Origin of the sequence: Streptomyces sp. NPDC008137, assembly GCF_042957035.1 — a bacterium.
In the GTDB taxonomy this organism is placed as follows: Bacteria; Actinomycetota; Actinomycetes; order Streptomycetales; family Streptomycetaceae; genus Streptomyces.
In genome coordinates, this window is sequence record NZ_JBIBHN010000006.1 from 1 (window position 1) to 113,015 (window position 113,015).

General features: G+C 70.6%; 101 protein-coding genes, 3 tRNA genes and 2 pseudogenes (1 of these 106 running past the window's edge). 44 read left to right on the forward strand and 62 right to left on the reverse strand.

Translation table 11 applies throughout. From position 1 onward, the window contains the following. Positions 1-155: 155 nt before the first annotated feature. From ACFZBT_RS11650 to ACFZBT_RS11670, 5 genes are all read right to left on the reverse strand, one after another. Entirely contained in the window at positions 156-1,010 is an 855-nt protein-coding gene (locus tag ACFZBT_RS11650; protein ID WP_391101504.1) for an aldo/keto reductase, read from the reverse strand. Positions 1,011-1,050: 40 nt separating this feature from the next. Beyond that, complete coding sequence (locus ACFZBT_RS11655) at positions 1,051-2,661, reverse strand: FAD-binding protein (protein WP_391101507.1); 1,611 nt, start codon at positions 2,659-2,661, stop codon at positions 1,051-1,053. Between the two features lie 182 nt (positions 2,662-2,843). Next, positions 2,844-3,293, reverse strand: a complete 450-nt coding sequence (locus ACFZBT_RS11660) for a nitroreductase/quinone reductase family protein (protein WP_391101509.1) — start codon at positions 3,291-3,293, stop codon at positions 2,844-2,846. Positions 3,294-3,549: 256 nt separating this feature from the next. Beyond that, entirely contained in the window at positions 3,550-5,013 is a 1,464-nt protein-coding gene (locus ACFZBT_RS11665; protein WP_391101512.1) for an aldehyde dehydrogenase family protein, read from the reverse strand. A 116-nt stretch (positions 5,014-5,129) separates the two neighbouring features. Then, complete coding sequence (locus ACFZBT_RS11670) at positions 5,130-5,954, reverse strand: Scr1 family TA system antitoxin-like transcriptional regulator (protein ID WP_391102318.1); 825 nt, start codon at positions 5,952-5,954, stop codon at positions 5,130-5,132. Between the two features lie 343 nt (positions 5,955-6,297). On the opposite strand from ACFZBT_RS11670, the gene ACFZBT_RS11675 reads away from it, so the two are divergent. After that, entirely contained in the window at positions 6,298-6,801 is a 504-nt protein-coding gene (locus tag ACFZBT_RS11675) for an ATP-binding protein (protein ID WP_391101515.1), read from the forward strand. A gap of 93 nt (positions 6,802-6,894) precedes the next feature. Here the strand turns inward: ACFZBT_RS11675 and ACFZBT_RS11680 are convergent, their stop codons facing one another. The 5 genes from ACFZBT_RS11680 to rpmG all read right to left on the reverse strand — a co-directional run bounded on the left by ACFZBT_RS11680 (position 6,895) and on the right by rpmG (position 9,575). Next, positions 6,895-7,113, reverse strand: coding sequence for a DUF397 domain-containing protein (locus ACFZBT_RS11680; RefSeq protein WP_221299255.1), 219 nt, complete (start codon positions 7,111-7,113; stop codon positions 6,895-6,897). 593 nt (positions 7,114-7,706) lie between these two features. After that, positions 7,707-7,943: a 30S ribosomal protein S18 gene (gene rpsR / locus ACFZBT_RS11685; RefSeq protein ID WP_391101517.1), complete on the reverse strand. Its 237-nt coding sequence runs from the start codon at positions 7,941-7,943 to the stop codon at positions 7,707-7,709. 6 nt (positions 7,944-7,949) lie between these two features. Beyond that, positions 7,950-9,146: a GTP-binding protein gene (locus ACFZBT_RS11690; protein WP_391101520.1), complete on the reverse strand. Its 1,197-nt coding sequence runs from the start codon at positions 9,144-9,146 to the stop codon at positions 7,950-7,952. Positions 9,147-9,150: 4 nt separating this feature from the next. Further along, the gene (locus ACFZBT_RS11695; RefSeq protein ID WP_391101523.1) at positions 9,151-9,408 is read right to left on the reverse strand and encodes a type B 50S ribosomal protein L31; all 258 of its coding nucleotides are present in this window, start codon (positions 9,406-9,408) and stop codon (positions 9,151-9,153) included. A 2-nt stretch (positions 9,409-9,410) separates the two neighbouring features. Next, the gene (gene rpmG / locus ACFZBT_RS11700) at positions 9,411-9,575 is read right to left on the reverse strand and encodes a 50S ribosomal protein L33 (protein WP_184594658.1); all 165 of its coding nucleotides are present in this window, start codon (positions 9,573-9,575) and stop codon (positions 9,411-9,413) included. A gap of 64 nt (positions 9,576-9,639) precedes the next feature. On the opposite strand from rpmG, the gene rpmB reads away from it, so the two are divergent. From rpmB to ACFZBT_RS11720, 4 genes are all read left to right on the forward strand, one after another. Next, positions 9,640-9,876: a 50S ribosomal protein L28 gene (rpmB, locus tag ACFZBT_RS11705; RefSeq protein WP_391101526.1), complete on the forward strand. Its 237-nt coding sequence runs from the start codon at positions 9,640-9,642 to the stop codon at positions 9,874-9,876. Then, positions 9,876-10,181: a 30S ribosomal protein S14 gene (rpsN, locus tag ACFZBT_RS11710; RefSeq protein WP_391101529.1), complete on the forward strand. Its 306-nt coding sequence runs from the start codon at positions 9,876-9,878 to the stop codon at positions 10,179-10,181. Before rpmB ends, rpsN begins: the two co-directional genes overlap by 1 nt. A gap of 479 nt (positions 10,182-10,660) precedes the next feature. Next, positions 10,661-11,164, forward strand: coding sequence for a hypothetical protein (locus ACFZBT_RS11715; RefSeq protein ID WP_391101532.1), 504 nt, complete (start codon positions 10,661-10,663; stop codon positions 11,162-11,164). Between the two features lie 105 nt (positions 11,165-11,269). Beyond that, complete coding sequence (locus tag ACFZBT_RS11720) at positions 11,270-11,812, forward strand: DUF4232 domain-containing protein (protein WP_391101534.1); 543 nt, start codon at positions 11,270-11,272, stop codon at positions 11,810-11,812. A gap of 30 nt (positions 11,813-11,842) precedes the next feature. On the opposite strand, the gene ACFZBT_RS11725 is transcribed toward ACFZBT_RS11720, so the two are convergent. Next, entirely contained in the window at positions 11,843-12,964 is a 1,122-nt protein-coding gene (locus ACFZBT_RS11725; protein WP_391101536.1) for a DUF2786 domain-containing protein, read from the reverse strand. Positions 12,965-13,080: 116 nt separating this feature from the next. Between ACFZBT_RS11725 and ACFZBT_RS11730 the strand changes: the two are divergent. Then, positions 13,081-13,161: pseudogene (locus ACFZBT_RS11730) on the forward strand (ATP-dependent Clp protease ATP-binding subunit); the annotation flags it as partial. 3 nt (positions 13,162-13,164) lie between these two features. On the opposite strand, the gene ACFZBT_RS11735 reads toward ACFZBT_RS11730, so the two are convergent. Continuing rightward, positions 13,165-14,682, reverse strand: a complete 1,518-nt coding sequence (locus ACFZBT_RS11735) for an IS200/IS605 family accessory protein TnpB-related protein (protein WP_391101538.1) — start codon at positions 14,680-14,682, stop codon at positions 13,165-13,167. A gap of 257 nt (positions 14,683-14,939) precedes the next feature. Here ACFZBT_RS11735 and ACFZBT_RS11740 point away from each other — a divergent pair. Beyond that, positions 14,940-15,608: pseudogene (locus tag ACFZBT_RS11740) on the forward strand (Clp protease N-terminal domain-containing protein); the annotation flags it as partial. Positions 15,609-15,669: 61 nt separating this feature from the next. Then, the gene (locus tag ACFZBT_RS11745) at positions 15,670-17,361 is read left to right on the forward strand and encodes a bifunctional 3'-5' exonuclease/DNA polymerase (RefSeq protein ID WP_391101540.1); all 1,692 of its coding nucleotides are present in this window, start codon (positions 15,670-15,672) and stop codon (positions 17,359-17,361) included. A 371-nt stretch (positions 17,362-17,732) separates the two neighbouring features. On the opposite strand, the gene ACFZBT_RS11750 is transcribed toward ACFZBT_RS11745, so the two are convergent. After that, a complete protein-coding gene (locus ACFZBT_RS11750) occupies positions 17,733-20,966 on the reverse strand; it encodes a BTAD domain-containing putative transcriptional regulator (protein ID WP_391101543.1) in 3,234 nt (1,077 codons plus the stop codon). Positions 20,967-21,237: 271 nt separating this feature from the next. Then, positions 21,238-22,131, reverse strand: a complete 894-nt coding sequence (locus tag ACFZBT_RS11755; RefSeq protein ID WP_391101545.1) for a glycosyltransferase — start codon at positions 22,129-22,131, stop codon at positions 21,238-21,240. Between the two features lie 219 nt (positions 22,132-22,350). On the opposite strand from ACFZBT_RS11755, the gene ACFZBT_RS11760 reads away from it, so the two are divergent. The 3 genes from ACFZBT_RS11760 to ACFZBT_RS11770 all read left to right on the forward strand — a co-directional run bounded on the left by ACFZBT_RS11760 (position 22,351) and on the right by ACFZBT_RS11770 (position 24,018). Continuing rightward, a complete protein-coding gene (locus ACFZBT_RS11760; RefSeq protein WP_391101547.1) occupies positions 22,351-23,220 on the forward strand; it encodes a helix-turn-helix domain-containing protein in 870 nt (289 codons plus the stop codon). A 154-nt stretch (positions 23,221-23,374) separates the two neighbouring features. Further along, positions 23,375-23,626 carry a hypothetical protein gene (locus ACFZBT_RS11765; RefSeq protein ID WP_391101549.1) on the forward strand — a complete coding sequence of 84 codons (252 nt, stop codon included), beginning with the start codon at positions 23,375-23,377 and terminating at the stop codon, positions 23,624-23,626. After that, on the forward strand, positions 23,626-24,018 hold the full coding sequence (locus ACFZBT_RS11770; protein ID WP_391101552.1) for a type II toxin-antitoxin system VapC family toxin: 393 nt from the start codon (positions 23,626-23,628) through the stop codon (positions 24,016-24,018). The genes ACFZBT_RS11765 and ACFZBT_RS11770 overlap by 1 nt, the downstream gene beginning before the upstream one ends. A gap of 123 nt (positions 24,019-24,141) precedes the next feature. On the opposite strand, the gene ACFZBT_RS11775 is transcribed toward ACFZBT_RS11770, so the two are convergent. Then, positions 24,142-24,226: transfer RNA gene (locus ACFZBT_RS11775), tRNA-OTHER, on the reverse strand. Positions 24,227-24,736: 510 nt separating this feature from the next. Between ACFZBT_RS11775 and ACFZBT_RS11780 the strand changes: the two genes are divergently transcribed. From ACFZBT_RS11780 to ACFZBT_RS11795, 4 genes are all read left to right on the forward strand, one after another. After that, positions 24,737-24,886 carry a hypothetical protein gene (locus tag ACFZBT_RS11780; protein WP_391101554.1) on the forward strand — a complete coding sequence of 50 codons (150 nt, stop codon included), beginning with the start codon at positions 24,737-24,739 and terminating at the stop codon, positions 24,884-24,886. A gap of 280 nt (positions 24,887-25,166) precedes the next feature. Next, positions 25,167-26,480, forward strand: a complete 1,314-nt coding sequence (locus tag ACFZBT_RS11785; protein ID WP_391101556.1) for a hypothetical protein — start codon at positions 25,167-25,169, stop codon at positions 26,478-26,480. A 64-nt stretch (positions 26,481-26,544) separates the two neighbouring features. Further along, a complete protein-coding gene (locus ACFZBT_RS11790) occupies positions 26,545-27,834 on the forward strand; it encodes a NucA/NucB deoxyribonuclease domain-containing protein (RefSeq protein WP_391101558.1) in 1,290 nt (429 codons plus the stop codon). An 18-nt stretch (positions 27,835-27,852) separates the two neighbouring features. Beyond that, complete coding sequence (locus tag ACFZBT_RS11795) at positions 27,853-28,383, forward strand: hypothetical protein (RefSeq protein ID WP_391101560.1); 531 nt, start codon at positions 27,853-27,855, stop codon at positions 28,381-28,383. Positions 28,384-29,414: 1,031 nt separating this feature from the next. Here the strand turns inward: ACFZBT_RS11795 and ACFZBT_RS11800 are convergent. From ACFZBT_RS11800 to bldG, 11 genes are all read right to left on the reverse strand, one after another. Then, a tRNA-Thr gene (locus tag ACFZBT_RS11800) sits at positions 29,415-29,491 on the reverse strand. 109 nt (positions 29,492-29,600) lie between these two features. Next, positions 29,601-31,253 (reverse strand): alpha/beta fold hydrolase, encoded by a 1,653-nt coding sequence (locus tag ACFZBT_RS11805; RefSeq protein WP_391101562.1) that lies wholly within the window; start codon positions 31,251-31,253, stop codon positions 29,601-29,603. 115 nt (positions 31,254-31,368) lie between these two features. Beyond that, positions 31,369-32,574, reverse strand: a complete 1,206-nt coding sequence (locus ACFZBT_RS11810; RefSeq protein ID WP_391101564.1) for a DNA polymerase III subunit delta' — start codon at positions 32,572-32,574, stop codon at positions 31,369-31,371. 196 nt (positions 32,575-32,770) lie between these two features. After that, positions 32,771-36,079, reverse strand: a complete 3,309-nt coding sequence (tmk, locus tag ACFZBT_RS11815) for a dTMP kinase (protein ID WP_391101567.1) — start codon at positions 36,077-36,079, stop codon at positions 32,771-32,773. Positions 36,080-36,264: 185 nt separating this feature from the next. Next, a complete protein-coding gene (gene topA / locus ACFZBT_RS11820) occupies positions 36,265-39,117 on the reverse strand; it encodes a type I DNA topoisomerase (protein WP_391101569.1) in 2,853 nt (950 codons plus the stop codon). A 246-nt stretch (positions 39,118-39,363) separates the two neighbouring features. Beyond that, the gene (locus tag ACFZBT_RS11825) at positions 39,364-39,561 is read right to left on the reverse strand and encodes a hypothetical protein (RefSeq protein ID WP_391101571.1); all 198 of its coding nucleotides are present in this window, start codon (positions 39,559-39,561) and stop codon (positions 39,364-39,366) included. A gap of 275 nt (positions 39,562-39,836) precedes the next feature. Beyond that, complete coding sequence (locus tag ACFZBT_RS11830) at positions 39,837-41,366, reverse strand: methyltransferase (protein WP_391101574.1); 1,530 nt, start codon at positions 41,364-41,366, stop codon at positions 39,837-39,839. A gap of 196 nt (positions 41,367-41,562) precedes the next feature. Next, positions 41,563-42,144: a small secreted protein gene (locus ACFZBT_RS11835; protein ID WP_391101576.1), complete on the reverse strand. Its 582-nt coding sequence runs from the start codon at positions 42,142-42,144 to the stop codon at positions 41,563-41,565. A 193-nt stretch (positions 42,145-42,337) separates the two neighbouring features. Next, complete coding sequence (locus ACFZBT_RS11840; protein WP_391101579.1) at positions 42,338-44,743, reverse strand: sodium-translocating pyrophosphatase; 2,406 nt, start codon at positions 44,741-44,743, stop codon at positions 42,338-42,340. A gap of 274 nt (positions 44,744-45,017) precedes the next feature. After that, on the reverse strand, positions 45,018-45,449 hold the full coding sequence (locus tag ACFZBT_RS11845) for an ATP-binding protein (RefSeq protein WP_382491091.1): 432 nt from the start codon (positions 45,447-45,449) through the stop codon (positions 45,018-45,020). Positions 45,450-45,582: 133 nt separating this feature from the next. Next, positions 45,583-45,924: an anti-sigma factor antagonist BldG gene (gene bldG / locus ACFZBT_RS11850; RefSeq protein WP_003991900.1), complete on the reverse strand. Its 342-nt coding sequence runs from the start codon at positions 45,922-45,924 to the stop codon at positions 45,583-45,585. 78 nt (positions 45,925-46,002) lie between these two features. Between bldG and ACFZBT_RS11855 the strand changes: the two genes are divergently transcribed. Beyond that, positions 46,003-48,657: a DEAD/DEAH box helicase gene (locus ACFZBT_RS11855; RefSeq protein WP_391101582.1), complete on the forward strand. Its 2,655-nt coding sequence runs from the start codon at positions 46,003-46,005 to the stop codon at positions 48,655-48,657. Here the strand turns inward: ACFZBT_RS11855 and ACFZBT_RS11860 are convergent. The 7 genes from ACFZBT_RS11860 to ssd form a co-directional block, all read right to left on the reverse strand. Next, entirely contained in the window at positions 48,557-48,967 is a 411-nt protein-coding gene (locus tag ACFZBT_RS11860) for an Rv3654c family TadE-like protein (RefSeq protein WP_391101584.1), read from the reverse strand. The two genes, ACFZBT_RS11855 and ACFZBT_RS11860, sit on opposite strands and share 101 nt — an antisense overlap. 11 nt (positions 48,968-48,978) lie before the next feature. Then, the gene (locus tag ACFZBT_RS11865; RefSeq protein WP_391101587.1) at positions 48,979-49,338 is read right to left on the reverse strand and encodes a TadE family type IV pilus minor pilin; all 360 of its coding nucleotides are present in this window, start codon (positions 49,336-49,338) and stop codon (positions 48,979-48,981) included. Further along, the gene (locus ACFZBT_RS11870) at positions 49,325-49,534 is read right to left on the reverse strand and encodes a DUF4244 domain-containing protein (protein ID WP_391101589.1); all 210 of its coding nucleotides are present in this window, start codon (positions 49,532-49,534) and stop codon (positions 49,325-49,327) included. The genes ACFZBT_RS11865 and ACFZBT_RS11870 overlap by 14 nt, the downstream gene beginning before the upstream one ends. Positions 49,535-49,639: 105 nt before the next feature. Then, positions 49,640-50,437 (reverse strand): type II secretion system F family protein, encoded by a 798-nt coding sequence (locus ACFZBT_RS11875; protein ID WP_391101592.1) that lies wholly within the window; start codon positions 50,435-50,437, stop codon positions 49,640-49,642. Next, on the reverse strand, positions 50,434-51,306 hold the full coding sequence (locus ACFZBT_RS11880) for a type II secretion system F family protein (RefSeq protein ID WP_391101594.1): 873 nt from the start codon (positions 51,304-51,306) through the stop codon (positions 50,434-50,436). Before ACFZBT_RS11880 ends, ACFZBT_RS11875 begins: the two co-directional genes overlap by 4 nt. A 152-nt stretch (positions 51,307-51,458) precedes the next feature. Continuing rightward, the gene (locus ACFZBT_RS11885) at positions 51,459-52,685 is read right to left on the reverse strand and encodes a TadA family conjugal transfer-associated ATPase (protein WP_391101596.1); all 1,227 of its coding nucleotides are present in this window, start codon (positions 52,683-52,685) and stop codon (positions 51,459-51,461) included. Beyond that, positions 52,682-53,785, reverse strand: coding sequence for a septum site-determining protein Ssd (ssd, locus tag ACFZBT_RS11890; protein WP_391101599.1), 1,104 nt, complete (start codon positions 53,783-53,785; stop codon positions 52,682-52,684). Before ssd ends, ACFZBT_RS11885 begins: the two co-directional genes overlap by 4 nt. A gap of 579 nt (positions 53,786-54,364) precedes the next feature. Between ssd and ACFZBT_RS11895 the strand changes: the two genes are divergently transcribed. Beyond that, positions 54,365-55,198: an HAD-IB family hydrolase gene (locus tag ACFZBT_RS11895; RefSeq protein ID WP_391101602.1), complete on the forward strand. Its 834-nt coding sequence runs from the start codon at positions 54,365-54,367 to the stop codon at positions 55,196-55,198. Between the two features lie 343 nt (positions 55,199-55,541). On the opposite strand, the gene ACFZBT_RS11900 is transcribed toward ACFZBT_RS11895, so the two are convergent. After that, complete coding sequence (locus tag ACFZBT_RS11900) at positions 55,542-56,366, reverse strand: oxidoreductase (RefSeq protein ID WP_391101605.1); 825 nt, start codon at positions 56,364-56,366, stop codon at positions 55,542-55,544. A 60-nt stretch (positions 56,367-56,426) separates the two neighbouring features. Further along, the gene (locus ACFZBT_RS11905) at positions 56,427-57,692 is read right to left on the reverse strand and encodes a hypothetical protein (protein ID WP_391101608.1); all 1,266 of its coding nucleotides are present in this window, start codon (positions 57,690-57,692) and stop codon (positions 56,427-56,429) included. Positions 57,693-57,986: 294 nt separating this feature from the next. Between ACFZBT_RS11905 and ACFZBT_RS11910 the strand changes: the two genes are divergently transcribed. Further along, a complete protein-coding gene (locus tag ACFZBT_RS11910) occupies positions 57,987-60,356 on the forward strand; it encodes a SulP family inorganic anion transporter (protein ID WP_391101610.1) in 2,370 nt (789 codons plus the stop codon). A 107-nt stretch (positions 60,357-60,463) separates the two neighbouring features. On the opposite strand, the gene ACFZBT_RS11915 is transcribed toward ACFZBT_RS11910, so the two are convergent. Further along, positions 60,464-61,138, reverse strand: coding sequence for a hypothetical protein (locus ACFZBT_RS11915; protein WP_391101612.1), 675 nt, complete (start codon positions 61,136-61,138; stop codon positions 60,464-60,466). Next, positions 61,135-61,749 carry a sigma-70 family RNA polymerase sigma factor gene (locus ACFZBT_RS11920; protein WP_391101615.1) on the reverse strand — a complete coding sequence of 205 codons (615 nt, stop codon included), beginning with the start codon at positions 61,747-61,749 and terminating at the stop codon, positions 61,135-61,137. Before ACFZBT_RS11920 ends, ACFZBT_RS11915 begins: the two co-directional genes overlap by 4 nt. 233 nt (positions 61,750-61,982) lie before the next feature. On the opposite strand from ACFZBT_RS11920, the gene acs reads away from it, so the two are divergent. The 5 genes from acs (at position 61,983) to ACFZBT_RS11945 (ending at position 67,364) form a co-directional block, all read left to right on the forward strand. After that, on the forward strand, positions 61,983-63,938 hold the full coding sequence (gene acs / locus ACFZBT_RS11925) for an acetate--CoA ligase (RefSeq protein WP_391101617.1): 1,956 nt from the start codon (positions 61,983-61,985) through the stop codon (positions 63,936-63,938). Positions 63,939-64,138: 200 nt separating this feature from the next. Further along, a complete protein-coding gene (gene nhaA, locus ACFZBT_RS11930) occupies positions 64,139-65,575 on the forward strand; it encodes a Na+/H+ antiporter NhaA (protein ID WP_391101619.1) in 1,437 nt (478 codons plus the stop codon). A gap of 40 nt (positions 65,576-65,615) precedes the next feature. Continuing rightward, positions 65,616-66,104 (forward strand): phage holin family protein, encoded by a 489-nt coding sequence (locus tag ACFZBT_RS11935; protein ID WP_391101621.1) that lies wholly within the window; start codon positions 65,616-65,618, stop codon positions 66,102-66,104. Next, the gene (locus tag ACFZBT_RS11940; protein ID WP_391101623.1) at positions 66,101-67,054 is read left to right on the forward strand and encodes an alpha/beta fold hydrolase; all 954 of its coding nucleotides are present in this window, start codon (positions 66,101-66,103) and stop codon (positions 67,052-67,054) included. The genes ACFZBT_RS11935 and ACFZBT_RS11940 overlap by 4 nt, the downstream gene beginning before the upstream one ends. 127 nt (positions 67,055-67,181) lie before the next feature. Beyond that, positions 67,182-67,364, forward strand: coding sequence for a hypothetical protein (locus tag ACFZBT_RS11945; protein WP_391101625.1), 183 nt, complete (start codon positions 67,182-67,184; stop codon positions 67,362-67,364). A 237-nt stretch (positions 67,365-67,601) separates the two neighbouring features. Here ACFZBT_RS11945 and ACFZBT_RS11950 read toward each other — a convergent pair whose 3' ends face one another. From ACFZBT_RS11950 to nth, 3 genes are all read right to left on the reverse strand, one after another. Continuing rightward, entirely contained in the window at positions 67,602-68,801 is a 1,200-nt protein-coding gene (locus tag ACFZBT_RS11950) for a MarP family serine protease (protein ID WP_391101627.1), read from the reverse strand. A gap of 13 nt (positions 68,802-68,814) precedes the next feature. Then, positions 68,815-69,510, reverse strand: a complete 696-nt coding sequence (locus tag ACFZBT_RS11955) for an NUDIX domain-containing protein (protein ID WP_391101629.1) — start codon at positions 69,508-69,510, stop codon at positions 68,815-68,817. A 127-nt stretch (positions 69,511-69,637) separates the two neighbouring features. Then, a complete protein-coding gene (gene nth / locus ACFZBT_RS11960; RefSeq protein WP_391101632.1) occupies positions 69,638-70,615 on the reverse strand; it encodes an endonuclease III in 978 nt (325 codons plus the stop codon). Positions 70,616-70,965: 350 nt separating this feature from the next. On the opposite strand from nth, the gene ACFZBT_RS11965 reads away from it, so the two are divergent. Continuing rightward, positions 70,966-71,640 carry a Crp/Fnr family transcriptional regulator gene (locus ACFZBT_RS11965; protein WP_215119931.1) on the forward strand — a complete coding sequence of 225 codons (675 nt, stop codon included), beginning with the start codon at positions 70,966-70,968 and terminating at the stop codon, positions 71,638-71,640. A 98-nt stretch (positions 71,641-71,738) separates the two neighbouring features. Here ACFZBT_RS11965 and ACFZBT_RS11970 read toward each other — a convergent pair whose 3' ends face one another. The 4 genes from ACFZBT_RS11970 to ACFZBT_RS11985 form a co-directional block, all read right to left on the reverse strand. Continuing rightward, positions 71,739-72,569 (reverse strand): MBL fold metallo-hydrolase, encoded by an 831-nt coding sequence (locus ACFZBT_RS11970; RefSeq protein ID WP_391101635.1) that lies wholly within the window; start codon positions 72,567-72,569, stop codon positions 71,739-71,741. Then, entirely contained in the window at positions 72,566-73,453 is an 888-nt protein-coding gene (locus ACFZBT_RS11975; RefSeq protein ID WP_391101638.1) for an NUDIX hydrolase, read from the reverse strand. The genes ACFZBT_RS11970 and ACFZBT_RS11975 overlap by 4 nt, the downstream gene beginning before the upstream one ends. Positions 73,454-73,553: 100 nt before the next feature. Further along, a complete protein-coding gene (locus ACFZBT_RS11980; protein WP_391101641.1) occupies positions 73,554-74,015 on the reverse strand; it encodes an Atu1372/SO_1960 family protein in 462 nt (153 codons plus the stop codon). Beyond that, positions 74,015-74,173 carry a DUF4177 domain-containing protein gene (locus ACFZBT_RS11985; protein WP_097218487.1) on the reverse strand — a complete coding sequence of 53 codons (159 nt, stop codon included), beginning with the start codon at positions 74,171-74,173 and terminating at the stop codon, positions 74,015-74,017. The genes ACFZBT_RS11980 and ACFZBT_RS11985 overlap by 1 nt, the downstream gene beginning before the upstream one ends. 106 nt (positions 74,174-74,279) lie before the next feature. Here ACFZBT_RS11985 and ACFZBT_RS11990 point away from each other — a divergent pair, with 106 nt between their 5' ends. Together ACFZBT_RS11990 and ACFZBT_RS11995 are read left to right on the forward strand one after the other, a co-directional pair. Then, positions 74,280-75,257, forward strand: coding sequence for an ArsA-related P-loop ATPase (locus tag ACFZBT_RS11990; protein WP_215119934.1), 978 nt, complete (start codon positions 74,280-74,282; stop codon positions 75,255-75,257). Positions 75,258-75,348: 91 nt separating this feature from the next. Further along, a complete protein-coding gene (locus ACFZBT_RS11995; RefSeq protein ID WP_391101645.1) occupies positions 75,349-76,776 on the forward strand; it encodes an ArsA-related P-loop ATPase in 1,428 nt (475 codons plus the stop codon). 106 nt (positions 76,777-76,882) lie between these two features. On the opposite strand, the gene wblA is transcribed toward ACFZBT_RS11995, so the two are convergent. Next, entirely contained in the window at positions 76,883-77,221 is a 339-nt protein-coding gene (wblA, locus tag ACFZBT_RS12000) for a transcriptional regulator WblA (RefSeq protein WP_184594573.1), read from the reverse strand. Positions 77,222-77,629: 408 nt separating this feature from the next. On the opposite strand from wblA, the gene ACFZBT_RS12005 reads away from it, so the two are divergent. Continuing rightward, on the forward strand, positions 77,630-79,936 hold the full coding sequence (locus ACFZBT_RS12005; RefSeq protein WP_391101648.1) for a transglycosylase domain-containing protein: 2,307 nt from the start codon (positions 77,630-77,632) through the stop codon (positions 79,934-79,936). 86 nt (positions 79,937-80,022) lie between these two features. Here the strand turns inward: ACFZBT_RS12005 and ACFZBT_RS12010 are convergent, their stop codons facing one another. After that, on the reverse strand, positions 80,023-80,487 hold the full coding sequence (locus ACFZBT_RS12010; protein WP_391101650.1) for a GatB/YqeY domain-containing protein: 465 nt from the start codon (positions 80,485-80,487) through the stop codon (positions 80,023-80,025). 136 nt (positions 80,488-80,623) lie between these two features. Between ACFZBT_RS12010 and ACFZBT_RS12015 the strand changes: the two genes are divergently transcribed. The 4 genes from ACFZBT_RS12015 (at position 80,624) to ACFZBT_RS12030 (ending at position 83,240) form a co-directional block, all read left to right on the forward strand. Continuing rightward, a complete protein-coding gene (locus tag ACFZBT_RS12015) occupies positions 80,624-81,550 on the forward strand; it encodes a metallophosphoesterase (RefSeq protein ID WP_391101652.1) in 927 nt (308 codons plus the stop codon). A gap of 55 nt (positions 81,551-81,605) precedes the next feature. Next, entirely contained in the window at positions 81,606-82,376 is a 771-nt protein-coding gene (locus ACFZBT_RS12020) for a Pr6Pr family membrane protein (RefSeq protein ID WP_391101654.1), read from the forward strand. A 47-nt stretch (positions 82,377-82,423) separates the two neighbouring features. Next, positions 82,424-82,497: transfer RNA gene (locus ACFZBT_RS12025), tRNA-Pro, on the forward strand. Positions 82,498-82,730: 233 nt separating this feature from the next. Continuing rightward, positions 82,731-83,240, forward strand: a complete 510-nt coding sequence (locus ACFZBT_RS12030) for a hypothetical protein (protein ID WP_391101657.1) — start codon at positions 82,731-82,733, stop codon at positions 83,238-83,240. Between the two features lie 168 nt (positions 83,241-83,408). Here the strand turns inward: ACFZBT_RS12030 and fxlM are convergent, their stop codons facing one another. The 6 genes from fxlM to ACFZBT_RS12060 all read right to left on the reverse strand — a co-directional run bounded on the left by fxlM (position 83,409) and on the right by ACFZBT_RS12060 (position 89,993). Continuing rightward, positions 83,409-84,632 carry a methyltransferase, FxLD system gene (fxlM, locus tag ACFZBT_RS12035; protein ID WP_391101659.1) on the reverse strand — a complete coding sequence of 408 codons (1,224 nt, stop codon included), beginning with the start codon at positions 84,630-84,632 and terminating at the stop codon, positions 83,409-83,411. Positions 84,633-84,719: 87 nt separating this feature from the next. After that, complete coding sequence (locus ACFZBT_RS12040) at positions 84,720-85,895, reverse strand: lanthionine synthetase LanC family protein (protein WP_391101662.1); 1,176 nt, start codon at positions 85,893-85,895, stop codon at positions 84,720-84,722. Beyond that, the gene (locus ACFZBT_RS12045; RefSeq protein WP_391101664.1) at positions 85,895-88,969 is read right to left on the reverse strand and encodes a thiopeptide-type bacteriocin biosynthesis protein; all 3,075 of its coding nucleotides are present in this window, start codon (positions 88,967-88,969) and stop codon (positions 85,895-85,897) included. The genes ACFZBT_RS12040 and ACFZBT_RS12045 overlap by 1 nt, the downstream gene beginning before the upstream one ends. A gap of 61 nt (positions 88,970-89,030) precedes the next feature. Further along, positions 89,031-89,234 (reverse strand): FxLD family lanthipeptide, encoded by a 204-nt coding sequence (locus ACFZBT_RS12050; RefSeq protein ID WP_391101667.1) that lies wholly within the window; start codon positions 89,232-89,234, stop codon positions 89,031-89,033. Between the two features lie 187 nt (positions 89,235-89,421). Further along, complete coding sequence (locus tag ACFZBT_RS12055; RefSeq protein WP_391101669.1) at positions 89,422-89,598, reverse strand: hypothetical protein; 177 nt, start codon at positions 89,596-89,598, stop codon at positions 89,422-89,424. After that, positions 89,598-89,993, reverse strand: a complete 396-nt coding sequence (locus tag ACFZBT_RS12060) for a hypothetical protein (protein WP_391101671.1) — start codon at positions 89,991-89,993, stop codon at positions 89,598-89,600. The genes ACFZBT_RS12055 and ACFZBT_RS12060 overlap by 1 nt, the downstream gene beginning before the upstream one ends. A 226-nt stretch (positions 89,994-90,219) precedes the next feature. On the opposite strand from ACFZBT_RS12060, the gene ACFZBT_RS12065 reads away from it, so the two are divergent. Beyond that, positions 90,220-90,783 (forward strand): ATP-binding protein, encoded by a 564-nt coding sequence (locus tag ACFZBT_RS12065; protein ID WP_391101673.1) that lies wholly within the window; start codon positions 90,220-90,222, stop codon positions 90,781-90,783. Here ACFZBT_RS12065 and ACFZBT_RS12070 read toward each other — a convergent pair. Then, on the reverse strand, positions 90,664-91,368 hold the full coding sequence (locus ACFZBT_RS12070; RefSeq protein ID WP_391101675.1) for a 2'-5' RNA ligase family protein: 705 nt from the start codon (positions 91,366-91,368) through the stop codon (positions 90,664-90,666). The genes ACFZBT_RS12065 and ACFZBT_RS12070 overlap by 120 nt on opposite strands. A 64-nt stretch (positions 91,369-91,432) precedes the next feature. After that, positions 91,433-92,773, reverse strand: a complete 1,341-nt coding sequence (locus ACFZBT_RS12075; protein ID WP_391101677.1) for a hypothetical protein — start codon at positions 92,771-92,773, stop codon at positions 91,433-91,435. A gap of 222 nt (positions 92,774-92,995) precedes the next feature. On the opposite strand from ACFZBT_RS12075, the gene ACFZBT_RS12080 reads away from it, so the two are divergent. The 3 genes from ACFZBT_RS12080 (at position 92,996) to ACFZBT_RS12090 (ending at position 95,259) form a co-directional block, all read left to right on the forward strand. After that, a complete protein-coding gene (locus ACFZBT_RS12080; protein WP_391101679.1) occupies positions 92,996-93,877 on the forward strand; it encodes a Scr1 family TA system antitoxin-like transcriptional regulator in 882 nt (293 codons plus the stop codon). After that, a complete protein-coding gene (locus tag ACFZBT_RS12085) occupies positions 93,874-94,125 on the forward strand; it encodes a DUF397 domain-containing protein (protein ID WP_391101681.1) in 252 nt (83 codons plus the stop codon). The genes ACFZBT_RS12080 and ACFZBT_RS12085 overlap by 4 nt, the downstream gene beginning before the upstream one ends. A gap of 237 nt (positions 94,126-94,362) precedes the next feature. Continuing rightward, positions 94,363-95,259, forward strand: coding sequence for a hypothetical protein (locus ACFZBT_RS12090; protein ID WP_391101683.1), 897 nt, complete (start codon positions 94,363-94,365; stop codon positions 95,257-95,259). Positions 95,260-95,426: 167 nt separating this feature from the next. On the opposite strand, the gene ACFZBT_RS12095 is transcribed toward ACFZBT_RS12090, so the two are convergent. Together ACFZBT_RS12095 and ACFZBT_RS12100 are read right to left on the reverse strand one after the other, a co-directional pair. Then, the gene (locus ACFZBT_RS12095) at positions 95,427-97,361 is read right to left on the reverse strand and encodes an AAA family ATPase (protein ID WP_391101685.1); all 1,935 of its coding nucleotides are present in this window, start codon (positions 97,359-97,361) and stop codon (positions 95,427-95,429) included. Between the two features lie 656 nt (positions 97,362-98,017). After that, positions 98,018-100,087 carry a protein kinase gene (locus tag ACFZBT_RS12100; RefSeq protein ID WP_391101688.1) on the reverse strand — a complete coding sequence of 690 codons (2,070 nt, stop codon included), beginning with the start codon at positions 100,085-100,087 and terminating at the stop codon, positions 98,018-98,020. Positions 100,088-100,388: 301 nt separating this feature from the next. Between ACFZBT_RS12100 and ACFZBT_RS12105 the strand changes: the two genes are divergently transcribed. Next, positions 100,389-102,326, forward strand: a complete 1,938-nt coding sequence (locus tag ACFZBT_RS12105; RefSeq protein WP_391101690.1) for a hypothetical protein — start codon at positions 100,389-100,391, stop codon at positions 102,324-102,326. Positions 102,327-102,700: 374 nt separating this feature from the next. Here the strand turns inward: ACFZBT_RS12105 and ACFZBT_RS12110 are convergent, their stop codons facing one another. Next, positions 102,701-103,192, reverse strand: a complete 492-nt coding sequence (locus ACFZBT_RS12110) for a winged helix-turn-helix transcriptional regulator (RefSeq protein WP_391101692.1) — start codon at positions 103,190-103,192, stop codon at positions 102,701-102,703. A 93-nt stretch (positions 103,193-103,285) separates the two neighbouring features. On the opposite strand from ACFZBT_RS12110, the gene ACFZBT_RS12115 reads away from it, so the two are divergent. Further along, the gene (locus ACFZBT_RS12115; protein ID WP_391101694.1) at positions 103,286-103,759 is read left to right on the forward strand and encodes a rhodanese-like domain-containing protein; all 474 of its coding nucleotides are present in this window, start codon (positions 103,286-103,288) and stop codon (positions 103,757-103,759) included. A gap of 98 nt (positions 103,760-103,857) precedes the next feature. On the opposite strand, the gene ACFZBT_RS12120 is transcribed toward ACFZBT_RS12115, so the two are convergent. Beyond that, positions 103,858-104,304, reverse strand: a complete 447-nt coding sequence (locus tag ACFZBT_RS12120) for a hypothetical protein (RefSeq protein WP_391101696.1) — start codon at positions 104,302-104,304, stop codon at positions 103,858-103,860. A 135-nt stretch (positions 104,305-104,439) separates the two neighbouring features. Between ACFZBT_RS12120 and ACFZBT_RS12125 the strand changes: the two genes are divergently transcribed. Both ACFZBT_RS12125 and ACFZBT_RS12130 read left to right on the forward strand, forming a co-directional pair. Beyond that, the gene (locus ACFZBT_RS12125; RefSeq protein ID WP_391101697.1) at positions 104,440-105,126 is read left to right on the forward strand and encodes a hypothetical protein; all 687 of its coding nucleotides are present in this window, start codon (positions 104,440-104,442) and stop codon (positions 105,124-105,126) included. Positions 105,127-105,173: 47 nt separating this feature from the next. Further along, positions 105,174-106,067: a phosphorothioated DNA-binding restriction endonuclease gene (locus ACFZBT_RS12130; RefSeq protein WP_391101698.1), complete on the forward strand. Its 894-nt coding sequence runs from the start codon at positions 105,174-105,176 to the stop codon at positions 106,065-106,067. On the opposite strand, the gene ACFZBT_RS12135 is transcribed toward ACFZBT_RS12130, so the two are convergent. Next, on the reverse strand, positions 105,948-106,508 hold the full coding sequence (locus ACFZBT_RS12135; protein WP_391101699.1) for an ATP-binding protein: 561 nt from the start codon (positions 106,506-106,508) through the stop codon (positions 105,948-105,950). The genes ACFZBT_RS12130 and ACFZBT_RS12135 overlap by 120 nt on opposite strands. A 180-nt stretch (positions 106,509-106,688) precedes the next feature. Here ACFZBT_RS12135 and ACFZBT_RS12140 point away from each other — a divergent pair, with 180 nt between their 5' ends. From ACFZBT_RS12140 to ACFZBT_RS12155, 4 genes are all read left to right on the forward strand, one after another. Beyond that, entirely contained in the window at positions 106,689-107,606 is a 918-nt protein-coding gene (locus tag ACFZBT_RS12140) for a Scr1 family TA system antitoxin-like transcriptional regulator (RefSeq protein WP_391102320.1), read from the forward strand. Then, positions 107,566-107,700, forward strand: a complete 135-nt coding sequence (locus ACFZBT_RS12145; protein ID WP_391102322.1) for a DUF397 domain-containing protein — start codon at positions 107,566-107,568, stop codon at positions 107,698-107,700. Before ACFZBT_RS12140 ends, ACFZBT_RS12145 begins: the two co-directional genes overlap by 41 nt. A gap of 283 nt (positions 107,701-107,983) precedes the next feature. Beyond that, complete coding sequence (locus ACFZBT_RS12150) at positions 107,984-108,856, forward strand: hypothetical protein (protein WP_391102324.1); 873 nt, start codon at positions 107,984-107,986, stop codon at positions 108,854-108,856. Between the two features lie 229 nt (positions 108,857-109,085). Continuing rightward, positions 109,086-109,598: a hypothetical protein gene (locus ACFZBT_RS12155; protein ID WP_391101701.1), complete on the forward strand. Its 513-nt coding sequence runs from the start codon at positions 109,086-109,088 to the stop codon at positions 109,596-109,598. Positions 109,599-109,654: 56 nt separating this feature from the next. Here ACFZBT_RS12155 and ACFZBT_RS12160 read toward each other — a convergent pair whose 3' ends face one another. The 3 genes from ACFZBT_RS12160 to ACFZBT_RS12170 form a co-directional block, all read right to left on the reverse strand. Then, a complete protein-coding gene (locus tag ACFZBT_RS12160) occupies positions 109,655-109,996 on the reverse strand; it encodes a hypothetical protein (protein WP_391101703.1) in 342 nt (113 codons plus the stop codon). Positions 109,997-110,064: 68 nt separating this feature from the next. Next, positions 110,065-110,772 (reverse strand): TIGR03943 family putative permease subunit, encoded by a 708-nt coding sequence (locus tag ACFZBT_RS12165; RefSeq protein WP_391101705.1) that lies wholly within the window; start codon positions 110,770-110,772, stop codon positions 110,065-110,067. Beyond that, on the reverse strand, positions 110,769-111,845 hold the full coding sequence (locus tag ACFZBT_RS12170) for a permease (protein WP_391101707.1): 1,077 nt from the start codon (positions 111,843-111,845) through the stop codon (positions 110,769-110,771). Before ACFZBT_RS12170 ends, ACFZBT_RS12165 begins: the two co-directional genes overlap by 4 nt. Before the next feature lie 147 nt (positions 111,846-111,992). Between ACFZBT_RS12170 and ACFZBT_RS12175 the strand changes: the two genes are divergently transcribed. Then, positions 111,993-113,015 carry the 5' portion of an NAD-binding protein gene (locus ACFZBT_RS12175; protein ID WP_391101710.1) on the forward strand. 876 nt of this gene lie beyond the right edge of the window, so the window shows 1,023 of its 1,899 coding nt (coding positions 1-1,023); it begins with the start codon at positions 111,993-111,995; its stop codon lies off the right edge, out of view.

Below are 113,015 nucleotides of genomic sequence, written 5' to 3' on the forward strand. Positions count from 1 at the left end.
TATCGGGCGTTTCGGTGTGGGGGGGGGCGAACGAACTGCGGGGGTGCCCGCGGGGGGGGGGGCCCCCCCGCCCCCCGGGGGGGGGGGGGGGCGCCCCCCCCCGCCCCACTCCTCCCCGACCTGCCGATTCACCGGCCGGATCGTTCCCCGGGTTCTCACTCCCCGTCGAGCAGGGTCAGCTGCTCGTCGTCGAGGGCGAGTTCCGCCGCCGCCATGTTGGCCCGCAGATGGGACAGGGAGGCCGTGCCCGGGATGGGCAGCAGGACCGGTGAGCGGTGGAGCAGCCAGGCGAGCGCCACCTGGGTCGTCGTCGCCCCCGTCCGCGCGGCCACCCGGGCGAGGGCGCTGTCCGGGGCCGGCCGGGCCGTACCGGCGAGCGGCTTCCAGGCGATGAAGGCGATGCCCTCCCGCTCGCAGTGGTCCAGCTCCTTCTCGTAACGCCGGTCGTAGAGGTTGTACTTGTTCTGCACGCTCACGATGCCGGCCACACGGCGGGCCTGCTCGATCTGCTCCACCGTCACCTCGGAGAGCCCGATGTGGCGGATCTTCCCCTCGTCCTGGAGCTGCTTGAGCGCCCCGACCTGGTCCTCCAGCGGCACCTGGGGGTCGACCCGGTGCAGCTGGAAGAGCTCGATGCGCTCGAGCCGCAGCCGGCGCAGGCTCAACTCGGCCTGCTGGCGCAGGTAGTCGGGCCGGCCCAGCACCCGCCACTGGTGGGGGCCGGGCCGGACCTCGCCCGCCTTGGTGGAGACGACCAGGCCCGGTGCGTAGGGGTGGAGCGCCGACGCGAGCAGTTCCTCGTTGGCACCGAGCCCGTAGACGTCGGCGGTGTCGATGAACGTCGCGCCGAGTTCCACCGCGCACCGTGCCACCTCGGCGGCCTTGTCCGGCCGGGCGGGCGGGCCCCAGTGGTGGGGGCCCGTGAGCCGGAGCGCCCCGAAGCCGAGCCGGCCCACGGTGAGGTCGCCTCCCAGGGTGATCTGTGTACCGAGGGCTCGGCCGGGTCGCACGGTGACGGTTTCCTTTCAGCCGGGAATCAGAGGAGAGGGATCAGGGAAGCCGGACGGAGAGCGGGTGCTGGAAGACGCCGCGGGGGTCGTACTTCGCCTTGACCTTCTGCAGGCGGCGGTATCCGTCCTTGTAGTAGAGGGTGTGCCAGGGCACGTCCGAGGTGTTCCAGCGCGGGTCGGCCAGGTCGGTGTCGGGATAGTTGATGTAGCAGCCGTCGTGCTCGTCGTTCGGCACGGGGACGCCGCCGGTGTCGCGGAACACGTCCCGGTACAGCTCGCGGATCCAGTTCAGGTGCACGTCGTCGAGGCCCGGGTCCATCCAGGTGGCGGAGAACCACGCCTTGAGGATCGAGTCCCGCTGGGGCACGGCGGTGGCACCGGGCGCCACGGTGTTGACCTTCCCCCCGTACGAGTAGAGGTCGACGGCGCCCCAGCCCTCGAACGCGGGGTCGGTCAGGTGCTTGTGGACGGTCTTGATGCGCTCGGGCGTCCAGGTGCGCCTGAGGTAGGCGCTCTTCGACTTGTGCCGGTCGTAGCCGCCGGTGTCGAAGCGGGCCCCGAGGGTGGCCTGGAGCCAGAGGTCCTCGGCGTGCTCGATGGCCGGCTCGAGTCCGGTCCCCGCGTTGACGGCGTTGACGTACCGCTCGATCAGTTCCGCGGCGTCGGCGCGGCCGCCGTCGAAGCGGATGTCCAGGGAGATCGAGCCGATCGCGTGTGTGTTGAGGTGCAGGGTGCTGTAGAGGCTGCCGTACCGGGCGTCGGCGTGGTTCTGCTCGTACCACTTGCCGAAGTTGGTGACGAGCCGGGTGAACTTGGCCAGGTCGAGATCGGCCCACGACCAGGTCACGTAGGTGGAGCGGAGCCGGGTGGGCGGCTTGGGCAGCAGGCCCGAGGGGTCGTCGCCCGAGGCCCCGGGCGTACGGAACAGATAGCGGGTGACGATGCCGAAGTTGCCGCCGCCGCCCCCGGTGTGCGCCCACCACAGGTCGTGGTGGGGATCGTCCCGCTCACGGGTGGCGGTGAGGGTGCGGGCCTTGCCGTTCGCGTCCACCACCACGACCTCGACGCCGTACAGATGGTCGACGACGGTGCCGTCGCGGCGGGTCAGCGGCCCGTATCCGCCGCCGGCGACATGCCCGCCGGCCCCGACCTGGGGGCAGACCCCGGCGGGCAGGGTCACGCCGTGATCGTAGAACAGCGTGCGGTAGACCTCGCCCAGGGTGGCGGCGGGCTGCACGGCGAACGCCCGGTGTTCCTTGTCGAAGTAGACCGCGCGCATGGGCGAGGTGTCGATCAGCACACGGACGTCGCGGTGGTCGGCGAAGTTCTCGAAGCAGTGCCCGCCGCTGCGGACCGCGATCCGCTTCCCGGCCGCCACGGCGTCCGTGACGACCTGGTCGATCTGCTTCGGCGTGTGGACCACGTGCACGAGGTCCGGCGACCCGGTGAAGCGGGCGTTGAATCCCCTGGCGACCAGTTCGCCGTACCGGGGATCGGCGGCGGCGACCGTGGTGACCGGCGCCTCCGGCACACACACATTGGCCCTGGCCCGCGCGGCCTCGGCCGGTGCCGCGGCGGCCCCCGTGGTGGCGACCGCCGCGGCACCGGCCCCTGTGGTTCTCAGAAATCCCCGGCGACTGAATCCGCCCATGACACACACCCAACCCTTCGATGAGAAACGAGTGGGTGGAACGGCGCGATGACGCGTCCCCCCTCACGGCACGGCCCCCTGCCGTCCGCGCGCGGGACCCGGGATGAACCGGGTCCTCGACCGACGCGCACTCCCCCGAGCATCGCCGTAGCCGCCCCCTCACCGGAGGCGTCGGACTCCCCTCAGTCCTGTGCGGGCTCCTGTGGCTCCAGCACGATGACGGGGATCTTCCGGTCGGTCTTCTTCCGGTAGCTCTTGTACTGCGGAAAAATCACGGTCATCGCCTCCCACAGGCGATCCCGTTCCCCCTCTTCCGCCTCCCTGGCGACCGCCTCGAACGTGTCCGCGGCCACCTGCACTCGCACCCGCGGCTCCGCCAGCAGGTTGAGGTACCAGTGAGGATGACGGTCGGATCCGCCGTTGGACCCGACGACGACGTAGTTGCCCTGATCCTCCCCGTAGATCAGTCCGGTCCGCCGCAGCGCCCCGGAGCTGCGGCCCCGTGTGGTGAGCAGCAGCGTCGGCTTTCCGTACCAGATGTGCCCCTTCGAACCCTCGCTGGCCACGTATCGACGCACATGTGTGGCGACCCAGCCGGTCGGGCTGTCGAGGACCTCGTCCTGTTCGTGCATGCACTCACTCCGTCCGTCGGTGGGCACAACGTACCACCGGATACTCCAATTTGAGTATCGCCTTGGGTCTCCCCTCAAACCACTTGGTTCAAGGGGGAGTTGCGCTGTACGGCCGCTTTTGGCGGCCCCGACGGACGCGGTACGAGCATGCTGGGCCGGAGCCGCCTCACGCAACGAAATCCAGACATCGGCCACCTGCCTTCGACCGCTTCTCGAGTGAGTCTCGAGAAGCCGTCCCGTGACCTGCGGAGGTGTTCTAGAAGGGGAACCCGCTGCGCCCGTGCTGCACCGAGATCCACTTGGTCGTGGTGAAGGAGTCCAGCATCGTGTCGCCGTTGAGCCGGCCGATGCCCGAGTGCTTCTCGCCGCCGAAGGGGACGATCGGCTCGTCGTGGACGGTGCCGTCGTTCACGTGGAACATGCCCGTGTCGATCCGCTTGGCGAACGCGACGCCCCGCTCGATGTTCCCGGTGTGGACGGCGCCGCTCAGCCCGTACGGGGTGTCGTTGACGAGGCGTACGGCCTCCTCCTCGCCGTCGAACGGCACGAGGAACGCGACCGGCCCGAAGACCTCCTGCCGCAGCAGGGCCGAGTCCGCGGGGACGTCGGTCAGCACGGACGGCTCGACGAGGTTGTCGGTCCGCCCGCCGCGCACCAGGGCCGTGGCGCCCTCGGCGAGGGCCTGCTCGACCACGCCGGAGACGGCGTCCGCCTGCGAGGAGTTGATGACCGGGCCGATGACGGTCTCCGGGTCGCGCGGGTCGCCCGCCTTGAGTGTCTTCACCTTGGCGACGAACTTCTCGGTGAACTCGCCTGCGACCGACCGGTCGACCAGGACGCGGTTGGCGGCCATGCAGACCTGGCCCTGGTGGACGTACCGGCTGAAGACGGCCGCGTCCACCGCGTAGTCGATGTCGGCGTCGTCGAGGACCACCAGCGCGCTGTTGCCGCCCAGCTCGAGGACGGAACGCTTGAAGAGGCGGGCGCAGACCGTCGCCACGTGCCGGCCGACCGCGTCGGAGCCGGTGAAGGAGATGACCTTGGGGACCGGGTGCTCGATGAAGGCGTCACCGATCTCCGCGATGTCGGTGATGACGACGTTCAGCAGACCGGCGGGCAGGCCCGCGTCCTCGAAGATCTTCGCGACCAGGGCGCCGCCGACGATCGGCGTGTTCTGGTGCGGCTTCAGCACCACGGCGTTGCCGAGCGCGAGCGCCGGTGCGACGGACTTGATCGACAGCAGGAACGGGAAGTTGAAGGGGCTGATCACACCCACCACGCCGACCGGCACGCGGTAGACGCGGTTCTCCTTGCCGTCCACCGGAGAGGGGATGATCCGGCCCTCGGGCGCCAGCGCCAGATGGACCGCCTCGCGCAGGAACTCCTTGGCGAGGTGCAGCTCGAAGGCGGCCTTCAGCCGGGTGCCGCCGAGCTCGGCGATGATGGCCTCGGAGATCTTTGCCTCGCGCTCCTCGATCAGGCGCAGGGCCTTCTCGAAGACGGCACGGCGGGCGTACGGATTGGTCGCGGCCCACTGCTTCTGGGCACGGGCCGCAGCCTGGTACGCCTGATCGACCTCGTCGACCGTGGCTATGGTGATCGACGCCAGCTTCTCGTCGTCGTACGGGTTGAAGTCGATGATGTCCCAGGAGCCGGTACCCGGGCGCCACTCACCGTCGATGTACTGCTGTGCAAGGTCGGTGAAGTAGGACGACGACATGTGATCCCTCGATCCCTAAGCAGACCTCTGATCGCTTCTTCACGATCTGATCACACGTCATCGTACTTGCGTTTGAAGCGAGTTGGAGGAGTCCTTCGGGAGACTTGGAGGACCCTTCAGGAAAGCTGGAGGAGCCCCCGGAGGAGGTCCCGGCTCTCGGAGGGACCCGGGCTGTCGCTCTGCAGCTCCTTGAGCGCCTTCTCGTACTGGGCTACGTCCTCGGCCTTGTCGAGGTACAGCGCGCTGGTGAGCTGCTCCAGGTAGACGACGTCCGAGAGGTCTGACTCCGGGAAGCTGAGGATCGTGAACGCGCCACTTTCGCCGGAGTGGCCGCCGAGGCTGAACGGCATGACCTGGAGCCGCACATTGGGCCGCTCGGAGACCTCGATGAGGTGCTGGAGCTGGCCGCGCATCACCTCGCGGTCGCCGTACGGACGGCGCAGCGCGGCCTCGTCCAGGATGATGTGGAAGTCGGGAGCCCGCTCGTCGACGAGGTGCTTCTGCCGCTCCAGACGCAGCGCCACCCGCCGTTCGACGTCGGCCTCGCTCGCGCCCTGCATGCCCCGCCGGACCACCGCGTGCGCGTACGCCTCGGTCTGCAGCAGGCCGTGCACGAACTGCACCTCGTACGCCCGGATCAGCGAGGCGGCGCCCTCCAGGCCGACGTAGGTCGGGAACCAGCTGGGCAGCACGTCCGAGTAACTGTGCCACCAGCCCGCGACATTGGCCTCCTTGGCCAAGGACAGCAGAGAGGCGCGCTCCTGCTCGTCCGTGATGCCGTACAGCGTGAGCAGGTCCTCGACGTCCCTCGTCTTGAAGCTCACCCGGCCCAGCTCCATCCGGCTGATCTTCGACTCGGAGGCGCGGATCGAATATCCCGCCGCCTCGCGCGTGATGCCCCGCGCCTCACGCAGACGCCTGAGTTGTGATCCGAGCAGCATGCGCCGCACCACCGATCCCGGCTCTCCCGCGCTCACGTTCGCCAGCCTCCCCAACGTCTTCAGGGCCCGAAGTCTGCCACTAAAACACTCCGAGCAGTACTCGTCCGGTTACGGAAACGGAATCGCTTCGGAGAACGCACGCGCGCGAATGCAAGAAGGAGGCATGCGAACGGCCGGAGAAGGGCGCGAAGATGACGGAAAAATTGACCAACAAGCGGTACGGGACGGCTCATTCCGGTCACCTGCACGTGCATCTGCCCTTGCATCTGCTGAACGCATCCGAAACCATGGTCCCGCACCACCGCCGCATCGCACCGACCGCGAATTCCCGGGAGTGCCTCGCATGGGGACGAATGGATCAACCATGCTCGAGCCGTTACGGCAGGGCCTTCCGCCGCTTGATCCAGCGGCCGTGTCCGACGCCGCCTCCTGCGCTCTGCCCGCCCGCTACGAAGCGGTGCGCGACGCACGGCGGTTCACCCGCGGAACCCTCGACCAGTGGGACATGGGCGACCGCTTCGACGACGTCTGCCTGGTGGTCTCGGAGCTCGTCACCAACGCCCTGCGGCACGGCCTGCCGGCCAACACCGCGTGCGCCGCGGGCCGGGAGCCTCCGGTGCGGCTGCACCTGATGCGCTGGACCGAGCGTCTGGTGTGCGCGGTGCGCGATCCCAGCCACGACAGCCCCGTCGCCCGGGAGACCGACGACTTCTCGGCCGAGTCGGGCCGCGGGCTGTTCCTCGTCGACTCCTTCAGCGACAGCTGGGGCTGGCACCCGCTCGCGGGCGCGCTCAGCGGCAAGGTGGTCTGGGCCCTGTTCCGGCTGCCGCGAACCGGCGGCGAATAAGAAACCGCGGCGCTTCCTGGCGCCGCGGTTCTACGCGCGTTACAGCGGGTGGATACCCGATTACCCCCGGTTTATGGGGGGTTCGCCGGCGCGTCAGCCGCCCACCAGGTGGTCGAACTCGCCGTCCTTCACGCCGAGCAGCATCGCCTCGATCTCCGCACGGGTGTAGACCAGCGCGGGTCCGTCGGGGAAGCGCGAGTTGCGCACGGCCACCTCCCCGCCCGGGAGCCGGGCGAACTCCACGCACGATCCCTGCGAGTTGCTGTGCCGGCTCTTCTGCCAGGCCACACCGTTCAGCCCGGCGGCCGCCATCCCGTTGTACACGTCGTGGTCCACAGGTCGCTCCCCGGTGGTGCACTGGCTTATGTGGCCATTGATGCAGTGGTCAACTGACCCGGATCATAGCCCTGTTCATGTGCGGATGCATGAGCAGATGCACGTGCACGCGGGGTGGTCCTGCGGTTACAGCTTTGACGACCGCTTTGCCGAAGCTCCTGCCTGTTTGACGGCCCCGCCTGCTCGCTCGTTCCCGGTGGCGGACGGGGAAGTCGGCGGGTTCGGCGGAGGTCCGGTGGAGGCGGAGCATCCACTCGGCGGCGGGGACGGGGGGCCCGGCGGGGGCGGAGGCCGAGAAGAGGGAGCTGGCGGCGGGCGGCCCGGGGGCCGGGCGGCAGCGGGCCGGGCTCGATGCGGAAGACGACCGTGACCTGCGGGAGCAGGGAGAAATGGGCCATCCGCAGGAGGGGGACGTCGTCCTCCAGGCCGGTGTCCGGCTCGCACCATCGCCGGACAGCGGGTCGGCCACCCGGCCCTGCCGGTCCGCCCGGCGTGCACCTGATGAAGGTCCCGAACGCAGGCATGAGGTCCCCCACACGTCAAGCGTGGGGAACCTCACCCGGGCTCTCTCAGCGGGAGGCGTAGGGCAGCAGCGCCATCTCGCGCGCGTTCTTGATCGCCTTCGCCAGCTGCCGCTGCTGCTGCGACGACACCCGGGTGACCCGGCGGCTGCGGATCTTGCCCCGGTCGGAGATGAACCTCCGCAGCAGGTCGGTGTCCTTGTAGTCGATGTACGTGATCCCGGCCTGGTCCAGCGGATTGGGACGGTTCTTGGCGGGGAGCTCGCGGTCGGACTTGCGGGGCATCGGGGATCAGACCTCCAGGAGGGTGTCGAAGGCGTGCGGCAGCCGCTGCCAGGCGTCGCGCCCGGCGGCGTACTCGGCGTCGGTCAGCAGGCAGGACTCCAGCAGCCGCTCCAGGCCGTCCCGGTCGAGGCCGGGGGAGGTGAAGACGAGGTGCTGGCCGCGGTCGCCGTGCTCGGGGTGCCAGTCCAGCGCTGCGGCGGCGCGGCGCACCGGCGGGACCATCTCCCAGGCCGCGTCCGGCAGCGAGGCCAGCCAGGGGCCCGCGCTCTCCACGCACAGGGCCCCGCCCGCGGCGTCCCAGTGGAACAGCGTGTCGGTCTTGTCGGCGAGCCAGAACCGGCCCCGGCTGCGGGCCGCCGCGCAGGTCAGGTCCTCCAGGGCGGCGTAGAGCCGCTCGGGGTGGAAGGGGCGGCGCCGGTGCCAGACCAGGGTGGAGACGCCGTGCGCGTCCGCCTCGGCGGGCAGCAGGGCGCAGGCCGGATGCTGGGCGGCCGCGGCGGCCTCCACGTCGAAGCCGGCCAGGGCCGCCTCGGCCAGCGGCGTCAGCGGGCGCCGGCGCGGGGCGGGCACCGTCAGGCCGTCGAGGGTCTGCGGCTCGCCTTGGCCGATCGGGACCTGGCGGGCCGTCGGGTGCATCTGGGCGAGCAGCTCGCGGTCCTCGTCGTCGGCCTCCGGGGAGTCGGCGACCGCGAGGACGGGGGCGTACTCCAGCTGGCGCGCGAAGGTGTCGGCGACCGTGCGCTGGTCGGTCGCGGCGGCGGCGAGACCGCCGTCGGCCAGGTCGTCGCCGTTGCCGAGGTACGGCAGGACCAGGGCCGGGTCGACGGCGGTGAGCACGCCGGTGACGGTGAGCCCGCCGGCCGTGACGACCTCGGCCATGGCCTTGGGCTCGACGGAGTCCCACAGCTCGACGACGGCGAGCCGGGTGTCGCCGGCGTCCCGGAGCCTTTCGAGCTCGGGCACCAGATCCTCGCGCAGGGCACAACAGGCACAGTCGTTGACGAGCGGCGCCTCCCCCGCGTCGAGGAGGCCGGTGGCGTCACGGACGGTCCGTACGACCGTGCCGGCGGCGGCCGTGGCGAGGTCGTGGTGGAGGGCGACGCTGCCGGGCACGTCGGCGAGCAGGCGTGCCACGGCGGCCCGGCGGGCGTCGGCGTGCAGCCCGCCGACGATCACGACGGCGAGACCGGAGGGGGCAGTCACGGGGTCAGCCCTTCTTTCCGTACCGGCGCTCGAAGCGCTCCACGCGCCCCGCCGTGTCCAGGACGCGGGCGGTGCCGGTGTAGAAGGGGTGGCTGACGTCGGAGATCTCGACGTCGAAGACCGGGTAGGTGTTGCCGTCCTCCCACTCGATCGTCTTCTCGCCCGCCCTGGCCGAGAGGGTCGAGCGGGTGAGGAAGGCGTAGTTCGCGGCACGGTCGCGGAAGACGACGGGGCCGTACTCCGGATGGATTCCCTCGCGCATGCTCAGCGCTCCTCTCGGAAGTCGACGTGGCGGCCGGCGACCGGATCGAACTTGCGCAGGGTCATGCGGTCCGGGTCGTTGCGGCGGTTCTTGCGGGTCACGTAGGTGTAGCCGGTTCCGGCGGTGGACCGGAGCTTGATGACCGGCCGGAGTTCGTTGCGTGCCATGCCGCTACACTACTGAAAATGAATTCCATTTACATCTCCTGAGTCAGAGAGGTACGTCACCACCATGTCCGCGCACTGCATGCTGACCGGCTCCCAACCCGGCTTCGGCAACCGCATCTCGCACTCCCACCGGCGCACGTCACGCCGGTTCGACCCCAACATCCAGTCCAAGCGCTACTGGCTGCCGAGCGAGGGCCGTCACGTACGCCTCCGGCTGAGCGCCAGGGCGGTCAAGACCGTCGACACGATCGGCGTCGAGGCGGCCGTCGCCCGGATCCGCGCCCGGGGGGTGAAGGTCTGATGGCCAAGAAGAGCAAGATCGCGAAGAACGACAGGCGGCAGGAGGTCGTCGCGCGGTACGCCGCCCGGCGCGCCGAACTGAAGGAGATCATCCGCCGGCCGTCGTCGACGGAGGCCGAGCGCCTCACCGCCCAGGCGGAGTTGCGCAGGCAGCCGCGCGACGCGAGCGCCACGCGGGTCCGCAACCGCGACCAGGTGGACGGACGCCCGCGCGGCTACTTCCGGGCGTTCGGGCTGTCCCGGGTGAGTCTGCGGGGGCAGGCGCATGCGGGGTATCTGCCGGGGGTGCGGAAGTCTTCCTGGTAGGTGGGGGGCGGTTGTCCTGGTGGGGGGATGGCCGGGGGTGCTTCCGTGGGGCGGCTGTCCTGGTGAGGGGCGGGCGGCCCGGGGCTTCCGTGGGGGCGGCTGTCCTGGTGAAGGTCGGACAGCCCGGGGCTTCCGTGGGGCCGTCCCGGGGAGAGCACCTCAGCCCCGGGCACCCGGGGCCGACCCATGCCAACCGAGCCTCGCCTGTTCACTGGTGCCCCGACGCCCGGGGCGCCCCTCGTCGCCGGGAGGGCCCGGTGGGCCGGACGCCAGGGCGGTGCCCCTATGGGGTGGACGTCCAGGTAAGAGCCGGGACGCGCCGGGCGCTCTCGTAGGCCGGCCGGTGGGAGCTGGGTGAGGTCGCCCCCCGGGGCTCTTGACCGGCCCTGGTAGCTTGCTTCGGTCGTTCCGGCACAGGGGTCGGCCGGTTCCGTCCGGGTCCGCCGGCTACAGGTTGGGGGCTTGCAGTGACTTCGGTGATGTTCTGGCGTCGTTCGGACGCCGTGCGCGTCGCGGCGGCGGCCGCGGGACTGGCGCTCGCGCTGACCGCGTGCAGCAGTGACGGCGACTCAGGGGACGACTCGGCGTCCAGCCCGGCCCCGTCCGCCTCGGCGTCCGCCGACACCGGCGACGGATCAGGCGACTCGGGCTCGGGCTCCGGCTCCGCCTCCGACACACTGGCGGGCAGCTGGCTCGCGACGACCGGCGGCAAGGCCGTGGCCCTGGTGATCACCGGCAAGCAGGCCGCGCTCTTCGCCACCGGCGGAAGCGTGTGCAGCGGCACCGCGGGCGAGGAGTCCGGGATGCGGATGATCCGCCTGAAGTGCACGGACGGCAGCAAGGACCGCACGACCGGCATGGTCGACTCCCTCGACAAGAGCAGCCTGAAGGTCACCTGGGAGGGCGGCCTCGGCTCGGAGACGTACACCAGGGCCGAGGGCGGCAAGCTGCCGACCGGACTGCCCACGGCGGGCCTCGGCTAGGAGTACGACTCCGGGGCGCGGCCTGCCCGGGTGCGTGAGGGTCCGTCCGTCCGAGATGATCCATCCATCGGAACCGCTCACCGCCATCACGCACCAGAGGTCCCCATGCGCACCCTTCCTCCCCTCGCCCTGGCCACCGCCCTCGCCGGGACGTTCCTGCTGACCGCCTGCGACGACGACGGGGCCGGCGCCGACGACGTCAAGAACGCGGACCGTCCGGCCGCTTCGGCCTGCGCGCTCGGCGACATGGGCGTGAAGGTCGGGGCCGGCGCCGCCCCGGCCGCCGGGGACACCGGCACCGTCACCGTGACGCTCACGAACAAGGGCGCGCAGTGCACGCTGAAGGGCTTCCCCGGCGTGCACCTGATGGCCGACGACAGCACGACGTCCGTGTCCCCGGACGAGGGCGTGAAGGCCCAGCCGCTCACGCTCGGCAAGGGCGGCACCACGTCCTTCACCATCACCTACGTCCGGGGCGAGGCGGGCTCGCCCAAGAGTCTCCCGGTGCGGAAGGCGTCCTTCACCCTGCCCGGCGCCACCGAGGACGCGCACACCCTGACGTGGTCGTACGGCGAGGTCGCCCGGAGGGGCGGGGAGAGCGGCGCGGCAGAGGCCTCGGTGAGCGGCTTCGAGTCCTCGGGCGACTGAGGGAGCGCCGGCGCGGCGGCCGACGGCAGGTCAGCGCAGCGGCGGCCGGTGCCCGACCTGGGCCCGGTCGGCCGCCTGCGCGCCCTCCGTCCAGCCCGCCGCGTCGCGCACCCCGCGCAGCCGGGTCGTGGTGGTCTCCGGGAACATACGGTCCAGCCGTCCGGTGACCGCGACGTCGCGGGAGGCGAGAACCGGGAGCAGGTCGTCGCTCACCTGGGCCTGGGCCACCTCCCCCAACCGGGTGCCGATGCGGTGGGCGTAGGCCGCGAGGAAGGACTGCCGGAACGTCTTGGTGCGCTTGCGTCCCCCCGCGCGCTGGGCGGCCTCCGCCTTCGTCATCGCGGTCGTGGCCTGCACGAGGAGCGAGGTGTAGAGGAGTTCGACCGCCTCCAGATCCGTTTCGAAGCCGACGACGGTGGAGAAGCCGAGGGGTTCGTTCCACACCGCCCGGCAGTGGTTGGCGGAGGCGACGGCGTCCAGCAACACGGCCTTGGCCTGCTCGTACGGTGGTTCCACACCGATCCGGCAGGCGCCGGGGGTGTCGGTCGAGGGCGCCCGCGCCGCGAGCAGCGCCTCGTCGACGCTGTGCCGGGCCATCAGCTCCTGCGCCTTGGCGCTGAGCGCCTCCGCCTCCTCCGGGAACCCGGTGGCCTCCGCCTTGGCGAGCAGGGCGCGGATACGGGTGAGCATGCGGGACTCGGTCTTGGGCCCACTCGCCCCACCGGTCGCCTCCCCGGCCGCCTCGTCGAGGGACTCGAGGGCGGGCAGCCGCAGCAGCAGGCGGTACAGCTCCAGCACTGCCGTGGCGTGCGAGAAGCGGTCGGTGCGGGGCGGGGTGTCGGCGGGGAGTTCCGCGAGCTGTGCGCTCCAGCGGCGGCCGCGGGGCCGGTCGCCGGGTGCCTGTGCCCGGATCAGCGCGGCCACCAGGAGCACGTGGACGTCCTCCAGTTCGCTCCGGACGATCCGTACGACGTCGGCCGGCTGCCAGCCGCGCCGCCAGGACGCCGCCACGAACTCCTCCCCGCGCCGGGCGAGTTCGGCATCCGCCGCCGGGTCGGAGGCGAGCAGGGAGGCGCCGGTGTCGAGGGCCGTCTCGCCGGTCGCGTACAGGGCCGCTTCGAACGCGCGGTCGACGGTGGGGGACGTACTCACGGGCCGATGGTGCCACGCCGTCCCGGACCGCCCGGCACCGCACCCACGGCCATTACGTCTCGATCCCCGGAATTAGCCGACGAAGGCCCGGCAAGTGTCAACTCAAGGTTGACACCATGACGACGAACCCCAACATCACGTCATCCGTGCGCCTCGACGACCTGATCGCGGCGATCAAGAAGGTTCACCAGGAACCGTTCCTAAAGACTGAGCGGGAGTGAGTCTTGTTGCCAGGACTCGTGCTCAGCCGGGTACCCCGAACGGTTTTGGGCACCCTGGTCGCCCGCTTTCGCTCCACGGCCCGGCGGCGCGCATCTGGTGCGCGGTCCGGGTGGGTGGGGGCGGGTTTCCTCACGCCGTCGGGTCTCCGGTCGGGCCTGGACGGTCCGATGCCCCACACGATCACTCTGGTCGTGTGGGGGCGGTGCCGTCCGTCGCCTGATCGAATGCCCGAGGGCGCGTCGCCCGACCGCGATGCTCGCCGCATCGTGCCGGGACACTGTGCGGGCCGGGGTGGCCAGCGGTTTCTGCCAGTGCTGGGCACCCCACCGGCTGGTATAGGCGGGACCGACCGCGACGATCGCGATGTCCTGCTCGGCCGCCATCGACACCAGCCGTGCCTCGAGTTTCGCGGTGGGGAAGCGGGAGATCAGGCGGCGGAAGCATTTGTTGCGGCCGTGCTTCTCCCGACTGGTGCCTGCGGTGAAGTCGAGGTCCTCGATCGCGATCGCGGCCGCCCCGCAACGGCGGGTGTAGTGCAGCAGCCGGGTCAGCGCGTGCCGGATCTGCGCGTCCCGGTGATCGGCGCTGCCGCTCAGGTCGTAGTAGTAGCGCTGGGGTTCACCCACCGGATTACCGTGCACATCCAGTCGCCAGGCGGCCAGGTGGTCGTTGTTCATGTCCACCCCCACCACGCCCCGGGCCAGCGCAGCCTGGAGCGGCAGGACGGGGGCGGCGGCGCGCTGCCAGGACGCGGTCACATACCAGCGTCCGCGCAGCACATCGTGGTGGATGCGGTAGGCCACCGCCCGATTCGAGGTGATCCGGTCGCGCCACTCCTGCCCTCGGTGCTTGAACGCCACGGTCGCACCCAGCAGGTACCGGCCGTGCGCTGCGTTGGCCAGGTGGGCCAGCGCGGCCGGGAGCTTGATCGAAACCTGTCCGGTGTCGGTGATGCGGATGGTCTCGTTGCCCAACCGCTTGCCGGACTCCCCGTCGGCGGCCAGGAACATCCGCTCCGCCCGCCAGCGTTCCCGCCACGCCTGCTCGTCCAGCCCGGCCGCTTCCAGGTGGTGGCGGGTGCGGGCGAGGCGTTTGCCGCCGCGCACCACGTGCACCCGGCCCGCCGCCCAGTCCGCCTCCACCCCCGCGAGGCGGTTCTTCAACGCGTGCAGGCGGCGCGCCTTGGCATGCCACTCGCCGCGGGTGGCATAGCCGCGCACCAGTCCTGCCCGCTTGTCCGCCTTGGCGCGCAGGGGCCTGGCCAGCCGTGCCTCGATCGCGGCGATCTGCTCCCGCAGCCAGGTCCGGTGGGCGGCCTGTCCGCGCCGGGCCAGCGCCCACTGGTCATGGGTGGCCTTGGTGATACTGCCCGCCCAGCGCGCCGACGACCTGCCCGTCAGCTCCTGCTTGCGCACCGCCCACGATGCGGCATCATGCCCGAGCCCCCGCCGGGAACGCTCCGCGAGATCACCAGCCGCCAGCGAGCCCAGGAACATTCCGACTTCGGTCAGCACCGCCGCATCCCACCCGTTCACCCCCACCCAACCCGAAAGAACCTCGTTCACAAAACTCAACGAGCACCCTTCGCAAAGGTCACCCATTCGACCCAAGAACTCTTGTTCCTTCCTCGCGGCGGACTCAGAACACACCGCATGCGGAGCAGAACGGCCCGTATCGCCCAAGCGAAGCCACCCCCAGCACTCACTCACACCCACCAGAGATCACTACGACTCACTACTTCGACAACAGTTCACAACCCCTCGAACAGCTCCAGGACGCGGTGATCGCCGCCGATCACCTCGGTGAGGTGGCCGACCATCTGATCGGCCACTTCGTGGACCAGGCCCGGCGCTCGGGCGCCTCCTGGACGGACATCGGCAAGAGCATGGGGGTCACGCGGCAGGCCGCGCAGAAGCGCTTCGTGCCGAAGGAGTCGGCCGACCTCGACCCGAGCCAGGGCTTCAACCGCTACACGCCCCGCGCCCGCAACACGGTGATGGCCGCGCACAACGAGGCCAGGTCCGCGCGCAACGCCGAGGGCCTGCCCGAGCACCTCGCCCTCGGTCTGCTGGCCGAGCCGGAGGGGCTCGCAGCGAAGGCGATCACCGTCCAGGGCGTGACCCTCGACGCGCTGCGCGAGGCGGCGACGGCGGCGCTCCCGCCCGCCGTCGAGGAGGCCCCGGAACTCGTGCCGTACGGCCAGGCCGCCAAGAAGGTCCTGGAGCTCACCTTCCGCGAGGCCCTGCGCCTCGGCCACAACTACATCGGCACCGAGCACATCCTGCTGGCCCTGCTGGAGCACGAGAACGGCGAGGGCGTCCTCAGCGGCCTCGGCATCAGCAAGGAGCGGACCGAGCAGTACGTCGTGACGGTGCTGGAGAAGATCATGCTGGCGCAGCGGGAGACGCCGGACGGGGCCTGACGGGCGCCCGCCGACGCGGCGACCGGGGGGCGTTGTCAGACCCCCCTGTCAGACTCGCGGCATGACCGACCGGTGGGCGCTGGCTCCGGCCGAGGACGGTAGCGTGGACGTCGCCCCCCTCGGTCCGGACGGGCTGCCCGCCGGGCCGGTGCGGCGGGAGACGGATCCCGCCGAGGCCGTGCGGAGCCGTCCCGGCGTCACGCGGTGGGTGTGGCGGTCCACCGCCGAGGTCTACCCGCGCCTGCTCGCCACGGGGGTGCGAGTCGAGCGGTGTTACGACATCGAGGCCGCCGAGAACCTCCTCCTCGGCCACGAGGGGCGGTACGGGGAACCCCGCTCGGCCGCGGCCGCCCTGGCCCGGCTGCGCGGCGGCCTCGTACCGCCCGATCCGCCCCAGCGCTCCGCCGAACCGGGCTCGCAGTCCTCCCTGTTCGAGCCGCAGGGCGTCCCGCTCCCCCTGCCGGACCTCCTCGCGGTCTACGCCGAGCAGCAGCGGCGGCACGAGAGCGCCGAGCACCCCGACCGCATGCGGCTGCTCACGGCGGCCGAGTCGGCGGGCATGCTGGTGGCCGCCGAGATGAACCGCGCCGGTCTGCCGTGGAGCGCCGAGGGGCACCGGGCTGTCCTGCACGACCTGCTGGGCGACCGGTACGCGGGCGGCGGCGAGCCCCGCCGGCTGGCCGAACTGGCCGACGAGGTGTCCACGGCATTCGGCCGCCGGGTCCGCCCCGACCTGCCGGCCGACGTCATCAAGGCCTTCGCACAGGCCGGCGTCAAGGTCTCCTCGACCCGCCGCTGGGAGATCGAGACCGTCGACCACCCGGCCGTGAAACCCCTGATCGAGTACAAGAAGCTGTACCGCGTCTGGGTCGCCCACGGCTGGTCCTGGCTCCAGGACTGGGTGCGCGAGGGGCGGTTCAGACCCGAGTTCCTGGCGGGCGGGACGGTGACCGGGCGCTGGGTGACCAACGGCGGGGGCGGGCTCCAGATCCCCAAGGTGATCCGGCGGGCCGTGGTCGCCGACCCCGGCTGGCGGCTCGTCGTCGCCGACGCCGACCAGATGGAACCGCGCGTCCTCGCCGCGATCTCCCGCGACCCCGGGCTGATGGAGGTGGCCGGCCGGGAGACCGACCTGTACCAGGCCGTCTCCGACCGCGCCTTCTCCGGTGACCGCACCCAGGCCAAACTCGCCGTGCTCGGCGCGGTCTACGGCCAGACCTCCGGCGACGGCCTGAAGAACCTCGCCGCGCTCAGACGCCGCTTCCCCAGGGCGGTGGCGTACGTCGACGACGCGGCCCGCGCCGGCGAGGAGGGCCGGCTGGTGCGGACCTGGCTCGGCCGGACCTGCCCGCCCGCGGCGCGTGGAACGGACGACGCGACGGAGGAGGCCGGCATCCCCGTCGCCGACGACGACCAGCCCGGTTCCGCCACCCCCTGGGTGCCCGGCTACGCCTCCACCAACGCCCGCGCCCGCGGCCGCTTCGCCCGCAACTTCGTCGTCCAGGGCAGCGCCGCCGACTGGGCCCTGCTCCTGCTCGCCGCACTGCGCCGGACCTGCGCGGACCTCTCGGCCGAACTTGTCTTCTTCCAGCACGACGAGGTGATCGTGCACTGCCCCGAGGAGGAAGCGGCAGCGGTCGTCGCGGCGATCCAGGACGCCGCGTCCCTGGCCGGCCGACTGACCTTCGGCCAGACGCCAGTGCGGTTTCCGTTCACTACGGCGGTGGTGGAGTGCTATGCGGATGCCAAGTGAGGGGCGGGGGTTGCCCGGGGGGGCGGGCATCGGCCGCGCCCCGTCCGGGAAGGCCGGTCCCGGCCCGCCCGTTTCCGGCCCGCCCGTTTCCGGCCCGCTCGTTTCCGGCCCGCTCGTTTCCGGCGCGCCCGGCCGGGAACCGCCTGCCGGGGACCCGCGCACCGGGGCAGGCCGACGACCGGAAGACCGCAGACCCGCAGGTGCGCACCCACCGGGAGCCCGACCCGAGAACAGCACGCCAGGACCCGCCGGAAACCGACAGCCGAGGACCCGCGCACCGAGATAGGCCGCAGACCGGAAGGCCGCAGACCCGCACGTGCGCACCCACCGGAGCCCGGCCGCTGAACAGCGCCCCGGCACCGGCCGGTTGATCAGTCGGCCAGGGCCAGCAGTTCGCGGAGTTCCGTGACCACCGTCTGCTCGTCCGTCCCGTCCAGCGCCGCGAGCGCCGAGCGCCACTCCTCGTGCGCCGCCTCGGGCCGCCCCCGCTCCCGCAGCAGCAGCCCGCGCTGGTGGCGGGCGAGACCGCCGGTGTAGCGGTCGGCGCGGGCGTCGGCCCTGTCCAGCAGCTCGGCGCACTCGCGGGCGGCCCGCCCGGTGCGCCCCAGCAGCCGCAGGGCCCGGACCAGCCCGAGCCGGGTCTGGGACTCGCCGTGCCAGTCGCCCTGGCTGCCGAGGATGCGCAGACTCTCCTCGAAGTGCGGAAGGGCCGCGGCCGGTTCGCCGAGCCGCAGATGGGCGTAGCCGATGTTGCAGTGCGCGGAGTGCCGCACGAGGACGGCACCGATGTCGTCCCCGATGGCGAGCGACCGCCGGTGCTGCTCGATGGCGGCCCGCGCGTCGGTGTGCTCGTAGAGGTTGCCGAGATGGCTGTGGGTGACGGCCTCGCCGTACGGGTCGTCCAGCTGCCGCGCGTACTCCAGGCTCAGCAGCAGCGCCTCACTCGCCTCGGCGTGCCGGCCGAGCCCGTCGAGCAGCAGTCCGCGGTTGTTGAGGCAGCGGCGGATCCAGGACGGGTGGTCCAGCCGCCGCCAGAGGGCGAGCGCACGGTCGTTGAGGGCGAGGGCCTCGTTGTGCCGGCCGGTCAGGAAGTGCAGTCCGGCGAGGTCGACCAGCGCGCACCCCTCCGCCGCCCGGTCACCGAGCCGCCGCGCCACGGCGAGGCCGGCCCACCCGAGCACCTCCATCTCGGCGACGCGCCCCCTGCGATGCGCATAGGGAAAGATCAGCCGGACGACGGCGGAGACCAGCCCCGCCCGCCGCCGGCAAGGGTCGTCCGCGTGCCGCCCGACCAGGGTGACGAGGTTCGCCAGCTCCCTGTCTCCCCAGGCGAAGGCGTCCTCGCGGCTGTCGAAGGAGGGGACGGCGTCGGCATGGGCGAGCGCGAGCCCGTCCGGCGCCCCCGCGGTGAGCCGGCGGCGGTCGTCCTGATCGAGCCCTGGCTCGACGATCGCGACGAGAACGCGCTCGGCGACGGCCGCGTACCAGCACAGGGCCGTCTCGACGACGTCGTCCCCGGCCCCCTCACCAGCCGTCTCACCAGCCGTCTCACCGGCCCGTTCACGCGCGAAGACACGCACCAGGTCGTGCGGCTCGTACCGGCCGTACGCCGTCTCCTCCAGCAAAGCGACGTCCACGAGCCGGTCGAGGGCGGCCTCGGCACGCCGTTCGCCCGTGCCGGTGAGACGGGCCAGCAGCGGGACGCCGTACGTGGGCAGGTCGAGCGCGCCGATACGGCGCAGGGCGAGAGCCGCGTCCCGGTCTGCCTCGCGCTCGGAGGCGGCGAGCGCGTCGTGCGCGACGGCCAGGGACCGGCGGACGCTCAGGTCGTCGTACTCCAGGTGGTGCAACCGCTCATCCGCCGCAGCCAGTTGACCGGCGAGGACGTCCGGGCTGAGGGCCTGCCGGGCGGCAAGCCGAGCGGCGACGACCCGCAGGGCCAGCGGGAGCCTGCCGGTGAGGGCGACGAGGGGGTGACGGGCGTCGAGAGTGCCCGGGCCAGGGCCCCGCTGAGGGTGCCGGTCGGCCCGGCCCGAGGCCCTGCGCAGGAGTTCGGCGCTCTCCTCGTCCGTGAGCGGGGCGAGCGGAAAGCGGGTCACACCGTCCAGGGCGGTCAGCGGCGAACGTCCGGTCACGATCACCGCGCACCGCGCACCACCCGGCAGCAACGGCCGCACCTGCGCGGCGCTCGCGGCATCGTCCAGCACCAGGAGCGTCCGGGTCGGCGCGAGCAGGGACCGCAGCAACGCCGATGCCGCGTCCGGGGATTCGGGAATACGGCAGGGCTCGACGCCCAGATCACGCAGCAGGGCCGCGAGCGCCTGACCGGGGGTCAGAGGGGCCATGCCCGGGGTGGCACCGTGCAGATTGAGGTAGAGCTGCCCATCGGGGAAACGCTCCGCCACTTCGTGCGCGACGTGCAGCGCGAGCGCGCTCTTGCCGACGCCGGCCATGCCGCTGAGGACGGCGGTGGGGTGGTCCCCCGGCGTCGTGAGGACACGTCGCAGGGAGTCACGCACACCGGCGCGCCCCGTGAAATGCGCCGGTGGCGGCGGCAGTTGAGCAGGTGAGGGCGCCACGGCGACGGAACGCCGTGCGGGGCGCGCGGAGGACGGGAGGCCCCCGCCACCACCATCCTCCGGACCACCACCCGCCGGACCACCGGCCCCCTGACCACCATCCGCCGGACCGCCGGCCCCCGGATCACCACCCGCCGGACCGCCGGCCCCCTGACCACCACCCGCCGGACCGCCGGCCCCCGGATCACCGCTCCCCGGATCACCGCTCCCCACGGCCCCCCGCAGCACCTCCACATGCGCCTCGCGCACCCCCGGCCCCGGCTCGATACCGAGCCGTTCGACGAGGCGGGTGCGCAGCTCGTGATGGACGGCCAGGGCCTCGGCGGTGCGGCCGGTGCGGTGCAGGGCGAGCATGAGCTGCCGGTGGTACACCTCCCGCAGCGGATACTCGGCGGCCAACGCCGCCAGCTCCGGCACGAGCCCGTCGGCCCGAGGGCCGCCCAGGGCCAACTCGGCGTCGTAGCGCCACTCCAGGAGCAGTAGCCGTGCCTCGCGCAGCCGCCGCACGAAGGCGTACCCGCCCGCCTCGGACGGCAGCCCGGCGAGCGGTGCGCCCCGCCACAGCGCGAGCGCGGCCAGGCACTCGCGGACGACCCGCTCCCAGTCCCGGCCGGCATGCGCGGTACGCGCCGCGGCGACCCGGGCGTCGAACACGTGGACGTCCAGCTCGCCCTCCTCGACGCGCAGCACATAGCCGGACGGCACGGTCCGCAGCCGTTCGGGATCGTCGAGCAGGCGCCGTAGCCGGGCTACGTGATTGTGGAGCGAGGCCTGGGCGGAAGCGGGCGGAGCCCCGCCCCACAGCGCGTCCTTGAGCGACGCGGCGGAGACGACGCGCCCGGCGTCGAGCAACAGCGCGGCGAGCAGCGCCCGCACCTTGGGGCTCGCGATGCCCCGCGCCTCGCTCCTGCCGCCTCCACCGGCGTCGTAGAGCCCCGGCGGCCCGAGCAACCCGAACCGCAGCGCACACCGCTCCCCGGAGCCTGCCGCGCTCTCGTCACGGCCCGAGCAGGGAGATGCCGCCATCGCTCCCCCGCCTCCCCAAGTCACCGCCCTCGACGAATGTCCGCCCCCTGGCCAACTGTTGGCCATATGTTAGCGATCCGTTGGCGCAACCTGATGTGATCACTACGTCGGACCTGGTCCGGCGGCGTGCGCGTCTCGACGCGCCACTCGGGGGAGTGTCGCCGCCGCGGCCGGTTCCGGGTCCCGGTCGGCGGAGGTGAACGGCCGGGGCCCACTCAATCCCCGCCCCACCGCATTCCCGCCCCACCGCCCCACCACTCCGGCTTCAGCGTCAGATGACGGGCGGTCGCCCCAGCCGCGTGAGCCGCCACACCGTGCGCCAGCGCATGGGCCGCCGCTCGCCCGCCGGCTCCCGTACGCCTTCCAGGAATCCGCCGAACCAGGCACGCAGCCCGGCGGCGGAACGGTTCCGGGCCAGGGTGAGCAGCACCCACACGCCCAGATGGACGGGAACGAGCGCGACCGGCAGCCGGCGCCGGGCCAGCCAGACCCGGTTGCGGGCGTTCACGCGGTAGTAGATGGCGTGCCGGGCGGGCGAGGTCTTCGGGTGCTGGAGCAGCAGTTCGGGCGCGTAGAGGATGTGCCAGCCCGCGTCGGCCGCGCGCCAGGCCAGGTCGGTCTCCTCATGGGCGAAGAAGAACTCGGCGGGCCAGTCGCCGACCTCGTCGAGCATCGCCATCCGCAGCGCGTGCCCGCCACCGAGGAACCCGGTGACGTAGCCGCCCCGCATGGGGTCCGAGCCGCCGATCCGGGGCACGTGCCGCTGCTGCGTCTCGCCGAGTTCGTCGGCGATGCGGAACCCGACGATGCCGAGCCGTTCGTCGGCGGCGTACAGCTCCCGCACACGGCGCAGCACATCGGCGTCCACGAGCAGCCCGTCGTCGTCCAGGTCGATGACGACGTCGACGTCACCGAACTCCCGCAGCCGCGCCAGGGCCGCGTTCCGTCCACCGGGGCACCCGAGGTTCTCGTCGAGTTCGACCGGTGTGACCTCACCGGGCAGCGACAGCCGCCGGGCGAACTCGGGCAGCGGGCAGCCGTTGCCGACGATCACGATCCGCTCGGGCGGCACGTCCTGCTTGGCCACGGACCGGAGCAGCGCGTCGACCTCCTCGGGCCGATTGCCCATCGTCACCACGGCGACGGCGATCCTGGGCGCCCCCATGTCCTCACCTCATCACGGTCGGCAACTGACGGGTCGACGGGCGATGCTAGCCGTTCACGGTAAGGCCCCCTTAAATACGCCTGCCGGACGACGGTCCGCCTGACTCGTTCGGCCGAACCGGCACCCGACCCGATCGGGCACAGGATGTCGGGTCCGGCAGGGGGCGCCCTCCCTAGCGTGGTGGACACCGAAGAGGCGCGAAAAAGGAAGGAACCGGGCGTGCTGGAGCGACTCAACCAGGCCATGGACCACATCGAGCGCCACCTCGACGACTCGGTCGACGCCGTGGAACTGGCGCGGATCGCGGCCACCTCGGAGTACCACCTGCGCCGCATGTTCTCCGCACTGGCAGGCATGCCCCTGTCGGAGTACATCCGGCGCCGGCGGCTCACCGTCGCGGGCGCGGAGGTGCTGGCGGGCAGCGAGACGCTGCTGGAGATCGCGGTGCGCTACGGCTACGGCTCCGGCGAGGCGTTCGCACGGGCGTTCCGCACGATGCACGGCGTGGGCCCGGGCGAGGCCCGGCGCACCGGCGCCGCACTCGTCTCCCAGCCCCGGCTGACCTTCCGCCTCACCGTCGAAGGGAGCAGCAGCATGCACTACCGAGTGGTGAACCGCCCGGCCTTCACCGTCACCGGCTTCAAGACCCGGATCCCCCTGATCCACTCAGGCCCCAACGAGTCGATCATCAATTTCGTCCGCGGCCTCGACAAGCCGGCCCTGGAACACCTGAGGCAACTCTCCGACCAGGACCCCCAGGGCATCATCGCGGTCTGCGACGACCTGGACCCGAGCCGGGCCGAGGGGACGGAACTCGACTACTACCACGGGGTGATCACCTCATCCCCGGCCCCGGAAGGCACCACACAGCTCCCCGTCCCACCCGGCACCTGGGCGGTCTTCACCACCTCCGGCCCGGCCCCCGAGGCCATCCAGCACCTCTGGCGAGACGTCTTCACCGAGTGGTTCCCGTCCAACCCGTACCGCAGCCGCCCCGGCCCGGAGCTCCTCCGAACCGAACTCTCGCCGGACGGGACACGGGCGGACGCCGAGCTGTGGCTGCCGGTGGAGCGGGAAGCCGCCCGCTGACACGGCCGCACCGCACGAAGAAACCCCAGGTCAGACTTGACTGACCTGGGGTCCCGGTGGAGCCGCCTTCGGGATTCGCACCCGAGACCTACGACCGGGTCAGGCCTTCGCTTCGCATGGAGAGAATCACCCCACCTCCGGTAGGATCAGGACCATGAGTGGTAGCAAGAAGTACTCGATCAGCCTCCCCGAAGACCTCGCCGAGGCCGTCCGCACCCACGTAGGCCCTGGCGGCTTCTCCGCCTACGTGGCCGAGGCCCTCGAGCAACGTGTGGCCATGGACAAACTTCGTGAGATCGTCGCCGACTTCGAGACCGACAACGACCCCCTGTCCCGAGAAGAGATCGAAGCGGCCCGCGCCGCACTACGCCACGACCAGCGCGCCTCAGGCGGTGCCGCAGCCTGATGCCCGGCACGCTCCTCCTCGACAGCGAGGGCCTGTCCAAGCTGTTCCTCAAGGACCGCACCGTCCTGACCCTCGTCCAGGCAGCCTCGGAAGAGGGCATCCGAGTGGCCACGACCGCCATGACCACTCTCGAGGCGGACTACGAGCGCATCCACCCCGCCCGCATCCGGTGGGTACTCTCCCGGATCGACGTCCATGACGTCACCAAGAGCGTCACCGATCAGGCCGCGGTGCTGTTGCGGGGCCACCGCCTCAGCGGCCACAAGTACGCCATTGACGCCGTCCTCGCGGCCATCGCACGCTCCGCGCCGGGACCAGTCACCGTCCTCACCTCGGACCCGGAGGACATCAGCCTCCTCTGCGGCCCCGCGATCGAGATCATCAAAATCTGACGCATGCGCGGAGCGCGTGCACGCCCGCTCACGCATGACGCCGGGCACATTTCCGACCACGCACCGCAATCAGTCAACAGCACGCAAAAAGCCCAGGTCACAAGCTATGTGACCTGGGCATTGTGGAGCCGCCTTCGGGATTCGAACCCGAGACCTACGCATTACGAGACCGTGAGCGTTCGTGCTGCGTGGTGCCCGTTCGTGCTGCTGAGTGACGTTCTTCCTGATCAGAGCACGTCCGGCTGATTGGTCTGTGCTACCTCGTATTACGTCGCCCAAAGGCGTCCGGCCACCGGCTGGCCACCGAAACGTGCACCGCAGGTGACAAGAAGCCAGGGTACCGGGGTTGTCGGCCTCCTACAGCCCTTCCGGCGGGTGGTCGTCTACCCCCCGGCGAATGGCTCCGTAGGAAGCCTCTTCAGCGTAAACCGTGCCGCCCCTCTGGCGGGCTGTTCCGGCGACTGTTCGGTCGGCGGCTGGTCGGCTCGGCTGAAGATCACCAGGTGGCCACTGAGTCGATCGATGTCCACTCGACGGCTCGCCGGACCGGCGGCTTGGCGTGACTCTCGAAGGGAGTCGTTGCGGCGCCCGCCTCGGGCATCGGAGGGTCGACTCGGCGCCTGAGACATATGGGCGCCGGCCGGACCTACCGAACGTCCCGGGTTCGGGCTGCCTGAAGTACGGCACCGACGAAATGGTCCGCTTCAAGGCGGCCTACGTGTCGGGTGCGCACCGGCCCGCCGCCGGCCGAGCCGCGCTCGGCGTGCGCGCCGACCTCTACACCATCGCCGTCCCCGAGTTGCAGCAGGTGATCGCCGAGTCGGTCGTCGCCGGGCGCCGGCCATTGCCGACGCGATCGCCAGGATGACGGGACGACTGCTCCCCACCCGCGCTCAGCAGCAGGCACGAGCCGGAGCAGTAGAACCGCTTCGGGATCCGGGAAAAACACTGACGAAAGAGCACGTGGAGACCGGAAACCGTCCGGGGTCCTGTGCGTTTGCTGTGGCAGCATGACGCGTATCACGCATCATGATTAAGTCAACTCATCTCATTAACAGACAAGTTGGGAAAGGAGTGACTGTAGGTTCCCCTGTGACCATTCTTGATCGTTCCTAGGGGGAACCTTGTCGCGTTCGCGCGCGAGATTCTTGGCTTCGGTATGCGCCGGGGTCACCGCACTCACCGTTCTCGGCACCGCCCCGTCGGCCAGTGCCGCCGCACCCAAGGAAGCCTGCACCGGCCTCTACAACGCCCGCATCACCTTCTGGGCGATGACGTGCAGCCAACCGGGCGAGCCGATGATCGGCGGCTTCGCCACCTGGCGCAACATACCGATCACCTTCGATCAGGTCGACACCGGCTCAGCGACCGTGCAGGCGGCCAACTACCTGCGCGTCAGCCCGAACACGTCGAGCAGTCCGCTGGCCCCCAACATCGAGATCGGCCTGTACGCGGAGAAGACGGGGAAGACCACCCACACCTACGGGCCGCGCTGGTCGGAGCTGACCACCAGCGGCGGTCGCACGACAGCCATCAAGGCCGGGGTCAACCCTACCAAGCCGGACAAGCGCAACCACACCTACATGACCGTCCGCCAGGACAGCGGCAACCAGTGGGACGTGCTCTACGACTTCAACAAGGTCGGCTCCACCACCAAACAGCTCAAGGTGCTGGGCGGCAACACCAACCGCGTCGACGTCGGTCTCGAGGTGATGGGACCGAAGTACATCAACATCCCCTCGATCGCGAACCGCATGCAGTTCATGACCGGGAACAAGGCGTGGCAGCAGGTGGCGACAGCGAATGTGGCCAAGTCCGTCACGCTTCCCGTGTGCAGCACGACCCATAAACCGCCGAGCTGCTTCACCACCAAGCTGACCGACAACAGCAAGTTCACCCAGTGGACGGTGAGCAAGCCGCGCCGACAGGCCGCCGCCGCTTCCCCGGCTGCCGCGCCCGCTGCCCCAGCGCACCCCCGGGATGCTGCCACGGCCGATCTGCCCGCCACGTTCAACGGCGTGGACCAGCAGGCTCTGCAAGCCTGCCTGGAGAACGACCCCGACAACTGCCTGAGCACCGTGCCCGGCCTGTCGGAGTGCGTTGTCACCCTGCGGGTCTGCAACGCCGCCGCTCTGCCGTCGGGCGGGGCACTGGAGGACGCCGCAGCCGGCACGGACGTCTCGGCCGCCGACGTCCGGGCCCGGGCAGCAGCCGCCTTCGACGTCCCGGGCGACGCCGTCGCCGTCGAGCCGCCCACTTCACCCGCTTCACCCGCTGCGCTGGAAACTCGCGCAAACGCGGCCGATGGCAGCGGCGACGCCGCCTGGACGGTGACTTCCACCAGCTCCACCCCCGGTCTGCAGCGCGCCGACCGCCGCTTCGACGGGTTCACCGCCCGCTACTCCGCATACACCGGCGCCCTGTTGGAGGCGTGCTGGGGCGACCTCTGCGATGCCTCGTGACCACCGTCATCACGACATGCCGCAGATGCCCCGCCGCTTCCGCACGCCCGCAAGGAGTCCACTGGTGAACATACGCACCGCACTCATACGTTTCGCCCGCGCCACCGCCACCACCGCGGCGCTGACACTGCTCACCGCGGCCACCACCACCGCCACCCACGCAGCCCCGGCCACGAACGACCCGGCCCCCGCGGGCACAGCGTTCGTCGACGCCGCGTCCATCCCCGCCGACGAACTGCGCGGCCTCGACCAGCCCATCCCGTACGCCGAATACGCCCGATCCCACGGATCGAAGTCCGTGACGCGGCAGACGGCGGCCGACCCGGCTCCCGGCGACCAACAGGATCTGCGCCAGCAGTGCGCCAACCACGCGGCGGCGGCCAGGACCGCCACCGGCTGGCTCAAGTCCCGCTTCGAAAGCTGCCAGAAGCGCCCCTTCGACCTCGTCCTGCGGGACGTCAGGGGCACCACCACGCTCGGCCGCCTCAAGTTCGACCAATGGGTCCTCGGCTTCGCCTACGACGGCAGCCGGCGCGTCGACTATGTCGCCAGCATCGAGAACATATGGGTCCAGCCCATACCCACCGAGGACGCCACGAAGTGGCGGATCGGCCAGCACTTCCACCACAGCGTCAACGCATCCAACAGCGATGCTGACCCGCAGGTGACCGCGCCGCAGACCGTGAACCGTGACGAACTGCTCGGCGTGTGGGACACCCAGCCCCACTGGAACCTCACCTACACCTCCCCGGACAAGGGCGCCCTGTTCGACCAGGGCAACCAGCAGCGCGTCTTCTCGACCGTCGCCATGGACCTGAGCGCCAGCTCCCCCAACTCCGCCCCCTTCACCGGAGGAAGCAACGTCTACAACTCCAGCGTCCGCTACGACTACGCCGGAAAGGTCGCGGGCAAGTTCAAGGGCACGGTCTTCACCAAGGCCCGTGTGGAACTCGTGATGAGCCAGAAGGACCCGGCGGTCAACGAAAGCGCCCTGCACATCTACGACGCCCTGAACCGCCCCGAGCGCACCTTCCCCTCCTGGCCCGGCAAGAGCGTCCCGGGAGCGAAGGAACCGCTGCACCGGCTGGTCGACAAGGAGAAGCAGAAGAACAACCGCACCCGCTCGATCAAGGAATGCGGGAAGGTATGGGGGGACTACACGGGCACCGACCTTCAGTGCGACGAGTACCCCTTCGCCTCCACGAAGGAAGGTTCCACCAAGGGTGACAACCGGTTCTCCGTCCGGCTGATCGACGGCGACGACAATGAGACCGGCGGCCGCAGGCTCGACCAGATGTACACCCTCAACCGGATCCTGGACGGCGACGCCTTCTACATGAAGATCACCAACTAGCAGAAGGGCAGCGGCATCATGGCGCTCCTGGCCGAATACAGGTGCAAGGCCACGCCGGCCCGCCGCGTCGTGGAGGTGTACGACGCCGACGCCGACCTGAGCGACGACGAGGCCATGGCCGCTGCCCGCAGGCAGGTGGTGGCCGGCAACGGCTACCACCTGTACATCCGCAGTCTGCAACCCGACATCGACGTCGAGGTAGCCATCCGTGTCTGGGACACGCCGCCGGGCCCGCCCGCCGATGCGGAAGGCCATGTCCCCGTGAGTATCGAGTCCGAGACCGGCATCCTCGTCGTCAACCAACTCGAGTACGGCCCCGCGGGAGAAACGACCCTGCCCCGCCCCGGCGTCTACGAAGGTTACGCCTGGTGGGAAGGCCGCCAGGCGACCGCCGACTACTACGAGAGCAGCCTCGGCCACCCCACGGACGACACCTTCGAAGACCACCTCACCCAGGCGTGGAAGAACTGCCCCGTCACCGAACGCTACGTCCTCGACCTCGCCTACACCCGCGACCCCGAACCCATCGTCGATGACGAAGACCTGTAAGAGAGTGCCTGCCGACAGCGGCCCCGCCGGAGGCTCGCGGCACCGAAGCCTCCGGCTGATGGGTCGGCCGCTGCAGGCAGCCTGCACTCCCTGATGCCCTCGTGACGGGGCGCTTCGACGGTGCATGGGTCGCCCCCGTCACCCGAAGGTGGTGCCCCCGCAGCCATGTCACCGAGACGTGCACCGCCCCCGGTGAACAAACCGTCGTTCCGGGCACCAACACCCCGCCACCGAATCTGATCACGAACGTGGCCACCACCCATGCCCCGTCCCCGACCTGGCCATGACCGCCACCCTCCACCAGGCCCTTGACAGCGCGAGTTGCCGCCCAGCGAGCATTACCTCGATTCCGGCCACCCCTCGGCCGCGCTCCCAGCAGAGACGAAGACCACCTACGGCATCGCGCTGGTCACCCCGCTGCCGGCCGACACCTCCCCGCAGACCCCGGCCCTCGACGGCCACCAGGCCGACGCCTTCGCCGTCGACTTCGACAAGCCGCACGTCGCCTACCCACAGGGGCAGACCAACACCTCGTGGAAGCCCTGCACCCAGCGCGCACCGAGACGATCGTCGCCGCGTTCCCCATCACCGTCTGCCGCCCCGGTCCGGTCCACGCTGTGCACGACCTGTCGAGCGCCAACTGTCACAGGCGCAGGAGTCGCTCTACCAGCGGGTTGTCGATCGTGCCCCAGGTGGAGCACGTTGATCGTGGGGTTGTCCGGATGGCACAACCCTGCGGCCCCAAGCACGCCTGTGACCGCACGGCAGACCGGGACCCATGCGCACAATCGCTGCACGCTTGGCCACCACATGGCCACCACATGGCCACCACACCGAACCCGACAGACCCGAACTGACCGGCATCTCAGAACAAACAGCCAGGTCACAGCCCTGTGAACCGAATCGCCCACTGCCAGTCAATCCCCGACCTACGCATTGCGATGCGTAGACGCCAGGTGCCCGATTAGCCCGGATTCCAAGGTCACCCGAAAAATAAACCCCAGGTCATAGGCCTGACCTGGGGTTCACCATGGAGCCGCCTTCGGGATTCGAACCCGAGACCTACGCATTACGAGTGCGTTGCTCTGGCCATCTGAGCTAAGGCGGCGCGCTGTCCGCACTAATGGTGCGATCAGCAACGACGGTAAGTCTACACAGTTTCGAAGGGTGCTCCGTACCGGCCCCGGAGGCGGGCCCGCCGGGGCCGGGGGCAGTGGTTATGAGCAGCGCTTTCCGTCCTCGGGCGGGGTGCCGCGCAGGAGGTAGGCGTTGATCGTGCGGTCGATGCAGGCGCTGCCGCGGCCGTAGGCGGTGTGGCCGTCGCCCTCGTAGGTGAGGAGGCGGGCCGAGGAGAGCTGGCCGGCCAGGGCCTGGGCCCAGCGGTACGGGGTCGCCGGGTCGCGGGTGGTGCCGACGACCACGATGGGGGCGGCGCCCTTAGCCTCGATGCGGCGCGGCTCGCCCGTGGCGTGCACCGGCCAGTACGCGCAGTTCAGCGAGGCCCAGGCGAGGCCCTCTCCGAAGACGGGGGACGCCTTCTCGAAGTCCGGCAGCGCCCTGCGCACCTGGTCGGGGGTGTCGAAGGCGGGCGGCAGGTCCAGGCAGTTCACCGCCGCGTTGGCGAACATCAGGTTGCTGTAGGCACCGTCGGCGTCGCGCTCGTAGTAGCCGTCGGACAGGACGAGGAGCCCGGCGCCGTCGTCCTCCTTCATCGCGGAGGTCAGCGCCTCGCGCAGTTGCGGCCAGGCACCCTCGTCGTACATGGCCGCGATCACACCGGTCGTGGCGAGCGACTCGGTGAGGCGGCGGCCGTCGGGGTCGCCGGTGGCGATGGGCTGGTCGTCCAGTTCCTCGAAGAACGCCTTCAGGTTCCTGCCCACCCGCTCGGGCGAGGTGCCCGCTCCGCCCAGCGGGCAGTCCTTCTGCCGTACGCAGTCCCGCGCGAACGACCGGAAGGCCGTGTCGAAGCCCGCCGTCTGTTCCAGGTTCAGCCGCCGCGCGGGCAGCGACGGGTCCATCGCGCCGTCCAGCACCAGCCGGCCGGCCCGGTCCGGGAAGAGCCCGGCGTACGTCGCCCCGAGGAACGTGCCGTAGGAGGCGCCGACGTAGTTCAGCTTCTTGTCGCCCAGCGCCGCCCGCACGATGTCCATGTCCCGGGCCGCCTCCACGGTGGACACATGGCGCAGCAGCCTGGGCGCGTCCGCGCCGCAGCCCTCGGCGAACGTCCGGTACGCCGCGACCAGACCGTCGCCTTCCTTCCCGTCGTCGGGCGTGACGTCCGTCTGCGTGTACGTGTCCATGTCCGGCCCGTCCAGACACTCGACGGGCTCGCTGCGGGCCACGCCGCGCGGGTCGACCGCCACCATGTCGTAGCGGGCCCGGACCTCGGCCGGGTAGCCGATTCCGGCGTACGACTCCATGTAGCCGATCGCCGAACCGCCCGGCCCTCCGGGGTTCACGAGCAGCGAGCCCAGCCGGTCGCCCGTGGCCTTCTTGCGGGCGACAGCGAGCCGGACGTCACCGGCGGACGGCCGGGCGTAGTCGAGCGGCGCCTTGACGGTGGCGCACTCGAAACCGGGGACGCCGCAGCCGCGCCAGTCCGGCTTCTGCGCGTAGTACGGCGTGAGCGCCGCGGGGACGGACTTCGGCAGCGCGGCCAGCGCCGCCGGCTCCGCCGCCGCCGAGGCAGCGGACGTCGTCGGGCTCCCCGAGGAGCAGGCCGAGACCAGCAGCGCGGCCGTGGCGAGGAGGCCGACAGCGGTCCTGACTCCGCCCCGGGCCCTGCGGTGGGCGCCGCCGGAGCCCGCGTGGCGGGAAGCGGGGGTGGAGGCGGTGCGGGAGGCGGTGCGGGGAGTGCGCCTTGTGTGCATTCAGCGAGCGTAACTCTGCGCGACGAAATGAGTGCCGTGCGTGCGTGTCGTGCCTCGTACGAGTTACAACGTCAATCCCGGGTCCGGTCCCTCGCGTCCCCGGCCGCACCGGGTGTCAGCCCGCTCTGAGCGCCATCGTCATCGCCTCGACCGCGAGCAGCGGTGCCACATTGCGGTCGAGCGCGTCGCGGCAGCCGGCGATCGCCTCGATGCGGCGGAGCGTGGACTCCGGGGAGCTACTACGGGCCAAGCGCTCCAGGGCGTCCTCGGCGTCGGCGTTGGCGATGGCCACGCGGGAGCCGAGCTGGAGGGCGAGGACGTCGCGGTAGAACGCCGTGAGGTCGGTCAGGGCGAGGTCGAGGCTGTCGCGCTGAGTGCGCGTTCTGCGGCGCTTCTGCTTGTCCTCCAGGTCCTTCATCACACCGGCCGTACCGCGTGGCATCCGGCCGCCCTGGGAGGCGCCGAGAGCGGCCTTCAGCTCCTCGGTCTCCTTGGCGTCCATCTCCTCGGCGAGCTGCTTGGCGTCCTCGGCGGCCGCGTCGACCAGCTCCTGGGCGGCCTTGAGAGCTCCGCCGACCTCCTCCACGCGCAGCGGCATCCGCAGCACGGCGGCACGGCGTTCGCGGGCGGCCGGGTCGGTGGCCAGACGACGGGCCCGGTCGACATGGCCCTGGGTCGCGCGGGCCGCCGCGACGGCGGCGTCCGGCTCGATGCCCTCGCGTCGTACCAGCATGTCGGCGACGGCGGCGACCGACGGCGTGCTCAGGTTCAGGTGGCGGCAGCGGGAACGGATGGTCGGCAGGACGTCCTCGACGGAGGGGGCGCACAGCAGCCAGACCGTGCGAGGGGCGGGCTCCTCCACCGCCTTGAGGACGGCGTTGGCCGACTTCTCGTTCAGCCGCTCGGCGTCCTCGACGAGGATGATCTGCCAGCGGCCGTTCGCCGGCGAGGTGAACGACTTGCGGACGGTGTCGCGCATGTCGTCGGCGAGGATCTGGGTGCCGACCGCGGCCACGGTGGAGACGTCGGCGTGCGTGCCCACCAGTGCCGTGTGACATCCGTCGCAGAAGCCGCAGCCCGGGGAGCCGCCGAGGGCACGGTCGGGGCTGACGCACTGCAGGGCCGCCGCGAAGGCCCGCGCCGCCTGGTTCCGCCCGGCTCCGGGCGGGCCCGTGAACAGCCACGCGTGGGTCATCTTCGACGCCTCGGGCGGAGGGGTGTCGGCCGTGGCCGCGGTGACCAGGGCGTCGGCGTCCCTGGCGGCAGCGCCCAGCTGCTCGCTCACCCTCTCCTGCCCGACGAGGTCGTCCCACACGGTCATGGGTCACGCCGCCCTTCCGTCACGTCCGCGTCCGCGGACCTGGACCGTACTGCCGCGTCCGCGAACCGTTGTGCCGCGTCCGCGGATCGTTCTGCCGCTGCGAAATCCATTGTGGGGGCGGCCACTGACAATCCGGCCCCGGCCCTCTGCGGGCCGGGGCCGGGTGATCCTCCGGGACTGCCTGCCGGGCAGGGCCTCAGCGGCCCCGGCCCCTCCCACGGCGCCCGCGGCCCTCGTCCTGCTCGTCCTCGTGCGGTCCGAGCAGCTCGTCCGCCAGTGAGGGCAGGTCGTCCAGCGGCGTCTCCTCGGCCCAGTCGGACCGGCGGCGGCGCGGCTCGCCCTCGGCGTCGACCTGGGGCAGCTCACGCGTACGGTCCTCGGTCCCGTCGGGACGGGAGGCCGGGGAGTCGTCCCGGAAGTACCCGGGCGGAACCCGGTCCGCCGGTTCGTCCCCGCGTACGGGCGCTTCGTCCCCGCGTACGGGCGGCAGAACGGCCGTCTCGTCCCCTGCCCAGGTGGGCGGCTCCTCGGCGCCGGGGCGAACCGCGGGCAGCACCTCGGTCTCGTCGCCCGCCCGGGGAGAAACCGGCGGCAGCACCTCCGTCTCCTCACCCGCCGTCGGCGGTACCGGCGGCTTCGGCAGCTCGGCCGTCACCTCGGCGTCGTCCCGCACCCGGCGCAGCACGGTCGTCTCGTCGACGGAACCAGAACCGGTACCGGAACCGGAGCCAGCGCCGGAGCCAGACCCGGCCCCGGAGCCACCCGGGGCGTTCTCCGGTGTCACCACGGGCGTCGGCACGGTCGCCGCGTCCTGACCGGCCGACGTACGAGAAGCGCCCTGCGGAGCAGCGGAACCCTGGGCCGAGCCCTGGGCGGAACTCTTCGGCCCCGCTTCCGCCGCCGCGGCCGCCGCCTCGGCCAGCCGGCGCGCCTCCTCGGCCCGCAGCAGCGCCGCCTCGGCCTTGCGCTGCTTCTCCAGGCGGAGCGCCTCCGCCTCGGCACGCAGCCGGGCCTCTTCCTCGGCCTGCTTGCGGCGCCGGTCCTCCTCGGCCTTGCGGCGGGCCTCCTCCTCGGCCCGGGCCTTCTCCTCCGCGAGGAGCCGTGCCCGCTCCTCCTCGGCCTTCCGCTGCGCTTCCTCGGCCCGTCGCCGGGCCTCCTCCGCCTGCCGTTCGGCTTCGCGCCGCTGTGCCTCCTCCAGCTCGCGCCGCTTGCGCTCCTCCTCCTCGGCGCGCAGCCGGGCCAGCTGCTCCTGGCGCTCGCGCTCCAGGCGCTCCTCCTCGGCCTTGCGGGCGGCCTCTTCCTCGGCCTTGCGGCGGGCCTCCTCCTCGGCCTTCTTCCGCGCCTCCTCCTGGGCCTTGATCTCGGCCTCGGACAGCGGCAGCACCTGGTCGAGCCGGTGCCTGATGACGGTCGTGACGGCCTCGGGCTCCTGGCCCGCGTCCACCACCAGGTACCGCCCGGCGTCGGCCGCGGCCAGGGTCAGGAAGCCGGACCGCACGCGCGCGTGGAATTCGGCGGGCTCCGACTCCAGCCGGTCGGGCGCCTCGGTGAACCGCTCGCGCGCGGTCTCCGGCGCGACGTCCAGCAGCACGGTCAGATGCGGCACGAGCCCGTTCGTGGCCCAGCGGTTGATCCGGGCGATCTCGGTCGGCGACAGGTCGCGGCCCGCGCCCTGGTAGGCCACGGACGAGTCGATGTACCGGTCGGAGATGACGACCGCGCCGCGCTCCAGGGCGGGCCGTACGACGGTGTCGATGTGCTCGGCCCGGTCGGCCGCGTAGAGCAGCGCCTCGGCGCGGTGCGAGAGGCCCTCGCTGGACACGTCCAGCAGGATCGACCGCAGCCGCTTGCCCACCGGCGTCGCCCCCGGCTCGCGCGTCAGCACGACCTCGTGGCCCTTGCCGCGGATCCACTCGGCGAGCGCCTCGGCCTGCGTGGACTTGCCGGCCCCGTCGCCGCCCTCCAGGGCGATGAAGAAACCGGAGGTCGCGGGCGCCTGATCCGGGTCGTCGCCGCGGAGCAGCGCGTCGCGCAGGTCCTGGCGCAGCGGCACTCCGGAGCGGTCGTCGACCTTGGCCAGCACCAGCGCGGCGACCGGCAGCAGCAGGGCGCCGGCGAGCATCAGAGTGAAGGCCGCGCCGCCGTGCGCGAAGACGAACTTGCCGCTCTCCAGCCGGTGCGGCCCGATCGCGGCCGCCACCAGCGGGGCGACCACCGCGGCGAGCGCCACGCAGACCCGGACGACCGCGTGCAGGTGCTCGGTCGTACGCGGCCGCCGGTACTCCTCGGTCTCCTGGTCGAGCAGCGTGTGCCCGATGTTGGCGGAGACGCCCGCGCCGACACCGGCCAGGGCGAGGATCAGCAGCACGGTGGTGACGTCCGGGACCAGCCCGGCGGCCAGCAGCGCGATCCCGGTGAAGGCGATCACCAGCGCGAGCATCCGGCGGCGCGACAGCGCGGGCAGCAGGGCGGGCGCCGTACGGATGCCGACGACGACACCGCCGGTCAGCACGCCCACGAACAGGCCGTACAGCACCGGGCCGCCGCCCAGGTCCTTGGCGTGCAGCACGGCCACGGCGACGGCGGCGGACACGGCGGCGGCGACGGCCGCGCAGGCCAGCACCAGCAGCGGCGTCGCGCCGGTGCGCCCCTTGTCGGCGCCGGTTCCGGTCTTCGGACGGCGCAGCCCCTCGAGCGGCGACCGCGCGCGCGGGGTGCGTGTGGCGGGCAGCTCCAGGAAGGTCAGCACGGAGAGGGACGCGGCGAACAGCCCGGCCGCCACGTACGAGGCGAGGGCCGCCTGGTGCTGGCCGAACCAGTCGATGCCGACGCCCAGCAGGTTGTTGAACAGGCCCGCGACGACGAGCACGACGGCCGCGAGCGGGATCGCGACGAATCCGGTGCGCAGCGAGAGCCGGCGCAGGGCGTCCAGGTGGTCGGGCAGCGGCCGGACCGTCGCGCCTTCCGGCGGGGGCGCGGGCAGCAGCGCGGGGGCCGCGCTCTCGCGGCACACCGTCCAGAAGCGCTCGGCGACTCCGGTCACGAAGGCCGTGACGAGGAGCATGGCCAGCGCGTCCTCGGGCATCCAGTCGATCCACAGCGGCGCGACGATGAGCAGCGCGGCGCGCAGCCCGTCCGCGCCGACCATGGTCCAGCGGCGGTCGAGCGGGCCGTCCTGGGAGGTGAGCGCCGTGAGCGGGCCGAGGAGCACGGCGCCGAAGAGGAGCGTCGCGAGGATGCGCACCCCGAAAACGGTCGCCACTGCGAACGCCACGCCTCGATAGCCGCCCCCGAACGCGCCCTCGGCGACAGCCGCCTGGAGGGTGAGCAGGACCAGTACGAGAAGGGCCAGGGTGTCGCCCACGCCGCCCACGAGCTGTGCGCTCCAGAGCCGCTTCAACTGCGGACGGCGCAGCAGGGCGCGGACGGCGCGCTCGCGGGAGTCCGCGACCAGGGCATCGTCGGGGGCCGGCGGAGAGGCCGTGGGGTGCTCGGCTCGCGTCATGCGTTCAGCCTATCGGGAGCCACCGACAGCCTGGAGGGCCCGGTCTGACATGCGCACGCCCCGACACCGAAGTGTGCCGGGGCGTTCGCTTTCCGAACCCTGGGCGAAGATCCGGACCTTGCTGGTCCGGTTCCCGGACAGGTCCTGGAAGGACCTCAGTCCCCCTCAGCCCACCTCGGTCCGCCTCACTCCTCCGTCGGCTTCGAGGCGGTCGCCGTCTTGGCAGCCGTCTTCGCCGTCGTCTTCTTCGCCGTCGTGGTCTTCTTGGCCGTGGTCTTCTTCGCGGTCGTGGTCTTCTTCGCCGCGGTCTTCTTGGCCGTCGTCTTCTTCGCCGGGGCCTTCTTGGCCGCCTTCTTGGCGGTCTTCTTCGCCGGCCCCTTCGCGCGCTTCTCGGCGAGCAGCTCGAAGCCGCGCTCCGGGGTGATGTCCTCGACGCTGTCGCCGGAGCGCAGGGTCGCGTTGGTCTCGCCGTCGGTGACGTACGGCCCGAAGCGACCGTCCTTGACGACGACCGGCTTCTCGCTCACCGGGTCGGGGCCCAGCTCCTTCAGCGGCGGCTTGGCGGCCGCCCGGCCCCGCTGCTTCGGCTGGGCGTAGATCGCCAGCGCCTCTTCCAGCGTGATCGTGAAGAGCTGCTCCTCCGCCTGGAGCGAGCGCGAGTCCGTCCCCTTCTTCAGGTACGGGCCGTAGCGGCCGTTCTGCGCGGTGATCTCCTGGCCCTCGGCGTCGGCGCCGACGACACGCGGCAGCGACATCAGCTTCAGGGCGTCGTCGAGCGTCACCGTGTCCAGGGACATCGTCTTGAAGAGGGAGGCCGTACGCGGCTTGACCGCGTTCTTGCCCGTCTTCGGGGTGCCCTCGGGGAGGATCTCCGTCACATAGGGGCCGTAGCGGCCGTCCTTGGCGACGATCGTGTGGCCGGTGGCCGGGTCGGGGCCCAGTTCGTAGTCGCCGCTCGGCTTGGCGAGCAGTTCCTCGGCGAGGTCGACGGAGAGCTCGTCCGGCGCCAGGTCGTCCGGGATGTCGGCGCGCTGGTGCTGCTCGGTGTCCTTCTCGCCGCGCTCGATGTACGGCCCGTAGCGGCCGACCCGCAGCACGATGTCGTTGCCCACGGGGAACGACGACACCTCGCGGGCGTCGATCGCGCCCAGGTCGGTCACCAGTTCCTTGAGGCCGCCGAGGTGGTCCCCGTCGCCGTTGCCGGCGTCGGCGGCACCGCCCTGGCCCGCGCCCTCGCCCGTGTCCTCGCCGAAGTAGAACCGCTTCAGCCACGGCACGGCACGCGCCTCACCGCGGGCGATGCGGTCGAGGTCGTCCTCCATCTTGGCGGTGAAGCCGTAGTCGACGAGCCGCCCGAAGTGCTTCTCCAGAAGGTTGACCACGGCGAAGGACAGGAAGGACGGGACGAGTGCCGTGCCCTTCTTGAACACATAGCCGCGGTCGAGGATCGTGCCGATGATCGACGCGTACGTCGACGGGCGGCCGATCTCGCGCTCTTCCAGCTCCTTGACCAGGGAGGCCTCGGTGTAGCGGGCCGGGGGCTTGGTGGCGTGCCCGTCGACCGTGATCTCCTCGGCGCTCAAGGCGTCGCCCTCGGAGACCTGGGGCAGCCGGCGCTCGCGGTCGTCGAGCTCGGCGTTCGGGTCGTCGGCGCCTTCGACGTAGGCCTTCAGGAAGCCGTGGAAGGTGATCGTCTTGCCGGACGCGCTGAACTCGACGTCCCGGCCGTCGGCCGCCGTGCCGCCGATCTTCACCGTGACGCTGTTGCCGGTCGCGTCCTTCATCTGAGAGGCGACGGTCCGCTTCCAGATCAGCTCGTAGAGCTTGAACTGGTCGCCGGTCAGTCCGGTCTCGGCGGGAGTGCGGAAACGATCACCCGAGGGGCGGATCGCCTCGTGGGCCTCCTGCGCGTTCTTGACCTTCCCGGCGTACGTCCTCGGCTGCGGCGGCAGGTAGTCGGCGCCGTACAGCTGCGTGACCTGGGCGCGGGCGGCGGCGACCGCCGTATCGCTCAGGGTCGTGGAGTCCGTACGCATGTAGGTGATGTAGCCGTTCTCGTACAGCTTCTGCGCGACCTGCATGGTGGCCTTCGCACCGAAGCCGAGCTTGCGGCTGGCCTCCTGCTGCATCGTCGTCGTACGGAACGGGGCGTACGGCGAGCGGCGGTACGGCTTGGACTCGACCGAGCGGACGGCGAACCGCGTCTGCTCCAGGGCGGCGGCCAGGGCGCGGGCGTTCGCCTCGTCGAGGTGGAGGGTGTTCGCGCTCTTCAGCTGTCCCAGGGAGTCGAAGTCGCGGCCCTGCGCGACCCGCCTGCCGTCGACGGTCTGCAGGCGCGCGACCAGCGACGACGGGTCCGACGAGTCACCGGCGCGGCCGGTCGCGAAGGTGCCCGTCAGGTCCCAGTACTCAGCGGAACGAAAGGCGATGCGCTCGCGTTCCCGCTCCACCACGAGCCGGGTGGCGACGGACTGGACACGGCCCGCGGAGAGCCGCGGCATGACCTTCTTCCACAGGACCGGCGAGACCTCGTAGCCGTAGAGGCGGTCGAGGATGCGGCGGGTCTCCTGGGCGTCGACGAGCTTCTGGTTGAGCTGGCGCGGGTTGGCCACGGCGGCCTGGATCGCGGCCTTGGTGATCTCGTGGAAGACCATCCGCTTGACCGGGACCTTGGGCTTCAGGACTTCCTGGAGGTGCCAGGCGATGGCCTCGCCCTCGCGGTCCTCATCGGTGGCGAGGAAGAGTTCGTCGGACTCCTTCAGCAGGTCCTTGAGCTTCTTGACCTGCGCCTTCTTGTCGGCGTTGACCACATAGATCGGCTGGAAGTCGTGGTCGACGTCCACACCGAGGCGGCGGACCTCGCCCGTGTACTTCTCGGGCACCTCCGCGGCGCCGTTGGGAAGGTCGCGGATGTGCCCGACGCTCGCCTCGACGATGTATCCGGGGCCGAGATAGCCCTTGATCGTCTTCGCCTTGGCAGGCGACTCGACGATGACGAGTCGGCGGCCGCCCTCTGCGGTCTCGCTGGTCGGGGACAACTTCGCTCTTCTCTCCGGTCGACGCTGGGGCTCCCCGGAGTCGCTTGCCCGGGGCTGGGTCGTGGGTGACGCTGCGGAGTGTGACGGTACAGCCCGCCCCCGTGTCAAACGGGAAAAGCCCGCAACGGCCACTCGAACGGTAACCCGACTACCACCATTCCTGCCGCCCGGAGTGCCCGTACCCGGCCCGGTCCTATGCGGAGCGCGACCTCTCGATCACCGGCGGGCGCGACGCCGGAGCCGGTTTCAGAGACGGGTGAAGCACCATGTCCCGACCGCCAGGGCGAGCACCGCGACGACGCTCGCGAGGGTCGCAGACGCGACGGGCCTCACACCCTCGGCGACGGGCTGGTGCCGGCGTACGCGCGTCACGGTCCACGTCAGCAGTCCCCCTCCGAACAGGGAGAACACCGCTCCCGCGAAGATCGCCGGTTCGCTCTCCATCGCCCCCGCGCCCCTTTTCCCCAGTCCGCGACTCTCCAGCCCCGGGAGGCTGACACGCGTTGGCGGCGGGCAGGCGAACCGGAGGTGAACGCCGGGGCGACGCGGCCGTGGATCGGGGAGGGCCGGGCCCTCGGGACCCGTTCGGGACGAGGTGTCCAAATCGACTCGAAATTTATTGGCCGATCTCCCGGCGGATCTCATGGTGGATCTCATGGTGGATGTCTCGGCGGACTTTTCGCCGGTCCCCTCAGCACGTCGCCCCGCCGGGCGGCCCCTCAGCGGACCGGTTCCAGGAACCCCTGCTCCACGAGCAGCCGGATCTGCGCCGGTGTGCGGTCGCGCAGCAGCACTGAGTCCTCGCCGATCAGCTGGGCGATGGCGTCGAGGATGCGGCCCGCGCTCATCGTGCCGTCGCAGACGCCCGCGAAGCCCGCGCCGACCGTGTCCACCCGGGTCGCCCGGCGCATACCGCGGTTCTGGCGCAGCACGACATGCTCGGGATCTTCGGCGCCGGGCAGCCCGACCTGTTCCTGCACGACCTCGGCGGCCAGCCGGAAGTGGCCTTCGAGCAGGGCGGCGTCGTCGCGGCCCCGGAGGTGGTCGAGCCGGTCGAAGTGGGCCTTGATGGTGTCCCCGAGCGGCTGCTCGACCGGATGCGGCCATTCCTCCACCGTGAGGGAGGGCACGGCGGCGCCCGTCCTGCGCAGGGTGATCCAGCCGAAGCCGACGGCCTTCACCTTGCGCGCCTCGAACTCGTCGAGCCACGCGTCGTACCGCGCCTGGTACTCCGCCGCGTCACCCTCGTGGTCGCCCGCGTCCCGCAGCCACAGCTCGGCGTACTGGTTGACGTCCTGCACCTCGCGCTGCACGATCCACGCGTCGCAGCCCCGGGGCACCCATGACCGGAGCCGGTCCTGCCAGTCCTCCCCTTCCACGTGCTGCCAGTTGGCGAGGAACTGCGCGAACCCGCCCTCGTTCAGCCGCTCCCCCGCCTCCGATACGAGCGTGCGGCACAGATCGTCCCCGCCCATGCCGCCGTCGCGGTAGGTGAGCCGGGCACCGGGAGAGATCACGAACGGCGGGTTCGAGACGATCAGGTCGTACGTCTCGTCGTTCCGGACCGGGGTGAAGAGGGAGCCCTCGCGCAGCTCGGCGGCCGGGGCACCGGACAGGGCCAGCGTGAGACCGGTGATGTGCAACGCGCGCGGGTTGAGGTCGGTGGCCGTCACACGGGTGGCGTGCCGGGCCGCGTGCAGCGCCTGGATACCGGATCCGGTCCCGAGGTCGAGGGCGGCGCCGACGGGCGTGCGGACGGTGATGCCTGCGAGGGTCGTGGAGGCGCCGCCGACGCCCAGGACGACTCCCTCGTGGCGGCTGCCGATCCCGCCGGCGCCGCCGACCGCGCAGCCCAGGTCCGACACGATGAACCAGTCCTCGCCGTCGGGCCCGCCGTACGGCCGCACGTCCACCGTGGCGGCCAGCTCGTCCGCACCCGCGCGCCTGAGCCAGCCGCTCTCCAGGCAGGCGTCGACGGGCAGGGCGTCCGCCACGCGCGCGTGCGGCACGGGCTGCTGGAGCAGGAACAGCCGGACGAGCATCTCCAGCGGTGTGTCCCCGCGGGTGGCCCGGAGCGCGGGCACGGTCTCGCTCCGGGCCAGCGCCGCGTACGCGGGGGCGCCCAGCAGTTCGAGCAGTCCGTCGGCGGTGAAGGAGGCCCCGAGCAGGGCGTCCCGGAGCCGGGCGGCGACCTCGGGGCGGTCGGGGGCGGGCAGCGGGGGCAGGGGTGACTGGCTGGCGTTACTCACGCCCCCATTGTGGCCGCAGACACCGGTGGCGCACGTGCCCGTGCCGGGTATCGCGCAGGCCTGCGCGGCTCTGCTCAGCCGTCGCTTCCGGTTGAGCCGTCACTCTCAGCTCACCCGTCACTTGCGGCTGAGCCGTCACTCCCGGCTCAGCCGTCGCGGGCCCCCTCACCAACGGTCGGCTCAGGAACGGTCCGGCTCAGGTGGCCGACGCCGGTCCCGTCGCCGCCTTGCAGCTCGACTGCCGGGCCATCGCCTGGCCGACCTCGCCCTCCTCCAGGTTCCTGAGCGCGTCGTTGCCGCTCTTGCTCAGCTTGTCCAGCTCGGTGGCGATGTCCTTGAGACCGTCGGCGAACTTGCCCTGGTCCTTGGTGTCGAGGTCGTCGACCTGCTTCTTCAGCGAGGCGTACGACGCGGAGATCGTGTTGAGCTCCTTGACCGCGTCCTTCTGCTTCGTCTCGCCGTTCTCGACGTCCGGCGCGCCGGCCTTGTTCACCGCGGCCCCGATCGCCTTGTAGGCGTCGGACATGTCCTGGAAGGCCTTTGCGTCGGTCTTCTGGACGTCCTCCGGCGTGCTGTTGTCCGAGGTCTCCTTCTGGATCGAGGCATTGGCCGACTCGATCTTCTTGGCCTGCGGCTGTACGGCGTCGCAGACGTCCTTGGCCCAGGAGTCCAGCTTCTCGTTCTCGTCGCCGCCGCAGCCCGACAGCGCCAGTACCAGTACCGCACCGCCGGACAGTGCGGCCGCGAGCTTCTTGTTCACCGGTTTGGTCCCTTCCATGGCTCTCGGCCCCGGAACATACACGCCAGGGGCACGGCAACCGCACGCCGAGAACCTAATAAGACCTATTTGTTACCTTTTGATCCAGGCGAGACAAGGCTCACGATGCGGCGTGCGGTCACACAGTGCGAGCGGGCGACGCGCCAACGCACGCCGCCCGCCCGCACCTTGAGCTGGGGCTTGACGGACCTCCCTACGAAACCACCGCCGGATCCGGAGACTTGGGTTCCGGTTCGGCGTTGTTCTCGTCACCTACGGCGATGCCGCGCCGCTTTGACACATAGACCGCCCCGGCGATCACGGCGAACGCGAGCGCCGCGATCAGAATCCGCATGCCGATGCTCTTGTCCGGACCGTAGGAGAACTTGATCACCGCGGGGGCGATCAGCAGCGACACCAGGTTCATGACCTTGAGCAGCGGGTTGATCGCGGGACCGGCGGTGTCCTTGAACGGGTCGCCGACGGTGTCGCCGATCACGGTCGCCGCGTGGGCCTCGCTGCCCTTGCCCCCGTGATGACCGTCCTCGACGAGCTTCTTTGCGTTGTCCCAGGCGCCGCCGGAGTTGGCCAGGAACACCGCCATCAGCGTGCCCGCGCCGATCGCGCCCGCCAGGAACGCGCCGAGCGGACCGACGCCGAGCGTGAACCCGATGAAGATCGGCGCCAGCACGGCCAGCAGACCGGGCGTGGCGAGCTCGCGCAACGCGTCCTTGGTACAGATGTCGACGACCTTGCCGTACTCCGGCTGCTCGCTGTAGTCCATGATCCCGGGCTTCTCGCGGAACTGCCGCCGCACCTCGAAGACCACGGAACCCGCCGACCGCGACACGGCGTTGATCGCCAGGCCCGAGAAGAGGAAGACGACCGCCGCGCCCGCGACGAGACCCACGAGGTTGTTGGGCTGCGAGATGTCCATCATCAGGCTCATCGGTGCGCCTTCGCCGCCGAGCCTCTCGCCCACGTCGCGCGCTCCGGTGATGATCGCGTCGCGGTACGACCCGAACAGTGCCGCCGCCGCGAGCACGGCTGTGGCGATCGCGATGCCCTTGGTGATCGCCTTGGTGGTGTTGCCGACCGCGTCCAGGTTGGTGAGCACCTGCGCGCCCGCGCCCTCGACGTCACCGGACATCTCCGCGATGCCCTGCGCGTTGTCGGAGACCGGCCCGAAGGTGTCCATCGCGACGATCACGCCGACCGTGGTGAGCAGACCCGTGCCGGCCAGCGCCACCGCGAACAGCGCCAGCATGATCGACGTACCGCCGAGCAGGAACGCCCCGTACACGCCGAGGCCGATCAACAGGGCGGTGTAGACGGCGGATTCGAGACCGACGGAGATTCCGGCGAGGACGACGGTGGCCGGACCCGTGAGCGAGGTCTTGCCGATGTCCCTCACGGGCCGGCGGGTGGTCTCGGTGAAGTAGCCCGTCAGCTGCTGGATCAGGGCGGCGAGCACGATGCCGATGGCCACCGCGACGAGCGCGAGGATCCGCGGATCGCCGTCCTTGCCCAGAACGGCGGCATCGGTGACGCCGTCGAGCTCCGAGTACTTCCCCGGCAGGTAGACGAAGACGGCCACCGCCACCAGTACGAGCGAGATCACCGCGGAGATGAAGAACCCGCGGTTGATGGCGCTCATACCGCTGCGGTCCGCGCGTCTGGGCGCCACCGCGAAGATGCCGATCATCGCGGTGATCACACCGATCGCCGGCACCAGCAGCGGGAAGCCGAGCCCGGCGTCGCCGAAGGCCGCCGAGCCCAGGATCAGCGCGGCGACCAGGGTGACGGCGTACGACTCGAAGAGGTCGGCCGCCATGCCCGCGCAGTCGCCGACGTTGTCGCCCACATTGTCGGCGATGGTCGCGGCATTGCGCGGATCGTCCTCCGGAATGCCCTGTTCGACCTTGCCGACCAGGTCGGCGCCGACGTCGGCGGCCTTGGTGAAGATGCCGCCGCCGACACGCATGAACATCGCGATCAGCGCGGCCCCGAGGCCGAAGCCCTCGAGCACCTTCGGCGCGTCGGCCGCGTACACCAGCACCACGCACGAGGCGCCGAGCAGGCCGAGGCCGACCGTGAACATGCCGACCACGCCGCCCGTGCGAAACGCGATCTTCATCGCTTTGTGCGAGACGGCGGTCAGATCCTTTTCCGGCTCGCCTGCCGCCGGGGTGGCTTCACGCGCCGCCGCGGCGACACGCACATTGCTGCGTACGGCGAGCCACATGCCGATATAGCCGGTGGCCGCCGAGAACGCCGCTCCGATCAGGAAGAACACCGAACGTCCGGCACGCTGATTCCAGTCGTCCGCGGGCAGCAGCATGAGCAGGAAGAACACGACCACGGCGAATACGCCGAGCGTGCGAAGCTGCCGCGCCAGATAGGCGTTCGCGCCTTCCTGGACCGCCGCCGCGATCTTCTTCATGCTGTCGGTGCCCTCGCCGGCCGCGAGTACCTGGCGCACCAGGACCCCCGCGACCGCGAGTGCCGCCAGTGCGACGACCGCGATGACCACGATGAGGACGCGGTTGCCATCGGTCAGTACGGCGGCTGCGAGGTCGGTGGGATGACCCGACTGTGGTGAGTTGAAAAGCCCCGCCATTCGTCCTCCTTGACGCTTGGGCTGAGCTCAAGATGTGGACGGGATTGTAGGTACCGGAACCTGATCAAAACAGAGCGCGATAAACGGAATTAGACTACCGAGGTAATGCCCTGAAAGCATTCTGCGGCGCCCCTTGAGCACGCGAATGATCGTGAACGAATTCACGCGATGAACGGCACAGGAACTACTGTAAAGGCGAGCACTGACAGCCGCACATGACGAAGGGCCCCACGAGTGGGGCCCTTCGTCAGGAACAGTGTGTGGCGTGGCCGGTTCAGACCAGAATCGTCGGCGGCGGCGTGGTCGGCCACGTCATCTTGATCAATCCGCCGTGCTCTCCCGCGCTGACCTCGACGTCGTCGACGAGTCCGCTGATGACCGCGAGGCCCATCTCGTCCTCGTCGGCTTCCCCGTCGGGGTCGCCGGGGCCGGGCGCGTGCTCACCCGGGACCGCGTGCGGGGCCTCGTCGCCGACCTCGATGGAGAACTGCTTCTCCTCCTCGATCAGCAGCACCTTCACCGGTGCCGAGATCCCCACGGTCTGGTGCAGCCCGACGGCACGGGTGCACGCCTCGCCGACGGCGAGCCTGACCTCGTCGAGGACGGCCTCGTCCACTCCGGCCCTGCGCGCCACCGCTGCCGCCACCAGCCGGGCGGTCCTGACGTGCTCGGGCAGCGCGCTGAAGCGGAGCTCAACGGTGGCCATGCATCCCCCTCGCAACTACGGGCGTGCTGTGGGGAGGCTCCGGGCCGCCGAAAGCCCGGGCCCCCTCGGTCTTCACTTCTTCCGAACTTCTGCCGTGCTTCGGCCGGCCCGGGCACGAGGCCCGGGACCGGTGTCAGTCGGTGGCCGCAACCGCTTCCTCGACCGAGGTGTGAATCGGGAACACCTTGGTGAGGCCGGTGATACGGAAGATCTTCAGAATGCGCTCCTGGTTGCAGACCAGGCGCAGGGAGCCCTCATGGGCTCGTACGCGCTTCAGGCCGCCGACCAGTACGCCGAGTCCGGTGGAGTCGAGGAAGTCCACGCCCTCCATGTCGACGACAAGGTGGAAACTGCCGTCGTTCACCAGCTCGACCAACTGCTCGCGCAGCTTGGGCGCGGTATATACGTCGATTTCGCCACCGACCCTGACGATCGTGCGATCGCCCATGGTTTCGGTCGACAGGGACAGGTCCACGGATCCTCCAGCACCTTGCTATCGAGCGGTCGCCCTTGGGGCACTCGGCTTCAGCCCTTGGACGCTTCGCCAGCCGCGATGGCATTCAATCACTTACCGGCAGGCGTGCACGACGCCTTGGCTCCATTGTCCGTCACGCCAGTGACACACTCGGTGCCGATGGCCAAGAATCACCGATCCGATCGAACCCCGACGGACCCCGCTTCCCGACCCGCGCCGGGCGTGGTCCTGGACCGGCTCGCATCCGGTCCGAGCAGGGCTTCGCGCGTTACTCATACGGAGCACTTGCCCCCGCGCGTGGGTCGGCATGCCGTCTGGCCGGACCGGATCCGCGCGGAGGTCGTCGCCGCGGTCCGGGCCGCGGGTATCGAACACCCCTGGGCCCATCAGGCGCGCGCGGCCGAGCACGCGCTGGACGGCGAGTCGGTCGTCGTGGCGACGGGCACGGCCTCCGGCAAGTCCCTGGCGTACCTCGTGCCGGTCCTGTCCACCCTTCTGGAGGGCGCCGAGGCCCCGAACGGCCGCGGCGCGACCACCCTCTACCTGGCTCCCACCAAGGCCCTTGCGGCGGACCAGTGCCGTTCGGTGAAGGAACTTTCACATCCACTGGGCCATTCGGTGCGCGCGGCCGTCTACGACGGCGACACTCCGTTCGAGGAACGCGAGTGGATCCGCCAGTACGGCAACTACGTCCTGACCAACCCGGACATGCTGCACCGCGGCATCCTTCCGTCCCACCCCCGCTGGTCCTCCTTCCTGAGATCGCTGAAGTACGTCGTCATCGACGAGTGCCACACCTACCGCGGCGTGTTCGGCTCGCATGTCGCCCAGGTGCTGCGCCGGCTGCGCCGGCTGTGTGCCCGCTACGGGGCCTCGCCCGTGTTCCTGCTGGCCTCCGCCACCGCCGCCGAGCCCTCGGTGGCGGCCCGCCGCCTCACCGGCCTGCCGGTGCTGGAGGTCGCCGACGACGCCTCCCCACGCGGCGAACTGGTGTTCGCCCTGTGGGAGCCGCCGCTGACCGAGCTGCACGGCGAGAAGGGCGCCCCCGTCCGCCGCACGGCCACCGCCGAGGCCGCCGACCTGCTGACCGACCTCACCGTGCAGGGCGTGCGCTCGGTCGCCTTCGTGCGCTCCCGGCGCGGCGCCGAGCTGATCTCGGTCATCTCCCAGGAGCGGCTGGCCGAGGTCGACCGGTCGCTCGCCCGGCGTGTCGCGGCGTACCGGGGCGGCTATCTCCCGGAAGAACGCCGCGCACTCGAACACGCCCTCCACTCGGGTGAACTCCTGGGCCTCGCCGCGACGAACGCCCTCGAACTCGGCATCGACATCTCCGGCCTGGACGCGGTCGTCATCGCCGGCTACCCCGGGACCCGCGCCTCCCTGTGGCAGCAGGCGGGCCGGGCCGGACGGTCCGGGCAGGGGGCGCTGGCCGTTCTGGTGGCCCGCGACGATCCGCTGGACACCTTCCTCGTCCACCACCCGGAGGCCCTGTTCGACCAGCCCGTCGAGTCCACGGTCCTCGACCCGGACAACCCCTATGTGCTGGCCCCGCACCTGTGCGCCGCCGCGGCGGAGCTGCCCCTGACGGACGAGGACCTCGACCTGTTCGGCCCGGCCAGCGAGGGCCTCCTGCCCCAGTTGGAGGCCGCGAAGCTGCTGCGCCGCCGCACCAAGGCCTGGCACTGGACGCGCCGCGAGCGCGCCGCCGACCTGACCGACATCCGCGGTGAAGGCGGACGCCCGGTCCAGGTCGTCGAGACCGGCACGGGCCGGCTGCTCGGCACGGTCGACGCCGGCGCCGCGCACTCGACGGTGCACGAAGGCGCGGTCCACCTCCACCAGGGCCGCACCTACCTGGTGCGCTCCCTGGACATGGAGGACTCCGTCGCCCTCGTCGAGGAGGCCGCCCCGCCGTACTCCACGGTCGCCCGCGACACGACGTCGATCTCCGTCCTGGAGACGGACACCGAGATCCCCTGGGGCGACGGCCGCCTCTGCTTCGGCTCCGTCGAGGTCACCAACCAGGTCGTCTCCTTCCTCCGCAGACGGCTCATCACCGGTGAAGTGCTGGGCGAGACGAAACTCGACCTCCCTCCTCGTACGCTGCGCACCCGGGCCGTGTGGTGGACCGTCACCGAGGACCAACTGGACCGGGCCCGGATCAACCCGGAGATCCTCGGAGGCTCCCTGCACGCCGCCGAGCACGCCTCGATCGGCCTGCTCCCCCTCTTCGCGACCTGCGACCGCTGGGACATCGGCGGCGTGTCGGTCCCGCTCCACCCCGACACGCTGCTGCCCACGGTCTTCGTCTACGACGGCCACCCCGGCGGCGCGGGCTTCGCGGAGCGCGCCTTCCACACCGCCCGCACCTGGCTGACCGCCACCCGCCAGGCCATCGCCTCCTGCGAGTGCGACGCCGGCTGCCCGTCCTGCATCCAGTCCCCCAAGTGCGGCAACGGCAACGACCCGCTGCACAAGAGAGGGGCGGTGCGGCTGCTCACGGTGCTCCTGGAGGGCGCCCCCGAGGAGAAGGAGACGGGGGAGCGGGAAACGGCGGAGAGCGTGGCGGCCGAGCAGCCGACCGGAGGTCCGGGGGAGCCACTGGAGGACCGTCCGGCGCCCTCCCCGCCGCCTACCGCAGGCCCGGAGAATCCGCTGGAGGGCCGACCCGTGTCCTCCCCACCGCCGACGGGAGCTCCGGGGGAGCCGTCGGAGGCCCCGCCCGCGCCCTGACCTCCGCCGTGAACGGGCCACGTCCCGACGCCGCCGTCACGTCCGAGATGTCGCCGACGACCTCGCACCGCACGAGCCGCACGCCCTGTGCCCGGGCCACCCGGCCGGCCCGGTCACAGGCCGCCGTACCGCCCTCGGCCCAGTGGTCCGCCGCCGCGAGCGCCGCGAGATCCGCGCCGCCCGCCGCCCGATGCCGGATCGCGACGGCCTGTCCCAGCGCGAGGACGACGCCGAACACCACACACAGGACGGCGATCGCCCCGACGCTCCAGACGGTGGCGGAACCCCGGTCCGGGGCGTCGCGCGTCATGCCCCGGCGTCTCATCTGCCCACCGCCTCCTCCACAGACGCCACGGCCTCCTCGCGCACGGCGAAGGACAGCCCGCGCAGCACCGGCGGTTCGGCCACGACGATCACCCGGACGTGTTCCGCCTCCCGGCTGACGGTCACCTTCGCGCCGGGCGGCGCCGCCTCACGGGTCAGCCGCACGACCGCGCCGGGCGGGTCCTGGCGGGCCGCGGCGCGAGCGCCCGTCCGTGCCGCGTCCACGCACTGGATCTGCGCGGCCACGGCCAGCAAACCGCACACCAGCGCCATGGCGAACATCACCAGCACGGGCAGCACCACGGCCGACTCCGCCGTGACGAACCCCTGGTCCGAACCCCGCTCACATCCGCGCATTGAGGGCTTCCGTCACGATGCTCTGCAGCTCCCCGCTGACCGCGCCGCTGGTGACGACCTTGTAGAGCACGACCGCGAACGCCACCGCCGCGACGATTCCCATCGCGTACTCGGACGTGACCATCCCCTCGTCCCTCCGCGCCACACGCATCCCGCACACCAGGGCACGCAGCCGCGCCCGTACTGCCTGACACATCTCAACCTCCGTGAAAAAGTCCGAACTTCTGTCGGTGTCGCTGACTTCCGCCGGGTCACGCCGACCTCTCTCGGGTCGCGCCGACCTCTCCGGCCCGTATCCGCGTCATCCACCACCTCCTCCGAGCACCCCGCCCGCGAGCCCGATCACCACGGGCAGCACGCCGACCGCGATGAACGCGGGCAGGAAGCACAGCCCGACCGGTGCGCTGACCATGACGCCCGCCCGGCGGGCCCTGGCCGTCGCGGCGCGGCCCCAGTCGGCCCGGGCCTCCGCCGCGAGCCGTGCGACCGGTGCCGCGGCGGGCAGTCCGGACACTCCGGCCCGTTCGAGCAGCCGGGCCAGGCCTCCGGCGCCCGGGACGGCGGCCAGCCTCCGCCAGGCCCCGCCCGGTTCACCGCCCAGCCGGACCTCCGCCGCGCCACGCGCCAGGGCGTCGCCCACAGGGCCGCCCAGGGCCTCGCCCACCGCCTGCGCCGCGATCACCGGGCCGGCACCCGCAGCGATGCAGGCCGCCAGCAGGTCGGCCGCGAGTGGCAGTTGCCGCGCAGCCTCGGCGAGGTCGGGTGCCCGCGCGTCCGCACCCGCCGCCTCCTGCTCCTGCCGAAGCCGCCAGCGCCACATCCCCACCGCTCCGGCCAGGCCCACGGCGGCACCGGCGAGGCCGCCCACCAGAGCCCATCCGGCACACGCCACACCCGCAGGAGGCAGCCAAGTCCGGGCAGCGGCCCGGCTCAAGGAGAGACGCGGGACGGGAGCGGTCATCTCGTGGAACGACAGCTCGGCCAGCCGCCGCCGTATCCTCCTGCGGCGCCGCGACACCGTCAGCCACCGCGCCGACCACCCGAGGGCCAGCACGATCCCCACCGCCACCCCCAGCCTGTGGACAACTTCCCCGCTCATGCCGCCTCCTCCGCGCCCCGCACGATCCGCAGCACCCACCACAGCCCCAGGCCCTCCAGCACACCGCCGACCACCAGACAGCCCAGGCCGGCTCCTGTGTGCAGCAGGACACGGAGGGGGTCGGCGCCGAGGGCGGCGCCGATGAGGAGGCCCAGGGCGGGCAGACAGGCGAGCATCACCGCCGTGGCCCGAGCGCCCGCCAACTGGGCGCGCAGATCGGAACGTTGGTCCCGTTCAGCCCGCAAGGCGGCGGAGAGCCGGTCGAGTCCGGCCGCGAGCCCCGCACCCTGGTCCACGGCCACCCGCCAGCACGCCGCGAGCCCCCGCAGGCCCTCACCTCCCGGTTGCCGGGCCGCCGCTTCGAGTGCGCCCGGCACGTCGCCACCGAAGCGCGCCGCCGCCAGCACCGTCGACTGCGCGTCCACAAGTCCCCCGCGGTCCCGAGCGGCCCGCAACAGCGCCTCACCCGGCTGGCGTCCGGCCCGCACCTCCCCGGCGAGCGCCCCGCACAGCGCGATCACCGCATCCGCCCGGCGCTCCCGGTCCCGCGTCGCCCGGCCGGCCAGCCGGACCCGGCGCAGCAACGGCACCCCGGCAACTCCCAGCAGAACCGGCAGCACCGACGCCCCGAGCACCGCCAGCACCAGCCCGGCCACCGGCGACCACCACTCGGCACGCAGCTGCCCTCGGACCCGCCGCAGCCCACCCGTCATCCGCCGCCACCCGGGCGGCACACTCCCGACCGCTCCGCCGGCCGCGAGCAGCAATCGCGCCCGACGCGCCACCGAGTCCCGCTCCCCCAACAGCCAGACCGCCGCCCCCATACACGCCACGCCCGCCCCCATCGACATCTCAGCCGTACCCGTCATCACTCGGCCCCTTCAGTCCCTGTCACCGCTCGGCCCCTCAGTGCCTGCCATCACTCAGCCCCTTCAGTCCCTGCCATCACTCAGCCCCTCAGTGCCTGCCATCACTCAGCCCTCCCGGTGCCCGTCATCGCTCGCCCCCTCAGCCCTCGCTGTCACTCGCCCACCGCTGCCACCAGCGCACCGTCGGCCTCACCCGGCCCGCCCTCACCGCGCAGCAGTCCCCGCAACCGCCCCCACCCCCGCTCGCGCACGAAGGCCTCCGCTCCCCAACGCAGCGCCGGCACCGTCCGCACCAGCCCCGACGGATCCCGCTCCAGCACGTGCACCTCGGCGATCCGCCGCCGCCCGGCCCGGTCGCGTACGAGGTGCAGCACCACGGAGAGGGCGGCCGCCACCTGGCTGTGCAGAGCGGCCCGGTCGAGCCCGGCGGCCGTGCCGAGCGCCTCAAGGCGGGCCGGTACATCGGCGGCGGCATTGGCGTGGACGGTTCCGCAGCCGCCCTCGTGGCCCGTGTTCAACGCGGCCAGCAGATGCACCACTTCGGGCCCGCGCACCTCGCCCACGACCAGCCGGTCGGGCCGCATCCGCAGTGCCTGGCGCACCAGGTCCTCAAGGGTGACGAGCCCCGCTCCCTCCTGGTTGGCGGGTCTGGTCTCCAGCCGCACCACATGCGGATGATCCGGCCGCAGCTCCGCCGAGTCCTCGGCGAGGACGATCCGCTCGTCGTGCCCCACCAGCCCCAGGAGGGCACTCAACAGCGTCGTCTTGCCTGAGCCCGTGCCCCCGCTGACCAGGAAGGACAGCCGTGCGTCGAGCAGCGCGCGCAGCACGCGGTCCCCGCCCGGCGGCACCGTGCCCGCCGCGACCAGCTCCCCGAGGGTGAAGGCCCGCGGCCGTACGACCCGCAGCGACAGACAGGCGCAGCCCACGGCCACCGGCGGCAGCACCGCGTGCAGCCGGGTTCCGTCGGGCAGCCGGGCGTCGGCCCAGGGCCGGGCGTCGTCGAGGCGGCGTCCGGCCACGGCGGCGAGACGCTGGGCGAGGCGCCGTACGGCCGCCGCGTCCGCGAAACGCACCGACGCCAGCTCAAGGCCGCCTCCCCGGTCCACCCAGACCCGGTCCGGGGCCGACACCAGCACATCCGTCACCGACGGGTCGGCGAGCAGCGGCTCCAGCGGCCCGCTGCCGACCAGTTCGGACCGCAACCGCGCGGCGGCACCCAGGACTTCGGCGTCTCCGAGCACCCGCCCCTGTTCCCGCAGGGCTTGGGCAACGCGCGCGGGGGTCGGCTCGGCCCCGCTCTCGGCCAGCCACCGCCGCACCCCGTCGAGCAGCGCGGTGCCGTCGGGTCCGGACACCGCCTCGGGTACCACACTCATTGGGCACCCGCCTCGACGAGCGCCCGCTCCCAGAACCCCTTGCAGAACCGGGCGAGCGGTCCGCGCGGGGCGGCACCCGGCGGTGCCGCGCCCTCGTCCGGGCGCAGCAGCCCGGGCTCGACCGGCATCTCGCCGACCAGGGGCAGCCCGAGCAGCCGGGCCACCTCCCGGTCGTCGAGGCCCGGCGGGTACGGCCCGCGGACCGCCACCCGCAGGTCGCGCAGGACCATGCCGACAGCGGACGCCACGCGCCCGGCGGCCGCGACGGCCCGCAACTCGGCGGGCACCACCAGGACACCGACGTCCAACTGGGTGAGCACCTCGGCGACCCCGTCGTCGATGCGTCGTGGCAGGTCGACCACGACCGTGCCGCCCCGGCGCCGGGCGGCGGCGAGCACCGCGCGCACCGCCTGGGGCGGGACGGCGATCCGGTCGCCGCGGTCCCAGCTGAGCACCCGCAGCGAGTGCAGCTCGGGCAGCGACTCCTCCAGGGCGCCCCCGCCGACCCGCCCGCGGGAGGAGGCGAACGCGGGCCACCGCAGCCCTTCGGCCGTCTCGCCGCCGAGGAGTACGTCGAGTCCGCCACCCAGCGGATCGGCGTCCACGAGGAGCGTGCGCAGCCCCTCCCGCGCGGAGGTGACGGCCAGCGCGCACGCGAGCGTGGACGCTCCGGCCCCGCCCCGGCCCCCGATGACGCCCACGGTGAGGGCGGGCCTGCCGACGCCCTCGGCCACGTCGGCGATGCGGTCGACGAGCCACTGCTCGCCGTCGGGCAGCATCAGGACGTGCTCGGCGCCGATCTCGACGGCCCGCCGCCACACTCCCGGGTCGTCCTGGTCCCGGCCGACGAGGACGACGCCCCTTCTGTGCACGGCTCCGCGTACGCGCCGCGCGGCGTCGTCCCCCACGAGGACGAGCGGCGCGGCCTCCCAGCCGCCTCTGCGTTCCGGCACCCCGTGGTGCACCTCGGGCGTGGCGCCCGCCGCCGCGCACAGGCGCAGCAGGTCGTCGAGGAGGTCGCTGTCCTCGGTGACGATCAGTGGTCCGCCCTGCCGCCCTCCGGCGGCCGGTGGCGGATCGTGTGTGACGGCTCCGGCCACGGTCATCCCCCTTCACTGCTTGCCTCGCGGGGCTCTGTGGCCCCGCGATTCCCGAACGTGGGAAGAACCGGCAAGGCGGCCTCCCTTTGCACGGCCGACAGAAACCGGCCAAACGCCCCCGGCAATCGGAACCGGCCATGAACTCGCCGCGAGCGGAGGGCGTGGGAATCACGGTGCAGCGATCCCGGAAATCGTGTGGATCTTGGTGGATAACTGTGGACGCCTCGACAGTTGTGAATATCGCCGTCACCCATACCGGTGACCGCCGCAGGCCCTCTGTGCGACTTCCACAGAGCAGTCCGACGGCTACGCAACGTAATGAGTCATATGCATGACAAAATTGCCGCCAGCGCCACATCAGGGCGGCGATCAGGCCGCGCGACGAGGGAGAAAACTCACCCGGACATGCGACGACCCCCACCGGGGGGGAGAGTGGGGGTCGTCTCCACGGCCGACTCGGGGGGGGAGGAGCCGGACCGGGTTAGCACGGTCGCGAACGATCCGTGACTTCCATGGTGTACCCGAGAGCCTTCTCAGGCAAACCCACGCGCCCCACCTTACGCCGAATGGGCTGCCCCTATGCTCAGGGGCGTGGAAAACCACTCCTTGCCCCGCACAGCGGCCTTCTTTGACCTGGACAAGACGGTCATTGCGAAGTCGAGCACGCTCACGTTCAGCAAGTCGTTCTACCAAGGCGGTCTGATCAACCGCAGGGCTGTCTTGCGCACCGCATATGCCCAGTTCGTCTTCCTGGCCGGCGGCGCCGACCACGATCAGATGGAGCGTATGCGCGCCTACTTGTCCGCGCTGTGCCGCGGCTGGAACGTGCGGCAGGTGCAGGAGATCGTCGCCGAGACGCTGCACGACCTGATCGACCCGATCATCTACGACGAGGCCGCCTCCCTCATCGAGGAACACCACACCGCCGGCCGCGACGTCGTGATCGTGTCCACGTCGGGCGCGGAGGTGGTCGAGCCGATCGGTGAACTCCTCGGCGCGGACCGCGTGGTGGCGACCCGCATGGTCGTGGGCGACGACGGCTGCTTCACCGGCGAGGTGGAGTACTACGCGTACGGCCCGACCAAGGCCGAGGCCATCAGGGAGCTGGCCGCGTCCGAGGGCTACGACCTCAGCCGCTGCTACGCCTACAGCGACTCGGCGACCGACGTCCCGATGCTGGAGTCCGTGGGCAACCCCCATGCCGTGAACCCGGACCGCGCCCTGCGCCGCGAGGCCCTCGCGCGCGGTTGGCCGATCCTCGATTTCCACCGCCCGGTCCGGCTCAAGCAGCGCATCCCCGCGTTCTCCGTACCGCCGCGGCCGGCGCTCGTCGCGGTCGCCGCGATAGGCGCCGCGGCGGCCACCGCGGGACTGGTCTGGTACGCGAACCGGCGCCGGGCGACGGTCGCCTGACCGCAGTCGGCCCGAAGTCCTCTTTGAACCCAAAAGTAAAGAAGTGCAGCCTGGACTTCCGCTTACTGCGGGGCAGGAGTACAAAGGACTCAACGGCCCGCGAGACCAAGGACATCCGAGAGGATCACCTTAAATACGCATTTGGCCCCACGGACCGAGCATGAACACCGGGCACCCACGCGACGTCGACCCGTCGAATACGGGCCAGCCGCACCAGGGACGGGCAAAGTTCCCGACCTGATGGGCATATATATCGAGGACGCTTGGTAACCCGATGCTCATGCCAGCGGCGGTACGAGTTTCTCGTACCGCCGCATCACTTTCCGGCCCCTGCGGATGAGTGTCACGCCGCTCCGCGCTGCAGCGCCTCGCACACCGCCGTCGACTCCCGCGCCCCCAGTTCGACCGCCCTGCCGCAGTGGGCGATCCAGGCCGCCACGCCCTCCGGCGTACCGGAGACGTACCCGTCGAGGGCTTCCAGGTAGGCGCCCCGGCCCAGCTCGGCGTGGCCGACCTCGGCCGGGCAGACCGACTTCGGGTCCAGGCCGCTGCCGACCAGGACGATGCGCTCGGCCGTGCGCGCGACCAGGCCGTTGTGGGACGTGAAAGGGCGCAGCGCCAGGAGTTCGCCGTGCACGACGGCGGCCGTCACCAGCGCGGGTGCGGTGCCGCCCGCGATGATCAGCCCGGACAGCCCTTCCAGCCGGCCGTGCGCCTCGGCCGCGCCCGGCAGCGGCAGCGCGACCAGCGGCTCGTCGACCGGCTCGCCCTCCTGCCGGGGCCGTCCCACCTGGTCGGCCTGGCCGGCCGCCGCGACCAGGTGCAGCCGGGCCAGCACCCGCAGGGGTGACTGCCGCCAGATCGACAGCAACTGGCCCGCCTCCGCGGTGAGCCGCAGCGCGGCACCCACGGTGTGCGCCTCGTCGTCACCACCGAAGTCCGTACGGCGGCGCACCTCCTCCAGGGCCCAGTCCGCGCCGGACAGCGCCGCCGAGCCACGGGCGCCGCGCAGGGCCGCCTCGGAGGTGACCGCGTTGCTGCGCCGCCGCATGATCCGGTGCCCGTAGACCCGGTCCACGGCCTTGCGTACGGACTCCACGGACTCGGCCACACCGGGCAGCGCCCCCAGGGTCGCCAGAGGATCGGCGGTCGCGCCTGCTGTACTCATGAGTACGACCCTACGCACCCCGGGAGCCCGCCCCACGTCGGAGTGGCCTTCCTCACTGCGCTACCGCTTCGCCGCCGGAGCCCCGGGAACGCCCTTCGGGGCCGGCGCGGGCTCACCCGCGAGGAACGACGGCCAGCCCTGCTTCGGCTTCTCGCCGACCTTCAGGGAGCGCAGTTTCTCCAGCGTCGCCGGGTCCTGGGCGTCCAGCCAGTCCACCAGCCGGCGGAACGAGACACAGCGCACCTCCTTCTTGGTGCACACCGCCTCGATGACCTCCTCGACGGCCCGCATGTAGGTGCCGCCGTTCCAGGACTCGAAGTGGTTGCCGATGATCAGGGGCGCGCGGTTGCCGTCGTACGCCCGGTAGAAGCCCTTGAGCAGGCCGTCGCGCATCTGGTCGCCCCAGAAGTCGAACTTCCGGGGGTCGCCCTGGGTGGTGGTGCCCGACTGGTTGACCATGAAGTTGTAGTCCATGGTGAGCTGCTCGTAGGAGTGCCCGGGGAAGGGCACGAGTTGCATGGAGACGTCCCACAGGCCCTGCTTCCGCTTGGGCCAGACCTGGTCGTTGACGCCGCTGGTGTCGTATCGGAAGCCCAGCTCGCGGGCTGCCTTCATGAAGTTCCGCTGGCCTTCGAGGCAGGGCGTGCGGGCGCCGATGAGCTCCTTGTCGTAGTCGAAGGGCAGCGGGGACGCGTTCCGCAGGCCGGTGTTGGTCTTCCAGGTCTTCACGAACTGCTTGGCCTGGGCGATCTCGTCCTTCCAGTCCTCCACCGACCACTCGCCGACCCCGCCACCGCTGCCGCAGAAGTGGCCGTTGAAGTGCGTGCCGATCTCGTTGCCCTCCAGCCACGCCAGGCGCAGCTGCTCCGCGGTGGCTGCGATGCCGCGCCGGTCGTTGAAGCCGATGTCGGAGCGGCCCGGGGAGTGCTGCGGCGGCCGGTACAGGTCGCGTTTCTCGTCCGGCAGCATGTACACACCGCTCAGGAAGTACGTCATCGTCGCGTCGTTGGCCTTGGCGACCTCGCGGAAGTGGGAGAACAGCTTCTGGCTGTCCTCGCCCGCGCCGTCCCAGGAGAAGACGACGAACTGCGGGGGCCTCTGGCCGGGCCGCAGCCGTTCGGGCCTGGGCAGGTGGGGCTGGGCGCCGGTGTAGGCGGTGGAGCCGTCTCCGATCAGCCGGACCGCGCTCTTCGGCGCCTGGGCCGGCTTCGCCGTCCGCGGGTCGGGATCCTGGTGCCGGGAAGCGCCGGTCGAGCAACCGGCGAGCGATGCGGCGCAGACCGCGGCGATCACGGAGCCCGCGGCGATCCTGTGAGTGGCGGCCATGTGTCGCCCACCTTCTTCCTTCTCTCGGGTGCCGACAGCGCCGCCAAATTCGCACGGGACCGAGAAGGAATTAGTACGACAAGCCGATCAAATAGCCACTTCACTCGTCGGGGTGATTTATTCGCCCATTTGCCCGTAAAGTCTATGCCCGCCCTTTACTCTGCATTACGATCCGTTTACCGAGCGTTGATTCATCCCGCCGATTTATGCCGTGACCTACGGCCGCGACCGAACCCCGCACCGAGCGGGAGCACCAGTCACGCGACCGCGCAGCCCCGGAGGAGACGGGAAACAATGTCTGCCTGCGTCCCCACACGCGCCGCCGACCCGAACAAGACCGAGCGCACCCACCCGCCCCACAGTCCGCCGCCGACCGGCCCCCGCCGCTTCCGGATCGCGGGTGCCGACGTATCGGCCTCGATCGCGGTCTTCCTGATCGCCCTGCCCCTGTCCCTGGGCATCGCCCTCGCCACCGGCGCCCCCCTGCAGGCCGGCCTCGTCGCCGCCGCCGTGGGCGGAGTCGTCGCCGGACGGCTCGGCGGCTCCCCGCTCCAGGTGAGCGGACCGGCCGCCGGACTCACGGTCGTCACCGCCGACCTCATCCTGCGCTACGGCTGGCGTACGACCTGTGCCATCACCGTCCTCGCCGGCCTCGCCCAACTCGGTCTGGGCTGCCTGCGCGTGGCCCGCGGCGCCCTCGCTGTCAGCCCCGCCATCGTGCACGGCATGCTCGCCGGCATCGGCGTCACCATCGCCGTCGCGCAGTTGCACATCGTGCTCGGCGGCACACCGCAGAGCTCCGTCCCCGACAACCTCGCCGCGCTGCCCGCCCAGTTGGCGGACATGGGCCCGGCGGCCGTGTCGGTGAGCGCGCTGACCCTGGCCCTGCTGCTGCTCTGGCCGAGACTGCCCGGCCGGGCCGGGCGCCTGCTGCGCAAGATCCCGGCCGCGCTCGTCGCCGTGGCCGGAGCCACCGCGGTCGCCGCCCTCGCCGGGCTGCGCCTGCCCAAGGTCGACCTGCCGTCCTGGAGCAACCACGCCTTGGCCGGGCTGCCCGAGGGCCCCGTGCTCGGCCTCGTCGCCGCCGTGCTCACCACCACGCTGGTGTGCAGCGTGCAGTCCTTGCTCGGCGCGGTCGCCGTGGACAAGCTGGTCGCCGGACGTCCCGGTCTTTCGACCCGGGTCGGGCGCTCCAACCTCGACCGCGAACTGCTCGGGCAGGGCGCCGCGAACATCGTCTCCGGCTCGCTCGGCGGGCTGCCCATCGCCGGTGTGGCCGTGCGGAGTTCGGCGAATGTGCACGCCGGTGCCGTGAGCCGGAACTCCACGATGCTGCACGGCGTTCTCGTAGTGATCGCCGCACTGCTGATGGTCCCGCTCCTGGAGCTCATCCCGCTCGCCTCGCTCGCCGCCCTGGTGATGGCCGTCGGCATCCAGATGGTGTCCCTGAACCACATCCGCACGGTGACGCGCCACCGGGAAGTGTGGGTCTACGCCGTCACCACCGTGGGCGTCGTGTCCCTCGGCGTCCTGGAGGGCGTGGCGCTGGGCATCGCCATGGCCGTCGGCGTCGCCCTGCACCGCCTCACCCGCACCCGCATCACGCACGACGAGACGGAAGGAGTCCATCACGTACACGTCAGAGGGCAGTTGACGTTCCTCGCGGTGCCACGGCTCAGCCGGGCCCTGCATCTCGTACCCCACGGTGCCGACGCCGTCGTCGAACTGGACGGTTCGTTCATGGACCACGCGGCCTACGAGACGTTGCAGGACTGGCAGAAGACACACACCGCGCAGGGAGGCAGCGTGGAGATCGCCGGCCGTCACCCCGGCACCCGCGTCTCCGAGCCCCAGGCCCTCACCGGCTGCCGTTGCCGGCCCTGGACGCCCTGGCGCAACCACCAGTGCGACCATCCCGGGTCCGCGCCCTACTCCGAGCACGCCCCGGACGGGACGGACCGCCCCGAGCCCGACCCGACGGGCCCCGGCGGAGCCAGCGGTCAGGAACTGGCGCGTGGCATCAGCGCGTTCCAGCGCAACACCGCACCCCTGGTGCGCAGTGAACTGGCCCGGCTGGCGCGCGAGGGACAGCGCCCTTCGCAGCTCTTCCTGACCTGCGCCGACTCACGGCTGGTCACCTCGATGATCACTTCCAGCGGGCCGGGCGACCTGTTCGTCGTGCGCAACGTGGGCAACCTCGTGCCGCTGCCCGGCGAGGAGAGCGGCGACGACTCGGTGGCCGCCGCGATCGAGTACGCGGTGGACGTGCTGAAGGTGCGGTCCATCACGGTGTGCGGGCACTCCGGGTGCGGAGCCATGCAGGCGCTGCTCAGTTCCGAACCGGGCGGCACCCGGACCCCGCTCGAGCGATGGCTGCGGCACGGGCTGCCCAGCCTGGAGCGCGTGGCCGGCGACAGCCCGCCGTGGGGCAGGCTGGCCGGACGGGCGCCCGAGGGCGTGGTGGAGCAGCTCTGCCTGACCAACGTGGTCCAGCAGTTGGAGCATCTGCGCGCCCACGACTCGGTCGCCCGCGCTCTGAAGGAGGGTGAGCTGGAGCTGCACGGCATGTACTTCCACGTGGGCGAGGCCCAGGCCTATCTGCTCACCGAGGTGGCCGGGGACCGGGTGTTCGAGCACGTACGGGAGGCCGGCCTGCCGGCGTGAGCGCGGGGCGCGCCCCAGGGCCGCCGCACCCGGCGGCCCCAGTCCGGGGCAGGCCGGGCGGAGGAGAGCGGCGACCCCCGTACGCCGCCCGCCTCCCGCCGGTGCTCTCAGCCCTGAGACTCCGGTTCGCACGGCGCGATCTTGCCCTTGATCGCGTAGAACACCTCGGAGCTGAGCCCGGGCTTGCCGTCCTTGCGGCTGGTGTTCTCCATGCCCAGGGAGTCGCCCGGGTGCAGGGTGACCTGCCAATCGCGGTGGTAGGCCGGGTCGGTCGGGCCGCCGACGGGGACGGTGCCCTCCTCGGGCGGCTCGCCGATGAACCCCCGTCCCACGCTGCCCGTCAGCATCTCGCCGCGCGGCTGAGCGCAGTGCTGGCCGAAGGAGAGATTGTCGATGGTCACGTGAATGCCCTCGGCCCGCAGGCGTTCGGCCAGTTGGCGCTGGGATTTCTGGCCTATCGCGATCTTCGTGAGGGTGAGCGTGACGCTGCCGTCGCCGTGCCGCTCCACCGCGTACGCCGGGGACTCGCCCGGTGAGCCCGGCACGAGCGCCAGCACCAGCCCGGTCACGGCGCAGGCGCCCGCGGTCAGGGCGATCCGCCGCCCCGTGAGCACCCCCGCGAACGGGGAGCGTCGCGCGGTGACCTTCTCGGCGGGACCGGTGGCCACCACCCGCGCAGAATCGGTGGTCATCGCCCGCGCGGAACCGGTGGCCCCGCGCCCCTCGATCTCGCGCCGAAGCTCGGCCAGCAGCCGGTCCTCGAACGTGCTCTTCGTGGTCATGCCTCTCCTCCGGATTCTCCGGCTCCGCCGGTGACGTACGACAGGGATGCGCCGGGCGGGGCCTCCGGCACCGGATCCGCCTCCGCCCGCAGGGCCTTGCGGGCGCGGTGCAGCCGCACCCGGGCCGTGACCTGGCGGATGCCGAGCGCGGCGGCGGCCTCGGTCACCGTGAGCTGGTCCACGGCGACGAGTTCGACGACGGCCCGTTCACCGTCCGGCAGCCGCTCCAGCGCGGCCAGCGCCCGGCGCCCCGGACTCTCGGCGTCGAGCTTGTCCTCGAGCCGCGCGATGTCGTCGGGCTCCAGCAGCCGCCGCCCCGAGATACGGCGGTCGCGCGCCGTCTCACGAGCGACCCGGCGGCGCTCGGAGGAGACGATGTTGCGTGCGATGCCGTACAGCCAGGCGCGCTCGTCGCCCCGGCCGGGGCGGTAGGTGTGGGCGGAGTCGAGCGCCGCGAGGAAGACCTCGGCGGTCAGGTCCGCCACGGTGTGGACGTCGGCGACACGCCGGGCCACGAAAGACATCACGGCGTCCACATGGCGCCGGTAGAACTCTTCGAAGAGCTGAGGGTCGTGGGCCGCCGCCGCGGGTCCGCCCCGTATGCCGTCCACTCGGCTGTCCTCTCTCTCGGTGCGCCTTCACCTGTAGTTGGGCCGGACTGTGAGAGGCGTTACAGGGGATGAACCCTGCCCGGTCGGCGTCCGTGGGTACGGATGACCCCCGCCGCCGAAAGCGACCCGCCAAGAGGTCTAAACCAATCGGCGGTCGGCCCTTGTCATCGCACCCCCGGGTCTGATGAGCTGTGGCCTGGGACACAACGGACACCCTGGGAAAGGCAGATGCCGTGAGCAACGAAAGCCTGGCCAACCTGCTCAAGGAAGAGCGCAGGTTCGCACCCCCCGCCGACCTGGCCGCGAACGCCAACGTCACGGCGGAGGCGTATGAGCAGGCCAAGGCTGACAGGCTCGGCTTCTGGGCCGAGCAGGCCCGTCGGCTGACCTGGGCCAAGGAGCCCACCGAGACCCTCGACTGGTCGAACCCGCCGTTCGCCAAGTGGTTCAAGGACGGCGAGCTCAACGTCGCCTACAACTGCGTCGACCGGCACGTCGAGGCCGGGCACGGCGACCGGGTCGCCATCCACTTCGAGGGCGAGCCCGGCGACAGTCGCGCCATCACCTACGCCGAGCTCAAGGACGAGGTGTCCAAGGCCGCAAACGCCCTGCTGGAGCTGGGAGTTCAGGCCGGCGACCGGGTCGCCGTCTACATGCCGATGATCCCCGAGACGGCGATCGCGATGCTGGCGTGCGCCCGGATCGGCGCGGCCCACTCGGTCGTCTTCGGCGGCTTCTCCTCCGACGCGCTCGCCACCCGCATCCAGGACGCCGACGCGCGCGTGGTCATCACCTCCGACGGCGGCTACCGGCGCGGCAAGCCGTCCGCGCTCAAGCCGGCCGTGGACGAGGCCGTCGAGAAGGCGGGCATCGTCGAGCACGTGCTGGTCGTGCGCCGCACGGGCCAGGAGGTCGCCTTCACCGAGGGCCGCGACGTGTGGTGGCACGACGCCGTGGAGCGACAGAGCCCCGAGCACACACCGCAGGCGTTCGACGCCGAGCACCCGCTGTTCATCCTGTACACCTCGGGCACCACGGGTAAGCCCAAGGGCATCCTGCACACCTCCGGCGGCTACCTCACCCAGACCGCCTACACCCACCACGCCGTCTTCGACCTCAAGCCGGAGACCGACGTGTACTGGTGCACCGCCGACGTCGGCTGGGTCACCGGTCACTCGTACATCGTCTACGGCCCGCTCGCCAACGGCGCGACGCAGGTCATGTACGAGGGCACGCCCGACACCCCGCACCAGGGCCGCTTCTGGGAGATCGTGCAGAAGTACGGCGTGACGATCCTCTACACCGCGCCGACCGCGATCCGTACGTTCATGAAGTGGGGCGACGACATCCCCGCCAAGTTCGACCTGTCCAGCCTCAGGGTGCTGGGCTCGGTGGGCGAGCCGATCAACCCCGAGGCGTGGATCTGGTACCGCAAGAACATCGGCGGCGACCGCACCCCGATCGTGGACACCTGGTGGCAGACCGAGACCGGCTCGATGATGATCACCCCGCTGCCGGGCGTGACCGCGACCAAGCCCGGTTCCGCGCAGACGCCGCTGCCCGGCATCGCCGCGACGGTCGTCGACGACGAGGCGCGCGAGGTGCCCGACGGCGGTGGCGGCTACCTGGTGCTCACCGAGCCGTGGCCGTCGATGCTGCGCACCATCTGGGGCGACGACCAGCGGTTCATCGACACGTACTGGTCGCGCTTCGAGGGCAAGTACTTCGCCGGTGACGGTGCCAAGAAGGATGACGACGGCGACATCTGGCTGCTCGGCCGGGTCGACGACGTCATGCTCGTCTCGGGGCACAACATCTCCACCACCGAGGTGGAGTCCGCGCTCGTCTCCCACCCGTCGGTCGCCGAGGCGGCCGTGGTCGGCGCGGCGGACGAGACGACCGGGCAGGCGATCGTCGCGTTCGTGATCCTGCGGGGTACGGCCGCCGAGACCGAGGACCTGGTCGCCGAGCTGCGCAACCACGTCGGCAACACCCTCGGCCCGATCGCCAAGCCCAAGCGGGTCCTGCCGGTGGCCGAGCTGCCCAAGACCCGCTCCGGCAAGATCATGCGCCGGCTGCTGCGGGACGTCGCCGAGAACCGCCAGCTCGGTGACGTCACCACGCTGACCGACTCCACGGTCATGGACCTCATCCAGTCCAAGCTGCCCGCCGCGCCCAGCGAGGACTGATCGAGGTCCACGCATAGCCGATCAGACGAAGGGCACCCGGCAGACAGCACGCCGGGTGCCCTTTCGGCGTCCCTGGTGAAGATCGCCAGGTACACTCGGCCATACGGTTAGCTAAACTAAGCAAAACAACTGCCTCATGGTGCGCCGGGAAGTCTGGTCGGCATGTGTTCAGCCCTGCCCACCGACCGGAGGTCTTCCCCGTGACCGCGCCCCGCCCCAGCACCCCCCGCAAGGTCTTCGGACGGCTGTCGCTGCCCGAACGGACCTACGTGGCGGACGCGCTGCGCACCGAGACCGTCGGCGGTGTGCTGCTGCTCGCCGCCGCGGTCGCCGCGCTGCTCTGGGCGAACATCCCCGCGCTGCACGACAGCTACGAGAACGTCGCCCACTTCCACCTGGGCCCCGCCGCACTCGGCCTCGACCTGTCGGTCGCGCACTGGGCCGCCGACGGGCTGCTGGCGATCTTCTTCTTCGTCGCCGGGATAGAACTCAAGCGCGAACTCGTCGCGGGCGACCTGCGCGACCCCAAGGCCGCCGCGCTCCCGGTCGTCGCCGCCCTGTGCGGCATGGCCGTACCGGCGCTCGTCTACACCCTCACCAACGTCACCGGCGGCGGCTCCCTGGCCGGGTGGGCCGTACCCACCGCCACCGACATCGCCTTCGCGCTCGCCGTGCTCGCGGTCATCGGCACGTCCCTGCCGAGCGCGCTGCGGGCCTTCCTGCTCACCCTCGCCGTCGTCGACGACCTCTTCGCGATCCTGATCATCGCCGTCTTCTTCACCGCCGACCTGAACTTCGCCGCGCTCGGCGGCGCCGTGGTGGGCCTGGGCGTCTTCTGGCTGCTGCTGCGCAAGGGCGTACGCGGCTGGTACGTGTACGTGCCGCTCGCGCTCGTCATCTGGGGGCTGATGTACAACAGCGGCGTCCACGCCACGATCGCCGGTGTCGCCATGGGCCTGATGCTGCGCTGCCACCGCAACGAGGGCGAGGACCACTCCCCCGGCGAGCACATCGAGCACCTCGTACGCCCCCTGTCGGCCGGTCTGGCCGTACCGCTGTTCGCGCTGTTCAGCGCGGGCGTCGCCGTCTCCGGTGAGGCGATCACCGACGTGTTCACGACACCCGAGACCCTCGGTGTGGTTCTCGGGCTCGTCGTCGGCAAGGTGCTCGGCATCTTCGGCGGGACGTGGCTGGCGGCCCGTTTCACCAGGGCCTCGCTGAGCGACGACCTCGCCTGGGCGGACGTGTTCGCGGTGGCGAGCCTCGCCGGCATCGGCTTCACGGTCTCGCTGCTCATCGGCGAACTCGCCTTCGCCGGCGACGAGACGATGACGAACGAGGTCAAGGCCGCCGTGCTGCTGGGCTCGCTCATCGCCGCGGTGCTGGCCACCGTCCTGCTGAAGATACGGAACGCCAAGTACCGCCGCCTGTGGGAGGAAGAGGAGCGCGACGACGACCTCGACGGCATCCCGGACATCTATGAGGAGCACGACCCGGCCTACCACCTGCGCCTGGCCGCCCGCTACGAGGCCAAGGCCGCCGAACACCGCCGGATCGCCCAGGAGAAGGCAGCCGCGCGCCACGAGCTTGCCGAAGTACCGGGCGGGGCAGGCGAGGACGACCACGGTCCGGCATGATCTGACGAGACGGTACAAAGACGGAGAGGGAGAGACCGCGATGAGCGCACCCGACGGCAGCCCGGTCGGCGCCGAACGCAGCATCGGCCAGCTGTTCGCCTCGGCGACGGCGGAAATGTCGGCGCTGGTGCACGACGAGATCGCGCTGGCCAAGGCGCAGCTCAAGCAGGACGTCAAGCGCGGAGCGACCAGCGGCGGTGCCTTCTCGGCGGCCGGCGCGGTGCTGATCTTCTCCCTGCCGATGCTGAACTTCGCGCTGGCGTACGGCATCCGCACCTGGAGCGACTGGAACCTCGCGATCTGCTTCCTGCTGTCCTTCGCGGCGAACGTGCTGGTCGCGGTCGTGCTCGCGCTGATCGGCGTGACCTTCGCGAAGAAGGCCAAGAAGAGCAAGGGCCCGCAGAAGGTCGCCGCCTCCATGAAGGAGACCGCGGTCGTCCTGCAGAAGGCCAAGCCGCACCCGCGTCCGGAGCTCCCGCAGGACCGGGTCCACGAGGCCCTCGAGCCTGTGGCACGCTCGTCGTCATGACGGACCCCGCCACACCACCTTCGGCACAGCCGGCCTCGGCCGTTCTTCTCGACATCCCCGGCGAGAGAAAGGTGAGCCACCGCGACGTCGCCGCCAACGGCGCCCGCTTCCACATCGCCGAGCTGGGCGACGGGCCGCTGGTGCTGCTGCTGCACGGCTTCCCGCAGTTCTGGTGGACCTGGCGGCACCAGCTGGTGGCGCTCGCCGACGCGGGCTTCCGGGCCGTCGCCATGGACCTGCGGGGCGTCGGGGGCAGCGACCGCACGCCGCGCGGTTACGACCCCGCCAACCTCGCGCTCGACGTCACCGGCGTCATCCGCTCGCTCGGCGAGCCGGACGCCGCGCTGGTCGGCCACGACCTGGGCGGATACCTCGCGTGGACGGCGGCCGCGATGCGCCCCAAGCTGGTGCGGCGGCTGGCGGTCGCGTCCATGCCGCATCCGCGGCGCTGGCGCTCGGCCATGCTGCGAGACGTCAAGCAGACGCGCGCCGGTTCACACATCTGGGGGTTCCAGCGTCCCTGGATCCCGGAGCGGCAGCTCACCGCCGACGACGGGGCGCTCGTGGCCGAGCTGATCCAGGACTGGTCCGGGCCACGCCCGCCGGAGGACGAGGCCCTTCAGACGTACCGCCGCGCCATGTGCATCCCCTCCGCCGCGCACTGCGCCGTGGAGCCGTACCGCTGGATGGTGCGCTCCCTGGCCCGCCCGGACGGCATCCAGTTCAACCGCCGCATGAAGCGGCCCGTGCGCGTGCCGACCCTCCATCTGCACGGCTCGCTCGACCCCGTGATGCGCACGCGCAGCGCGGCCGGCTCCGGCGAGTACGTCGAAGCCCCCTACCGCTGGCGCCTGTTCGACGGTCTCGGCCACTTCCCGCACGAGGAGGACCCGGTCGCCTTCTCCTCGGAACTCATCAACTGGCTCAAGGATCCCGAACCCGATCGGTGACCGGACGACCCCGCCCGGTATCCGCACGTGAACGCTTGTCCGACGAACGGCCAATTGCCCGGCGCATAGGCCAATTGGGCGCCCCGTGAGCGGTTATCGACCATGGGGCGGGGGCAGACGTCGAGGTATGGGCTGGACGCACGACTACAGTGACGCAAGCCGCAATCGCCGCTCGGCGGGCGGTGCGAACCCCCACCAGAGAAGCGGCGCACCGCAGCTGGTGACCGCGGATCCCCGGGTCGGGATTCCGCGCATCCTCCGCCGCCGGGCCCGCTGGGTCTCCGTACGTCTGCGCCACACCCGCGACTGAGGCACCACCCGCGCGAGTGACGCCCCGACCACCCCGCAGCAGGGCCGCGCCTAGGGCCTGTCGTTTGGATCACGGCGCAGGGAATCGGCAGCACTTCTTCGACGCCGGTGAGCGGGGCCTGGTGCGTGCAGCTGCAAGGCGGAGGAGGGAGTCGACGCGGAGCGTCGGCGACCGACGAGAACGCGGCAGATGTGCGTGCCAGGCCCCGCGTCTGCGGCGTGATCCAAACGACAGGCCCTAGAGCGCGCAGCTGTCGCTGTCCACCTGCTGGTTGGCGGAGCGCCCCTTGGTGATGTCCTCCTGGATCTCGTCCACGGTCAGCGCGTACCCCGTCTCGGCGTCGTCGAGGGACTTGGCGAAGACCACGCCGTAGACCTTGCCTTCGGGGGTGAGCAGCGGGCCGCCGGAGTTGCCCTGGCGGACGGTCGCGTAGAGGGAGTAGACGTCGCGGCGGACCGTGTCGCGGTGGTAGATGTCCGGGCCGTTGGCCGTGATGCGGCCCCGCACGCGCGCGGCACGCACGTCGTACGCCCCGTTCTCCGGGAAGCCCGCGACGATCGCGCCGTCCCCGCTGGTCGCGTCCTTGGTGGTGAAGCGCAGCGCGGGCGCCTTGAGGTCCGGCACGTCGAGTACGGCGATGTCGCGCTGCCAGTCGTAGAGGACGACCGTGGCGTCGTACTTCCTGCCCTCGCCGCCTATCTGCACGGTCGGCTCGTCGACGCCGCCCACCACATGCGCGTTGGTCATCACTCGGCGGCCGGAGAAGACGAAGCCGGTGCCCTCCAGGACCTTGCCGCAGCTCGGGGCCGTGCCCATGACCTTGACGATGGAGCGCTGGGCGCGGGTGGCGACCGGGCTGTTCGCCAGGGCCGGGTCCGGCGGCTGGACGTCGGTGATGGGCTCGTTGGAGAACGGGCTGAAGACCTGCGGGAAGCCGTTCTGCGCGAGGACGGAGGAGAAGTCCGCGAACCAGGTGGCGGCCTGGTCCGGCAGTGCCTGCGAGACGCCCAGCAGCACCTTGGAGTTGCGGACCTCCTTGCCGAGCGTAGGCAGGGTGGTGCCCGCGAGGGCCGAGCCGATCAACCACGCGACCAGGAGCATCGCCAGGACGTTGACGAGGGCGCCGCCGGTGGCGTCGAGGGCCCGGGCCGGGGACCAGGTGATGTGCCGTCGCAGCTTGTTGCCGAGGTGGGTGGTGAGGGCCTGGCCGACGGAGGCGCAGACGATGACGACGACGACCGCGACGACGGCGGCGGTCGTGTTCACCTCCGCGTTGTCCGTGAGCGCGTCCCAGATGACGGGCAGTACGTAGACCGCGACGAGACCGCCGCCCAGGAAGCCGATCACCGACAGGATGCCGACGACGAATCCCTGGCGGTATCCGACGACCGCGAACCACACGGCGGCGACCAGCAACAAGATGTCCAGCACGTTCACGGAGGCCACCCTGTCATGAGCGCCAGTCGAGCGGGACCTGCTTCTCGCGGTCCCAGGGCCGCTCCCAGCCCGCGAAGTGCAGCAGCCGGTCGATGATCCCGGCCGTGAAACCCCAGACAAGGGCTGATTCGACCAGAAATGCCGGACCTCGGTGGCCGCTGGGGTGGACGGTGGTGGCGCGGTGGGCGGGGTCCGTGAGATCCACCACGGGGACGGTGAAGACCCTGGCGGTCTCGTTCGGATCGACGACCCAGACGGGGCTGGGTTCGCGCCACCAGCCCAGCACCGGGGTGACGACGAATCCGCTGACCGGGATGTAGAGCCTGGGCAGGACACCGAAGAGCTGGACGCCGGAGGGGTCGAGGCCGGTCTCCTCCTCCGCCTCGCGCAGGGCGGCCCGCAACGGGCCGTCGCCCTGCGGGTCGCCGTCCTCCGGGTCGAGGGCGCCGCCGGGGAACGAGGGCTGGCCGGCATGCGAGCGCAGGGAACTCGCGCGCTCCATGAGCAGCAGCTCGGGCCCGCGCTCGCCCTCCCCGAACAGGATCAGCACGGCGGACTGGCGCCCGGCGCCGTCCTCCGGCGGCAGGAAGCGGCTGAGCTGCCGCGGCTTGACCGTCTCCACGGCACGCACCACCGGGTCCAGCCAGGCGGGCAGGCCCTCCTTGCTCGGCGTCAAAGGCCCGCCCTGTGTGTCGCTCGCACGCGTCATCGCCACCCCCGTCGTCCTGCCGCTTCCAACGCGCGGCGGGTCCGAGATCGTTCCGCGAACGACCACGATCCCCCGTCCGGGCAGCGCGACCCCGTGATCAGGCAGCTCGGTCCCCCGACCGGGCAGCTCATCCGGCCCCCAGCGGCGGCGCCGGCTTGCCGCCCGCGTCCAGATACGCCTGCGGGGGCCGCAGACGCTGGCCGGGGAAGCCGCCCTTCTCGTACTTGAGCAGCTTCTTCGCCTTCTCCGGATCGGTCTCGCCCTCGCCGAACGCCGGGCAGAGCGGGGCGATCGGGCAGGCACCGCAGGCGGGCTTGCGGGCGTGGCAGATGCGGCGGCCGTGCCAGATCACGTGGTGCGAGAGGTCCGTCCAGTCGCTCTTCGGGAAGAGCGCGCCGATGGCGGCCTCGATCTTGTCCGGGTCGGTCTCCCCGGTCCACTGCCAGCGACGCACCAGGCGCTGGAAATGGGTGTCCACCGTGATGCCGGGCCGCCCGAAGGCGTTGCCGAGCACGACGAACGCGGTCTTGCGGCCGACGCCGGGCAGCTTGACCAGGTCCTCCAGCCGGCCCGGGACCTCGCCGCCGAAGTCCTCCACCAGGGCCTTGGACAGCCCTATGACCGACTTCGTCTTGGCCCGGAAGAAGCCGCACGGGCGGAGGATCTCCTCCACCTCCTCCGGGTTGGCGGCGGCCAGGTCCTCGGGGGTGGGGTACTTGGCGAAGAGGGCGGGTGTCGTCTGGTTGACGCGCAGGTCGGTGGTCTGGGCGGACAGGACCGTGGCGACGACCAGTTGGAAGGAGTTGTCGAAGTCCAGCTCGGGGTGGGCGTACGGGAAGACCTCGGCGAGCTCGCGGTTGATACGGCGGGCTCTGCGGACCAGGGCGGTGCGCGACTCGTCACCCGGCGGATGGACGACGGCCTTTGCGGGCGCGGTGCCCTTCACGCGGGCGGTGGCCTTCTTGGGCGCGACGGTGACCTTCTTGGCGGCGGGCGCCTTCTTCACGGCAGGTGCCTTCTTCACGGCAGGTGCCTTCTGGGCGGCAGGTGCCTTCTGGGCGGATGCCTTCTTCGCTGACGCCTTCTTGGCGGCCGCCTGCTTCACGGCCGCCTTCTTCGCGGTATCCGACTTGTTCTCTTTCGCCGTTTTCCTACCGCCATCGGGGCTCTGTTCGCCCACAGCGGAATCGCGACGTACAACCACCCGCGCAGCCCCCTCGGCCTGTGCTCTCACCGGCGATTTGGACACCCGGCCAGCCTAAGGCGTGGCACTGACATCCGCCCCGGCCCCCGAAGATCGGCGCCCAATTGGACCCCTGCCGCGTACCCCGGGACACCTGTGCGGCATCCTTGTGACAGATCACACTGTTTGGACCGTCCGGCAAAATGGGCACCTCGGTGCCTTGATACAAGGGGGATCCCGGTCCCCTGAGCAGGTCGACAAGGAGAGAACTCGTGGACGACGTTCTGCGGCGCAACCCGCTCTTCGCGGCGCTCGATGACGAGCAGGCCTCGGAGCTCCGCGCCTCCATGAGTGAGGTGACCCTCGCGCGCGGCGACTCGCTGTTCCACGAGGGGGACCCCGGCGACCGCCTGTATGTGGTCACGGAGGGCAAGGTCAAGCTCCACCGCACGTCCCCGGACGGCCGCGAGAACATGCTGGCCGTGGTCGGCCCCGGCGAGCTCATCGGCGAGCTGTCGCTCTTCGACCCGGGCCCGCGCACCGCGACGGCCTCCGCGCTGACCGAGGTCAAGCTGCTCGGTCTCGGCCACGGCGACCTCCAGCCCTGGCTGAACGCCCGCCCCGAGGTGGCCACGGCGCTGCTGCGCGCTGTCGCCCGCCGGCTGCGCAAGACCAACGACGCGATGTCCGACCTCGTCTTCTCGGACGTCCCGGGCCGCGTCGCCCGCGCCCTGCTGGACCTGTCCCGCCGGTTCGGCGTGCAGTCCGAGGAGGGCATCCACGTCGTCCACGACCTCACGCAGGAGGAGCTGGCCCAGCTGGTCGGCGCGTCCCGCGAGACGGTCAACAAGGCACTGGCGGACTTCGCCCAGCGCGGCTGGCTGCGCCTGGAGGCCCGCGCGGTGATCCTGCTGGACGTGGAGCGCCTCGCCAAGCGCTCGCGCTGACGCGCACCCGCGCGCGCCGTACGTCATCGGGCCCTGTCTCCTCGCGAGACAGGGCCCGACGTCGTACCAGGACACGTCAGCCGCGCCCCGGGGCACCGTCAGATGAGCCCGTGCTCGTCCAAGTAGTCCAGCTGCGCCCGTACCGACAGTTCCGCCGCCGGCCACAGGGAGCGGTCCACGTCCGCGTAGACGTGGGCGACGACCTCGGTCGGGGTGCGGTAGCCGTCCTCGACGGCCGTCTCCACCTGCGCGAGGCGCTTGGCCCGGTGGGCGAGGTAGTACTCGACGGCGCCCTGGGCGTCATCCAGGACCGGCCCGTGGCCGGGCAGCACCGTGTGGACGCCGTCGTCGACCGTGAGGGACCTCAGGCGCCGCAGGGAGTCCAGGTAGTCGCCGAGGCGGCCGTCGGGGTGGGCCACGACCGTCGTACCGCGGCCGAGGATCGTGTCGCCGGTCAGGACGGCCTGGTCCGCCGGGAGGTGGAAGGAGAGGGAGTCGGCGGTGTGGCCGGGGGTGGGTACGACCTTCAGTTCGAGGCCGCCGACGGTGATCACGTCCCCGGCGGCCAGTCCCTCGTCCCCCAGCCGGAGGGCCGGATCCAGCGCACGCACGCGCGTGCCGGTCAGTTCGGCGAACCGCCCGGCGCCCTCGGCGTGGTCGGGGTGGCCATGGGTCAGCAGGGTCAGGGCGACGCGCTTGCCGGCCTGCTCGGCGGTGGCGACGACATGGCGCAGGTGCCCGTCGTCGTCGGGGCCCGGGTCGACCACCACGGCCAGGTCCGAGCCGGGCTCGGAGAGGATCCAGGTGTTCGTGCCGTCCAGGGTCATCGCCGACGGGTTGGGGGCCAGGACGTTGACGGCCCGCGCGGTGGCGGGCCCCGCCAGGACACCGCCCCGGGGCTGGCCGGGAAGGGCTGCTGCGTCCGTCATGCGCTGGCTCCACCGGTCGGAGAGGTCGGGCGGGTCGGGATGTGCTTGGTGAACTCGTCGTGGCCCGGCCAGGAGAGCACGATCTCGCCGTCCACGAGACGGGCCGTGGCCAGCACGGGCGTGAGATCACGCCCCGGGGCGTCCGCGAGCGCCCGGGCGGCCGTGTCGTACGGCGTCAGCTGGCGCAGGGTCGCGAGGGTCGGCGGCATCATCAGCAGCTCGCCCTTGTCGTAGCCGGCCGCCGCCTCACCCGGGGCGATCCACACCGTGCGGTCCGCCTCGGTGGAGGCGTTGCGGGTGCGCTGTCCCTCGGGCAGGGCCGCCACGAAGAACCAGGTGTCGTAGCGGCGGGCCTCGAACTCCGGGGTGATCCAGCGGGTCCAGGCGCCGAGCAGGTCGGAGCGCAGGACCAGGCCGCGGCGGTCCAGGAACTCCGCGAAGGACAGGTCCCGGGCGACCAGGGCGGCACGGTCCGCCTCCCAGCCGGCCCCGGTGGTGTCGCCGACGACCGAGTCGGGCGCCGGTCCGGCGAGCAGGACGCCCGCCTCCTCGTACGTCTCCCGCACGGCCGCGCAGACGATCGCCTGGGCCTCCGTCTCGTCGACGCCGAGCCGGTCCGCCCACCACGCGCGCGTGGGGCCCGCCCAGCGGACGTGCTGGTCGTCGTCCCGGGGGTCGACGCCGCCGCCCGGATACGCGTACGCGCCCCCGGCGAAGGCCATGGAGGCGCGTCTGCGCAGCATGTGGACGACCGGGCCGCTGCCCGTGTCCTTCAGGAGCATGACGGTGGCCGCGCGCTTCGGGGTGACCGGCGTGAGCGTGCCGGCCGCGAGTGCGCGGATGCGGTCCGGCCACTCCGGGGGATACCACTGACCGTTCGCCATGGGCGCGAGGCTATCCCGTGACGGGCTGATGTTCGAGTGGCCCCAGAGGGGGCGGGGTCCCCCCGGCCCCTGAGGGGGCGGGGTCCCCCTCGCGGGGCAGCTACGCCAGCTCCACCTGGATCTCGACCTCCACCGGGGCGTCCAGCGGCAGCACCGCCACGCCCACCGCGCTGCGCGCGTGCACGCCCTTGTCGCCGAGGACCGCGCCGAGCAGCTCGCTCGCGCCGTTCAGCACCGCGGGCTGACCCGTGAAATCCGAGGCCGAAGCCACGAAGCCGACGACCTTCACCACGCGCGCGACGCGGTCCAGGTCACCGGCGACGGACTTGACGGCGGCCAGCGCGTTCAGCGCGCAGGTACGCGCCAGCTCCTTGGCCTCCTCCGGGGTGACCTCGGCGCCGACCTTGCCGGTGACCGGAAGCTTGCCGTCCACCATCGGGAGCTGCCCGGCGGTGTACACGTACGGGCCGGTCTGCACGGCCGGCTGGTACGCGGCCAGCGGCGGCACGACGTCGGGCAGGGTCAGGCCGAGCTCGGCCAGCTTCGCCTCGACGGCACCCATTACTGCTTCTCCCGCTTCAGGTAGGCCACGAGCTGCTCGGGGTTGTTCGGCCCGGGCACGACCTGGACGAGCTCCCAGCCGTCCTCGCCCCAGGTGTCCAGAATCTGCTTCGTGGCGTGGACGAGCAGCGGCACGGTTGAGTATTCCCACTTGGTCATGCGGCCGACTCTAGCCCCTGGCGGACAGGGGCAGGCGGCCGACCACGGCGAGGGTTATCCACAGCCTCCTGAGTAGCTCGGGCACGGACTGGTTAGGCTCGAATACGTGAGCAGGCTCCAGGTCGTCAGCGGCAAGGGCGGTACCGGCAAGACCACGGTGGCCGCGGCCCTCGCGCTGGCCTTGGCCACGGAGGGGAAGCGGACGCTTCTCGTCGAGGTCGAAGGCCGCCAGGGCATCGCGCAGCTCTTCGAAACGGAAGCGCTGCCTTATGAGGAGCGGAAGATCGCCGTCGCTCCCGGGGGCGGGGAGGTGTACGCGCTGGCCATCGACCCCGAACTGGCCCTTCTGGACTACCTCCAGATGTTCTACAAGCTGGGCAGCGCGGGACGGGCCCTGAAGAAGCTCGGCGCGATCGACTTCGCCACCACCATCGCGCCCGGCTTGAGGGACGTACTCCTCACCGGCAAGGCGTGCGAGGCGGTGCGGCGCAAGGAGCGCAGCGGGCGCTTCACCTACGACTACGTCGTGATGGACGCCCCGCCCACCGGGCGCATCACCCGCTTCCTCAACGTCAACGACGAGGTCGCCGGCCTCGCCAAGATCGGCCCGATACACAATCAGGCACAGGCCGTGATGCGGGTGCTGAAGTCGCCGGAGACGGCCGTGCACCTGGTGACGCTGCTGGAGGAGATGCCCGTCCAGGAGACCGTGGACGGCATCGCCGAGCTGCGGTCGGCGCGGCTGCCGGTCGGGCGGATCATCGTGAACATGGTGCGCCCGGAGGTGTTGGACGAGACCGATCTGGAACTCGTCCGGACGGCCACACGTTCCACTGTCGCGCGGTCGCTGTCATCCGCCGGGCTCGGCGGGGCACGGCGCGGGGGGCATGCCGAGCGGCTGGTGGACCCGCTGCTCACCCAGGCCGAGGAGTACGGCGAGCGGTACGCGCTGGAGCACGAGCAGCGTGCGGTGCTGGCCGAACTCGGTCTGCCGCTGCACGAACTGCCGCTGTTCGCCGAGGGCATGGACCTGGCGGGGCTGTACGCGCTGGCCCGCGAGCTGCGCGGGCAGGGCGTGTCATGAGCCGGGGCACACGCGTCATGAGCGAGGACACACGCCTCATCAGCGAGGACACACAGGCAAGGCCCGTCATGAGTCGGAAGCAGGGGATGTCATGAGTCGTCCGGACCCGGCCCGCGCACACGACCCGGCCCGCCCTCGCATGTCCCCCGCCCGCCTGCTCGACGTCGATCCGCTGCTGGCGGATCCGAAGACCCGGATCGTGGTGTGCTGCGGCTCGGGCGGGGTCGGCAAGACCACGACCGCGGCGGCCCTGGGCCTGCGCGCGGCCGAGCGGGGCCGCAAGGTGGTCGTCCTCACCATCGACCCGGCCCGCCGGCTCGCCCAGTCCATGGGCATCGACTCCCTCGACAACACCCCGCGCCGGGTCAAGGGCATCGACGACACCGCGGGCGGCGAGCTGCACGCGATGATGCTCGACATGAAGCGCACCTTCGACGAGATCGTCGAGGTGCACGCGGACGCCGAGCGGGCTGCCGCGATCCTGAGCAACCCCTTCTACCAGTCGCTCTCGGCGGGCTTCGCGGGCACGCAGGAGTACATGGCGATGGAGAAGCTCGGGCAGTTGCGGGCCCGGGACGAGTGGGACCTGATCATCGTCGACACCCCTCCGTCCCGCTCGGCCCTGGACTTCCTGGACGCGCCCAAGCGGCTCGGTTCGTTCCTCGACGGGCGGCTGATCCGGCTGCTGACGGCGCCGGCGAAGCTGGGCGGGCGCGCCGGGATGAAGTTCCTGAACGTCGGGATGTCGATGATGACCGGCACCCTCGGCAAACTTCTCGGCGGTCAGCTCCTCAAGGACGTCCAGACGTTCGTGTCCGCGATGGACACGACGTTCGGGGGCTTCCGTACGCGCGCGGACGCGACGTACAAGCTGCTCCAGGCGCCCGGGACGGCCTTCCTCGTGGTCGCGGCCCCGGAGCGGGACGCGCTGCGGGAGGCCGCGTACTTCGTGGAGCGCCTGGCCGCGGAGGACATGCCGCTCGCCGGTCTGGTGCTCAACCGGGTGCACGGCAGCGGCGCCGACCGGCTGTCGGCCGAGCGGGCGCTCGCCGCCGCGGAAAATCTTGAAGAGCCCCGCATTGTGGATCAGGAGGGCGGGAAAGCTGGACTTCGTAACTCCCCCGACACATACGGAAGTTCAGCCTCTCCCACGCCCGAAACCGCAGCTCAGACCCCAGCTCAGACCTCAGATCAGACCCCAGCTCAGACCTCATCCGCGGCATCGACATCGGCTCCCGAGAGTGGCTCCCCCACCGAGGACGCCGAGCGATCCGTCGACCAGCTCACGGCAGGCCTGCTGAGGCTGCACGCCGAGCGCATGCAGCTGCTCTCCCGTGAGCAGCGCACGCGTGACCGCTTCACCGCGCTCCACCCCGAGGTGGCCGTGACGGAAGTGGCCGCGCTGCCCGGTGATGTGCACGACCTCGCGGGACTGCGCGACATCGGCGACCGGCTCGCGGCGAACGAGCGCGAGCTTCCCGACCCTGCCGAGCCGGACTCGCCCGGCCGTGATGCCTGAGGGCCCGCACGGGCCCTCGACCGGACAACGACACCGAGGATCCCCGTAGCCGAGGAGCCCTCTTACCTGGCCGAGGAGCCCCCGTAGAGTCCCCGGAGGGAACTCCTCAGCTCACCGCGGCGTAGTTCTCGTAGATCTCGTCGTCGTCGAGGGACACGACACCCGTGCCGCGCTCGTACTCGCTGCGCGCCGTCTCCAGCAGCCGGCGCCAGGACGTCACCGTGGGACGCCTGCGCAGCAGTGCGCGGCGCTCCCGCTCCGTCATGCCTCCCCACACGCCGAACTCGACGCGATTGTCGAGCGCGTCGGCCAGGCACTCCGTACGCACCGGACACCCGGTGCACACCGCCTTGGCCCTGTTCTGCGCTGCTCCCTGAACGAACAGTTCGTCCGGATCGGTAGTGCGGCAGGCCGCCTGCGCACTCCAGTCGACTACCCAGCCCATACCGGCGCCGTCCTCTCCCGAATCGAGGCTCCCCCACGGCGGCAGCGGCATATTCACCGCCGCCAGTTGAGGACGTTACGGAAGGTGGGCACAGCGCAACACCCCCTTCGGGCCCAATCTTGAATGGCCCGAACGGACTATGGGTAAGCGGCAGATCACCCGGGGGAGTGAGCTGGCGACATACAGAACCTTCCTGGCAAACCAGGACAGTTCAGTTGCGTCACATCGGACGCCGTATGACACACAAGGCGGATTCGGACACGACCCCACCAAAAAAGTTGGGGAACACCCGGAACGATTCGGGGTCGCCGGACGTATTGATACGTGGCCTCACTGCTGTGACAGTTGAGAGCAGCTTAGGCCAATGCCTATACGCCTGTCCGGCGAATGAGAACGTAGGCTGCCCTCATGCCAAAGAAGAGCTCGGGCGGTGGTCTGTCTCCTGCGCAGCAGGCCGCCAAGTTCCTCGGTGTCAGTGTCCTCGCGGGAGCCGTACTGGCCGGCATCGCGCTGCCCGCGGTGGGCGCGCTGGGGCTCGCGGCGAAGGGATCGGTCGAGAGCTTCGACGAGCTCCCCGCCAACATGAAGACGCCGCCGCTGAGTCAGCGCACCACGATCCTCGACGCCGACGGCGGCCAGATCGCCACGGTCTACTCGCGCGACCGCACGGTGGTCCCGCTCAAGGACGTCTCGCCGTACATGCAGAAGGCGATCGTCGCGATCGAGGACTCGCGCTTCTACCAGCACGGCGCGGTCGACCTGAAGGGCGTCCTGCGCGCCCTCAACAAGAACGCGCGCAGCGGTGAGGTCTCCCAGGGCGCCTCGACCCTGACGCAGCAGTACGTGAAGAACGTCTTCGTCGAGGAGGCGGGCGACGACCCGACGAAGGTCGCGCAGGCCACCCAGCAGACCATCGGCCGCAAGATCCGCGAGCTGAAGTACGCGATCCAGGTCGAGGAAGAGCTCGGGAAGAAGAAGATCCTCGAGAACTACCTGAACATCACGTTCTTCGGCCAGCAGGCCTACGGCATCGAGGCAGCGGCCCAGCGCTACTTCTCCAAGTCCGCCAAGGACCTCGACATCCAGGAGTCGGCCCTCCTCGCCGGCATCGTCCAGTCGCCCAGCCGGTACGACCCGGTCAACGACGAGGCGGAGGCCACCAAGCGCCGCAACATCGTGCTCCAGCGCATGGCCGCCGTCGGCGACATCTCCCGGGCGCAGGCCGCCGAGGCGATGAAGGCCCCGCTCGGCCTGAAGGTCAGCAAGCCCAAGAACGGCTGCATCACGGCGGTCAAGGGCGCGGGCTTCTTCTGTGACTACGTGCGCGAGGTCTTCCTGAACGACAAGGTCTTCGGCAAGACCAAGGAAGCCAGGGCGAAGGTCTGGAACCAGGGCGGCCTCACCATCCGCACCACCATGGACGCGGCGGCCCAGGAATCGGCACAGCGGTCCATCAAGGACCACGTCTACACGAGCGACGAGGTGGCCACCGCCGCCAGCATCGTCCAGCCCGGCACCGGCAAGATCCTCGCGATGGGCCAGTCGCGTCCGTACGGCGTCGACGTCAAGAAGGGCGAGACGACCCTCAACCTGTCCGCCGACGACGACATGGGCGGCGGCATGGGCTACCAGCCCGGTTCGACGTTCAAGCCGATCGTGGCGGCGGCGGCCCTCGAGGACGGCATGCCGGCGAACAAGGTGTACTCCTCCCCGTATCAGATGGCCTACCCGAGCCCCGTCTCGGCTTGCGGCGGCAAGCGGTGGATGAACGACCGCTCCGACCCCGCCAAGCTCGAGAACGAGAACAGCTCCGAGGTCGGCCCGTACGACATGAAGGAAGCGACCGCCAAGTCGGTCAACACCTACTACGTCCAGATGATCAGCGACATCGGCATCTGCCCGGTGACGACGATGGCGAAGAAGATGGGCGTTCAGCGGGCCGACGGCGACAAGATGCCGCAGGTGCCGTCCATCGCCCTGGGCACCCAGGAGGTGTCCCCGCTGACCATGGCGAACGGGTACGCGACCTTCGCCGCGCGGGGCATGCACTGCACGCCGGTCGCCATCGAGTCGGTCAGCCAGCGGGTCGGCGACGAGACCAAGTCGCTCGAGGTCCCGAAGTCGACCTGCTCGCGCGCGATGTCGGAGAAGACCGCCGACACGATCAACGCGCTGCTGAAGGGCGTCGTCGAGGACGGCACGGGTTCGAAGGCCGGCCTCAGCGGCCGTCCCAGCGCGGGCAAGACCGGTACGACGGACGAGCGCTACGCGGCCTGGTTCGTGGGCTACACCCCGAACATGGCCGGTGCGGTCTGGGTCGGCGACCCCGCGCACAAGCGGAAGATGTCCGGCATCACCATCGGCGGCCGGTCGTACGGCAAGGTCTTCGGTGGTGAGGTCCCCGGTCCGATCTGGCGCGACATGATGTCGGGCGCGCTGGAGGGCAAGCCGGTCGAGCAGTTCAACGACGTCCACATCCCCGACGGCAACCACAAGGGGCGGGGCGACGGGGACCGTGACGACGACGACCGCGACGACGGTGACAACGGCAATGGCAACGGCAACGGCGGCTTCATCGGCGGTCTGGTCGGCGGCAACAACAACGGCGGCGGGGGCGGCGAGCCCTTCCCGACGCCTTCGTTCTCGATCCCGGAGGGCTTCTTCCGGGGCCAGGACAACGGCGGGGGCAACGGCAACGGCGGGCGGTTCGGCTGAGCCGACAGGGCTGAGTTAACGGGGGTGGCCCCCTCTTTCCCGTACGGGAGGAGGGGGCCACCTGTTTCGTCTGCGTCTGCTGGTGATCAGCCGGCGAGCAGCTTCTTCACCACGGCGGCGACGCGGCCGCCCTCGGCCTGCCCGGCCACCTTCGGGTTCACGATCTTCATGACCGCGCCCATCGCCCGCGGCCCCTCGGCACCGGCGGCCCTGGCCTCCTCGACGGCCTGGGCCACGATCTGCTGGAGCTCGTCGTCGGACAGCTGCTTGGGCAGGTACTCGGCGAGCACCTCGCCCTCCGCCTTCTCCCGCTCGGCGCTCTCGGCACGACCGCCCTGAGCGAAGGCCTCGGCCGCCTCGCGGCGCTTCTTGGCCTCGCGGGTGATCACCTTCTGCACCTCGTCGTCGGAGAGCTCGCGCTTCTCCTTGCCCGCGACCTCCTCCTTGGTGATCGCGGCGAGCGTCAGCCGGAGCGTCGAGGAGCGGAGCTCGTCGCGCTCCTTGATCGCAACGTTGAGGTCATCCTGCAGCTTCGACTTGAGCGTGGTCATAGGGCTGATTGTCGCAGGTGCGGGAGGAACACCGCCCCCTGTTTTGCGGGGCGGCGGACCGAAGCGGCGGTGCCATCAGGGGATTTCGGGCGCCGCCCGGGCAGGGCCGACGTCCGGGGTCTGAGACGATGGTCGTATGCGCGCGCGATACGGAGTCCCCCTGGGAATCGCGGCGGCTGGTGCCGCCGGTCTGTTGTACGCCGCGGGCTTCGAGGCCCGCTCCTTCCGCCTCCGACGGGTCACCGTCCCGGTCCTGCCTCCCGGGATGCGCCCGCTGCGTGTGCTGCAGGTCTCAGACATCCACATGGTCGGCGGCCAGCGCAAGAAGCAGCGCTGGCTGCGGTCCCTGGCGGGCCTGCGCCCAGACTTCGTGATCAACACGGGCGACAACCTCTCCGACCCGGAGGGCGTCCCGGAGGTCCTGGATTCGCTCGGCCCCCTGATGGAGTTCCCGGGCGCCTACGTCTTCGGCTCCAACGACTACTACGGCCCCACCCTGCGCAACCCCGCCCGCTACCTGCTGGAGAGGGTTCAGGGCCGCCACGGCCTCAACGGCAACGCCCCGGCCGTGGGTGTGGTGCACAACCCGTGGGAGGACCTGCGGGACGGTTTCGACGCGGCGGGCTGGCTCAACCTGACCAACACCCGCGGCACGCTCAAGATCGAGGGCGTCGAGCTGGAGCTGACGGGCCTGGACGACCCGCACATCAAGCGGGACCGCTACACGCAGGTGGCCGGCGGCCCGTCCGGCTCCGCCGACTTCTCGATGGGCGTCGTCCACGCCCCGTACCTGCGCGCCCTGGACGCCTTCACGGCCGACGACTACCCCCTGATCCTGGCCGGCCACACCCACGGCGGCCAGCTGTGCATCCCCTTCTACGGCGCCCTGGTCACCAACTGCGACCTGGACACGGACCGGGTGAAGGGCCTGTCGACGCACACGGTGGAGGACCGTACGTCGTATCTGCACGTGTCGGCGGGCTGCGGTACGAGCCGCTACACGCCGGTACGGTTCGCGTGCCCGCCGGAGGCGACGCTGCTGACGCTGGTGGGCAGGGAGTAACCCACACAGCCCCGCCCACATCGCCCCCTATGTCCGTTTCTGTCAGCGTGGGGGCATGACAGCCCCGATACCCAGGGACATCCCGAACCTGCCCGCGATACCGGGCAGGCCCGCGCTGAAGCCCTCCCCCGTCCCGGCCACGGCCGTCGTCAGCCCGGTCCGCCGCCCCGCGGCCGCGGCCTTCCGCCTGCTGGTCGCCGTCGCGGCGGCCCTCGGCGTCACGCTGGAACTACTCCTCGGCGACCCGTCCCGGGCCCTGGGCTACTTCGCGATCCAGAGCAACATCCTGCTGGCGCTGGTCATGGCCGTCTCGGCCCGCCGCGCCTGGACGGCCGGCCGCCCCCTGCCGGGGTCGGTGCTCGGTGCGACGACCCTCTACGTCGTCATCGCGGCCCTGGCCCACCACCTGCTCCTGGCGAACGAGGCCAGTCCCTTCTCCCTCACGGGCGAAGCGGCCCACCCGACGGGCTGGCAGGCCCTGACCCACTACACCCTCCACACGGTGACCCCGATCGCGGCCGTACTGGACTGGCTCCTGCTCACGCCCCCGGGCCGCCTGCACCTGCGCCAGGCCAGCACCTGGCTGCTCTACCCCCTGGCCTACCTGGCCTTCTCCCTCATCCGAGGCGAACTGCTCCTCCCGGGCTCGTCCGGCCGCTACCTCTACCCCTTCCTCGACGTCGACCAGGACGGCTACAAGAAGGTCCTCGGCAACGCCCTCCTCCTGGGCCTCTCCTTCTACGCCCTGGCGGTCCTCCTCGTGGCCCTCGACCACGCCCGCCCGAACCCCCTCCGGCATCCCTGGAAAAACGGATTTCGTCTCTAGCCACCGGTGGGCTAAAGTAAACGACGTCGCCGCGACAGCAGCGACATCGGGGTGTAGCGCAGCTTGGCAGCGCGCTTCGTTCGGGACGAAGAGGTCGTGGGTTCAAATCCCGCCACCCCGACAGTGAAGTACCAGGTCAGGGGCCTGATCCGCTTAGCGGGTCGGGCCCCTGAGTGGTTCCGGGGGCCGTTTTGGGAGCCATTTGGGAGCCGAGTTCGAAATCTGGCTCCCGGGCAGCTCCCGCGCTTGTGGGTAGACCGGAGCTTCGGAGCTCGCCTCAGAGCGGCATGGCACGGGGAGGGGACAGGAGTGGAAGCCGGAGACCTGAGTTCATGGGTCGGCGCGGGAATCGCCGTGGGAGCCGCCGCCGTCGCGATCTGGCAGGGCTGGTCCGCGCGCGAGCAGTCGCGTGTCGCGCAGGAGGCCCTCAACGATGCTCGGCAGGCTCGGGACGAAGCGGCCACTCCGGTCTTCCAAGTGAGCGACGCGCAGTGGATCTGGGGCAACATCGGAGAGCGCTTCGTCACGGCGACCATCACGGTGGAGCAGACACCGCCTCTGTCCAGCCTCACCCTGCGAATCGACGGACCTGACGTCCGCCACCTGGCGCCAGGCACGGGCAGCTATGAGTCGGAAGGACGCGAGAAACGGTTCACCGCCGTGGCGCCGGGGAAGCGGATCGACCTCATCGCCCAGATGGAGCACGAGGGCCCTTCACCGTTCGAGCTTGAGGTGACGCTTGAGTGCGTCGAAGAGGGTGGTCACGAGAGGCATTGGACCGTACGCCGCATCATCATCGCACCTGAGGCCCCACAGCCGGACCCCGTGCCGCAGGGGGCGTGGAGAGGTCATCGCGGCCGGTGAGGCATTTGGGCTCCGAACCGCGGGAAGCTACCGCGAGTGGAACAGCCGAACGAGCGGTGTACTGCCGCATCATCTGCTCGCAGTTGTACGTACTGCTGTCGGCCCGATAGCCGCTCTGTTCTCGTTCGGTGGCGCGGCCGTAGCTGCCGACGGCCGCGCCCGCCTGTGTCAGTAGGTGATGACGAGCCGCACGGAGGGCCGGTCGATCACGGCTCCTTCGGCGAGGTCGTTGTCCGGTGTGTCCGCGGGATAGGCGGTGACCTCAGGTTCGACGGTCCTGGCCGGGCTCCAGGCGCGGATCTGGGCGCAGATCCGCTCGGCGAGGTCGGCGCCGTCCGGGCCGTAGCCGACGGCTCCCAGCCGGAACCGGGGTTCGGCGTCCGGGGCTTCGGTGGTGCGCTCCAGGGTGAGGTACGCGATGGAGTCGCCCTCGACGAGGGCGGGGCTCAGGGCGGGTGAGGCGGGGCGGTGAAGGCCGGCCTCCATGGCCGCGGGCTTCGCGGTGATGCGGCAGGTCGCTTGCTCGGTGGCGCTCAGACGCAGCCAGACGCCGTCGAAGGACTCGACGGGGCCGACCGTCGCGTCGGTCCAGACGACGGACTTCGGTCGGGTGAGGGCGTCGCGCAGGAGTTCCGGGGCGATGGGCTGGTCCTCGTCCCAGTAGAGCCTGACGAGCCGGTCGTCGTCGATGTAGCCGTCGTGCTCTCCGTCCTGGCCGATCACCGGGAGGAAGCCGCACATCTTCACGGAGTCGGACCGCATCCGGTCCTTCTCGCGACGGAAGGCCACTGACCGCGACAACCCGCGCCATCGCAGCGGGACCACGAGGCGTCCGCCGAAGGCGAGCTGGTCCCACCAGGCTCCGGGAAGGTCCCACATGCCGACGGCGGCGATCATGCGGTCGTAGGGGCCGAACTCCTCGGCGCCGAGGGCGCCGTCCCTGGTCACCACGCGAACGTCGTCGTATCCGTTCGCGTCCAGCATGCGGCGGGCGTAGGCGGTCACGTCGGGGGCGATGTCGCACGTGGTGACATGTCCCGACGGTCCGGTGAGGTGTTTGAGCAGGGCGGCGTTGTAGCCGGTGCCGGCGCCGATCTCGAAGACATCGTCGCCTTCGCGGACCGCGAGTTGGACGAGCATGAAGTGCACGACGTCGGGCTGGGATGCGCAGCTCAGCGGGAGCGCGTCCTCGTCGGGGTTCTCCTTGATCGTCACGCTCTTGTTGGCGTACGCCTCCTGGAGGGGCGCGTCGGGGAGGAAGGCGTGGCGGGGGACGGTCCGCATGGCGGTCTCGACGCGTGTGTCGCGGAGGCCGGAGGGGTCCTGTTCCAGGATGGCGTCGACCAGGCGGTTGCGCAGATCCTGGGGGGAGGCGCCGGTGTTGGTGTTCATCGCGTCCTTTCGGAAGGTGCCCGGCCGTGGGTGCGGCGAGGGCAGATCGTAGCCATGTGCTCTTGTGCGCGGGTGTGGTTCGCGGCGTCACCCCGTGAGGAGCATGCAGCGGTCCCAGGGGGCGGTGAGCGCCGTGTTGACGGGGGTGGTGAGACGGGCCAGCTGGATGCCTGCCGAGCCGTCCATGAGACCGGCGCCGTGCGGCAGTCCGTCGTGGTCCAGGTGGTCGTCGAGCCGGGCGCGCAGGTGGGTCAGACGCGCCGCGAGTTCGTCGTCGAGGGAGTCGGCGGCGGCACGGGAGACGGTCTGGATGAGCCCCGCCCATCCGTGGCAGAGGGACGCGTCGGTGAGCTGGGCGAGCTGCCGGTCGTCGGCCAGGCATCCGGCGAGGGTTTGTTCGGCCTGGCGTTGCCGGTCCCGGTCGCCGAGGGCGAGGCCGGCGAGTTGTTGGGCGCGGGCGATGCCGGGGGTGCCGTAACACCAGGACGGGCGTGGCGGTCCTGGGCTCTGCAGCTTGCCGCGCCGGTGTTCGTCTCGGGTTACCAGGCCCGGCCACCAGGTGTGCGGGCCCGTGCCGGTGCGCCACTGGTCGAGCCAGTCGCAGATCCGGGTGATGGCCCGCATCTGTCCGGGCACCGTGTGGCCGTGGCGCAGAGCCGTGGCCAGCAGTGCGAGCGGTCCGGTGATGCCGTGGGCGAGGCCGAGGTTGCCGTGTCCGCCGGGCCATCGTGGCGACGGGCGCAGATCGGGGCTGTCGATGGTCCACCAGCCGGGCAGGGGCTGCGTGTCGATGGTGATCGGTTCAGCCAGTCGCACCAGGTAGGCGAGGGTGTCATGCAGTTCCGTCTTGTGGCCGCGGTGCAGGTGGTATGCGCCCAGACCGGTCAGTCCGCTGATGAGGTCGTACTCGCTCAGGGTGGGCAGGGCGCCGCGGTCAATGCGGGCGTGTGCCTGCCCCAGGCGGTGGCGCGTGACGTCGGTGAGGTGTCGGTCCAGGGTCGCCAGGGCGCGTGCGGCGGTGTTCGTGTGCGTGAAGCTGAGGACGTAGGCGACGGCGGCGGCTCCCTCGTACAGTCCGCATGCTTCGGGAACGGCCTGGATCGGGCCCTTGACCATGGCGGCGGCCCACGACCGGAGCGCGTCACTGTCGTCTCTGCTGATGTGGGACCTGACGGCGTGCAGCAGGGTGACTCCCGCCGCGCCGGAGTACAGCGACTGTCCCCAGCCGGGCCTGGTGGGTGTCGACAGTGCTTCGTTGTTCATCAGCGGCTCCCCCCTGGCCAGGCAGCCCACGCGGCGGCGGACTGACGCGCCAGGCGCCGGCAGATCCTCTCGTCCTCCCGGTCCAGGCCGCGCAGGCGGTTGTGGTGCATGTGGAGGAGCGACTCCAGGACGGAGTCGAGGTCCATGCTCTCGGCGAGGCTCTCGCGGTACAGCGCCAGGGCCACGGCGCGGCGGTGCCACGCCTGGGCAAGTGCGTCGCCCCAGCCGCGGGCGCGAGGTGTGGTGCGGCGCACGAGGTCGACGGCCTGGTCGCTGACGCCTCGCTCGACATGGGCGGGAGGCACGGGGCGGTTCGTCAGCCATCGGATGCCCTCGTCGGGGCCGAGCAGGGCGCAGGCGATGTCCACCATGCCGGCGGCGGCCAGCGCGCGTCCGTCGATGGGCTTGGTTCCCAGGCTCTGCAAGGTGGCGAGGACGTAGGCCGAGTCGGCCGTGAACACTGCCTCGGCACGGCGCATGGCGGCGCCGGGGCCGTAGCGGCCGGTCTCCGGGGTGTACGTGTCGAACACGAGCCTGCTGCTCAGTCCCTCGCGGCGTAGTCCGGTAGCCCATCGGGCGACCAGCTCGGTGCAGGCGGTGTACTGCCCGGGGCTGCCGGTGCGGATGCGCAGGCGCAGGTGGTCGCGATCGTGCGGGCTTCGGTAGCGGACGAACCACCACTCGGGTGTGTCCGGGAGCTGGGCCGTGAGCCGCGCGAGGTGAGTGCCAATCAGCTCCTCGAACTGGTCGGGGTGGGTGTAGATCTTGGCGTTCAGCCAGGGTGCCTGGCCCACGCCTGGTACGGGGCCGAGGGTGCTGTTGGTGAGTAGGGGCAGGAAGCCGGAGAGAGGGTCGGGGGCCGGCGGGCGGGTGCTGATCACGGGCAGGGCGATCTCGTGGGCGTGGCCGCCGATCCAGCCGTAGCTCTCCTCAGGCGGCGCCTCGGTGAGCACGGCCTCGCCTTCCCTGTCCAGGTGGGCGCGCAGGATGACGGCGTGGGCCGGCACGTCGAGCTGCAGCCGCCGGCTCCGGTCGTCCTCCCGCAGCTCGACGGCGCCGTGGCAGTGCCACCGCTTCCGCCACCGGCCGAGGGCGTCCGCCCACTCCCGCGTGTCCGCGTCGCGGTCTGGAAGGGCTTCGGCGGTCAGGTTCCAGCGGCTGGGAGAGAGGATCACGCGCCCGTAGCGCACGCGTGGCAGGAACGGCAGCTTGGCGCCATGCGGCCCCCAGTCGAAGCCGGTCCAGGCGGGGCCGAAGGCGCGGGTCAGGTGGGCGAGGAACCGAGCCAGGGGCGGGGGTTGCTTGTCCAGGGCCATGGCGTGGAAGACCTGTGGGTCCACCACGCGGCGGCGGGAGATGCTGACGAGGTACAGGCGAGTGTGGGTGGCCGTGACCGCGAGGTCGTCGACGTCGATGAGTGTCGGCGCGGTGTCGTCTTCGTCGGGGCCGCGGTGCTCGCCCAACGGGATCACGCACGGGAGATACGCGGGGACTCGGGCGACGTTCTCCGTGTGCGGGTACAGCGGCGGGAAGGACAGCTGCGCGGTCAGCGCGTTCTCTACGCCTGTGGGGACTTGGCGGTAGATCTCGTCGAGTCCCGTGCCGGTTGCGACCGGAGTGAACCGGGAGGTGAGCGTTCCGGCGGAGCGGGCCGGTGTCACCGTAAGCGAGAAGTTCCCGCGCTCCAGAGCGGACAGGGTCTCGGCGTGCAGGCGCGCGCACATCTCCACGTGGGGCGGAGCCGCCTGACCGGTCGGCTCCACTTCGGCCAGGCGGTCGATCAGGTCGTCCGTGAGGACGATCTGCCTGCTGCCGTCGGCCAGTGCCAGCCACGCCAGTGCCAGCAGCCGCTCGTCACGCTCGGAGAGCGCCGGTGGCGGCGCGGTCATGCGGCTGCCGGGATACTCGGCCGGGTAGCCGAGCCCGGCCGCCGGGTCGACGACCTCCTTCACCGGCACGAGCGTTCCGGTGCCGTACCGCTCCCAGAACGCGACCTGGTACTCCTTCCACACCCCTTGGCCCGTCGGCCGGCGCGTCAACCGCAGCAGCACGTCCGCCGCCCTCTCCATCTCCTGCGCGACGCTCTCGGGGATCCGCGCTTCCGCGTCCAGCAGCAGGTCGACGGCGAGGGGACTTCGGCCCGCGTCGGAGAGCCGACGCAACCGTGCTGCCAACGCCTGCCGTTGCGGCCCTTGGCTGTTCGCGGGGAGTCGGTTGTGCTCGTGTACAGCACTTTGCACCGCTTCGAGCTCGTGCAGTACCTGTGCGACTTCGGGGACCGTGCCCGCGTCGACGCCACGCAGCCGCTCGATCAGATGGGAGAGCGGATCGGTGTCGGTCATCGGCGCGCGCAGGCTGGTGATCAGGAACTTCTCGCGTACCAACGCGCCCAGCAGTGTGCCGACGGCCTTCAGCTCTGTTCGAGGGAAGGCGGCGGCCAACTGCTCGGCGAGGGCGGCGAAGCGGACCGGCCCGTGCGCGAGGTCCTCGATCACACGGACCGCGCTGGTGCGTCGGACGGTGGCGCCCATCGGTCCGCCGTGCGGGACGTGCAGGCGTCCGCCGCGCCGCACCGCCAGGTTGTTCAGGACCACATCCAGGCGCTCCAGCAGGTCGGGGCACGCCTCCATACGGACGATGACATCGTCCAGCCACTCCGTGTCCACCCGCACCACGGCCCGGTGTGCGTCTCCCCACCTCGCGTACGGCGTGGAGCTCACGCTGACGGGGGCCACCCCCGCGAAGAGGCCGAACGGAGTTGGCCGCCCGGAGGCGCGCAGCACGTAGCGGACGGTGGCCATGGCTGCGCGCCGGACCTGTTTCGGGCGTTCCGACTCTCCGGCACAGATCGCGTCGACGCGCGTGGCGAGATCACCACCAGTCTGCCGGACCGCGTCGGCGAACCTCACGTTGGCCCACACCTGCTTCAGCCACCTGCCGCACGCCTCCGTGTCGGACGGATCGGGCCACCATGCCGGGAGGTCCGTCAGCGGCATCGCGGCGGCCCGGAGCAGGGCCGCGCCCGAGTGGTGGTAGAACTTTCCGTCGCTTCCCAATTCCAGTGCCTCCGCCATCAGTGCTGTGAACGGGAGGGGTCGGGAGCGGCAGCGCCCCCGACCCCGTGCGCGAATGCCGTCAGACGGCGCTCGCGCAGGACGAGGCGCAGGACGGCTTGCATCCGTCGCCGGTGCCGCACGCCTTGGGAAGCAGGTCGGAGTCGACCTCCGTGACGATGGTCAGGTCGATATCGAACGGGTCGGCGGGAGCCTCGGGGACGGCCACCGCGACGGACGCATCGGTGGTGGTCGTCGTGATCGGGCTGAGCGTGTTTGCGGTCATGGCACTTCCTTTTCTGTCGGAAGGATCCGAACGGTTAGTCGTGCTGCCCGGCCGGCTGTGGCGTCGCCCTGCGGCCGGGGTCCTGCGTTCGCACCCTGCGGTGCGCCCCCTCTCCGGGCTGACCGGATTCCGTGGGGGAGGTGGATTCGGAGTATCCGGAGAGGGGAGCCGAGGACACGAGCCGGAGCTACCGGAGCTGGCCCGTGTAGAGCGTGGTCAACGTGGTGCCGGTCACCAGGACGGGCAGGAACAGCACCTGGAAGGCGCCGAAGCCAAAGCGGCCGACGTACTTCGCCGGGTGCCGCACCACCCATCCGGTCTGGCCCAGCAGTTGCCGGAGAGGCCGTTGCCGCATGGTGGTCATCACGCCGCCGGCCTCCGTAATGCCGTGGGAGCCGCAGCATCGACGACCGCCCACGGCGTCGTGATCAGCGCCCCGGTCCGGGCCTGCCAGGCAGCGAGGTTCGTCCTGTCCCCCTCCAGATAGCCCAGCATCACGAGCAGGGGGGTGACGATGCCGGTCGCCCTCCCCTGCTCGACCGCAGCCAGAGCGTTATGCCAGCCCTCGCACAGGGCGCGGCTCTCGAACGGTGCCACCCGGTCGACGTACGTCTCGACCGCCTCCCAGCCGACACCAGCGACATACCGCCGTGTGCTGGCCACACTGTGGTCGGCGATCTCACCGAGCGACGCGGGCAGGCAGGCGTACAGCACCAAGCGCGTGCCCGCAGGTACCTCGTGTGGTGCGGTCTGCCTCACACTGCCGCTCATTCCGCTTTGCCTCCAGCCGGGGGTGGGTCGAGACGCCAAGGGCCGGCGCCTCGAAGAAGAGCCTCGCCGGGGGCGGTCGGCGGCGGTACGCCGTCAGCACGCCGTTCGTCCGCCGTCCGGCGGCGCGCGAAGAGGCGGAGCCGCGGCGTACCGTCGCGGCTCACGGGTGGCGAGGCTGATCGGTCCAGTGCCTACCCGGAAACGAGAAGCGGCCATGGACACGGTGGACGAAGAGCGCCTCAGCAGGCGGACACCAGTACGGCGTCAATGGGTGAAGCTGGCCGACTGCGCCGAGCCTTCGGGCCTCGCGCGCAGGAACGTCCGCGAGACCCTCGAGGGACGTGCCTCACCGGGGCGCGTGGACGACGCCGTTCTGATCGCCTCGGAACTGGTGGGCAACGCGGTCAGGCACACGGTTGGCGGACCGGACTGCATGTGCGTGGAGGTCTTCCGGGATATGGCGGTACTGCGGGTCCACGACGCGGGACGGGATGTCTCCAGGGTCCGGGCACGACCGGCGGCGTCGCCAGGAGACCTGACGGGCAGCGGTCTCGGGCTGCTGCTCGTCGGCGAGTTGGCCTCCGGGTGGTCGGTACGGCCGACCGCGATCGGCAAGGAAGTGGTCGCGGTCCTTACCCTGGGTGCCGGTGGGCGTGGGCTACCCGAGCCGGACGCTCTTCCTCGTATCCCAGCGGTACGTCCGCCCCTCGCGGCGGAGCTCCACCAATTGAACGGCGGAAACGGAGAGGTCGACGGCGGGGAGAGCGCGGAGCCTTGAGACGGCCTCCACGACGGGGGCGGCGGGACGCTGGCGGTTGTTGTAGGCGAGGCTCAGGTGCGGGCGGAAGGCGGACGTCGGCTTCTTCGGGGCCAGACCGACGCTGTTCCCTACCTTGGCCAGCGCGTGGTGCAGCGTGAGCAGGGGTTCCCACGGGCCGAGAGACAGGCGGACGGCACCGCGGGAGCCGGCCAGCGGCATGGCACGTACGGAGAACGCGGAGGGCAACAGCGCCTCGGCATCCCGCGCCAGGCTGTCCAGCTGATCGGGGACTACTGCGTCCGGCCTGCCGACGCGGGCGAGGGTGATGTGCAGTCCGTCCGTCGGCACCGGGTCAAGGCCGAGGGGCGCCAGCTCCTCCTGGCAGTGCCGGGCCAGGGCCGCGAGCGGCTGGTCATCCGGGAAGGTCAGCATCCAGTAGTACGCCCGGCTACCGTCCGACCAGCCGGGGCGCGACCAGTGGTCGGTCATCTCGTCGAGTGCGCTGAACGCCGCCCAGTCGTGGGCCGCGGTGACCACCGGATCGTGCGTGTCGGCGGGCGGCTCGGCGGGGAACGCGGCGGGATCGGCGCTGAGCAGGGGCACCCGACGTACTCCTTCGGCATCACACTGCCCCGGACTACGACGACACCGACGACATCGGCGGCGCCTACGACGCGGATGACGCCATAGCCAGGGCCGCTGGCTGTGAGCTCCAGGTCCGGAACTCATCGCCATACTCGCCTACCGTCGGGTGATCACGCCACGGCCCGGCCTGCTCGTGCAGGTCACGGGAGCGTTGGTAGACGGAGCTGATCGGGGTGTCTCCGCACAGCCGCAGGGCCTCACGGCCCAGCGACATCGCGTGGTCGATGTCAGGCGTGCGCTGCTGAAGCAAGGCAGTGGCGACGTCGAGGCGTACGAGCGAACGGCTCCAGGAGGAGGTCGAGTGCTCCACCAGGTCGTCAATGTGCTCGGCGTCGCGCAGTACCTGCGCCGTGTTCCGCAGCGCCACGTGTGACGTGACGGCGTTGGCCAGCGTCCGGGCCCGTCCGTACGGCTCGAAGGAGATGCAGGAGGTCAGCCCGACGGATACCTCATGGAGGTCGGAAAGCCGGAGTGCCTGTCCGATGGTCTGCTCGACGGCACACCGGTCACCGGTCTTGCCGAGGGCCCGGGCCCGGCCGTTGGCGAGCAGGCGGATGGACTGGGCGTGGCGCGGGGCTCGCTCGACAGCCGCGGCGGCGCAGGCGTCCGCCTCGTCGTACCGGCCGGCGTAGTAGAGGCCGAAGGAGAGCGTGCCGCACGCCCAGAGGTCGGTGTCCAGGTCGCCGATCTCACGGCTGAGATCCCGTGCTTCGATGCAGTACGCCTCCGAGAGCGCGAAGTCCCCCGTGTTCACCGCCATGTAGCCGAGCAGGCCGGAGGCGCGGGCGGCGATGCGGAAGAGCTCCCGGCGCGTGCGTGGTGGCTGGCGGCCGTCGAGGAGAGTGTGGGCGAGCTGCCGTACCTGCCGGGCCTGGGGGCGGAGGACGTACGGCCCGTCCTGTTCGTACCGGCTGGCGATGCTTTCCAGCGAGGAGTAGAGGAACGCGAGCGTCGCATCGTCGGCGTTGCTGGCCGTGAGTTGCCGGGTCCGGGTGACGATGTCCAGTGGGTTCTCGTCGTCCTCGCGCGGCGGAGGCGCACTCGTCGCCTGCTGGCCCGTGCTCGACTCCTCATCGCGGTAGTGCGCGGAGTCGCCGTCGTACGCCGTGGAGAACAGCTCGGACACGGGTCTGCCCAGCATGTGCTCCAGAACTCGACAGGCGTCAGGACGGGGCAGAGTCAGCAACTCCCCTCCGTACCAACGGTCGAACTGGCGCGGAGAGACCTGGAGAGACGCCAGACGGGGATCGCGGTCGAGCTCCGCCAACCGGGCGGCAGCCCGCTCGTACTGGGCGGCGAAAGCCTCGTGCGTCGTCAGGTGCCGTTGCTGGAGCAGCTGCCGGAGCAGCGTTGTCCGTGGCATGGCCCACCCTCCTGGTGCGGCGTGCAGAACCGACGCGGAGGCGCATGCCGGTAGCGAGGTCGTGGCCATGCTCGCCCATCGGTCGGCTGCGGCGCGCGCTCGTACGAACGCGCGCCGTGACTCCCGACAGCATGCCGACGTAATCACCAACTAGGCAATATGTCTGGTGAAGTTGACTCGTATGGGTTGTAGAGGTGTCGCCGGTACGGGGAGACTTCCGGTATGGCCTTGAAGAGAAGCCTGGTCCCGCAGTCGGTGTACCGGCGACAGCTCGCGGCACGGCTGAAGGAACTGCGTGACGCGACCGGGCTCACCCTCACCGAGGTCGCCGACCAACTGGAGGTCAACCAGGGGTCGCTGAGCCGGATCGAAAACGGCGAACGCGGCACGACGCCGGTCCTCGTCCGGGCTCTCCTGGACCTGTACGGCGTCAAGGACGAGGACCGGCGCGCCGACGCACTCGACCTCGTACGAGCGGACAAGGAGCAGCAGAAGCCCTGGTGGCGGAAGTATTCGACAGTACTCACTCCGACCCGCTACGACGGGTACCTCGCGCTGGAGGCCGGCGCGACACACCTCGCCAGCTACCAGCCGATGCTCGTGCCGGGGCTGCTCCAGACCGAGGACTACGCGCGTGCCGTGATCTCCCAAATGAGGAAGGACCTGTCCCCGCCGCAGGTCGAGTCCCTGGTCAGGGTCCGCATGGAGCGGCAGAACAGCCGCCTGGGCGGTGAGGCCCCCGCCAGACTCTGGGCGATCCTCGACGAAGCTGTGCTGCGCAGGACGGTCGGCTCCGTTGAGGTGATGCGCGACCAGATGCGGAAGCTGGTGGAGGCGAGCGAGCGGCCGAACATCACCCTGCAGTTGCTGCCGTTCTCGCTCGGCGCGCATCCCGGGCTGTACGGCCCGTTCGTCATCCTGACGTTCCCGCACCCCACACCCGACCTGGTGTGGCTGGAGAATCCCAAGAACTCCGTGTATCTCGAGTCCCCACAGGAAGTGGAGAACTACACGGACATCTTCGGCCAGTTGAGGAGTACCGCCCTCGACCCGTCGGAGACCCGCACCCGCATCGCACGCATCAGCAAGGAGCTCGACGAGTGAGCACGACCCGCATGGCCGCCCCGCACGATGTCACGACAGCTCCGTACGACATCGATCTCGCGCACGCGCGGTGGCAGAAGAGCTCGTACAGCGGGGGTGCGAACGACTGCGTGGAAGTTTCGGAACTGGGTGAGCATGCCGCAGTGCGCGACTCCAAGGACATCAGCCGTGGGCCGTTGCTCTTCTCGACGGCGGCGATGAGCGCGCTGGTCAGCGGGATCGCTAAAGGGTCGATCATTGACCGTTGATGCCGAAAAGCGAGCTGGCGCGTGAGGAGGGATCGGTGACACCCGTCGTGGTGGGCGCGGGCATCCCGGTCTCACGGCGGGCGTGGCCCTGTCGGAAGCCGGGTCCTTCGTGTAGCTGCTGGCTGAGGGTGCAACGCCACCAGCGGACGACACAGCGAGTCTCGTGCCGTGCCCCGCACCGGGGCCCTTGAGTGAAAACCTTGGCGACGGTGTCCCCGTTGCCCTTATAGTCCGGGAATGATCGAAATACCGACCTTCGCGGCTTGGATGGAGGAGAACCGGGCCCAAGGCTTTCTCAACAAAGCAACTGCGTGGGCGGTCTACAACGACCGGATGCATGAGGGCATGCAGGCCCTCATCGAGCATCCGGAGGTCGCGGCGAATCGTTACGAGGCTGCCGTGGCCGAGACCGCGGCGACCACCTTTCTCGACTCCATCTTCGGCGCCGCCTGGGTGAAGGAGAAGTTCCCCCTCGCCGACAACCGGGAGGAGCTCGGCCCTTGGGTGCAGCAGGCCCGGCAGCGCCAGGAACTTGCTAGGAGGGTGTTCGAGTTTCAGGGCGAACCGTGGTTCGCCGACTTCCTCTCCTATACCAAGACGAACGACGTCGCGTCGGCGATCTTCGAAGCAGACGTCCTCCAGACCCTCATGCGCATGCCAGCCGGCATCGCCAGAGTGACGGAGTCGGGAGTCAAGGGCCAGGACTTCGACATCCTCCTCAACTTGGCGAACATCGGTGACGTTCCTGTCGAGGTGAAGTACAAGCAGGACGACACGCCCTTCTCGGAGGCCACGGTCCGTAATACGGTCAAGGGCGCGGTTAAGCAACTGCCGCGGGGCCAAGTCGGGTGGCTGTTCATCCACGTCCCTACGGCCTGGGTGCGCCCCGGTCGCTCGGACGAATATCACGAGGCGCTCTACGAGGCACTGAGGCAGACGTCGCGGATCGGTGTCGTCTTCACTGCGATCGACAAGCCCTTCCACGATGAAGAGGCGGGAAAGATCCGCCACCGGAGATTCTGGGATCTTTACAAGGACGATGGCGCGTCGCAGGAATTGTGGGGTGCTGCCCTCCTGCTACGGGATCTCCTGGACAAGCGCTGGGATTTCTTCGCTCCGCGTGCGCCGTTCTGATGTGCGCGGCCCGCGCCGTCTTCGCGCTCTCGGTAGGGTGGCAGCCCCACGAGTCAGCGCCAGCCCGTCTCCGTTTGCTGCCGCTTCCACAGCCGCGCCACGGCCTCCTGCTGCTCGGTACCGGGCAGCAGGAGATCAGGTGAGCATCACGACCCAAGATCGGCCACTCAACCGTTCAGCTGGCGACGTCCTGCCACCGATCGCACGTTCTCGAGCAGAGCGTGCAGCAGGAAGGGCGGCTCAGTCGCAACGGTCCGGGTCGTCTCCAGATACGTTGCCGCGTTCTTCCCGTCGATGCCCTCGCCGGTGCGAACGAGCTCCTGCCGCCGCTCCTCCCAGGCCGGCCAGTGGTGATCGAGGTAGGTCTCCAATGTGTCCTCGAAGACGCAGTACCGGCCGGTCGAGCCGTCGGCGGGCTGCGGAGTGGGCGTCGCTCCCAAGTACCGCAGAAGATTCGAGTTCTTGGTCCGGTTCGTCTGTGCCTGGCGCTCGAACGCCCGCTCCTTCTCCTGACGCTGCTCAGGGATGAGGTGACGCACCGACTCCCGTTTCCGCTCTTCCATGCCGAGGTCGCCATCGAAGACGACATAGCACGGCACACCCAAGGCGCTGAAGAGCGCGTCGGAGATCATGAGGTTGTCCTTGCCGTGGACCTCGATGACGCTGATACCGTCCGCACCCAGGTTGATCCCCGTCCGCTCGGCACAGCCGGTGATCACTCCCCCATCCCCCCGCCCCTCGACCAGAACCACGGCATGGGCGAAGAAGCCCTCCGCCAGAGCACCCCCCAGCGTCCCCTCGGTCCTGCTCCTGATCACCTGCTTGTCGACAAGCCCGTCGAGGGCCGTGAAGAGATCGTCCTCCGTGGCCTGCCATACCTCGGTGGCGGGGTGATCCTCCCCGAAAGCACGGCAGAGGCGGCGGATCTGGTGGTAGCCCTTCGGGTCAATGAAGACGGGGTTATGGGTGGCGTACATGACCTGGGTACGGTCCTGTGGCGACGTGGCGACCAGCTCGCGGAGCACCTTCGCGAAGGTCCGCGCCTGCGGCGGGTGCTGGAACAGCTCAGGCTCCTCGATGGCCAGGCACAACGTCCGCATGCCATCGGCCGGGCGCCGACGGTCAGCCAGGTACTTCAGCGCCGCGATGATCAGGGCCCGCTGGAAACCGTGCCCCTGCCGGTGCACCGAGGTATGGGCGGCGCCGTCCCTGATGCTCACCTGGAAGGTCGTCCGGGAGGGCCTCGGCGCCTGCACCGTGGGGGTCACGACCACCTCGCGTCCGGTGGTGAACTTGGCGACCTCCACGGAGAGCGCGGCAGACACCTCGTCCAGTACAGGGCCGTAGACCTTGGTGTGTACCAGCTGCCGGGCCAGATGGGCGTTCTCCTCGATCTCGCCGAGCTCCTCGTTCGCCTGAGAACGGTCCACGGCGTGGTCGAGGATGCGTCCGAGTGCCGTCGCCTTCTGGTCGTCGGCCTCCTCGTACGCCCGCAGGTCGGCGGAGACGAACACGAAGTCGATCAGCTGGGCCAGCCTGCTCTGTCCGGCGAAGCCGAAGAAGTGCGTGTCCTCGACCTCGGCCTCTGTGAGGCGGTCGCGGTTAGCCAGCTCCCAGGTATGCATCGCCTCCAGAGCCTTGTCCTTGCTACTGGCGGCCGTCAGCCCCAGGCTCGGGTCGCTGTCCCTCAACTGGTCGTAAGCACGGCGCAGTTCCGTGGCCTTGCCGTGCTTCCGCACCTCCTCGAAGGGGCCGTACGTGAGCGCCTTGCCCGTGATCTTGTCCTCGCCGTCCTGCCAGGTTCGCCAGATGCTCACGCTCACGGCACGGTCAGGTGCGTACCGTCCGAGAGTCTGGCGGTCGTGCTCGGTCAGCCCGTCGAACTCCACCTCCACGGAGATACGGCCGCCCTCGGCCGACGAGTGGACATCGTCGTCGCTGAGCGCGACGCCCTTTTCGCCATTGAAGAACCAGTCGAGCGCACGCAGCACAGTGGACTTGCCGACCCCCGTCGGTCCGATGAAGGACGTGATGTCCTCGAAGGACACGTCCACCTTGTGCAGGCAGCAGAAGTTCTCGATGCGAACGCGCTTGATCTTCACGGTCGTCCTGAGCGGTTGGTACGGGCGGGGCGTTTGCTCCCCGTGTGACGTTTGTGGACGCTAGCAGCCTCCCTGACGACCAATCAGCCCAATTCCCGAGATGAGTGATTTCTCAGATTCGGAGGCCGTACCAGACTGCTCCCGGTGGAGATCAGAGTCAGCATCAGCACTGAGGCTTTCTGTGATCTTCAGGACTCAGGCACAGAAGGGGCCAGTAATTCAGGTGCACACACAAACGCTCCCCGCGGTCGGCCTCGGCACGGTCCGACCCGTGGAGCACGTGGGCTCCTTCAACGCGACACCGGCCCGTCGTGGAGCGCCGTGCCCATAACATGCCCCTACGAACGGACAACCACGGTCAACAACGGAGCCACCAGCCCCCACATCGGAAGCGAACCAACGAATCTGCTCAAGTCAGACAACGTAGGGCTCCGCAAGCGCCGTCGCTTCCCAAGTTGAGAGCACGAGTTCGATATCGTCACCCGCTCCACGATGAAACCCCGTGTCAGCGGGGCGAGGTATCCGGCGCGCATACCCGCCTCCTCCGCCGTCATCGGTCAACGTCTCGTCGGGACCGGTGCGATGTACCGTCAGGCGCTCGCCGACGCCCCACTCTGTGCGAGGCTCTCGCGGCCCTCGCTCCCTGACTATGCAGTTCAAAGGCTGCACTCGCCCGAGCCCATCAGTTCAGGTATGCGGCTGTTTCCCTCATAGAGGGCGACGGTCCAACGGGTATAATTCCAGGTCTCGTTGCTGGTGTATTCGCCCCTCAGCCGCTGGCAGACGGTTGTGGCGACGGCATCTTGGAAGTTGGCCTGCTGAGCTCGGCCTATGAGCGCACCGTCGGCGTCTCGGACCCACACGTACGCGGCCTTCTCGACCGGGTCGAATCCGAGGTCGATGGCGTCGCTCGCGGCAAAGGGCTCCAGGCCGTGTCCTTCGGCGATCCTGTCATTCCAGGCGGTGGTGATTGCCTTGTCGGTGGCGCCGGCGACACGGATCTCGTCCCTGTCACTGCTCGGGATGCCGGCGGTCGCGATGCCACCCTCGTCTCCTTGCCACTGCCCGGCGATCAGGGTGTGGCACCCGTCGGTGGCCTCGCCGAATCCGAGAATGCTCGGCTCAAGGTCGCCGTCGAAGTCCCTCCAGGAGACGGAGAAGCGCCCGTAGGGCCAGGTCGTGGGGTTGCCCTTGAGGCGGTGTGCGAGGGCAGTACAGGCGGCCATGTCCCCGGCCCTGCGGAACACTTCCTGGTGGTCTTCGGGGATCTGAGAGATCGGACCGCCGGTCACCATCACCGTTTGCGCTCGCTTGTTGAACGTGACCGTGGGCGTCATGAAGTCCATGTCCTTGGTGGCGAGCATGGACGCCATCTGGTCACGGATCGCCTTCTCGACAACCTTCTCCTCGGGCGAACTGGCGACGGTGCTCGCCCTCCACTCCTCGGAGGTCGGTTCCGATGCGTCGCCCGCGCGCGTGAAGGCGGGGTTGGACACTCCAGCCAAGGGATCTGCCGGTACGACGATACTGCGCGGATCGACAGGCGGCTCGGCCGCGTCGCCAGATGGCCCGGCGGCTTCTGAGTGTTCAGCGGTGCCGTCCGCGCGCGTGGCCGCAGCTGCGGTAGCGGCGCCTGCGGTGCTCTCAATAGGGCGGGTCCTGCCTAGGCCCTCGCTGTCGCCACCCGTGGGGAAGGAGAGGGCCGCCCCCGCGATGCCACCGACCACGGCCGCAGCAACGAGGACAGTTGCGAGGGCGCGCGTGCGGGTGGACGGGGACGGCGCATGCCAGGTCGAGTCGTCCAGCGTGGGCACGTTCCACTCGGCTGTGACCAGTTCGCCCACCCGGGTGGGCTCCAGCCCTCCATCGCCCCCGCCGACCTGGGTGGCCTGCGAGGCCAGGAGCTGCGAGCAGCCCTTCGCCGCCGCACCAGCGGAGATCCGATCAGACGGGTCTTTGGCGAGAGCCCTTTCCAGGATCTCCCTCAGTTCCTCGGGGACACCTTCGAGGTCGGGGTCTCCCGACATGACGCGGAAGGCAACTGCATCCGGCGCACCGGCGCCGAACGGAAGACGGCCGGTGGCGGCATAGGCGACCAGCGCACCCCAGGCGAACATGTCGCCCTCGGCTCCGGCTGTACTGGTGCGGTAGTACTCGGGACTGATCCACCCAGGGGTGCCGGTCATAACTCCGGTCCGAGTAACGCTCGTGCCGTCGGCGGCACGGGCGATGCCGAAGTCCAGGACCCGCGGCCCCGCCGGAGTGAGGATGACGTTCTGCGGCTTCACGTCGCGGTGGACGACCCCGGCGAGGTGGATGGCGGCCAGCGCTTGAGCCGTACCGGTCGCGAAGGCGTACAGGGTGCCGCCTATGAGTGGGCCGTGGCCGGCCACGTGCTGGTTCAGGGTCGGGCCGGGTGCGTATGTGGTTGCCAGCCACGGTTGGTCGGCCTCGGGGTCGGCGGCGAGGAGCGGCACGAGGCACGGTCCTTGTACGCGTGCGGAGAGCTGCACTTCACGACGGAACCGCGCCCGGAACTCCGGATCCTCCGCCTGCGCTGGATGGATCACCTTGACTGCGACCCGCAGCCCATCGGAGGTGAGGCCGGCGTGGACCGTGCCCATGCCGCCGGCACCAAGGCGGCCGATGATCCTGTACGGGCCGATACGGGACGGATCACCGGGGCGGTCGGGCTGAATCCGCCCACCCGAGCCTGCAGTGCTCACAGACAGTCCATTCCTCGAAGTGCAATGTGCAGTCGGGCAGTTGAGCCTGGAGTCTTCCCAACACCCGACCTTCGTCGGCATTGAATGCATCTGCGTGACAGGTGAAGGAACTGTGAGGTTGTCGCGATCCGGAGAAAGTCATCTGATCGTGACCAAAACAGCGCCGATGGCAGCACACTCAGACGTGACGTTCACCCGGCGGCATGAGCCCTCGCAATGCGCTTTGGGCCTATGAGCCCCGCGTTGTCAGTGGCATGGGTCACCATGGGCTGCGCACGAAGACGTCCTTGGGGGGACTTGCATGACGACTGAAGAACCGCGCTCGGGGCTGCCCATCGAGTTTCTCCGTACGGTCGCCGCGGAGGCGGGGCCAGAGTCGCCGCCGGTTCGCATGGCAGTGGAGAGAGCCCGGGAGCTACCGGCAGGGCACTCCCGTGACGATCTCCTGCTGGCCCTTCTCCGTGGGGCGCTCAGCGATTCGGCGCCGGAGTGGCTCCTCAAGGAGGCTGTGGAGAGTGACCTGGGCAAGGAGACCCGGTCGTATCCGGGTCCGTCCATGTCTCTGGCTGCCGTTGCACTCGCGCACCCGGAGTGCTCGGACATCATGCGCAAGGAGGCACTGCGGCGCTGCTCCGTGCCACAACTCGGCAGCCTTGGCCACTCTCGCTGCGGCGAGGCGCTGGCCCAGGCGATCGTGGCGGAGCTGGAGAGCCGTGTGCCGCACGTGCGGACCATGACGCCCGAACTCCTCGAAGAGCCCAGCGCACCGCAGCTGATACTGCGCGAGGTCGACCTGCACGACACCGTGTTCACAACCGTCCTTGGACTCCTGCCGACCCACCCGCCCCTGGCGATCGAGGACGAAACCGACGGCGACGACATCCTGACCCGGATCAAGGAGCACAGCGACGCGCGGAAAGCCTGGGAGGCCATGTGGGAGCACATCGTGACCCTGCACTCCAGCCGCCATCGGCAAATGTTCGAATGGGCCCCGGACGCCTCCACGAAGCAAGCCATTCGTGACCACCTCCTGGGCACCGTTCCCTGGGACGTCAAACCGTCCTTGCTGGAGGAGGCCGCCAATGATCACCTTGCCAAGTTCACCGTCAGCGAGTTGATCACGCGTCTGTGCCTCATGCTGCGAGACGGTGTGCCCCCGGATGAAGCGCGTTCCCGGCTCACCCGTGAACTTGGCACGCTTGAACCTCCGCGCCGCCAGCATGTCGAAGAGATCCTCGACATCCCCAAGGACCAGCTGAAGTACGTCCTTCGCACCGCAGTCAGCTGGGTGGAATCCGCGGCAGCCGGGCCCTGGCGATACCTCCTCGACCCCTCCCAGGCGACCCGCTATGGAGAACCACGCACATGGCTCGCGTCGGAAGAACTTCTCGTCAGGCTCGGTCAACGCTTCGCGGAGACGGCGGTCAAAGCGCTGCGTCTATGGGAACCCGACCCGGAACCCGGCAATCCGGGCCCCCGACAACTGCAGTGGGTCCACGCCATTCTTCTGCACCTCCCACACCTGACGGACGAGGTGAGAGAGAAGTCGAGGGCCGTCGTCCGGCACGTCCGGCCGCGCACTCGCAGCCGATGGGACTACGCAGACTTCCGCACGCAGCAGGACGACAAACGGCTGGTCGAGCTGCGCACCGCCATCGAACGGATCCTGGCGGACCCCTCCACTGCCTCCCGCGAGTCGGCACTCGGAGATCCCAAGCAGGTCACCGTCCGGAACCTGGCTAACGCCCCGGACGAGGCCCTGCGCGACTACTTGGCCCGGCATACCGACGACGATCTCGTCGAGAAGGCACTGCTCTCTTTCGCCTGGCGCTCGTACCGGTCGGGGCTCTCCTTCTCCGATGTCCTGGCACGTCATTCCACACCGGAAACAGCCCTGCTCCAGATCACGATGGACCTCCGCCGACGGCTGGGGGGCGGCCCCAACCTTAGGGAGACCTGGACGCGGGACGTACTGGCGCTCCCGAACTGCACCCCGGAACTCGTACGGGCTCTGCCGGCCTGGAGCGCCCTCACGGTCGGAGGCACCCGCCACGGCACTGCCCACACCACCGTCGCCTCAACCGTCCTCACCGCACTCGGCAACGACGACGATGCATGGTCCCGCTTCGCCACCAGCCCAGCGTCCTACTCCGGCCCGACCGCATGGTTGCGGCTGGGGGATGTCCTGAAGGCCGCAGCACAGGGCGAGGAGTGGCCGAAGCCACCCACCGCAAAATAAGCCCACCGCGCAAACTTGCTGCCGCAACGTCCAGCATGTCGGCTCCACCGAGCCCTGAGTCCGGCCCCGTGGGAGAAATCTGGGAGAAGATCTTCTCCCCGAGCCCCAGTGGCACCGCCGCAGACCAACCGGCACCAATGTCCTGACCTGCAAAAATGTCAGTACCAGCAGGCACCGGAGCTGTGTAACCTTCGTTCGGGACGAAGAGGTCGTGGGTTCAAATCCCGCCACCCCGACAGCTAAGTAGTAACGCCAGAGGGCCCTTACCGAGTTGGTAAGGGCCCTCTGGCGTGCATCTGGCTTCTCTCGGCCGCCTTGAGTAGAGGGTCTTGGCCTTGGCGGCCGGGCAGCGGTCGACGTCCTCCGCAAGATCGTCATGCAGGCCCGTGTGCCCGATCTTGCCGATCTGGCGATGAGGCCATCGTCGTGATCGCGCGGTTCGGGAGTGGGCTGGAGTAGACAACGCTGGTCGTGACGGAGCCGAGTGCTGCGATTCGGCCCGTCGTTGTTTCGAGGTGGCGCATGGAACGGGCGAGGACCTTGAGTACGAAGCAGTCTTCACCTGTGACGTGGTGGGCTTCCAAGATCTCAGGCGTGGTCGCAACCAGATCGTGGAACGGTTTGTAGTTGCCCGTGGGGTAGCGGAGGCGGACGAAGGCCAGGATGTCCAGTCCAAGTCGTTGCGGGTCCACCACTGCCGAGTAGCCGCGGATCACACCGCTCTCTTCCAGCCGCCGCACCCGTTCGGTGACAGCACTGGCCGACATGGACACGGTCCGTGCCAGCTCGGCGTAACTGGCGCGGCCATCCTGTTGCAGGGCTTCCAGGATGCGCATATCAGTCTCGTCAGTGGAATCGGCGGCCATGGGCAAGGAATACCATGGCATCCCCGGCCATAGTCCAGAATGACCGGGGATTGTCTGTTACTGCATGGGGCTACGCTTCGTAGTGTTTCGCCCATGAACAATCCTGCTGCAAGCCCTGCGCTGCATGTACCGCCCGCGCCTCCCATCGAAGCCGCCGCTTTCTTCACCGCACGCCTCACGTTCCAGGCGGACGTCTCCGACGTCCGCGCTTCACTCGACTCCGGCGACCCGGGCTTCGTCCTGGTCGATTCACGTGGGAGCGCAGGCTGGCAGCAAGGTCATGTGCCGGGCGCGGTCCACCTGCCCACCGCCGAGATCCCGACCCGAGCCGCAAGCCTGCTCGACCCGCAGGTCCCGGTCATCACCTACTGCTGGGGGCCTGGCTGCGACGGCGCCACCCGCGCGGCGCTCGCCCTTGCCCAGCTCGGCTACCGGGTCAAGGAGATGATCGGTGGTATCGAGTACTGGATCCGCGAAGGCTTCCCGGTCGAATCCCTGGCCGGTACCGAGCAGCGCGAGGCGGACCCGTTGACCGCCCCGATCGGCTCCATCACGTGCGCATGCTGACGGACACCGTGCGCCCAGCCCGACTCGCCCTGCGCCCGCTGCTCGCCCCTCGGGCAGGGAACTCGACGCCCAGCCCGACGCGCTCAGCAACGCTGGTCTCAGTCGTCAGGCCATATCTGAGCGACCCACGCCTCGAGAGGATCTTCGTGAGGTCCCTGCGGTGGGAAGGGGTCGAGCGCGACAAGGGCCTCCACATGGTTGCGGCCCCGGCAGAGCAACCGCAGTTGATAGCGCCCCGGACTGAGAACGATCTCGCCGTGGACAACACCGCCCAAGTCGACGACGCACAGACGCTCTCCCAGTGAGGAACGGAAGACCCGCTGGTAATCCCAGGGAGCTGTCGGCTCATGCGCGGGTCCGTCCCAGACTTCCAGGCGCACCAGGGGGTAGAAGTCGTTGTCGCTGGACGTAAGACTCCAGCCGTCTCCAGGGATCTGGACGATATCGTCCTCCGCCGGCGCCTCGTCGAAGAAGATGGGGCCGACCTGGATGGTCCTGTAGGACACACGCGGACGCACATCAACCGAGTTGACCAGACTGGGCACTTGCTCTCCTCACCAGGCTGAACGAGCAGGCGCCGTCAGGCTAACGCTCGACCCGAGCCGCACGCTCTCACCTTGTCGCGCAAGGGCCAGAAACAGGCACTGAGGCGAGGTGAAGGGAGAGGATGGCCCTTGAGGGTGGCCATTGACCGCCTGATTGCCGGTGGAGAGGTTCCGGTGCTTGCCACGGAAAGGACGATCACGGTGCTACCCGCGCAGAACTATTGGGGTGCTCGGGCCCTGTCGTTTGCGGTGCCGCTCGGGCTTGGCTTGTTGCTTGGCCTGACAGGGCCTGCCGTCGAGCTTTGGGGCGGCCGTCCAGGTGTGGCCGTGGGTGCCGTTTTCACCGGTGGGTGGTCTTGGGCCTGTTACGCGTTTCTGGTGGGTTATTTTCGTCGGTCCAAGATCGAATCGGTGGTTCTCGCGCCCCTGGGGCTGGCTATCGGTGTCGTGACCTACTACCTGACGAAGGCGAGCCTGGCATCCCTGGGTGGACTGGATTCCTCAGGTTTCGGATCATCAGGAATCGCGCTCTGGGGTGTGCTGGCATTCTTCTTCGGTGCGCCCCTTGGGCTCCTGGGGAACCTCGCGCAGGTGCCGGGCGTCGGCGGCCTGTTCTTCCGGCTGCTCATTCCCCTGGTGGCTTTCTATGAGACGTCCATGCGTCTGGAGACGGAGTCGCGCGGGCCGAGTCAGGTTGTTCTGGGCACCTGGACCACCGTTCGGTTCACGGCTGTTGCCGTTGCGGTCGCTCTGGTGGGCCACACTCTCCGAGGTTGGTGGAGGTCTCGCCGTATTCGTTCCGCTGGGGTGGGCGTTGGCTAGTGTCGCGTAATCCTGTTCATGCCGAGGCATCACTACGATCACCGGCCATGGACTGGTTGGAGCGCGTCGCGAAGCTCAGGCAGTGGAGTCGGGACGGGGTGCGGGCGCCGCACAAGCCGTTGCTGCTGCTGTACGCGCTGGGCCGATTCCAGGCTGATTCCGGGGGTGAGTTGCGGTACAGCGCGGTAGAGGCCGATCTGAAGCGGCTGCTGGCGGAGTACGGACCGGCGCGCGCGACCACTCCCGCCTATCCGTTTCATCATCTGGTCAGCGACGAGCTGTGGGAGGTACGGACCGATCATGGGCCCGGCAGCCCCGGCACCGGAGTTCGGGAACTGCGGGCCAGCGGAGCCACCGGGCGGTTGAGCCCGGACCTGCGCGGGGCGCTCGGGCGGGAGCCGGCGCTGCTGGGGCGCATGGCAAGGGTGCTGCTGGACCTGCACTTCCCGCCGTCACTGCACCAGGACCTGTGCGATGCGGTGGGCCTCGGACTGGAGCCGGCGGAGACGGACGCCCTGGCTGCGTCCGAAAGGCGGCGGCGAGACCCCCGGATGCGGGACGCGGTGCTGACCGCCTATGAGTACCGGTGCGCCTTCTGCGGCTACGACGGCATGCTCGACACCATGCCCGTCGGGCTGGAGGCCGCGCATGTGCGCTGGTGGGCGTTCGACGGCCCGGACGACGTCGACAACGGGCTGTGCCTCTGCTCCCTGCACCACAAGCTCTTCGACAAGGGCGTCCTCGGCATAGGCGACGGCCACCGCATCCTGGTCTCGCAGCGCTTCGTCGGCCGTAGCCCCGCGGCCCGCGAACACGTCACCTCACTCGCGGGCCGTCCACTGATCGGCCCACAACCCGGCATCCGGCCCATCGCCACGGCCCACCGCTCCTGGCACCTCGACCAGGTCTTCCGTGGCGCACCACGCCTCAGCGCGGCCTGACGGCACCTCCGCCCAGACCGTCTTGCCCCCGGGGCGACGAGGCGTCGTCCCCCAGCGCACGGCCAGGACATCCACCAGGAACAGGCCCCGGCCGGACTCGCCCTCCGGGCAGGACGAGGGCGGGAACGTCGGCAGCCGCTTCGCGGAGGCGGCGTCCGTGACCTCGACGCGGAACAGGTTCGCCGCCGCGTCGAGAGTGAGCCGGAGGGCGAAATCGCGTCCGGGTACGCGGCCGTGCTGTACGGCGTTCGCGGCGAGTTCGCCGACCACGAGGGCGACCGTGCACGACGTGTCGGACGCCGGCGGGTAGCCCCACTCCCCCATGCGCCGGACGGCGAGACGCCGGGCGAGCCGCGCACCTCGCGGCGAGGAGACGAACTGTGCCGCGAATGAGCGGAGTTCGGAAGACGTCGTTTCTGTCGGCACGGCTGGTCCGTCCATCCTTGCTTGGCGAGCCTCAGACGCCCCCGCGGCCCACACACCTGCGGTACACGAGTCGTCACGTTCTGTGCCTAAGCGTCGTCCCATCGCCCTACGCTCGGTAGGTGACACAGCCTTACTTTTCACCCCGTAAGGAACGGAAGTGATGTCTTGGCCAACGGAATTGACCCCCGATCCTCGATGGCGGCGCTGTTCGGCGCCCGGGTGCGCAGGCTCCGTACGGCGGCCGGACTGACCCAGGCCGAACTCGGCGACCGGGCGCACGTGGTGAGCACCCGGATCACGCAGATCGAGCGGGCGTCCGGCGCGAAGCCGACGCTGGAGTTGGCGCGGGTGCTGGACTCGGCTCTCGGTGCGGATGACCTGCTGGTCGAGTTGTGGCCGTTCGTGTACCGGGAGGCGTTTCCCGACTGGTCGCGGAGGTTCATGGAGTACGCGGAGCGGGCGGTGGATATCCGCGAGTACGCGGCTCATGTGGTGCCTGGTCTGTTGCAGACCCAGGCCTACGCGCGGGCGGTGCTGAGTGTCGGTCGGACACTCGGTAGCGAGGAGCAGTTGGACGAGCGGGTCGCCCTGCGCATGGGACGGCAGGAGCGCCTGGCGGCGACCGACCGCCCCGAGCTGTGGGTGGTTCTCGACGAGGCCGTGGTCCGGCGTCCCGTCGGTGGCCAGGTGGTGATGCGCGAACAGTTGGCGCGGCTGCTCAGGACCAGGACGGAACCTCACATCACCGTGCAGGTGCTGCCGTTCGACCAGGGCGAGCACGATGCCATGGGCGGCTCGCTCACGGTGCTCACCATGCCGGACGGCTCGGAGATCGCCTACACGGAAGGCGCGCACTACGGCCAACTCATCGAGGATCCGGACGAGGTCAGGGGCTTGTCGCTGTCCTACGATCGGCTGAGGGCTGCAGCGCTGCCCCCGCTCATGTCGCTCGACATGATCCGATCCGTGATGGAGGACAACCACCGTGGAGCGAACGTCCCGTCCCGATCTGAACGGCGCCGCCTGGCGCAAGAGCAGCTACAGCAACCAGGAGGGCGGCAACTGCGTGGAGGTGGCCGACGGGTTCCGGGACACCGGCGTCCCCGTCCGTGACAGCAAGGTGCCGAACGGTCCGGCGCTGTGCTTCGAAGCCGCTTCCTGGAGCGCCTTCATAGGCGAGTTGAAGGCCGGGCGCCGCCGTCACTGAGGGGCCCGGGCTCCGGCCGCCGTCCGCGTTGCGGGCTTACCGGGCCCTTGTTCGCGAGGGTCCGGTGGGCCGCTGACCTCCTTGAAGAACCGGGGGAAAGAACTTCCCACCCACCCACCCTCCCCGGGCAGTTGGCCTGCGTCACCCGTCCGAGTGACCGGCTTGCAGGTGCGGGATGCGGGCCGTTACGTTCGCCGCGACAACCTCACACAGACGACGGCCCCCGGCCGGGACGGCAATCCCGATCGAGGGCCTGACCGATCAGGAAGTGAACGCCTTCCCGATGGCTGACCCGCAGTCTAACGCGCGCCTGCGCGCCGACGCCGGAGCTCCGACTTCCGGCGTGATTCACGTCCGCACCCGGCTGACCGCCGACTTCACCGTGATCTCCAACGCCCTCGCGCAGCGACGCGGCAGCGCCGTCACGGTCGGGGTCGCGGCGTACATCTCCTCCCTGCCCGATGGCTCGTCCGTGAGCATCGCCGCCCTGTGCGAGCACTTCGACGAGGGCGAGATCCTCATCTCGCGAGCACTCAGGGAGCTCGAAGGGGCTGGGTACCTGGAGCGACGCCGTGAACGTACGCCCACCGGGCAGATCCGTACCCGGACGTACTTCTACGACGTACCCGGCGGTGCCTCCGACGACGAGCCGCCCGAGCCGCCGAAGCCGCCCCGGCCCCGGAAGGCGCCCCGGCCCCGGACGGCGCCCGCGGCCGAGGAGGTTACGCCCTCCCCTGCTCGGGACCAGTCGGAGGAGCGGGCGTCGCTCTCCGACGCCGATCCCCAGGCGGTCGCCGTTCTGGCCTCGCTCCGCCGGGTCGATCCACGTCTCGTGCTGTCCGAGCGGGAGGCCGTGCGGTTGGCGCCGGGCGTCGCGCAGTGGCTTGCGGCCGGTGTGGATGCCGACCAGATCACCTCGCTGCTGACCGCACGGCTACCCGACCACTTCCTGACCCGGCCCGCGGGCATCCTCGCCTTCCGGCTCCGGGAGACGCCCCTGCCCGCGCCGCCGCCACTCCCCCTTGTCGAGCGCCCGGTCGTGCCGCCCCTTCAGACCTGCGACGGATGCGAGCGGGCGTTCCGCGCGCCGGAGCCGGGGCGTTGCCGGGAATGCCGATCTGGCGGTTCGGGGGGTCTGCTCGGTGTGGCCTGCTGAGCTGCCGATGGATGGGTGGAGTGGCGTGCGCTGGTGAGTCTTGTCGCATGTACCAGGGCCAACTGCCGGGCCATGCACGCCCCTTCGATCATGTGCGGTCGCGAAGAGTTATAAGGTGATCGATCTCTGCTCATGCGTGGGCAGAGCGCAACACCACAACGAGGGGAACCTGATAGTGAATCTGCGTCGAACAGTGCCGTCGCGGCAGTCGGCCGCGGGCAGGAAGTTCATGTCGGTCGCGCTGGTCGGTGCCACCGTCGTCGGCGCGTCCGTGCTGTCCGTCTCGCCGGCGGCAGCGCTGAGCTGGAAGTGCAAGGAGAGCTCGAAGACCATCGACGACGCGGGGTACACCGGTCCCTGGGGCGACAACTGGGACTTCACCGTCAAGAACTGTGTGGCCCGGTCCGGCAGCTACGTCTACGCCAAGGCCAAGGTGACCTGGGACGCTCCCCCGTGGTACTCGGGTAGCGACCTGTCGGAGACCTTCGACAGCGCCGGGTTCCGGCTGTACCTCAAGCACGCCGACGGGGGCGCGGACACCATCCTGCTGAAGAAGGACTTCGGCATCCGGTCCAAGCTGGCCGCCATGAACGGCAGCGGGAACGGTTCGTGGACGTCCTCCACGATCAAGAAGAAGGTCGGCGGCAAGAGCGCGTACGCCGACGGTGCCCTGCGTCTCAACTGGGACGAGGACGGCAAGGACGTCATTCACTACGACTTCAAGGCGAGCCGCTCGGTCTGACCCGCTGCCGCTGATCCTGTGCCGGGTTCTCCCGTGGGGAGGGCTCGGCACAGTTCTTATGTGAGCGCCCCGGCCAGTGTTCCCGCCAGGGTGAGCGCGAGGAAGACCGCTCCCCAGGCCATTCCGCGGCGTATGAAGCGGTACTTGATCCAGACGGTGCGGGGCCTCGCGGCCAGGCCGAGCAGGACCAGGGACGGGGCGCAGGCCGCGCAGCCTGCCCAGACCAGGAGCTGGGGGATCACGGGGTACTGGGCGGGTGCGATGACGCCCGCGGCGATCGCGCCGAGCAGGGCGGTCAGGGCCGCGCCCAGGGTCGCCAGGGTCAGTTCGGCTCTGTTGTCGGCCTTCACGAGTTCCTCGCGGGCCTCGGTGCGGAACCGGCCTGTGTGTGTGGTCATCCGTCCCCCTCCCTCGCTGAACGGCGGGCTTTACGGGTACCCGCAAGTGAGCGGTCCAGTACGCCACTTCAGGTGTTCCAGGTTTCGTCGTAGGGGTCGTGCGGGGTGGGGACCGGCTTGGCGTGGGTGACCTCGAGGTACGGGATCGGGCCGTCGTTGACCGGGTCCTTGGTGCGGCGCGGGGTGTAGCGGCCGGTGATCTCCAGCCAGGTGTCCGGGCTCAGGACCGGGGGGATGTCTCCCGTCAGGGCGATCTTGACCGGCTGGGCGTCCGCCGCGCAGCAGTTGAGGCCCATGCGGACCAGGTACGGGGAGCCGGACCTGTCCAGGGTGACGAAGCCGGTGATCCGCAGTTCGCGGTCGCGGAGGGAGCGGCCGTTGTCGTAGACCGCCCGGCCCGCGTAGTCGGCTACGCCCAGGCGGAGAGGGCCGTCGGCCGGGAGGTCCGCGAAGCCGAACGGTTTCTGGAGGGCCGTGCCGGTGTGGGACGCGCTGTAGGAGCCCAGGGCCGGCGGGGCGACCAGGATCAGGGCCAGGACGGGGAGCGTCAGGAGCCAGGTGACGCGAGGCTCCTGGTGGGGATGGTGCTCCCGTTTGGAGGGGCGTCGGTCGTACCAGAGTGTCGCCGCCGCCGTCGCGATCAGGACCACGCCCGCGAGGAGGACCAGGGGGCGCAGGCCCGCCTTGACGTACCGCAGGTAGAGGTCGGTCATGCCGGAGTGCAGGAGCGTGGCGCCGAGGAGGAAGAGGAGCGCGCTCTGGGCCAGGCGGTTCACAGCAGGACCGTTCCGGTCAGGGCCGACACGACGACGGCCAGGGCGAAGGTCGCGGGCGCGAAGCGCAGGGCGAAGGCGCGGCCGAAGGTGCCCGCCTGCATCGCGAAGAGCTTCAGGTCGATCATGGGGCCGACGACGAGGAACGTGAGACGGGCCGTCAGGGAGAACTGGGTCAGCGACGCCGCCACGAACGCGTCCGCCTCCGAGCAGATGGAGAGCAGGACGGCCAGGACCGCGAGGGCCAGGACCGACAGGACCGGGTGACCGGCCGCCGCGCGCAGCCACTCCGCCGGCACCACCGCCTTCAGCGTCGCCGCGGCCATCGCGCCGATCACCAGGTAGCCGCCCGCGTGCGTCACGTCGTGACGTACCGAGCCCCAGAAGGCCGCGCCCTTGCTCTGCCCTTCGTACGACGCCCTTTCCGGGGGACGCAGCCAGTCCGTGCGGCCGAGGCGGTGCCAGAGCCAGCCCATCGCGCAGGCCACCAGCAGGCTCGCGACGAAACGGGCCAGGACCATCTCCGGGTTACCGGGGAAGGCCACGGCCGTCGCCGTCAGCACGATCGGGTTGATGGCGGGCGCGGAGAGGAGGAAGGCCAGGGCGGCGGCGGGGGTGACTCCTCGGCGGACGAGGGCTCCGGCGACCGGAACCGAGGCGCACTCGCAGCCCGGCAGTACCGCGCCCGCCGCGCCCGCGACCGGGACCGCGAGGGCCGGGCGTTTCGGCAGGGCCCGGGCGAAGAACGACGGTGGCACGAACACCGCGATCGCCGCCGACAGCAGCACGCCGAGCACCAGGAACGGCAGCGCCTGGACCATGACCGCCACGAAGACCGTCATCCAGCTCTGCATCACCGGTGCGGCCAGGGCCCCGCGGATCGGGTCCTGGAACATCACGGCCGTGACCAGCAGAAGGGTCAGCAGGAGGGCGGAGTTGAGGTGTCTGCCCTCGTCCCGGCCTCCCTGGCCCTCCCGGCCGTGGTCCGCCTCGGTGTCCCCGTGCTCGCCGCTCTCCCTCGGGACGGTCTTCGTGGTGGCCACGGGCCCGGTACCTCCGGTGGTGCGCATGGGCATGCATTGCCTCCCCTTCGGTACGGACGGGCGGGCCCGGGTGTTCACGCACCTCGGTTCCCTTCTGGAACCAGCCGTCCCGGTGAGGCAGTCTTCTCCCTTGTGGGGAGCGTTCCGAATCAAGGTCAGCCAGGTGAACCGGCCACGCACATGGTCGTATGCGGTGACGACGGGCTCGCCCATCGGCTGGCCGCCGAACTCCGGGGTGTCTACGGCGAACAGGTCACGCTCGTGGTGCCGCCGTCGGGGCGCCGGGTGCGGCAGCCGGTGGTCGGACGGGCCCGGGCCGCCTCGGCGGCGCTGTTCGACCGGGTCAGCGCGGCCGTCAACCGGGCGGGTACGGGCGGTGCCGAACCGGCCGCGACCGAACAGGTCGTGGAGGCCGCCGAGGTCACCGAGGCCGTGCTCACCGAGGTGGGGGCCGACCGGGCGGCGGCTCTGGCGCTCGTGTACGACGACGACGAGACCAACATCCGCGCCGCGCTCACCGCCCGCCGGATCAACCCGCGGCTGAGGCTCGTACTGCGGCTCTACAACCGGCGGTTGGGGCAGCACATCGAGGAACTCCTCGACCAGACGGCGGCCGTGGCCTCCGGGACGGGGCCGGGCGGCGGTTCGGGCCTCGACGCGTCGACGACCGTGCTGTCCGACGCCGACACGGCCGCGCCCGCGCTGGCGGCCACCGCCCTGGTCGGCACCAGCAAGGTCGTCCAGACGGAGGGTCTCGTCCTGCGCGCCGTGGAGCGACAGCCGCCGGGGCCGGGCGAGGTGGCCGACCCGGGTTTGTGCACGCTGGCGCTGCTGTCCGCGACGAGCAACGACCCGGCCGGTGCCGACGGTTCCGAGAGCAGCGGGGAGCACGGGCCTCAACTGCTGCCGGACGAGATGGCGGTGGCGTCCGCGACCGGGCGCGGGACCGTCGTCCTGGAGCAGGTGTCGTACTCCGGGCCCGCCCTGCCTTCCGGGCGGGGCGGTGGTGTGCCGCCGTTCGCCTCGCTGTTCTCGCGCCGGCTGCGGTGGTCGCTGGCGGGGCTGACCGGGTGCGTGCTCGCGCTCGCCGTCGCGTTCATGTTCGTGACCGATGAGCATCCGCTGTACGCCACGTACGTCACGCTCCTCGATCTCTTCGGCATCAACGATCCCGCGTACCACGAGTCGACCGGGCGGCAGATC

Bases quoted from the DNA above. Each gene is read 5' to 3' on its own strand.
- ACFZBT_RS11735 (WP_391101538.1), bottom strand. From the start codon at position 14,682: ATGTTCCTGGGCTCGCTGGCGGCTGGTGATCTCGCGGAGCGTTCCCGG.
- ACFZBT_RS11665 (WP_391101512.1), bottom strand. From the start codon at position 5,013: ATGTCGTCGTCCTACTTCACCGACCTTGCACAGCAGTACATCGACGGT.
- ACFZBT_RS12015 (WP_391101652.1), top strand. From the start codon at position 80,624: ATGCGCGCGCGATACGGAGTCCCCCTGGGAATCGCGGCGGCTGGTGCC.
- ACFZBT_RS11940 (WP_391101623.1), top strand. From the start codon at position 66,101: ATGACGGACCCCGCCACACCACCTTCGGCACAGCCGGCCTCGGCCGTT.
- ACFZBT_RS12090 (WP_391101683.1), top strand. From the start codon at position 94,363: ATGATCGAAATACCGACCTTCGCGGCTTGGATGGAGGAGAACCGGGCC.
- ACFZBT_RS11715 (WP_391101532.1), top strand. From the start codon at position 10,661: ATGTTCTGGCGTCGTTCGGACGCCGTGCGCGTCGCGGCGGCGGCCGCG.
- tmk (WP_391101567.1), bottom strand. From the start codon at position 36,079: ATGACGCGAGCCGAGCACCCCACGGCCTCTCCGCCGGCCCCCGACGAT.
- ACFZBT_RS11805 (WP_391101562.1), bottom strand. From the start codon at position 31,253: ATGCACACAAGGCGCACTCCCCGCACCGCCTCCCGCACCGCCTCCACC.
- ACFZBT_RS11895 (WP_391101602.1), top strand. From the start codon at position 54,365: ATGCTCAGGGGCGTGGAAAACCACTCCTTGCCCCGCACAGCGGCCTTC.
- wblA (WP_184594573.1), bottom strand. From the start codon at position 77,221: ATGGGCTGGGTAGTCGACTGGAGTGCGCAGGCGGCCTGCCGCACTACC.
- ACFZBT_RS12040 (WP_391101662.1), bottom strand. From the start codon at position 85,895: ATGAACAACGAAGCACTGTCGACACCCACCAGGCCCGGCTGGGGACAG.
- ACFZBT_RS11745 (WP_391101540.1), top strand. From the start codon at position 15,670: ATGACCGACCGGTGGGCGCTGGCTCCGGCCGAGGACGGTAGCGTGGAC.
- ACFZBT_RS11825 (WP_391101571.1), bottom strand. From the start codon at position 39,561: ATGGAGAGCGAACCGGCGATCTTCGCGGGAGCGGTGTTCTCCCTGTTC.
- ACFZBT_RS11915 (WP_391101612.1), bottom strand. From the start codon at position 61,138: ATGACCACGAAGAGCACGTTCGAGGACCGGCTGCTGGCCGAGCTTCGG.
- rpsR (WP_391101517.1), bottom strand. From the start codon at position 7,943: ATGCCCCGCAAGTCCGACCGCGAGCTCCCCGCCAAGAACCGTCCCAAT.
- ACFZBT_RS11855 (WP_391101582.1), top strand. From the start codon at position 46,003: ATGGCATTCAATCACTTACCGGCAGGCGTGCACGACGCCTTGGCTCCA.
- rpmB (WP_391101526.1), top strand. From the start codon at position 9,640: ATGTCCGCGCACTGCATGCTGACCGGCTCCCAACCCGGCTTCGGCAAC.
- ACFZBT_RS11765 (WP_391101549.1), top strand. From the start codon at position 23,375: ATGAGTGGTAGCAAGAAGTACTCGATCAGCCTCCCCGAAGACCTCGCC.
- ACFZBT_RS12065 (WP_391101673.1), top strand. From the start codon at position 90,220: ATGGACACGGTGGACGAAGAGCGCCTCAGCAGGCGGACACCAGTACGG.
- ACFZBT_RS11885 (WP_391101596.1), bottom strand. From the start codon at position 52,685: ATGAGTGTGGTACCCGAGGCGGTGTCCGGACCCGACGGCACCGCGCTG.
- ACFZBT_RS12160 (WP_391101703.1), bottom strand. From the start codon at position 109,996: ATGACCACACACACAGGCCGGTTCCGCACCGAGGCCCGCGAGGAACTC.
- ACFZBT_RS12010 (WP_391101650.1), bottom strand. From the start codon at position 80,487: ATGACCACGCTCAAGTCGAAGCTGCAGGATGACCTCAACGTTGCGATC.
- ACFZBT_RS11835 (WP_391101576.1), bottom strand. From the start codon at position 42,144: ATGGAAGGGACCAAACCGGTGAACAAGAAGCTCGCGGCCGCACTGTCC.
- ACFZBT_RS12115 (WP_391101694.1), top strand. From the start codon at position 103,286: ATGAACAATCCTGCTGCAAGCCCTGCGCTGCATGTACCGCCCGCGCCT.
- ACFZBT_RS11985 (WP_097218487.1), bottom strand. From the start codon at position 74,173: ATGACCAAGTGGGAATACTCAACCGTGCCGCTGCTCGTCCACGCCACG.
- ACFZBT_RS11995 (WP_391101645.1), top strand. From the start codon at position 75,349: ATGAGTCGTCCGGACCCGGCCCGCGCACACGACCCGGCCCGCCCTCGC.
- ACFZBT_RS12155 (WP_391101701.1), top strand. From the start codon at position 109,086: ATGTCGGTCGCGCTGGTCGGTGCCACCGTCGTCGGCGCGTCCGTGCTG.
- ACFZBT_RS12135 (WP_391101699.1), bottom strand. From the start codon at position 106,508: ATGGACGGACCAGCCGTGCCGACAGAAACGACGTCTTCCGAACTCCGC.
- ACFZBT_RS12050 (WP_391101667.1), bottom strand. From the start codon at position 89,234: ATGACCGCAAACACGCTCAGCCCGATCACGACGACCACCACCGATGCG.
- ACFZBT_RS11680 (WP_221299255.1), bottom strand. From the start codon at position 7,113: ATGGCGGCCGCCGGGCTGAACGGTGTGGCCTGGCAGAAGAGCCGGCAC.
- ACFZBT_RS11880 (WP_391101594.1), bottom strand. From the start codon at position 51,306: ATGACGGGTACGGCTGAGATGTCGATGGGGGCGGGCGTGGCGTGTATG.
- ACFZBT_RS12020 (WP_391101654.1), top strand. From the start codon at position 81,606: ATGACAGCCCCGATACCCAGGGACATCCCGAACCTGCCCGCGATACCG.
- ACFZBT_RS11945 (WP_391101625.1), top strand. From the start codon at position 67,182: ATGGGCTGGACGCACGACTACAGTGACGCAAGCCGCAATCGCCGCTCG.
- ACFZBT_RS11860 (WP_391101584.1), bottom strand. From the start codon at position 48,967: ATGACGCGCGACGCCCCGGACCGGGGTTCCGCCACCGTCTGGAGCGTC.
- ACFZBT_RS11980 (WP_391101641.1), bottom strand. From the start codon at position 74,015: ATGGGTGCCGTCGAGGCGAAGCTGGCCGAGCTCGGCCTGACCCTGCCC.
- ACFZBT_RS11935 (WP_391101621.1), top strand. From the start codon at position 65,616: ATGAGCGCACCCGACGGCAGCCCGGTCGGCGCCGAACGCAGCATCGGC.
- ACFZBT_RS11900 (WP_391101605.1), bottom strand. From the start codon at position 56,366: ATGAGTACAGCAGGCGCGACCGCCGATCCTCTGGCGACCCTGGGGGCG.
- ACFZBT_RS11870 (WP_391101589.1), bottom strand. From the start codon at position 49,534: ATGTGTCAGGCAGTACGGGCGCGGCTGCGTGCCCTGGTGTGCGGGATG.
- ACFZBT_RS12055 (WP_391101669.1), bottom strand. From the start codon at position 89,598: ATGACCACCATGCGGCAACGGCCTCTCCGGCAACTGCTGGGCCAGACC.
- ACFZBT_RS11795 (WP_391101560.1), top strand. From the start codon at position 27,853: ATGGCGCTCCTGGCCGAATACAGGTGCAAGGCCACGCCGGCCCGCCGC.
- ACFZBT_RS12105 (WP_391101690.1), top strand. From the start codon at position 100,389: ATGACGACTGAAGAACCGCGCTCGGGGCTGCCCATCGAGTTTCTCCGT.
- ACFZBT_RS11720 (WP_391101534.1), top strand. From the start codon at position 11,270: ATGCGCACCCTTCCTCCCCTCGCCCTGGCCACCGCCCTCGCCGGGACG.
- ACFZBT_RS11810 (WP_391101564.1), bottom strand. From the start codon at position 32,574: ATGACCGTGTGGGACGACCTCGTCGGGCAGGAGAGGGTGAGCGAGCAG.
- ACFZBT_RS11770 (WP_391101552.1), top strand. From the start codon at position 23,626: ATGCCCGGCACGCTCCTCCTCGACAGCGAGGGCCTGTCCAAGCTGTTC.
- ACFZBT_RS11955 (WP_391101629.1), bottom strand. From the start codon at position 69,510: ATGACGCGTGCGAGCGACACACAGGGCGGGCCTTTGACGCCGAGCAAG.
- ACFZBT_RS11840 (WP_391101579.1), bottom strand. From the start codon at position 44,743: ATGGCGGGGCTTTTCAACTCACCACAGTCGGGTCATCCCACCGACCTC.
- ACFZBT_RS11970 (WP_391101635.1), bottom strand. From the start codon at position 72,569: ATGACGGACGCAGCAGCCCTTCCCGGCCAGCCCCGGGGCGGTGTCCTG.
- ACFZBT_RS12080 (WP_391101679.1), top strand. From the start codon at position 92,996: ATGGCCTTGAAGAGAAGCCTGGTCCCGCAGTCGGTGTACCGGCGACAG.
- ACFZBT_RS11695 (WP_391101523.1), bottom strand. From the start codon at position 9,408: ATGCGCGAGGGAATCCATCCGGAGTACGGCCCCGTCGTCTTCCGCGAC.
- ACFZBT_RS12075 (WP_391101677.1), bottom strand. From the start codon at position 92,773: ATGCCACGGACAACGCTGCTCCGGCAGCTGCTCCAGCAACGGCACCTG.
- ACFZBT_RS11865 (WP_391101587.1), bottom strand. From the start codon at position 49,338: ATGCGCGGATGTGAGCGGGGTTCGGACCAGGGGTTCGTCACGGCGGAG.
- ACFZBT_RS12170 (WP_391101707.1), bottom strand. From the start codon at position 111,845: ATGCCCATGCGCACCACCGGAGGTACCGGGCCCGTGGCCACCACGAAG.
- ACFZBT_RS11755 (WP_391101545.1), bottom strand. From the start codon at position 22,131: ATGGGGGCGCCCAGGATCGCCGTCGCCGTGGTGACGATGGGCAATCGG.
- ACFZBT_RS11675 (WP_391101515.1), top strand. From the start codon at position 6,298: ATGGGGACGAATGGATCAACCATGCTCGAGCCGTTACGGCAGGGCCTT.
- ACFZBT_RS12130 (WP_391101698.1), top strand. From the start codon at position 105,174: ATGGACTGGTTGGAGCGCGTCGCGAAGCTCAGGCAGTGGAGTCGGGAC.
- ACFZBT_RS12110 (WP_391101692.1), bottom strand. From the start codon at position 103,192: ATGGCCGCCGATTCCACTGACGAGACTGATATGCGCATCCTGGAAGCC.
- ACFZBT_RS11655 (WP_391101507.1), bottom strand. From the start codon at position 2,661: ATGGGCGGATTCAGTCGCCGGGGATTTCTGAGAACCACAGGGGCCGGT.
- ACFZBT_RS12005 (WP_391101648.1), top strand. From the start codon at position 77,630: ATGCCAAAGAAGAGCTCGGGCGGTGGTCTGTCTCCTGCGCAGCAGGCC.
- ACFZBT_RS11975 (WP_391101638.1), bottom strand. From the start codon at position 73,453: ATGGCGAACGGTCAGTGGTATCCCCCGGAGTGGCCGGACCGCATCCGC.
- fxlM (WP_391101659.1), bottom strand. From the start codon at position 84,632: ATGAACACCAACACCGGCGCCTCCCCCCAGGATCTGCGCAACCGCCTG.
- ACFZBT_RS11910 (WP_391101610.1), top strand. From the start codon at position 57,987: ATGTCTGCCTGCGTCCCCACACGCGCCGCCGACCCGAACAAGACCGAG.
- rpsN (WP_391101529.1), top strand. From the start codon at position 9,876: ATGGCCAAGAAGAGCAAGATCGCGAAGAACGACAGGCGGCAGGAGGTC.
- ACFZBT_RS11660 (WP_391101509.1), bottom strand. From the start codon at position 3,293: ATGCACGAACAGGACGAGGTCCTCGACAGCCCGACCGGCTGGGTCGCC.
- rpmG (WP_184594658.1), bottom strand. From the start codon at position 9,575: ATGGCACGCAACGAACTCCGGCCGGTCATCAAGCTCCGGTCCACCGCC.
- ACFZBT_RS11750 (WP_391101543.1), bottom strand. From the start codon at position 20,966: ATGGCGGCATCTCCCTGCTCGGGCCGTGACGAGAGCGCGGCAGGCTCC.
- ACFZBT_RS11875 (WP_391101592.1), bottom strand. From the start codon at position 50,437: ATGAGCGGGGAAGTTGTCCACAGGCTGGGGGTGGCGGTGGGGATCGTG.
- ACFZBT_RS12140 (WP_391102320.1), top strand. From the start codon at position 106,689: ATGGCGGCGCTGTTCGGCGCCCGGGTGCGCAGGCTCCGTACGGCGGCC.
- ACFZBT_RS12150 (WP_391102324.1), top strand. From the start codon at position 107,984: ATGGCTGACCCGCAGTCTAACGCGCGCCTGCGCGCCGACGCCGGAGCT.
- ACFZBT_RS11670 (WP_391102318.1), bottom strand. From the start codon at position 5,954: ATGCTGCTCGGATCACAACTCAGGCGTCTGCGTGAGGCGCGGGGCATC.
- ACFZBT_RS11845 (WP_382491091.1), bottom strand. From the start codon at position 45,449: ATGGCCACCGTTGAGCTCCGCTTCAGCGCGCTGCCCGAGCACGTCAGG.
- ACFZBT_RS12045 (WP_391101664.1), bottom strand. From the start codon at position 88,969: ATGGCGGAGGCACTGGAATTGGGAAGCGACGGAAAGTTCTACCACCAC.
- ACFZBT_RS11905 (WP_391101608.1), bottom strand. From the start codon at position 57,692: ATGGCCGCCACTCACAGGATCGCCGCGGGCTCCGTGATCGCCGCGGTC.